This window comes from Rhizobacter sp. (assembly GCF_032229685.1).
Lineage (GTDB): Bacteria > Pseudomonadota > Gammaproteobacteria > Burkholderiales > Burkholderiaceae_C > LMDS01.
Genome location: NZ_JAVTWP010000031.1, coordinates 1 through 115,343, shown reverse-complemented (window position 1 = coordinate 115,343; position 115,343 = coordinate 1). Strand labels below are relative to the sequence as shown.

Genomic DNA, 115,343 nt, shown 5'->3' with positions numbered 1-115,343 from the left:
TGATCGACCAATTGCTGGCCACACCCGATGCACCCGAGGCTCTAGCGGTCCAACTGCCCGTGATCAACGGTCCGGTGCAACCCGAACGCCCCTGGGTGCTGTATGAGTTCACCCAACCCGAACTGCAGGCTTTGACGGCCGGGCAGAAACTCCTGCTGCGCATGGGGCCGGTCAACGAGCGGCGCATGAAGGGCCGGCTGGAGCAGGCCCGCAAGCTTCTGACCGCCAGAGGTTCACCCCGCTAGCGCAGCCCGCACCGGTTTCGCCACGAACTGCCGGGTACGATGGTGCCGTGCGCAACGCATGGCACGAATACTTCGGGCCGGGCCTTCGCACGACACACTCACTTGGGGTTCACTTGAAACTCGCCACCTGGAACGTCAATTCACTCGCCGTGCGCCTCCCGCAGCTGATCGACTGGCTCGCATTGCACCAGCCCGATGTGCTGTGCCTGCAGGAAACCAAGCTCACCGACGACAAGTTTCCGCACGCCGCACTGGCTGCCACCGGCTACCAGCTGCAATGGTTCGGGCAGAAGACGTACAACGGTGTGGCCCTGCTCTCGCGCACGCCGGCCACCGAGGTGGTGAAAAACATTCCTGGCCTCGACGACCCGCAGGCGCGGGTGATTGCCGGCACGGTCGACGGCGTGCGCGTGATCGGCGCCTACATCCCGAACGGGCAAGACGTTGAGAGCGAGAAATTCGTCTACAAGCTGCGCTGGTTGACGGCACTGCGCGAATGGGTCGCCACCGAGATGGCAGCACACCCGAAGCTCGTGCTGATGGGCGACTACAACATCGCCCCCGAAGACCGCGACGTGCACGACCCGGTGTTGTGGGCCGGCCAGGTGCTGTGCACGCCGGAAGAACGCGCGCACTTCAAGGGGCTGGTCGCACTCGGCCTGCACGACTCGTTCCGCCTGTTCGAGCAGCCGCCGAAGAGCTGGAGCTGGTGGGACTACCGCAATCTCGCGTTCCGCAAGAACCAGGGCTTGCGCATCGACCACATCCTCGTCAGCGAAGCGCTGAAGGCCGGCGTCACCTCGTGCGTGATCGACAAGCCCACGCGCAAGAACGAACGGCCCAGCGACCACGCGCCGGTGTGGGTCGAACTGGCCGGCTGAACGCGCGGGCCGTCAGTCGTCCAGGCCGAGTTCCTGGATCTTGCGCGTGATGGTGTTGCGCCCGATGCCGAGCTTCTGCGCCGCCTCGATGCGGCGGCCGCGGGTGATCTCGAGCGCGGTGTGGATCAGCTGCGCTTCGAACTTGCGGGTGAGCGTGTCCCAAACCTCGGGTTGACCGGCCTGCAGCAGGCTGCGGGCGTCTTGCTCCAGGCCCGAGAGCCAGTGCATCGGCACAGCCGCCGCGGGCGCCGAGGCGCTGGCCACCGGCTCGGTGACGGGCAGCGGTGCGAGCGCAGCGGGTGCCGTGGCAGAGACCGTCTCCGCCAAGGTGGCAGGCGCTGCCGGCGCCGCCCCCGCCGCCGGCAGCGCCTGCAGTTCGGGCGGCAGGTCTTTGGCTTCGATCATCTGCGAAGGCGCCATCACCGTGAGCCAATGGCAGATGTTCTCGAGCTGGCGCACGTTGCCGGGGAAGTCGAATCGCGTGAGGCGCGCCAGCGCGGCGTCGGTGATGCGCTTGGCTTCGACACCGAGTTCCTTGGCGCTCTTCTGCAGGAAGAAGCGCGTGAGGGCGGGCACGTCTTCGTTGCGCTCGCGCAGGGCCGGCAATCGCAGGCGGATCACGTTCAGGCGGTGAAACAGGTCTTCGCGAAACGCGCCGAGGCGCACCCGGTCTTCCAGGTTCTGGTGGGTCGCCGCGATCACACGCACGTTGCTGCGCATCGGGTTGTGGCCACCGACGCGGTAGTACTGGCCGTCGGACAAGACCCGCAGCAAACGGGTCTGCAGGTCGAAGGGCATGTCGCCGATCTCGTCGAGGAACAGCGTGCCACCGTCGGCCTGCTCGAAGCGGCCGCGGCGCGTGGTCTGCGCGCCGGTGAAAGCACCGCGCTCATGACCGAAGAGCTCGGACTCGAGCAGATCTTTCGGAATGGCCGCGGTGTTGATCGCCACGAACGGACCGCTGGCGCGCGGGCTGTGCTTGTGCAGCGCGTTGGCCACGAGCTCCTTGCCCGAACCCGACTCGCCGGTGATCAGCACCGTCACGATGCTCTGGCTCAGCCGGCCGATGGCGCGGAAGACGTCTTGCATGGCCGGCGCCTGGCCGAGCATTTCGGGCATCTGCGCGGCCTTGTCGTCGCGCACTTCTTCGCGCAGGCTTTCTTCGACGGCACGGCGGATCAGCTCGACCGCTTTCGGCAGGTCGAAAGGCTTGGGCAGGTATTCGAAAGCGCCGCCCTGGAAAGCGCTGACGGCGCTGTCGAGATCGGAGTAGGCGGTCATGATGATGACCGGCAGTGCCGGGTGGCTTTCGCGCACCTTGCCGAGCAGGTCGATGCCCGAACCGCCGGGCATGCGGATGTCGGAAACGAGCACCTGCGGTTCGTCGTCTTCGAGCGCCTTCAGCACGTCGCGCGGGTTCGTGAAGCTGCGCACGGTGAATTCTTCGCGCGTGAGCGCCTTCTCCAGCACGAAGCGGATGGATTGGTCGTCGTCAACGATCCAGATGGGTTTCATGCAGTGCCCGCGGTTCGTTTGTCTGTGGCCCGCTCCGGCGCCAGGCGACCGCTCGTGGCAATCGTGAGGCTAGGGTAGCGGAATCACTATCTTGAAAATCGTCTTGCCCGGTTCACTCTCGCATTCGACCGTGCCCAGGTGTTGCTGCACGAACGTCTGCGCGAGTGTGAGTCCGAGGCCGGAGCCGCCATCCCGCCCCGACACCAGCGGGTAGAAGATGCGATCGCGTAGGGACTCGGGCACGCCCGGGCCGTTGTCCTGAATATGCAAGTCCAGTGCCAGACGGTAGCGCTGTTTGCCCAGCGTGACCTGGCGGGCGATCCGGGTGCGCAGCCGGATGCACGCGTCGCCGGCAGCGATGCGCTCGGCCAGCGCCTGCGCGGCGTTGTGCGCGATGTTGAGAACGGCCTGGATCAGCTGTTCGCGGTCACCCCTGAAGTCCGGGATCGAGGTGTCGTAGTCGCGCTCGACCTTCAGGCCGCGCGGGAATTCGGCCAGGATCAAGGCCCGCACGCGCTCGCACACCTCGTGGATGTTCACGTCGCTCACCACGTGCGGCTTGCGGTGCGGTGCGAGCAGGCGGTCGACCAGGCCCTGCAGCCGGTCGGCCTCGTTGATGATGACCTGGGTGTATTCGGTCAGCGCACGCGACTCGACTTCCATTTCGAGCAGCTGGGCTGCGCCGCGGATGCCACCGAGCGGGTTCTTGATCTCGTGCGCCAGGTTGCGGATCAGCTCCTTGGTCACCTGCGCCTGGTCGAGCGCCCGCTCCTCGCGGTCTTGCCGGGTCTGCTGTTCGATCTCGACCAGCTCGACCACCACGTGCGGCGACTGGTCCATCTGGTTCACGATCACGTGCACCGGCAGCGGCTCGCCGGGGCTGCCGGCGGGCCGGCGCAGCAGGGCTTCGAGGCGGCTGGTCGAGTACTCGTTGCGGCTCACGGCCAGCACCGTGTCGCGCAGCCGGGCCGGGTCGGCGAACCAGTCGAACACCGAACTGCGCTGCACGTTGCGGCGCGACAGGCCGAGCACGCTCTCGAACGACGCGTTGGCAAAGACACATTGACCTTCGGTGCCGACGACCGCGACCATGGTCGCCAGGTGGTCGAAGGCTGCGTAGGGCGATGCCGCCGGGGTCTCTGTGCCGACGTCGGGTGCCGGGTCGGGCTGGCGCCTCACGACGGCAGCTTGGCCAGCTCGCGCTTGATCGACGCGATGTCGTTTTCCTTGCGGGCCAGCGCGGCCTTCATGTCGCTCACGCGGTCGAGGTACTTCTGGTTGTTCTTCTCGTCGCCGCGGCGCTCGGGTTCGCCGTTGTTGTATTCGGTGCGCATGAAGGCCAGACGCTCTTCTTCGCGCTTGAGTTCGGCTTCGAGAATGCGGCGGGCGTCGTTGTCGCGCGCGCGCTGCTCGGCCGGGTCGATGCGCGTGGCGGCCGGGCCTGAAGCACCCGGTGCTGCGGCCGCAGTCCCGCGTGGCTTGGTGATCTGGATGATCGTGATCGGCGCGCCGTCGATGGTCTTGCAGCCCTTGTCCTTGGCCTCTTTCGCGGTCAGCGTGTTGTTGTAGTCGTTGCCCGGGCAGCGGTACATCGTGCCGGTCTGGGCGGCCACGGGTGCGAGCGCCGCGGCGCCGAGCAGCAGACCCAGCACCGACCCGCGACCCGCCCAATTCAGGAATCTCATGCGACTCTTCTCCACCCAGTTCAAACGCGGCGCCCAGGCACGCCGCCGACAGGCTCAGGCGGATTGTGTCGCACCTTGCGGGCGCACCGCACAGAGCACCCACAAAGTGAAAGGGACGGCCTGAGCCGTCCCTTGTCCGCTTTCCGGCCCGTCTTGCGACGGCGACCTTACAGCGTGTAGTACATGTCGAACTCGATCGGGTGCGTGGCCATGCGGAAACGCGTGACTTCCTGCATCTTCAGGTCGATGTAGGCATCGATGTAGGCGTCGGTGAACACGCCGCCCTTGGTCAGGAACGCGCGATCCTTGTCGAGGTAATCGAGCGCCTGGTCGAGGCTGTGGCACACCGTCGGGATCAGCTTGTCTTCTTCCGGCGGCAGGTGGTAGAGGTCTTTGCTCGCGGGCTCGCCCGGGTGGATCTTGTTTTCCACGCCGTCCAGGCCGGCCATCAGCATGGCCGAGAAGCCGAGGTACGGGTTCATCAGGGGATCGGGGAAACGCGCTTCGACGCGGCGGCCCTTCGGGTTGGCCACGAACGGGATGCGGATCGACGCCGAGCGGTTCTTCGCCGAGTAGGCCAGCTTCACCGGCGCTTCGTAGCCCGGCACCAGGCGCTTGTACGAGTTGGTGCCCGGGTTGGTGATGGCGTTCAGCGCGCGCGCGTGCTTGATGATGCCGCCGATGTAGTACAGCGCGAATTCCGACAGGCCGGCGTAGCCGTCACCGGCAAACAGGTTCTTGCCGTCTTTCCAGACCGACTGGTGCACGTGCATGCCCGAGCCGTTGTCGCCGACGATGGGCTTGGGCATGAAGGTCGCGGTCTTGCCGTAGCTGTGGGCCACGTTCTGGATCACGTACTTCTGCAGTTGCACCCAGTCGGCGCGCTGGATCAGCGTGCTGAACTTGGTGCCGATTTCCATCTGCGCCTGCGCCACTTCGTGGTGATGCACTTCGCAGGGAATGCCCAGCGATTCGAGCACCAGGCACATTTCGGAACGCATGTCCTGCATCGAGTCGACCGGCGGGGTCGGAAAGTAACCACCCTTCACGGCGGGGCGGTAGCCGGAGTTGCCGTGCTCGTAGACCTTCTTCGAGTTCCACGAGGCTTCTTCCGAGTCGATCTCGGCGAAGCAACCCGACATGTCGTTGCCCCATCGCACGCTGTCGAACACGAAGAATTCGGGCTCCGGGCCGAAGAAAGCGGTGTCGCCGTGGCCCGAGGCTTTCATGTAGGCCTCGGCGCGCTTGGCCAGCGAACGCGGGTCGCGCTCGTAGGGCTTGCCGTCACCGGGCTCGACCACGTCGCAGGTCAGGATCAGCGTGGGCTCTTCGAAGAACGGGTCGATGTTGGCCGTGTTCGCGTCGGGCATGAGCTGCATGTCGGACGCTTCGATGCCCTTCCAGCCGGCGATCGACGAGCCGTCGAAAGCATGGCCGGCGGTGAACTTGTCTTCGTCGAAGTGCGACACGGGCACGGTCACGTGCTGTTCCTTGCCGCGGGTATCGGTGAAACGGAAATCAACGAACTTGATTTCGTTTTCTTTCACCATCTTCATCACATCGGCAACGGTCTTGCTGGCCATCTGGAACTCCTGGTGGAACTTGCTTGTTTGAGGTGGGCTGGGAACGAGAGATCAGCATCGAACGGCCTGCATCGAGGCCCAAAAATGCGCACAGGAATGTAGCAGAAAGCATGCCTGAAGCGACCGTCTACAGGGGGCCTGCGCCCGTCTTGCCCCGGGCGCAGGACCAGCGTTCTGACACTTGATGACATCCCAGATTGGTGCCGATGAAAGCACCAAATGAGAGCACTCGCGCCGACGTCAGCGCACCAATTCAGGGCCTAGTTTGGCGCCGTGTGTTTCGAGCCCGGCCAGCAGGTGAGCGTAAGCAGCGTCGAGAAGCTGAGCCTGCCCTTTGACGCCGAGCTCGATGTGCCGGCCCCACTGCGGGTGGTCGACGCTGGGCAGGCTGAACACCTTCACGCCGGCGAAGCGCGCTTCGATGGCTTCCATCAGCGGCGTGAGCGTCGCTTCCATCGCGCCGAACACGATCACCGACTTCTCGCGCTGCGCGCCCTGGCCTTGCAGATGTGCATAACGCTGGTCGAGCACCCACTCGATCATCGGCCAGGCCATCACCGGAAAGCCGGGCACGAAGTGCACGCTGCCCACCGTGAAACCGGCGATCTTGTTGTACGGGTTCGGGATGATCTGCGCGCCCTCGGGGAACACGCCCATATTGAGGCGGTGCACGTTGTCGTGCCGGTCGGGCTCGAAGGGCACGCCCTGCTCGGCGGCGGTGTCGCGCATGCGCTCGAAGATCAGGTCACGTGCCTGCGGGTGCAAGGCCAGCGGCCGGCCGAGCGCAGCGGCCGCGCACTGGCGAGTGTGGTCGTCGGGTGTGGCGCCGATGCCGCCGCACGAGAACACCACGTCGCCGCTCTCGAAAGAAAATTTCAGGTCGGCGGTGATGCGCTGCGGGTCGTCGCCCACGTAACGAACCCAGCTGAGTGCCAGACCGCGCGCCGAGAGCAGTTCGATCACCTTGGGCAGGTGCTTGTCGGCGCGTTTGCCCGACAGGATCTCGTCGCCGATGATGATGAGGCCGAAGTTCATGTTCGCGACCGTTCTTCAGGGTGGGGTGATGGGCGGCAAAGCCGGCGGCACTGCGCGCGGCGTCACGTCTTCGATCAGCATCGCATCACCCGGCATGCCGCGTGATGGCGGCACGACCTGCACCACGTCACGCTCGGCCCGCAAGGCCTGCAAGGCCGAGAGCGCGTAGTGCGCGAACCAGAGCGCCGAGAACGCGAACACCAGCGTGTAGATCCACACCGCCAGCGGCACCAGCACGGGCGCGAACACCACCACGAGCGCACCCGAGGCCCACACGAGCGATGGCGCGGCGCCGAGGTAGCCGGTCAGCACCCCCATGCCGAGCAGGCTGGCGCGGTGCCGCTTCACGAGTTCGCGCCGCTCCTCGCGGCTGGCGTGGTCGGCGAGCACGTCGTAGGTCATCACGCGGTAGGTCAGCCAGCCCCAGATCAGCGGCGGCAGGATCAACACCAGCGGCGGCACAAACCACAACGGAATCGACACCAGCAGCGCGAGCAGCGCCACCAGCGTGGCCCACAGCCCACCGAACACGCTGCCCAGGAAAGAACCGCCCTTCTTGCGTTCCATCAGCGCGAAGCGGCGCTCGCCAACCAGGCTGAGCATCGAAGGCGTCATCAATGCAGCGACCATCAACAGAGACAACACCACGATCACGGGCGTGCTCGCGAACACCACGATCAGCGGTGCCAGCACCGATTTCAGGTTCGACAAACCCAAGCCTTCGAGCCAGCCGATGAAAGTGGCGACGAGTTGCCATGATTCGAGCGCCTCGCGCACACCCGAGACCGCCGGCTCCCAGAAGAAGTAGCCCACGCCGAAAGCCAAGCCGGCCATCAGCACCAGCGGCAACACCGAGAGCGCGATCACGCGCGGGTGCAGACAGTACGCCGCAGCACGCCAGAAAGAATCGAGCAGCAGTTTCAAGACAACACCCTTGTCGATGTGCGCTCAGTCATCGTCGCCGCCCCCGAGCACGCTGCCCAGCAAGCCGCCCACCGCCAGGCCGCCGAGTACTGAGCCTTCTTCACGCGAGCCACCGCGTTGCGGCGCGGCCGCGAACACGCGCGAGGCCAGGCGTGAGAACGGCAGGCTCTGCAGCCACACCGTGCCAGGGCCGGTGACCTTGGCGAAGAACAGGCCTTCGCCGCCGAACAATGCGGTCTTGACCTTGCCGACATACTGGATCTCGAAGTTCACGCTCGGCGTGAGCGCGACGATGCAGCCGGTGTCGACCATCAGCGTCTGCCCTGCACGCAGCTCGCGCTTGACCACGGTGCCGCCGGCGTGCACGAAGGCCAGGCCGTCACCTTCGAGCTTCTGCATGATGAAACCTTCGCCACCGAAGAAGCCGACCGAGAGTTTCTGCTGGAAGTGGATGCCGAGCGACACCCCGCGCGCGGCGCACAGAAAGGCGTCTTTCTGGCAGATGAGCGTGCCGCCCAGTTGGCGCAGGTCCATCGGCAGGATCTTGCCCGGGTAGGGCGCGGCGAATGCGATGCGCGCCTTGCCCTGGGTCTGGTTGGTGTAAACCGTGGTGAACAACGACTCGCCGGTCACGAGCCGCTTGCCCGCGCCGAGCAGCTTGCCGAACAAGCCACCACCGCCACCGCTTTGCGAACCGTCGCCGAAGACGGTGTCCATCTGGATGCCGGCGTCCATGAACATCATGCTGCCGGCTTCGCCGACCGCCGCTTCGCCGGGGTCGAGCTCGACCTCGACGAACTGCATCTCCGAGCCCTTGATCTCGTAGTCGACCACATCCATTGCCATGCCGGTTTCTCCGTGTGAGGTGTTTGCGGGTGTCACTGTGCCACGAGCCACGCCACGGGCTCGCGCTTGTGCGCGCGTGTGGCCGGGGCCGCGGCGCGCGCTCGCAGCTGGCCGCAGCCGCCGTCCACGTCCTGCCCGGCCGACTGGCGCAGCTTGGTGAGGACGCCGCGCTCGTGCAGCGCGCGGGCGATGGCCGCGGCACGCGCCGGCGGCGGGCGCGTGAAGGCCAGGCCGTCGACCGTGTTGTACGGGATCATGTTGAGGATCGCGAACTTGCCCGCGAGCAACCGCACGATGCCGTCGAGTTCGTCGTCTCCATCGTTGATGCCGGCGAGCAGCGTCCACTGGTACTGGATCGGGTAGCCGGTCGCGCGCGCGTACTGCTCGCCGAGTTGCACCAACTCGGCGGGGTCCATGCTCGGCGCGCGCGGCATCAGGCGGGCGCGCAGATCGGCATCTGTCGAGTGCAGCGACAGGGCCAGCGCCGGCTTCACCGCACCCTGCGGCAGGCGCTCGAACACGCGCCGGTCACCGACGGTCGAGAACACCAGGTTCTTGTGGCCGATGTTGCCAGCCGTGCCCAGCAGCTCGATCGCTTCCATCACGTTGTCGAGGTTGTGTGCCGGCTCGCCCATGCCCATGAACACGACCTTCGTCACCGGCCGCAGCGTGCGCGCGAGCGCCACCTGCGCCACGATCTCGGCGCTGCCGAGCTGGCGGACCAGGCCGCCCTGCCCGGTCATGCAGAACACGCAGCCGACCGCGCAACCCACCTGGGTCGACACGCACAAGCCCTGGCGCGGCAACAGCACGCTCTCGACGGTCTGGCCGTCGGCCAGCTCGACCAGCAGGCGGGCAGAGCCGTCTTCGGCGGGGTGTTCCGAGCGCAGACGCGCCAGGCCTTGCAGGTCGGCTTCGAGCGCCGGCAACGCGTGGCGGACGGCCAGCGGCAGAAAGTCTTCGGGCTTGCGCTTGCCACTGCCTTGCGGCAGCGCTTGCGACCACAAGCGCAGTACGCGGTATTCGTGGCCGGGCCCAGCACCCTGGGCGCGCAGGCGTTCTCTGATCTGTTCGATGCGCATGAAGCCGCAAGTGTAGGCAAGGCACGGGCCGCCGCCCGGGCACCCACATAGTTGACATTGCGGTCAACTATTGATAGATTGATTGCACATCAACGCAACCCCGAAAGGCAGGCACCGCGCATGAAAGACACCCCCAAGGACTGGCCGCGCATCTCGTCGAGCCTGTATTGCCAGAACGCAGCGAAGATGATCGACTGGCTCTGCGACGCCTTCGGTTTCGAGCTGCGCCTGAAGGTCGAAGGCGACGGCGGTGGCATCGTTCACAGCGAGCTGACCTATGGCGCCGGCGTGGTGATGGTCGGCGACGAACACTTCGGCTCCGGCGCGCGCTGGGGTGTCGACCGCAAGAGCCCGAAGTCGCTGGCCGGTGCGAACACGCAAGGCATGATGGTCTACGTCGATGACGTCGACGCCCATTGCGCCCGCGCCACGGCGGCGGGCGCGGTGGTCGTCGACCCGCCGAGCGTGCACGACTACGGCGAAGACTACTGGGCCGACCGCAGCTACGGTGCGCTCGACCCCGAAGGCCACCTGTGGTGGTTCACGCAGCGGCTGCGTGACCCCGGCGCCCAGTGAAGAACGAGCAGAACGTCGACGCCACGCTGGCGGCTTTGTCCGACCCGACACGCCGTGCCGTGATCGACCTGTTGCGTGTGCAGCCGCGGCGCGCCGGCGAACTCGCCGAAGCGCTGGCTATGAACGCAGCCGCCTTGAGCCGCCACCTGCGCGTGCTGCGCAAGAGCGGGCTGATCAAGGACGACGAGGTCGAGCACGACGCGCGGGTGCGCTTGTACCGCCTGCAACCCGACGCTTTCGTGTCGCTGCGCGACTGGCTGAACGACGTCGAAGCCTTCTGGGGCGACCAGTTGCAGTCGTTCAAGCGCCACGCTGAAAAGCGCAGCGTGCGGCCGAAGAAATGAGGGCCGCCACCCTGCCCGGCGACCAGGCGAGCGTGACGATCGGCCTGGCGCTCAGCCCGCAAGAAGCCTTCGAGGCGTTCACGCAAGACATCGGCGTGTGGTGGCGGCGCGGCCCGCGATTTCGCAATGCGCCTGGCGAACAGGGCGTCGTCTGCCTCGAACCCGGCGTGGGCGGCAGGGTCTTCGAGTCGTTCGACGGCCCGACCGGCGAGGTGGTGATCGAGATGGGCCGCACCGAGGTCTGGGACCCGCCGCACCGCCTGTTGTTCGCCTGGCGCTTCTCGAACTTTGCGCCGGGCGAGTCGACCGAAGTCGAGGTGCTGTTCGAACCGAGCGCCCATGGTTGCCGCGTGACCGTGATGCACCGCGGCTGGAGTCAGGTGCGCCCCGACCACCCGGCACGCCACGGCCTGCCGAGCGCGGAGTTCATCCGCATGATCGGCTTGTGGTGGGCCGACCTGCTGCGCCCACTGGTCGAGCGCTCGAAACGCTAGAGCGATTCAGCGCGCCAGGTTCAGCACCGTCCAGCCTGCAGTGCGAGCATGCGCCAGCAGGCGCGCGTCGGGGTCGACCGCCACCGGCTCGCCGACCGCGCCGAGCAAAGGCAGGTCGTTGCTCGAATCGCTGTAGAGCGTGGCCTGCGCCAGCAGCGTCGCCGGCAAGCCTCGTTCGGCCAGCCATTCTTGCAAGCGGGTCACCTTGCCTTCGCGCATGTTCAAGGTGCCGGTCGTTCGGCCAGTGCAAACACCCGCCTCGAGCGCCACTTCGGTGGCGATCAGATTCTCGAAACCGAGAGACCTGGCCGTCATGCCGGTGATGACCCGGTTGGTCGCCGTCGTCAGCACGAGCGTGTGGCCTTGTTGCCGGTGACTGTCGACCAGCGCATGCGCAGAAGCCGGTATGCGCGGCGCAATGACTTCGCGCAGGAACTGCTCGCACAGCGGCTGCCACTGCGCCGGCGAGCGCCCCGCGAGCGTGCCCACATAGAAGTCGCAGAACTCCTGCACCGACACGCTCGCGTCGGCATAGCGCCGCGCCATGTCGGCATTGCGCGCTTCGAACTCGGCGCGGTCGAGCAGCCCCTGCTGCATCAGGAACTCGCACCACAGCACATCGCTATCGCCGCTGAGCAGCGTGTGGTCGAGGTCGAACAGCGCGAGCTTCTGTGGCGTCATGCAGGTTGGCGCAGGTGCCAGGCGCGCGGGCGCGTGAACGCCTCGATGCCGTAAGTCGACAACGTGAGGCCCACGCCGGAATCACCGTGGCCCGACCACGGCAGGCGCGGGCTCACGCGGTCGCAGCAGTTCCAGTACACCGTGCCGGCGTTCACCTTCGAGAGGATCGCCTTGGCGCGTGCTTCGTCGCGCGTGAAAACGCCCGCCGTCAAACCGTAGCGCGTGTCGTTCATCAGCGCCAGCGCTTCGGCGTCGCTGCTCACCTTCTGGATGCCGATCACCGGGCCGAAGCTTTCTTCCTTCATCAGCGCCATCGTGTGGTTCACCTCGGTCAGCACGCTCGGCTGGAACCAGTTTCCGGCGCCAGGGATGCGCGCGCCGCCCACTCGCAGCGTGGCGCCGCGCGACACCGCGTCGGCCACCTGCGCTTCGAGCGTCTCGAGTTGCGGTGCTCGCGTGATCGCACCGATGTAGGTCTCTTCGCTCGCCGGGTCGCCGAGGCGAAAGCCCTTCACGGTGTCGACGAAGGCCGCGACGAAGGCGTCGTGAATGCGCTCGTGCACGTAGATGCGCTCGACCGAGCAGCAGCTCTGGCCGGTGTTGTACATGGCGCCGTCGGCGAGCGACTCGGCCGCGCCTTTCACGTCGGCGTCATCCGCCACGTAGGTCGGGTCCTTGCCGCCGAGTTCGAGTTGCAGCTTGATGAAACGCGGGCCGACCGCGGCCGCGATGCGCGCCCCGGTGGCGTGCGAGCCGGTGAAGTAGACACCGTCGACGTTCTGCGCCAGCAGCGCCGCGCCGACCTCGCCGCGCCCCACCAAAGTGATGAACACGTCCTTCGGCACACCGGCTTCGTGCAGCAGCCTGTCGATGTGCAACCCGGTGAGCGTGGAAAACTCCGAAGGTTTGTAGAGCACCGCGTTGCCGGTCAGCAAGGCCGGCACGAAGACGTTGCCGCCGACGAAGTACGGGTAGTTCCAGGCCGAGATGTTGGCCACCACGCCGAGCGGGTCGAGGCCGATCACCTCACGCGTGCCGCCTTCGTCGAAAACCTGCTGCGGTTCCAGCGTGGCCTCGACCTGCGCAATGAAGAAGTCGATGCGCGCCAGCAGCCCGTTGATCTCGTTGCGCGATTGGCGAATCGGTTTGCCGACTTCGGCCGTGAGCGTGGCGGCCAGCGTTTCGACCTGCGCGGCGAGCGCGTCGCGAAAGCGCTGCATCACCGAGATGCGCTGCGCCAGCGGCGTGGCGGCCCAGGCCGGTTGCGCGGCGCGCGCGGCTGCGGCACTGGCGGCCACGCTCTGCGGCGTGGCTTCGGTCACTTCGGTGATCAGGGCGCCGGTGGCGGGGTTGTGGATCTTCAGCATGGTGTGGATTCGAGGTGGTGCGGTCAGGCCACGCGGCAGGCGCGTGCGGTGTTCAGAAAGTCGGCGAGGATGGGCGCGCCGTCGAGTTGCGTCTGGTCGAGTGCGGCCAGCGCCAGGAACTCCGGGTGCCACTGCATGCCGAACACATAACTCGGCCCGCGCCAGCGGATCGCCTCGACAATGCCGTCGGGCACGCCGAGCGCTTCGACCACCAGATCGCGCCCGAGGTCTTTCACGGCCTGGTGGTGGATCGAATTGATCTTCGCCTGGTGCAGGCCCGGGTACATCTTGGCCAGGCGGGTGCCCTGCACCAGGTTCACGTCGTGCAGCGCACGTTCGTACAGATCGGTGTCGCGGTGCGTGACCGCCTGCGTCACCTGCGTCGGAATGTCCTGGAACAGCGTGCCGCCGAGCGCCACGTTGATCAGCTGGCAGCCGCGGCAGATGCCGAGCACCGGCTTGCCGGCGGCGACGAAGGCATTGAAAAGATCGATCTCGTAGCGGTCACGCACGCGGTCGCCGGCCCAGGCCGGGTCGAGCGGCGTTTCACCGTAACTCTCCGGCGCCATGTCGGCGCCCCCCTGCAGCACCAGGCCGTCGAGATGCTCCGCATAAGACGACAGGCTCATCTCGCTGCGCTGGATCAGCCCTTCGCTTTCGATCGCGGGGATCATCACCGCGAGCACGTCCTTACCGAGAATCCAGTGCGCGACCGACTGCTCCAGGTAGTGCAAGGTCTTCGTGTAGACACCACCGAGGTCGAGCACCGGCCCGACCGGGTGGTGGATGCGCGCGGAGATGCCGATGATCAGGGGCTTGGCCACGTCAGACCTCCCGCCGGGCCGCCCCAAGGGAGGGCTGGGCCCCCTTGGGGGGCTGAGAAGCGGCGTAGCCGCGGAGCTGGGGGCTCATCAGAAAGCCTCGGTGAAGAAGCGCTCGAAGTCGGCCGGCGCGCAGACCCGCGGGTTGGTCTGGTGGCACATGTCTTTCGCGGCGATCTCGACCAGGCGGCCGAAGTGCTCGCGCTTCACCCCCACCGCCGCCAGCGAAGGTGCAATGCCGATCTGTTGCTTCAGCTGCGCGAGCCAGGGCACGAAAGCGCCACCCGAGGCCACGCCGACCACGTGGGCGAGCTCGGCGAACTTGGCCGGCACCGCTTCGAGGTTGAAGTTCATCACCGGCTCGATCATCAGCGCGTTGGCCAGGCCGTGGTGCAGGTCGCACACCGTGCCGAGCGCGTGGGCGCACGAGTGCACCGCACCGAGGTCTTTCTGGAACGCGATCGCGCCCATCATCGAGCTCATCATCATGTCGGCGCGGGCCTGCACGTTGCCGGGTTCGCGCACGGCGTTGAGCAAGGCGCGCGCGCCGATGCGCACGCCTTCGAGCGCGATGCCGTCGCACAGCGGGTGGTAGGCCGGCGACAGGTAACTCTCGATGTTGTGGGTGAGCGCGTCCATGCCGGTGGCGGCGGTCACGGCGGGCGGCAGCGCGAGCGTGAGTTCGGGGTCGGCAAACACCACCTTCGCAAGGATCGAGGCCGAGAAGATCACCCGCTTCACATGCGTGTCTTCTTCGCTGATGACGCTGCTGCGCCCCACTTCGCTGCCGGTGCCCGAGGTGGTGGGCAAGGCGATGAAGTACGGCAGCGCGCCGATGGGGCGCACCTGCGGGTGGTCCCACACGTATTCCATCACGTCGCCGGGGTGGGTGGCCAGCAGGCCCACGACCTTGGCGACGTCGAGCGCGGCGCCGCCACCGACACCGACCACGCAGTCGGCGCCGTGCGCCTTGTAGGCCACCGCGCCGTTCATCACCTGGCTGCCGGTCGGGTTGCCGAACACGCCGCCGTAGACCGAGACCGCAAGACCAGCGGCCTCGAGATCGGCCTTCAGCGCAGCCATCAACGGCAGCGCGGCCAGGCCCTTGTCGGTGACGATCAAAGGCCGCTTCAGGCCTTGCTCGGCCAGATGCGGGCCGGCGAGCTTTCTGGCGCCCGCGCCGAAGTGGATCGTGGTCGGGAATGAAAACTTGGTGATGCTCATGCGGTTTGTCTCGAGGTCAAATGGATTCGTACGCGCTGCCTACTGCATGCGCACCCAGCGCAGCTCGATCGTGTCGGTGGGCCACTGCACGGCGCGCACCTTCTTGTTCATGGCCCAGGTCAGCGTGCGCCGGTACAACGGGATGAATGGCAACTCGTCACCGACGATGCGCAACGCCACGCCGACCATGGCACGGCGGCGCGTCAGGTCGGGCTCGATGCGCATGCCGTCGATCAGCGTGTCGAGCTTCGGGTTGCTGTAGCGGCCGGCGTTGAAGGTGCCCAGGCCGCTCTTGTCCCACGTGCGGAACAGCGCGTTCAGCGACGCCCAGGCGTCGGGGTTTGGCGTCCAGCCGAACTCCATGAAGCTCGCCGTCGCTGTGGTCAGTTTCGGAAAGAACTGGTTCGTGGGTGACGAACGCAGAGTCGTTTTGATGCCGGCCTGCGTGAGCATCGCCGACATCGCCTGGCACACGGCCTCGCGCCAGGGCACGTTCACGCAATCGAGCGTGATCGAGAACCCGTTGGGGTAACCCGCCTCGGCAAGCAAGGCCTTGGCTTTCGCCGGATCGAACGGCAGGCGCTTGTCGAGTTCGGCCGGCGAGCCGTCGACTTTGGGCGACAGGAAAGCGCCGGTCGGCGTGCCAAGGCCGCGCAGCACCTTCTGCACGATCAGCTCCATGTTGAGCGCGTGGTAGACCGCACGGCGCACGCGCACGTCCTTGAACGGGTTCTTGCCCTTCACATCACTGTCGAGCAGTTCGTCGCGCGATTGGTCGAAGGTGAGGTACTGCTGGCCGAGGTCGGTGGTCTGCAGCAGCGTGATCGCGGGCTCGCGTTTCAGGCGCTCCACGTCTTGCACCGGCGGGTCGAGCACCAGGTCGATCTCGCCCGAGACCAAGGCCGCCAGGCGCGTGGCGTCGGAGCGGATCGCCACCAGCGTGACCTCGTCGACATTGCCCGAGCGCTTGTCATTCCAGCCCCACCAGCGCGGGTTGCGCTTGAGCACGGTGCGCACGTCGGGCTCGAAACGTTCGAGCGCGAACGGGCCGGTGCCGTTGGCGTTGCGCACCGAATAGGTCTCTTGCTTGCCGTTGAAGTCCTGCGCGAGCTCGACCTTGTATTTGATGCACCAGGCCTTGTTCATCATCGCCAGGCCCTGCAGCTTTTCGGGCAGCACGGCGTCGGGCGCTTCGAGCACGATGTCGAAGGTCAGCGCATCGACCTTCACCGCGCTCTTCACGCCTTTCAGCTGGAACGATCGCTGCGAAGGCGGCGCCAGCGCGCGCTCGATCGAGAACACTGCGTCGTCGGCGCTGAAGGGCGCGCCGTCGTGGAAGGTGACCCCCGGCCGCAGCTTGAAGCGCCAGGTGGTCGGCGCCACCGCTTGCCACGACAGGGCCAACGACGGTTCGAGCCCGAACTTCTCGTCACGGTTGACGAGCGAGTCGTAGACCTGCCAGGCCACGCGCGAGTGGTACAGCAGCGCGAGCGCGTGCGGGTCCATGGTCTGCGGGTCGAAGGCGCTGGCGATGCGCAGCGTGTTGGCCGCATGGGCGTGGCCGACCAGACAGCCGGCCAAAAGCACGGCCTGCCAGAGCGCGCGTCGAAGTGGACGAAGCAGCGACATCATCAGATGATCTCGAAGTAACGCTTCAGTTCCCAGTCGGTCACGCCGTCGAGCCACTGGCGCCATTCCCATTCGCGGGTCGCGGCGAAGTGGTCGACGAAGTCGTCGCCGAACCAGTCACGCGCGATGTCGGAGTCCTTGAACGCACGCGTTGTCTCGATCAGGGTGCGCGGTGCGCGCGCGATGTTCTCGGCACCGCCGTTGGTGCCGGTGATCGGTGGCGTGGTGAGTTTCAAGCCCTTTTCCACGCCGTCGAGCCCGGCCGCGATCACGGCGGCCATCGCCAGGTACGGGTTCACGTCGGCACCGGGGCAGCGGGTCTCCAGCCTTGTCGCCTTCAGGCTGCCGGCGATCACGCGGAAGCTCGCGGTGCGGTTGTCCATGCCCCAGGTGGGTTTCACCGGCGCCCAGAAGCCGTCGACCAGGCGCTTGTAGCTGTTGATCGTGGGCCAGAACATCGGCGCCATCTGCATCAGGCAGGCCACCTGCCCGGCCAGGTAGCTCTCGAACAGCTTGCTCATCTTGCGCGGCGACTTCGCGTCGTAGAACAGGTTGGCCTTGCCGTCGGGCCCTTCCTTCAGGCTCTGGTGGATGTGCCCGCTGCAACCCGGGTACTGCTGGCTCCACTTGGCCATGAAGCTCGGCATCACGCCGAAGCGCGCACCGATCTCCTTGGCGCCGGTCTTGAACAGGATCGCGCGGTCGGCCTGCTCGAGCGCTTCGCCGAAAGAGATGGCCACTTCGTACACGCCCGGCCCGGTCTCGGTGTGCAGGCCTTCGATCGGCACGCCGAAGGCCGGCATCTCGTCCATCAGCGCCTTGAAGTACTCACGCTTGTGGTTCATGCGCAGCAGCGAATAACCGAACATGCCGGGCGTGACCGGCTCGGGCCCGACGCCCTTCTTCGCGGCCCAGCTCTGCGGCGTCTCGTTGAAGTTGAACCACTCGAACTCCATGCCGCACATGGCCGACAAACCCATCTTCTCGGCGCGCTTCAAGACCCGCTTGAGCGTCTGGCGCGGGCAGATCGTCGACGGCTTGCCGTCGGCACCGACGAAGTCGCCCAGGAAGAACGGCACGTTGTCGTCCCAGGGCACACGGCGGTAGGTGTTGAGGTCGAGCCGCGCCAGCGCGTCGGGAAAGCCGTGCTGCCAGCCGGTGAGCGTGGTGTTGTCGTAGCAGTTGTCGTTCGCGTCCCAGCCGAACACCACGTCGCAGAAACCGAAGCCGCCGGCGGGCGCCGGCTCGGCGGCGCCGAAGAACTTGTCCTTGTGCAGGTATTTGCCACGCAGGATGCCGTCGATGTCGCTGACCGCGACCTTGACCTTGCCGGTGCCGCTTTCGCGCACCGCTTTCAAGGCCGGATGTTCCTTCTGCTTCGTCGCCACGCTCGTCTCCTGTGAATTCTTCTGCTTCAGCGCGCTGTCGGGATGCCCATCTCGCGCAACACCTCGCCGACCGCGTTCACCGCCTGCTGCATCTCGGTGGAGCCGATCGCGCCGATGCAGCCGACACGGAAGGTTTCCACTTGCGTGAGCTTGCCCGGGTACAGGATGAACCCGCGCGCTTTGGCGGCGGCGTAGAAGCGTTTGAAATCGTAGTTCGGGTGCGCCGGCGCATGAAAGGTCACGATGATCGGCGCCTGCAGTTCGGGGCGCAAAAAGGGCTTGAGGCCGAGCGCCGTCATGCCGTCGATCAACACGCGGCAGTTCTTCGTGTAGCGCGCCAGCCGTGCCGGCTGGCCGCCCTCTTCCACGAACTGCCTGAGCGCTTCGGCCAGCGCCGCCACCACGTGGGTCGGTGGCGTGAAGCGCCACTGGCCGGTCTTTTCCATGTAGGCATGCTGGTCGAACAGGTCCATCGCCAGCGAATGCGAGTGGCCTTCGCAATGGGCGAGCACGGCCTTGCGAATGAACACGAAGCCCATGCCGGGCACGCCTTCGAGGCACTTGCCGCTGGCGGCGATGAGCGCATCGAAGCGCAGGCTGCGCGCGTCGATCGGCAGCGCCGCGAAAGAACTCATCGCGTCGACGATCAAGCCCTTGTCGTGGCGCGCGCACACGTCGCTCACCGCCTGCAGCGGGTTCGCGACACCCGTGCCGGTTTCGCAATGGATGAAGCCCACATGCGTGATGCTCGGGTCGGCGCGCAAGGCGGCTTCGAGCTCGTCGGGCGACACCGCTTCGTCTTCGTTGCGCGCCAGCACCGTGGTGCGTCGGCCCATCAGCGTGGCGAGCTTGCCCAGGCGTTTGCAGTAGGCGCCGTTGTCGAGCACCAGCACGTGGCCGTCGCGCGGCACCACCGTGGCCACGGCGGCTTCGACCGAAAAGGTGCCGCTGCCCTGCAGGGGCACGACGGTGTGGGTTTCTTCGCCGTGCACGATGGCGAGCAGCTGGCGCCGCAACTCGGCCACCATCTGGTTGAAATCGGCGTCCCACGAACCCCAGTCGCGCAGCATTGCGAGCTTGGTGCGCAGCGTGGTCGTGAGCGGGCCGGGGGTCAGCAGGATGGCGTCGCGGTCCATGTTTGTCTCCGGTTTCTTCTTGGGGTCAGGCCGGCAGCGGCGTCCAGCGAAACGCACGTTCGCCGAGGTTGAAGACGCCGACGCCGGCTTCGTCGCGTGGCAAGGTGAGCAGGATCTCGCCGTCGGGCGCGTAGGCCTTGCTCTCGCCGAGGTAGGTCGAGTCTGGCGTGTTCAGCGCCTGCGGCCAGTTGCTCTGCACCACGTACGCGTTGAGGCGCCGCGCCAGCACCGCGGTGCGTTTGAAATAGCCGAGATCGGCCGTGTCTTCCGGCGTCGGGTGGATCGTGCCCGGCGGGTTGCCGACCATCGAGGGCCAGAAGACCAGGTCGACCGGCTCGGCCTGCAACTGCGCGGCAATCGATTCGAGGTCGTCGATCTCGCGGCACATCACCGTGGTGCAAGCGCGGCCATCAAGTTGCATCACCGGGCGCTCAGTGCCTGGCGCGAAGAACGTCAATTCCGCCGGCGTCAGGCCGTTCTTGCTGACCGACGAGACGATCTCGCCGCTCGCATCGAGGTGGAGATAGCTGTTGAGGATCGTGCCGTCAGCGGCGAAGGTCGGCGCGCCCAGCGCGCAGGCGATGCCGTGGTCGCGGCAAGCGCCACGAACCCGCTGCAGCGCGGCGTCGACGGTCGCCGGCACCGCTTCGCCCCGAATGCCGCGATGAAAGCCGGTCAGCGCCAGTTCGGGAAACACCGCGATGCCCGCGTCCTGCTGCGCTGCCAGTGCGAGCGCCGCGACGATGTGGCCCACGTTGTCGGCCGTCGTCCAAGCCATCGGTTGCTGGACGATCGCCACGCGCAAGGGTGAAGCGCTCATCGGGTGCTGGTGTTGCGCCAGGCCTGGGTGCGCTTGTCGACCCACCAGCCGAGCGTGATGAACAGCAGCGTCACGACCGTGGAGCCCGCCGTGATGAGCATCGCGCAAGCAGCGGCCGCGCCCGCTTCGCCGGCTTCGTCGAGGTTCAGGATCGCGATCGCCGCCACCTTGGTGTCGGGCGAATACAGGAACACCACGGCCGAGATCGTCGTCATCGCGTTGATGAAGAAGTAGCGCGCGATGTCGAGCAGTGTCGGCGTGCAGATCGGCAACGTCACGCGCCAGAAGGTCTTGTAGAACGGCACCTTCAGCGACGCCGAGACCGACTCGAACTCGGTGTCGAGCGCCTTCAGGGCCGTTACCGCCGTCAGGTGGCCAGTGGTGTAGAAGTGGACGATGGTGCAGACGATCAGCAGTGGCAGCGTCTGGTACAGCCCGTTCAGCGGGTTGCCCGGCACGTTGAAGAAGAAGATGTAGCCGAGGCCCAGCACGAGGCCGGGCACCGCCATCGGCAGCATCGCGAGCAGGCGCACGATCGGGCGTGCCCAGTCGAGGCCGCGCGTCTTCTCGAGCATGTAGGCGCCGGTGAACACGAGCACGGTGCCGAAGAAGGCGGTGCCGGCGGCAAGCTTCAGGCTGTTGAGAAAAGCGTCGCCCACCTCGGCGTCGACCAGGCCCATCGTGTAGTGCTTCAGCGTGGGCGCCAGGTTGTAGGGCCAGAAGCTGGCAAACGAGGCGAACGCGGCCATGCCGATCATCAGCAGCATCAGCGCGCTGATCAACACCACGTAGGCCGTCATCAGCGCGTCGAACCCGCGCGACGGTGCGGGTCGGTAGGGCACGGCTCGGGCGCTCAGCATCGCTGTCTGCTTGCGCTGCACCAGCCAGTCGATCACGAAGGTCAACACTGCCGGCGTGAGCAGCAGCAGGCCGACCACCGCGCCACGCTGAAAGTCTTGCTGGCCGATCACGAGCTTGAACACGTCGGTGGCCAGCATGTTGAAGTTGCCACCGATGACTTTCGGGATGCCGAAGTCGGTCATCACGAGCGTGAAGCTCACGAGCGCCGCCGAGATCAGGCCGTATTTGGCGCCGGGCAGCGTGATCGTGAAGAACTTGCGCTGCGTCGAGGTGCCGAGCGCGTTGGCCGCTTCGTACAAGCGCGCGTCGGCGAGCGAGAGCGCCGTGATCAGAATCATCAGCGCGTGCGGGAACACCGCAAAACACTCGGCGACCACGATGCCGGGCGCGCCGTAGATGTTCTCGAAACCGAGCGCCTGGATGAAGCCGCGCGCCAGCCCCTGGTTGCCGAACCAGTAGATCAGCGACAGCGCCGACAGCAGCGAAGGCGCCAGCAAGGGCACCAGCGCGATGGTGCGGAACAGCCCCTTGAACGGCATGCAACTGCGGCTCAGCGCGTAGGCGAAACCGAAAGCGAGCGGCAGCGTGATGAGCGTGACGAGGGCCGAGACCCACACGCTGTTCCACAAGGACTGCAACAGCGCCGGCGTGGCGAGGTAGCTCGTGAAGTTGCGCAGCCCGACGAAAGCACCGTCGGCGTTCTGGAGCGACTTGACGAGGATCGCCGCGAGCGGAAACGCCAGAAAGGCCAGCAGCGCGAGCACGATCAGCAGCAGCGCCGCGTGGGCGATGCGGTCGCTCCAGTGCGCGCGCTGGCGCAGGGCAGCGGCGGCGGGCAGCGGCAGCACGGCAGACATGACGCAACCGGTCAGAAGAAGCGCATGCGCTCTGGCAGCAGCCGCAGTGGCAAGCGGCTGCCGACTTCCAGCCCTTGTTCGGCCAGGAAGTTGAGCGACAGGTACACCGTGACCGGCAACGGCCCGATCTCGGCGGCGCGCACGCTCACGTGGCAATAGGAACCGAGGAACTCGATCTTGTCGATGTCGCCATGGAACACGTTCGAGTCACCCGGTGCGATCGGCCGTGCGAGCACGTCTTCGGGACGCAGATAGACCTTCACGTCACGCGCACTGTCGGTGTCGACCTCGCAGGCGAAGCGGCCATCGCCGATGTGCAGCCGCCGGCCGGGGTGCAACTGCCCCGAGAGCACGTTGATCTTGCCGACGAAGTCGGCCACGAAGGGCGTGGCCGGGTCGCGGTAGACCTGCATCGGCGTGCCGACCTGCTCGATCACGCCCTGGTTCATCACGACGATGCGGTCGGCGACCGACAGCGCTTCTTCCTGGTCGTGCGTGACCATGATGGTCGTGACGCCGAGCTTGCGCTGCAGCGAGCGGATCTCTTGCCGCAGGTGAACGCGCACGATCGCGTCGAGCGCCGAGAGCGGTTCGTCGAGCAACAGCAGGCCCGGCTTCGTTGCCAGCGCGCGTGCGAGCGCGATGCGCTGTTGCTGGCCGCCCGAGAGCTGCGCCGGGAACTTGGGCCCGCTGCCGGGCAGGCCGACGAGCTTGAGCAGTTCGTCGACACGCTGCTGGATCTGCGCACGCGGTTGCTTGCGGTTGACGAGCCCGTAGGCCACGTTCTCAGTCACGCTTAGGTTCGGGAACAGCGCGTAAGACTGGAACACGATGCCGTAGTCGCGCTCGGCAGGCGGCAGCACCGAGATGTCGCGCCCGGCCTGCTCGATGCGGCCGGCGGTCTGCGTCTCGAGCCCCGCGATGATGCGCAGCAGCGTCGTCTTGCCGCAGCCCGAGGGCCCCAGAAAGCAGACGAACTCGCCTTTCTCGATGGCGAGGTGGATGTCTTGCAGCGCCTGGAAAGAGCCGAAATTCTTGCGGATGCCTTCCAGGCGCAGGTACTCGGACATGAATGCGGGCGCGATTACTTCTTCGCTTCGCTCTTGGCGTCGTAGCGCTTGTTCCACTCGGCCAGCACGCGCTCGCGGTTCGCCGCAGTGGTGGCGAAGTCCATCTTCACGAGACGCTTTTCATAGTCTGCCGGCACGTTGGCGAGCGGTTCGGCCACACCGGGCACGGCGGTGATCGCGAAGTTCTTGCCGTACAGCTTCATCGCGTCCTTGCTCGAAGCCCAGTCGGCCAGCTTCTTGGCTGCGTCGAGCTTCTTGGTGCCGGCGTGGATGGCGAACGCTTCCAGGTCCCAGCCCAGGCCTTCTTTCGGGAACACCAGGTCGATCGGCGCGCCCTTGGCCTTGTTGCTGTTGCCGCGGTACTCGAACGAGATGCCCATCACGTACTCACCCGTGGCCGCCATGTTGCAGGGCTTGGAGCCCGAGTGCGTGTACTGCGCGATGTTCTCGTGCAGCGCGTCCATGAACTTCCAGCCGCCGCCCTTGCCGTTGTCGTCGCCCCAGAGCGTGAGCCATGCGCTCACGTCGAAGAAGCCGGTGCCCGACGAAGCCGGGTTCGGCATCACGATCTGGCCCTTGTAGATGGGCTTGGTCATGTCTTTCCAGGTTTCGGGCTTGGGCAGGCCTTTCTTCTGCGCTTCGACGGTGTTGAAGCAGACGGTCGCACCCCACACGTCCATGCCGAACCAGGCCGGCGGGTTCTTCTTGTCGCGGTACTGGCTCATGATCGCGTCGAGGTTGAGCGGCGCGTAGGGCAAGAGCATCTTGTTGTTGTCGAGCAGCGCCAGGCTGCTGGCGGCCACGCCCATCACCACGTCGGCCTGCGGGTTGCCCTTTTCGGCCAGCAGCTTGGCAGTGATCACGCCCGTGGAGTCGCGCACCCACTTGATCTCGATCGTCGGGTTGTCTTTCACGAAGCCCGCTTCGTAGGCCTTCAGCTGGTCGGTCTCGAGCGCGGTGTAGACGGTGAGCTGCGTCTTCTGCGCGAGCGCCGCGGTGGAGACGAACAAGGCCAGCACGGCCAGCAGAGGTTTGACTGGAACCCGATTCATGCACATCTCCTGTGAGGGTCGCCACGGCGGCGGGGAAGGATGACAAGCCGGCTGCAAGGCGCATGCCACATCGAGCCGCGGCAGGCATCACAACGAAGTGGCTTCAGTCTAGGGGCGGCTTGCAAATGTCGTCAACTGTTTCTTGAGAACTGTTGACAATCTCCAATGCCTGACATCTACTCGTCATCAATGAGCGTTACGGTTGCCCCCCACCCCACCATCACCTTGCTGCAGACCAGCTCGCTGACGAGCGTGGTGCAGGGCGAGCTCGAACGCATGATCCTTTCCGGCGAACTCGCACCCGGCGCCAAGCTCACCGAAGTGGCGCTGGCCGCCCGGCTCGGCGTGTCGCGCGGGCCGCTGCGCGAGGCCTTCCGCATGCTCGAAGAAGCCGGCCTCGTGCGCACCGAAAAGAACCGCGGCGTCTTCGTGCGCGACATCCCGATCGAAGAGGCGGTCGAGATCTTCGACCTGCGCGCCGCGATGGACGAGTTGGTCGGCCGGCGCCTGGCCGAGCACATCACCGCCCCGCAGTTGAAAGAGGTGCGTGCTCTGGTCGACCAGATGGAAGCGGCCGTGAAGGCCAAGGACACCTACCACTACCACCTGCTGAACCTGAAGTTTCACGACCGCCTGGTCGAGCTCGCCGGCAACAGCAAGCTGACCGCGATCTACCGCAAGCTGATCAAGGAACTGAGCCTGTTCCGGCGCCTGAACCTGGCCGACGGCTGGCTGATGCCGATCTCGGCCGGCGAGCACCGCGGCATCGTCAAGGCCATCGCCTCGGGCGACGCCGCCGCCGCCGGCAAGGCGATGTTCGATCACGTGATCGAGAGCAAGGAACGCACGATCAAGAACAACCTGCGCCAGCGGGCGCAAGCCGTGGCGGACGAGCCCGCCGCCAAACCCCGCGCACTCGAACGAGCCTGAGGGCCACCGCATGATCACCGTCAACCAGCGCAACTACCGCCTGCCCACCCACCCCACCGTCGTCGTCTGCGTCGACGGCTGCGAGCCCGACTACATCGCACAAGCCGTGGCGCACGGCCGCACACCCTGGCTCAAGCGCGTGCTGGCCGAAGGCACGGCGCTGGTCGGCGACTGCGTGATCCCGAGCTTCACGAACCCGAACAACCTGTCGATCGTGACCGGCGCACCACCTTCGGTGCACGGCATCTGCGGCAATTACCTCTTCGACGTGGCGAGCAACACCGAAGTGATGATGAACGACCCGAAGTGGCTGCGCGCGCCGACGCTGCTGGCCGCGCTGGCCGATTCGGGACGCTCGCTGGCGGTCGTCACGGCCAAAGACAAACTTCGCAAGCTGCTCGGCCACGGCATGAAGGGCATCTGTTTTTCAGCCGAGAAAGCCGACGAAGCGACCCAGGCCGAGAACGGCATCCACGGTGTCGTCGATCTGGTCGGCATGCCGGTGCCCTCGGTCTACAGCGCCGAACTCTCGGAGTTCGTGTTCGCCGCCGGCGTGAAGCTGATGGCCGGTGCACGCCGGCCCGACGTGATGTACCTCTCGACCACCGACTACGTGCAGCACAAGCACGCGCCCGGCACCGAAGGCGCCGACGCGTTCTACGCGATGATGGACAAGTACCTGGGCCAGCTCGACGCGATGGGCTGCGTGATCGCGCTCACCGCCGACCACGGCATGAACGCGAAGACGCGCATGGACGCGCAGCCCGACGTGATCTACCTGCAAGACGTGCTCGACGGCTGGCTCGGCGCAGGCCGCGCCCGCGTGATCCTGCCCATCACCGACCCCTACGTGGTGCACCACGGCGCGCTCGGCTCCTTCGCCACGGTCTACCTGCCGAGCGACGTGAACGTGGCCGAACTGGTGCAGCGCATCGCGGCGCTGCGTGGCATCGAGTCGGTGCGCGACCGCGCCGCGGCGGCGGCGCACTTCGAGCTGCCGGCCGACCGCATCGGCGATCTCGTGGTCGTATCGGAGCGCTCCACCGTGATCGGCACCGCGGCCTCGCGCCATGACCTGAGCGCGCTCGATGCGCCGCTGCGCTCGCACGGGGGTGTTTCGGAACAGCGTGTGCCGCTGATCCTGAACCGCCGCATCAACGGGCTCGACCCGCAGCGCCGCTGGCGCAACTTCGACGCCTTCGACCTCGCTCTGAACCACGCGCAATGAGCGATTCGGCTTTCAACCACGGCATGCAGAATCATGGAATGAGACTGGCCGGCGAAAAGGTCGGCGCAGATCGCGGTGGTGACCGCTGCATCGAAGTCTTCAACCCGTTCACGAAACAGTGCATCGGCAGCGTGCCCAAGGCCACGCTCGAAGAAGTGCGCCAGGCCTTCGCGATCGCCCACGCCTACAAACCGCGGCTCACGCGCTTCGAACGCGCCAACATCCTCAACAAGACTGCGGCACTGGTGCGCGAGCGCACACGCCAAGTCGCCAACCTGATCAGCGCCGAAGCCGGTCTGGGGATGAAAGACGCCACCTACGAAGTTGGCCGCGTGGCCGACGTGCTCGTCTTCGGCGCCAACGAATGCCTGAAAGACGACGGCCAGATCTTCTCTTGCGACCTCACGCCGCACGGCAAGAAGCGGCGCGTCTACACGCAGCGTGACCCCTTGCTCGGCGTGATCACCGCGATCACACCTTTCAACCACCCGATGAACCAGGTGGCGCACAAGGTCGTGCCCAGCATCGCCACCAACAACCGCATGGTGCTGAAGCCTTCCGAGAAAGTACCGCTCTCGGCCCTGCTGTTCGCCGACCTGCTCTACGAGGCCGGCCTGCCGCCCGAGATGCTGTCGGTCGTGACCGGTGACCCGCGAGAGATCGCCGACGAACTCATCACGAACGAACACGTCGGCCTCGTCACCTTCACCGGCGGCGTGGCGATCGGCAAGTACATCGCCTCGAAAGCCGGCTACCGGCGCATGGTGCTCGAACTCGGCGGCAACGACCCCATCATCGTGATGGACGATGCCGATCTCGACGAAGCTTCCACGCTCGCGGTGCAGGGCTCGTACAAGAATTCAGGGCAGCGCTGCACGGCGGTCAAGCGCCTGCTGGTGCACGAGGCGGTGGCCACACGTTTCACTGACATGGTGGTCGAGAAGACCCGTGCCTGGAGCTTCGGAGACCCGAGTGATGCGAAGCTGGAGATGGGCACGGTGATCGACGAAGCCGCGGCGCGCTCCTTCGAGGCGCGGGTCAACGAAGCGGTGGCGCAGGGCGCGCGCCTGCTGGTCGGGAACCAGCGCGACGGCGCCCTGTACTCGCCGACCGTGCTCGACCGTGTGACGCCCGACATGACCGTGGCGCGAGAAGAAACCTTCGGGCCGGTGTCGCCGATCATCCGTTTCGGCAACATCGAAGAAGCGATCCGCATCTCGAACGGCACCGCTTACGGCCTGTCGTCGGCCGTGTGCACCAACCGGCTCGACTACATCAGCCGTTTCGTCGCCGAACTGCAGGTGGGCACGGTCAACGTGCGCGAGGTGCCGGGTTACCGGCTCGAACTCACACCCTTCGGCGGCATCAAGGACTCGGGCCTGGGTTACAAGGAAGGCGTGCAAGAGGCGATGAAGAGTTTCACCAACATCAAGACCTACTCGCTGCCCTGGGCCTAGTTTTCTCCCGATGCTCCACTTACTGAATCTGCTCGCCGCCATTGCCCTGCTCGTGTGGGGCACGCACATCGTGCGCACCGGCGTGCTGCGGGTCTTCGGCGAAAGCCTGCGCGGCGTGCTCGCCAAGAGCTTCTCCAACCGCGCCACGGCCATGCTCGCCGGCATGGGCGTGACGACCATCGTGCAGTCGAGCACCGCCACCTGCCTGATCGTGGCCTCGTTCGTCGGCAAGGGGCTGGTCACCACCGGCGCCGCGCTCGCGGTGATTCTGGGCGCCGATGTCGGCACGGCCTTGATGGCCGTGGTGTTCTCGTTCGACCTGTCGTGGCTGTCGCCACTGCTGATCTTCGTCGGCGTGCTGTTGTTCATCTCGCGGCAAGACACCCTGGCCGGGCGCGTCGGCCGCGTGTTGATCGGCCTGGGCCTGATCACACTGGCCCTGCAGCTGATCGTGGGCGCCACCAAGCCGCTGACCGAATCGCCAGCGGTGCGCGCGCTGCTCGTCGCGCTGCCGAACGACGTGTTGCTCGACATCATCGTCGGCGCGGTCTTGACCGTGCTCTCGTATTCGAGCCTCGCGATCGTGCTGCTCACCGCCACGCTCGCGTCGTCGGGCCTGCTGCCGGTGCCGGTGGCGCTCGGCCTCGTGCTCGGTGCCAACCTGGGCAGCGGCCTGCTCGCGATGCTGGCCACCAGCGGTTCGTCGCCGCAGGTGCGGCGGCTGCCGCTCGGCAACCTGATCTTCAAGGCGATCGGTGCGCTCGGTGCGATCGCGCTGCTGCCCCAGGCGCATGTGATGCTGCAGCAGCTCGTGCCCGACGTCCACCAGCAGGTCGTGCTGTTCCACCTGGGTTTCAACCTCGTGCTGGCCGGGCTGTTCATCAGCTTCACCGGCCTGGTCGGGCGCAGCGTCGAGCGCTTCCTGAAGGAGCCGACCCTCGCGGCGAACATGGCCCGGCCGCGCCACCTCGACCCCCTGGCGCTGGCCACGCCGTCGCTCGCCATCAGCTGCGCCGCCCGCGAAGCGCTGCACCAGGCCGACGTGGTCGAAACCATGCTGCGGGGCATCCTGCCGGTGCTGCGCCACAACGACCTGGCGCTGGCCGACCAACTGCGCAAGATGGACGACACGGTCGACGAGCTCTATTCGGCGATCAAGTTCTACCTGACGCAGATCTCGCGCGAGTCGCTCAGCGAACGCGAGGGCCGGCGCTGGACCGACATCGTCTCGTTCACGATCAACATGGAGCAGATCGGCGACATCATCGAGCGCGTGCTGCAAGACGTGGAAGACAAGAAGATCCGCAAGAACCGCAGCTTTTCCGACGCCGGCATGGCCGAGATCGTGCACCTGCACGAGCGCCTCACCTCGAACCTGCGCCTGGGCATGAGCGTGTTCCTCGATGGCCACGTGCGCGACGCGAAGAAGCTGCTCGAAGAGAAGGCGCGCTTTCGCGACCTGGAGCACGAGTACGCCGCCTCGCACATCACGCGCCTGCAAGACAACACGGCGCAGAGCATCGAGACCAGCTCGCTGCACCTCGACCTCATCAGCGACCTGAAGCGCATCAACTCGCACATCTGCTCCATCGCCTACCCGATCCTGGAGTCGGCTGGCGCCTTGCGCAAGACACGCATCCGCAACTCGCAGCTCGCGCCCTTGTCGCCCGACGACCCGGTGAGCTGAACCACCACCGCACGCACCCCACCATGCTCAGCCTGCAAGACATCGCCCTGCTCTTCGCCCGCCATGGCGCCAGCCAGTACAGCGGCGAGCCGGTCACGCAACTGCAGCACGCGCTGCAGACGGCGCACCTGGCCGAAGCCTCGGGCGCCGACGACGCGCTCGTCACCGCCTGCCTGCTGCACGACCTGGGGCACCTGCTCAACGACCAGGGCGAAACGCCGTCTTTGCGTGGCATCGACGACACGCACCAGTACTTCGCCCTGCCCTTTCTGCGCGGCCTGTTCCCCGACGCGGTGCTCGACGCGATCAAGCTGCACGTCGACGCGAAGCGCTACCTGTGCCAGGCCAACCCCGATTACCACGATCGCCTGTCCGACGACTCGAAGCGCAGCCTGGCCTTGCAGGGCGGCGTGTTCAGTGCCGAGCAGGCCGCCACGTTCCTGAACCAGAGCGGCGCGCGCGACGCGGTGATGCTTCGCCAGTGGGACGACCTGGCCAAACAGGCCGATCTGGCCACGCCTTCATTGGCGCACTTTCTGGCGCGCGCCGAACGCTGCGCATTGCCGACACCAGCCGCGCAGGCTGCATGACGCTGACCTGGCCGGTCGTCTTGGCCGTGCTGTTCGGCGCGCTGCTGCACGCGTCGTGGAACGCATTGATCAAGTCGGGCCACGACAAGGCCGTCGACACCGCGCTGGTGCACTTTCTGGGCGCACTCGTCGCCTTGCCGATCATGTTGTGGGTCGGCCCACCGCCGGCCGGCGCATGGCCCTACATCGCCGCTTCGCTCGTCATCCACATCGGCTACTACATCGCACTCGTCGGCGCGTACCGGCACGGTGAACTCGGCCTGACGTACCCGATCATGCGCGGCTTCGCGCCGCTGCTCGTGGCGCTGTCGAGCAGCGCCTTAATCGGCGAGGCACCTTCACCCGGCGCCTGGCTCGGCATCGTCGGCATTGCCGTCGGCGTGGGCCTCGTCGGCCTCGCACACCCGGGCGAAGCGCTGCACCACCGCAAGGCGCTCGCCTTCGCGTTCGCCAACGCGGCGATCATCGCGCTCTACACCGTCGTCGACGGCCGCGGCGTGCGCGCGAGCGTCGTCGACGACAACGGCGCCCTCCGCTACGTGATGATGCTGTTCGTGCTCGACGGCATCGCCTACCCCGCCCTCGTGTGGCTGCGCCGCAGCCGGGTGCAGCGTGCCGAGATCGTCGCCTACGCCCGCCAGCGCTGGCCGGTCGCCGCGCTCGGTGGCAGCGCCTCGATCGGCTCTTACGCGATCGCACTGTGGGCGATGACGCGCGCGCCGATCGCTTCGGTGGCGGCGCTGCGCGAGACCTCGGTGTTGTTCGCGGCGCTGATCGGCACGGTGTTGCTGAAAGAGGCCTTCGGCCTGCAGCGCGCGCTGGGCACCCTCGTCATCGTCGGCGGCGTGATGGCCTTGCGCTTCGCCTGAACCGGGAGTTCGCTCATGGCCCTGCCCTCGCAAGCCCGCATCGTGATCGTCGGCGGCGGCATCGCCGGTTGTTCCACCGCCTACCACCTGAGCCTGATGGGCGAGCGCGACGTGTTGCTGCTCGAACAAGGCAAGCTCACCTGCGGCACCACCTGGCATGCGGCCGGGCTGGTCGGCCAGATGCGGCCGAACCGCAACATGACGCAGATGAGCAAGTACGGCATCGAGCTGTACTCGAAGCTCGAAGCCGAGACCGGCCTGGCCACCGGCTGGAAGCAGTGCGGCAGTGTCAACGTGGCGGCCACGCCCGAGCGCATGCAGGTGCTGCGCAAGCAGGCGTCGCTGGCACGCAGCTTCGGTGTCGAGGTCGAAGTGATCGACGCGCAGCGCGCCGGCGAGTTGTACCCGTTGCTGCGCACCGACGACCTGCACGGCGGCCTGTGGATCCCCGGCGACGGCAAGGCCAACCCGGCCGACCTGACGATGTCGCTCGCCAAGGGCGCGCGCAACCGCGGCGTGAAGATCATCGAAGACATCGAGGTCACCGGTGTGCTGACCGACAACGGCGCGGTGACCGGCGTGCGCACGACGCAGGGCGATGTGCGCTGCGAGGTACTGGTGAACTGTGCCGGGCAGTGGGCGCGCCAGTTCGGGCGCGTGGCGGGCGTGAACGTGCCGCTGTATTCGGCCGAGCACTTCTACATCGTGACCGACCGCATCGAAGGCGTGCACCCGATGCTGCCCGTGATGCGCGACCCCGACGGCTTCATCTACTACAAGGAAGAAGTGGGCGGCCTCGTGATGGGCGGCTTCGAGCCGCAGGCCAAGCCGTGGAAGATGGACCCGATCCCGAGCAGCTTCCAGTTCCAGCTGCTCGGCGAAGACTGGGACCAGTTCGAGGTGCTGATGCACAACGCGATCCACCGCACGCCGTGCCTGGAAACCGCGAAGGTCAAGATGCTGCTCAACGGCCCCGAGAGCTTCACGCCCGACGGCAACTTCATCCTCGGCGAGGCGCCGGAACTGCGCCACTACTTCGTCGCGGCCGGCTTCAACTCGGCCGGCATCGCCAACTCGGGCGGCGCGGGGCGGCTGATCGCCGAATGGATCGTCGGTGGCGAAGCGCCGAGCGACTTGTGGGACGTGGACATCCGCCGCTTCGGCCCCTTCATGGCGAACCGCAAGGCGCTGTCGCAACGCACCGGCGAAACGCTGGGCCTGCACTACGCGATGCGCTGGCCGCGGCAAGAACTCGTCACGGCGCGGCCGCTGCGCACTTCGCCGCTCTACGACCTGCTGGGCGCGAAAGGCGCGGTCTTCGGCAGCAAATACGGCTGGGAACGTGCGAACTACTTCAAGCCACCCGGCGTGCCCGACGCGGTTCACGGCCTCGGCCGACCGCCATGGCTGGACTGGGTGATCGAAGAACAGCGCGCCACGCGCGAAGCCGTGGCGATCTACGACCAGAGCTCGTTCTCGAAACTGCTGCTCCAGGGCCGCGACGCGCTCGCCGTGCTGCAACGACTGTGTGCGAACGAGATCGACATTCCTGTCGACAAGATGGTCTACACCGCGATGCTCAACGAGCGCGGTGGTTTCGAGAGCGACCTGACGGTGATCCGCGAAAAGCGCGACCGTTTCCTGATCGTCACCGGCTCGGCGCAGGCCACGCGCGACATGGACTGGATCGGCCGCCACATCGGTGCCACCGAACACGCCACGCTCACCGACGTGAGCCCGATGTTCAGCGTGCTCTCGGTGATGGGCCCGAAAGCACGCGAACTGCTCGCGCGCGTGAGCCCCGACGACCTGTCGCCCGAGTCGTTGAAGTTCTCGCACACGCGCGAGATCGACATCGGCCTCGCACGCGTGCGTGCTGCGCGCATGAGCTACGTGGGCGGGCCGGGCTTCGAGCTCTACGTGCCGGTCGAGATGGCACGGCACGTCTACCTGGCGCTGAACGAAGCCGGCGCCGACCTCGGGCTCAAAGACGCCGGCTACTACGCGCTCGACGCGCTGCGCATCGAAGCCGGGCGCCGCGCCTGGGGTGCCGAGCTCGGGCCTGATGAAACGCCCTTCGAAGCCGGGCTCACCTATGCGGTGAAGCTCGACAAGCCGACCCACTTCATCGGCCAGGCGGCGCTGTTGAAGATGCCGGGGCAGCCGCCGCGCAAGAAGCTCGTGACCGTGGTGCTCGAATCGCCTGCAGCCTACGCCTGGGGCGGAGAGGCCTTGCTCATCGACGGTGCGCCCGTGGGTGAGCTGTCATCGGTGGGCTGGAGCCCGAAGGCGAATGCGTGTGTGGCGCTGGCCTATGTGCGCGGCGAGGCGGCACAACGGCTGCGCGCCGGAACGGCTGTGGAGATCGACCTCTGGGGTGCGCCGGTCGCGGCGAAGGCCTGGGACCACTGGCCCCCGAAAAGCTGACAAGCCTGCGGGCGCCTCAGCGCAGCAGCGCGCGCCCCAGCATCAGCGACGCTTCGAGCGTGAATTCGCCGCGCGTAAGCTGCTCGCGAAGCGTTGCAGAGCCGATGCGCTCGAAGCGAAGCACTTCACCGTCCTGGTTCACCGGCACCATACCCGCCGGCACCGTCGCCTCGAACACATCGATGTGCTCGACCATGTAGCCGTGTGCATCGACCGGGCGGCGGATCGTGATGCGCCCGAGTGGCGCGACCGCCCGCAGTTCGGCGATGCGCAACCCGGCCTCTTCCCAGGTCTCGCGCTCCAGCGCCTGCAACACCGTTTCACCGCCCGCCACCAACCCGCCCATGGCCGTGTCCCACAGGCCCGGGTCGGTGGCCTTGTCGAGTGCGCGTTGTTGCACCCAGGTGCCACCTTCTTCGGCGTGTGCGATCAGGTGCACGGCGAAGCTCGTGATGCCGAGCGGCCGCACGGCCGCGCGTTCGATGTGGGCGCGGACCTGGCCGTCCGCATCGGTGACCGCGAGCAACTCGTTGCGCCAACGGCCGCCCAGACCCTTGCCGTTCATCCACAGCGCGATCTGCGCCAGCGCGGCATCGGCCTCGCCGGTCACGCACCAGCTTTCGGCCGAGCGGCGCAGCGGCAGGCCGGCCGCGACAAGCCGCACAGCCAATGCCGGCTCGATGCTGCCGATCTGTGCGCCCGAGGCATCGAGCCACAACGCATCCCGTGGCGACAGGGGCGGCGCATCGCCTCGCGCCTGCTGCTCCGCGAACCACAGGTCGAAGCGGGTGTCGTCCATCAGGCGGATGACGGCGAGAGCAGTGCGACCAGCCCGTCTTCGTCGAGCAGCGTGATGCCGAGCTCACGCGCCTTGTCGAGCTTGCTGCCCGCCTCGGCGCCCGCCACGACGTAGTGGGTCTTCTTCGACACCGAACCGCTGACCTTGCCCCCGGCCGCTTCGATCCGGTCTTTCGCGTCGTCGCGCGACAGCGTGGGCAACGTGCCGGTCAGCACGAAGGTCTTGCCGGCCAGCGGCTTGGGGGTGCTGTCGGCCGTGCCGTCGTTCTCGTCCCAGGCCACACCGGCCGCACGCAATTGCTCCACCACTTCGCGGTTGTGGGGCTGGTCGAAGAAGGTGCGGATGCTCTGCGCGACAACAGGCCCCACGTCGTTGACTTCGAGCAACTGCTCCAGGCTCGCGTTCATCACGCGGTCGATGCCGCCGAAGTGTTTGGCCAGGTCCTTCGCGGTCGTCTCGCCCACATGCCGTATGCCCAGGCCATAGACGAAGCGTGCAAGCGTCGTGCGCTTGCTGCCTTCCAGCCCCGCCAGAAGGTTCACCGCGCTCTTCTCGCCCATGCGATCGAGCTCGCTCAGCTTGGCCAGGCCCAGCGTGTAGAGCTCGGGCAACGTGCGGATCAGGCCGCTCTCGACGAGCTGGTCGACGAGCTTGTCGCCGAGCCCTTCGATGTCGAGCGCACGCCGCTGCGCGAAGTGCAGGATCGCCTGCTTGCGCTGTGCCGGGCAAAACAGCCCCCCCGAGCAGCGCCAGTCGACCTCGCCTTCTTCGCGCGCGATCGCGCTGGCGCAGATCGGGCACTGGCCGTTCAGGCGTTTGTACAGATCGAAAGGCTCGCCCACGGCCGCCGGGCGCCGTTCGAGCACGACACCCACCACTTCAGGGATCACGTCACCGGCACGCCGCACGATCACGGTGTCGCCGATGCGCACGTCCTTGCGGCGGGTCTCGTCTTCGTTGTGCAGCGTGGCGTTGCTGACCGTCGTGCCACCCACGAACACCGGCTCGAGCTTGGCCACCGGCGTGAGCTTGCCGGTGCGGCCGACCTGGATGTCGATGTCGCGCACGACCGTCATCTGCTCTTGCGCGGGGTACTTGTGCGCCACCGCCCAGCGCGGTTCGCGCGTGACGAAGCCCAGGCGCTGCTGCAACGCGCGCGCGTTGACCTTGTAGACCACGCCGTCGATGTCGAAGGGCAGCGCGTCGCGCTTCTCGCCCATCGCGCGGTGGAAGGCGACCAGCCCGTCGGCACCCTGCACCACCGCGCGGTCGGCGCACACCGGCAGGCCCATCGCCGCCAGCGCGTCGAGCAGGCCGCTGTGCGTGGCCGGAATGTCCCAGCCCTGCACGTCACCCAGGCCGTACGCAAAGAAGCTGAGCGGCCGCTTCTTCGCGATGGCCGGGTCGAGCTGGCGCACCGCACCGGCGGCTGCGTTGCGCGGGTTCACGAAGGTCTTCTCGTTCTTCGCGCCACCCGCGATCAGTTCACGCTGGCGCTCGTTCATCGCCTCGAAGTCGGCACGCCGCATGTAGACCTCGCCACGCACTTCGAGCACCGGCGCGTTCACCCCCGCCAGGCGCAGCGGGATCTGCGCGATGGTGCGGATGTTCTGCGTCACGTCTTCGCCCTTCTCGCCGTCGCCGCGTGTCGCTGCCTGGGCCAGCACGCCCGCTTCGTAGCGCAGGTTGATCGCGAGGCCGTCGAACTTGAGCTCGGCGGCGTACTCGACCGGCGGCGCGGCTTCGTCGAGTTCGAGCTCGCGACGCACGCGCGCGTCGAAGCTGGTGGCGCCGCTGCTCTCGGTGTCGGTCTCGGTGCGGATCGAGAGCATGGGCACCGTGTGCCGCACGGCCTTGAAGCCGTCGAGCACCTTGCCGATGACCCGCTGTGTCGGCGAGTCGGCGCTCAGCAGTTCCGGGTGGGCCGCCTCGATCGCCTGCAGTTCCTGGAACAGGCGGTCGTATTCGGCATCGGGCACGCTCGGCTCGTCGAGCACGTAGTAACGGTGGGCATGCTGCTGCAGCGTTTCACGCAGCGCGCGTGCGCGCTTTTCGAGGGTGGTGCTGTCGTCGGCCATGCGCGCATTTTCGCGCACTCGGCGTTTCAGCCGGTCGCTGTGGCCCGCAGCGTGCGCATCGCGGCCAGCGCGCTCACGTAGTCGAAGCTCCGAAGCGGCGCCTCGATGCGATCGACCTCATGGCCGAACTGCACGCGCATGCGCGGAGAAATTTCCCTGAAGAGCGTGACGGCTTCGTAGTCGCCGTGTTGCAGCAGGGCTTCGAGGCGCTCGAGCAGCGAGTCGCTGACCGGCTCGTCGCCCAGCGGCACCGGCTGGCCCGTGCGCTCCGACAGCTGTTCGTCGATCGCGGCGAGCAGCGCGGTCAGCTCCTGCGCCAGTGTCTGCCCCGCCGTGAGGATCTCGCCGCTGGAGCGCAGCTGCGCGATGGCGGACTCGAGCGCGTCGGCCAGCGCGGGCAGTCGCGTGGACCCGATCGCCGCGGCCGCGCCCTTGATCGAATGCGCCGCGTGGCGGGCGGCACCGGTGTCGCCGCGGGTGAGTTGTTGTTCGAGGGTCGGCAAGGCTTCGGCGTAATGCTGCGCGAACTGGTTCAGCACCCGCCAGAACAGGTCGGCGTTGCCACCGAGGCGCCGCGTCGCAAGTGCGACGTCCAGGCCGTCGATGTGAACCGGATCGACCTCGCGCTGCACTTGCGGCCGACCCGCCTGGCCGGGCCGCTCGTGAAGGTTCTGCGCCAGGTCCTCCGGCAACCAGCGCAGCAAGGCGGCGTAGAGCAGCGCCGGGTCGACAGGCTTGGCGACATGGTCGTTCATGCCGGCCGCCAGACATGCGTCTCGGTCTTCGCCGAAGGCGTTGGCCGTCATGGCCAGGATCGGCGTGGCCTCAAAACCGGGCAGCAGACGGATGCGGCGGGTGGCCTCGAGTCCGTCCATCGTGGGCATCTGCATGTCCATCAGGATCAGCTGGTAGGCGAAGCTGCCAGCCGCGGCGAGCGCCTCCCGGCCATCGCCGGCCACGTCGACCAGCAGGCCGACGGACTGAAGCAACTCGACCGCCACCTCCTGGTTCACCGGGTTGTCTTCGACCAGCAGCAGCCGCGTTCCGGTGAAGCGCCGGCGCAGCTCTGCTTCGGCGTCTCGCGGCAGCGCGGGTCGGTCGGGCACCGCCTCGCCCTTCGCGAACCGGGCGGTGAACCAGAACTCGCTGCCCACGCCGGGCTGGCTGCTCACGCCGACCTCGCCGCCCATCAGCGCGGCCAGGCGCTGCACGATCGCCAGGCCGAGGCCGGTGCCGCCGAACCGACGTGTCGTCGAGCTGTCGGCCTGCGAGAACGGCACGAAGAGCAAGGCGATCTGCTGCGCGTCGACGCCGACGCCCGAATCGCGCACGCTGAACCGCAGGCAGGCAGGGTCGTCTTCCGAACCGACCTGTTCGACCGACAGTGTCACGTGGCCGTGCTCGGTGAACTTGACGGCGTTGCTGAGCAGGTTCACCAGCGCCTGCGACAAACGCGTCGGGTCACCGCGCAGCAGGTCGGGCACGGCGCCGGCATGCACCCGCAGCTCCAGGCCCTTGGCGAAGGCCCGGTCGGCCACCATCGACTGGCTCGACGCCAGAACAGCCTGCAGCGAAAAATCGGTGTGCTCGAGCTCGAGCTTGCCGGCTTCGACCTTGGACAAGTCGAGGATGTCGTTGATCACCTGCAGCAGGTGTCGTGCAGCCTCGCCGATCTTGCCCAGGCGTTCGATCTCCACGGCCTCGCTGGCGTCGCGGCTGAGCAGGTGCGTCAGGCCGATGATGGCGTTCATCGGCGTGCGGATCTCGTGGCTCATGTTGGCCAGAAACGCACTCTTCGCGCGGTTGGCGGCGTCGGCCTTGTCGCGCGACAGCACCAGCTCACCGTTGGCCCGCTTGAGGTCGATCTCGGCCTGCTTCATGTCCGAGATGTCGAGCACGACGGCCAGAAACCCCCGAACCTCGCCGTCGATGGTGTCGGGCACGTAGTTCACCAGCATGTGCTCGGTGCGGCGGCCGGGCCGGCGCACTTCGCGCTGGAACTGCTGCGGCTCGCCACGGAGCGCGCCGTCGATCATCTCGCGGTTCTCGGCCACGTCGGCTTCGCCGAGCAGGTCGGCCATCGCCGCCCCGATCAACGCCTGCTCGTCACGCCCCTGCCACTCGCGATAGGCACGGTTCACGAAGCGACAGCGCAGCCCGCGGTCCCAGTAAGAGAGCATGCCGGTCTGGTTGTCGGTCACGGTATGGATGAAACGCTCGCTGTCGACCAGCGCACGGTTCAGTTCCTGGAGCTGCCGGGTGCGCTGGTCGACCAGTTCATGCAGCTCGGAGATGTCGCGGCAGACGCAGAAGATCAGGCGGTTCTCGCCCAGCACCGCGCCGTTGGCGCGCACGTCGACGTGGCGCGTGCTGCCGTCCTTGCGGCGGATCACCGACTCGAAGGCCGTGCTGCCCGCGCCGTTCTGCTCGAAGACCTTCAGGGCCGACTCCGTGCGCTCGCGCGTCCAGGTCGTGTCCCAGTCCCAGACATGCATGTCGAGCAGCTCCGCCAGTTCGTAGCCCGTCATCTCGACAAAACTGCGGTTGGCCTCCTGCACCTTGCCGTCGGCACGCAGCACCAGAATCCCGTCGCGCGAATCTTCGACCAGCACGCGGCGCCGCCAGAGCTCTTCTTCCTGCGCAATCTGGAAGCGCTTGCGCTCGGTGATGTCGTGGATCACGCCGAGCACGGCGCGCCGGCCCTGGTAGTCGATCCGGCTCGCTCGCAGCTCGACCCACACCCGCTCCTGGCCCCCGCGGCGCAGGAACTGCACTTCGTAGTGACCGGGGGGTTCGGGGCCTTCACCCACACGCTGGTTGAATCGATCGGTCCATATCGGCAGGAGCTCGGGCGCCACGACGTCGGCGAACGGCAGGCCCACGAACTGCGCTTCGGTGTGGCCCAGCAAGGCCGGCAACGCCGGATTCGCGAACACGAAGCGGTGGTCGAGCGCGACGAACACGCCATCGGCCATCGAGCCGAGCAGCGTGCGGTTGGTGGTCTCGCTGCGCTGCAGCGCCGCCGCAGCCAGCGTGCGCTCGGTGATGTTGCGCGAGATACCGAACATGCCGACGACCACGCCGTCGGCGTCGCGCAGCGGCCCTTTGGTCGCCAGGAACACGAGCTCGCCATCGCTCGTCGAGACGTGTTCTTCGAAGGTGCGCGTTTCGCCTTCGGCAATCACCCGCGCGTCGTTGGCCACGATCTGCTCTGCCTGGCCGGCGGGGAACAGTTCACGGTCGTCGCGCCCCACGATCTGGGCCTCGGTGTTGCCCATCAGGCGCGCGGCTTCGCGGTTGACGAGCAGGTAGCGGCCCTGCAGGTCCTTGGCGAAGATGGCATCGCTCGAGCTTTCTGAAATCGCATGGATCAGGGCCAGGCCGCGCAATCGGTCGTCCTGCGAATCACTCTTGCCACGCAGCAACTCGAGCGTCTGGCGCTGGTGCAGCAAGTACGCTCCGATGGCGGCGCCCAACAGCGCCAGCGCGCCGGCCGCGGCAATCCAGATCGAATCCAGCCACACTTCGGCCAACACTTCGTCGCGATCGATCTTGGCCACGAGGTACCAGTCGGATCCGGCCACGGGCCGCACCACACCGAGGACGGCGCGGCCGGTGAAGTCGGTGCCGGAAAAGGCCCGGCCCATCGGTACCTCGCCGAGCAACGCGCGGCCGGCCAGCAGATCGGGCGTGTCGATCGGTATCGGGTTCAAACCGCGGCTGCCGATCACCGTGTTGCCTTCGCGTCGGACGAGCAAGGTGCCGGCCGTCCGGCTGGGAACCGGCCAGCCGCTCAAGCGCATCAACAGGGTTCCATTGGCATCGAGGTGCAGCACCACGGCACCGTGCGCCGGCACGCCGGTGGCCACCAGCGGTGCGACCACATCCACCATCAGCCGATCCGTGCCCGACGTGCCAGAGCGCCGATAGAAGCCGGTGTGTTGCACCTCACCCGTTTGCAGGGCCTTCAGAGCGACGGCACGAAGCGCAGGGAAGTCGGTCGCTGCGCCGGAATCCTCAGACAGGACGACGTCGCCCCGCTCGTCGAGAATCGACACGGAGCGGTCGCCGAAGGCCTTGCGCATCTCGACCAGGCGCTCGAACAACTGATCGCGTGCCGCCGTGTCGTGCGACTCGTGCCAGCGCCGAAACAGGTTGGCCCACAGCACGCTGCTGCGCGAAAACCTCGCCTGAGCCAACCGATCGGCCAGCCACTCCCCGGCCTCCATGGCGCGCAGTTCGGCCACCGCTTCGAGTTGCGCGCTCTGGTGCGCGATCTCTTCCCGGTAGTCGTGGCGCAAGGCGAACGCCGTGAACGCCACGATCGTGCCCCCCACGGCCATCAGCGGCAGCCACCTGAATCTGCCTTGGGCTGCCGTCGCCGATCCCGGCCGCGTGGCGCCAGGCATCCCCCGCGCGGCCAGCCTGCGAACCAGCAGGTAGAGCATGCCCGCCGTGGCCACGACAAACGTCCAGCCTTTGACGGCGCTCAGCGGCACGAACCAGGCCGGGTCTCGCACCAGCATGCCGAGCATCCAGTCGCTGCCGAGAATCCACAGGCTGCCGAGCAGCAGGTAGGCGAGCGCAACGACCAGGGCCACCCGTCGCTGCGGGTCGGTGTTGCGGCGCTCGCCGTGGACCGTCGGCTTTTCCATGCGGGTCAGTCGCTTGGGGAGACCGCCTGGGAACCGGCCGTGCCGGCGAGAGCGCTCTCGCCTTCGGCGGCGTCGGGATGGAGGCGCGCGATGGCGCAGAACGTTTCGAAACTGCCGATGAAAAGATCCAGCAGGTCGGGGTCGAAGTGCTGGCCGCGCTCGGCGAGCATCATCGTTCGCACCTCGGAAAATGGCAGCGCCTGCTTGTACACGCGGCGCGAGATGAGTGCGTCGAAGACGTCGGCGATGGCCATCAAGCGCGCGGCGAGCGGGATCGCGTCGCCGGCCAGTCCGTCGGGGTAGCCGCTGCCGTTCCAGCGTTCGTGGTGGTGCAGCGCGATCTGCTTGGCGTAGGTGAGGAACTTGACCGGCTGGTGGGTGTCGGCCACCGCGCGGTCGATCGCGTCGGCTCCGAGCCGCGCGTGGGTCTTCATGACAGCCCACTCCGCCGCGTCGAGCTTGCCGGGCTTGAGCAGCACGTGGTCGGGGATGCCGACTTTTCCGATGTCGTGCAGCGGGGCCGACTTGGCGATCAGCGCAATGCCCGGCTCGTCGAGCTCGGTGGCGAAGCGCGGGTGGGTACAGGCCAGCCGCGCAAGCGCTTCCACGTACGCCTGGGTTCGCAGGATGTGGTTGCCGGTTTCGTTGTCGCGCGTTTCGGCGAGCCGCGCGAGCGCGCGGATCGTGACTTCCTGGATCACCAGGTTCTCCCGCATGCGCCGGCCGATCTCGAGCTCGAGCGAAGCGTTGTCGCGCTGCAGTCGATCGCGCGCCTGCTTCAATTCGAGGTGCGTGTGAACCCGCGCCAGCACGATCGCGGGCCGCAGCGGTTTGGTGATGTAGTCGACGGCGCCGAGCACCAGGCCGAGCTGCTCGTCTTCGGTCGCACCCATCGAGGTCGTGAAGATGACCGGGATGTCGCGCGTCTCCGGCGCGGCCCGCAATTGCTCGAGCACCTCGTAGCCGCTCATGCCGGGCATCATCACGTCGAGCAGGATCAGGTCGGGTGGCGGCTGCTGCGCGGCGAGCTGCAGGCCGCGGGCGCCCGAGTTCGCTGCGCGAACCTTGTAGCGGGCCCGGAGCAGTTCACCCAACACCGTGAGGTTCTCCGGGTTGTCATCGACGATGAGGATGGTGCGGTGTGGCAAGGGCTCTCCGACAAGCCCGGGGCGGGCTCTCGAGGAATATCGGTAGGGCTTGCCGGGAATTGAGCCCGCCGGTCTTGTCGACTGAGGCGGCCCTATTGTGATCGCAGTCGCCGGGCTTTCATTGATCTACGTCACGAACCGCCCTTGGCGGCCTGCCAGTCACCACCCAGCGCCTTGACAAGAAAGACCGACGTCAACAACCGCTGCCCGCGCAACTGGGCGGCCTGGCGTTCGCTCGCGAGCAGCGACTGCTGCGCCGTGATGACATCGAAATAGACCGATGCGCCCCCTTCGTAGCGCGCGGTCACCATGTCGAGCACACGGCTCGCGCTCGCCACGGAGCGGCTGGCCTGTTCGGCCGCGCGCTCGAGCGCGGCCAGGCCGGTGATCCCGTCTTCGGCCTCTTGCATCGCCACCAGCACCACACGCCGGTAGTTGGCCGTGGCCGCGGCGTGGCCGGCACGCGCGAACTCGACGTTGGCGTTCAGCCGCCCGTTGTCGAACAGCACCTGCGCTGCCGACACGCCCAGCGACCACAGCACGCTCGGCGCGTCGAACAAGGTGGCGAGCGTTCGGCTGTCGACGCCGAAATTCGGTGCGAGCAGCACGCTCGGGTAGTAGGCCGCGCTCGCCACGCCGATCTGCGCGTTCGCCGCCGCCATGGCGCGTTCGGCCGAGGCGATGTCGGGCCGGCGCTCGAGCACGTCGGACGGCACGCCGAGCGGCACCGCCGGCGGCGTGAGTTCGCGCACTTCGGGCGCGAGCGTGAAGCTCGGCGCGGGAATGCCGGCGAGCGTGGCGACCGCGTGTTCGTAGACGCCGCGCTGGCGCGCCAGCACCTCTACCTGCACCAGCGTCGTGTCGAGCAGCGCCTGCTGCTGGGCCACGTCGAGCCCCGTTGCGGCACCGAGTTCGTGGCGCGCCTTCACCAGTTCGAGCGAACGCCGCTGCAGCGCGATCGCTCGGCGCAACACGTCGAGCTCGGTGTCGAGCGCGCGCAGGTTGATGTAGTTCGTCGCCAGATCGGCGGTCAGCACCAGCCGCACGTTCTCGAAGTCGGCGGCCGCCTGTTCGGCCGAAGCGCGCGCGCCCTCGACCGATCGCTGCACCCTGCCCGCCAGGTCGACTTCGTAGTTGACCGACATCACGACGCTCAGCTCGTTCTGCACCGTCGAGAAGTTGGAACTGGCGTAGTTCGAGAGCGGCCGGTTCGCCGAGATCTTCTGCCGCGAAGCGCGCGCGCCCAGGCCGATCTGCGGCAACACGCTGGCCGACGTGGCCGCGAGCGTGGCACGCGCCTGCGTCAGGCGGGCGTTGGCCAGCACAAGCGTCGGGTTGTTGGCCAGCGCCTGCTGGGCCAAGGCGTCGAGCTGCGGGTCGCCGAAGCGCTGCCACCATGGGCCCTTGGGTGCGGCGTCGTCGGGCCGGCCTTCACGCCACGGCGCTTCGACCTTCCAGGCAGCCGGCATGTCGAGCACCGGCTTCTGGTAGTCGGGCCCGGCTGCGCAGCCAGCGAGCAGCGTGGCGCACAGGGCCAGCAGCGCGGGCTTGCACGTCACAGCGGCGCTTTCGGGGCCACGCCGCTCGCGCCCGGCGCGCCGGGCACCGCCGGTTCGGCAGGTGCCACCGCCACGGTCTGGCCGTCGGCGATCCAGTCGGGCGGGTTGAGCACGATGCGTTCGGCTTCGGTCAGGCCGTCGAGCACCTCGAACGCCTCACCATAGTTGCGCCCGACCGAGACACGGCGCAACGTGACGCGCCCTCGCGCATCGACCACCGCGACCATCGTGCCTTCGGCGCGGAACAGCAGCGTGTTGGTCGCCACCGTGAGCCCGCCGCCGGCCTGCAGCGGCAACGCGACCTGCACGTAGGCGCCGGGCAGCAGCTTGCCCTCGGCGTTGGGCAGGGCGATCTCGACCTGCATCGTGCGTGTGGCGGTGTCGATCGACGCCGACGTGCGCGCCACCTGGCCGCTGAACTTCTGGCCTCGCAGTTCGCTCTGCGTGACCACGACCGCTTGCCCCGGCTTGACAAGCTGCGCGTAGGCCTGCGGCACGCTCACGTAGACGCGCAGCGGGTCGGTCTGCGCCAGCAGGAAAAGCGGACGCGACGCCGCGCCGCCGGCGTCGATGAGGTCACCCACGTCGACATTGCGGCGCGTGATCACGCCGGCAAAAGGCGCGACGATGCGCTTGAAGCCTTCGAGCTGGCGCAAGCGCTGCACGTTGGCCTCGGCCGCGGCGACGTTCGACTGCGACTGCGCCAGCGCGCTGCGGCGTTCTTCGAGGTCTTGTTGCGAGACCACGTCTTTCTTGCGCAGGCCTTCCCAGCGCTCGACCGTGCTCTTCGCGAGCGCCAGGCCCGAGGCCGCCTGCTCGCGTGCCGCGATGGCCTGGGTGAGCTGCTGGTCGATCTCGGGCGTTTCGATCTCGGCCAGCACTTCGCCCTTTTCGACCCGGCTGCCGATGTCCTTGGTCCAGCGTTTCAGGTAGCCGCTGGCGCGTGCGGCGATCGGCGACTGCACGAAGCCCTGCAAGGTGCCGGGCAAGGCGAGGTTCTGCCCCGCGCCGCCACGGCGCGCCTGCGTGACGCGCACGTACTGCTTGGCGTTCTCGGCCGCACCGGCTTCGAGCACCCGTGCGTTGGCCATGCGGCTCAGCACCGTGCGGCCAGCGCCGAGCGCCAGCAGCACCAGCACGACCACCGCGGCGATCTTGGTGCGGCGCACGATCTGGCGCCGCTTGAGCAGCTCGACCTGCTCTTCGCCAGCTTCGGGCTCGATGGGGTGCAAACCCAGGGCCGAGTGTCGTTGCTCGGTCATGGTTCAGGTCTCCTGCGGGTGTTGAAGGTCGATCGGGGGCGAAACACGGGCGGCCTGGCGGCGCGCGAGGCGCTGGTGCACGGCAGCGAACACGACCGGCACGAAGAACAGCGTGGACACGGTCGCGAAGATCAGCCCGCCGATCACGGCGCGGCCCAGCGGTGCGTTCTGCTCGGCGCCTTCGCCGATGCCCAGCGCCATCGGGATCATGCCGATCACCATCGCCAGCGCCGTCATCAACACGGGGCGGATGCGCGTGGCGCCGGCTTCGAGCGCAGCGGCCAGGGGCGGCACGCCCTCTTCCTGGCGCTGGCGCGCGAACGAGACCAGCAGGATGCTGTTGGCCGTGGCCACGCCCATGGTCATGATGGCGCCGGTGAGGGCCGGCACGCTCAGCGTGGTGCCGGTGATGAAGAGCATCCACGCGATGCCGGCCAGCGCCGCGGGCAGCGCCGCGATGATCACGAGCGCGTCGATCCAAGACTGGAAGTTCACCACGATCAGCAGGTACACGAGCACGATCGCCATCGCTAGGCCAACCCCGAGGCCGATGAACGAGGCCTGCATCGTCTCGACCTGCCCGCGCATCACCACCTGGCTGCCGCGGGGCAGCTTGGGCCGCATCTGGTCGACGAGCTTCTCGACCTTGCCGGCCACGCTGGCCAGGTCGGTGCCCTGCACGCTCACGTACACGTCGACGGCAGGCTGGATGTTGTAGCGCGACGCCACCGCGACTTGCTGCGCCGGCGTCACCTCGACCAGGTTGCCGAGCAACTGCGTGCTGGCCGGGCCGGCGCCGGTGGCACCGCCGCCGCCGGCCGCGGCCACGGGCATGTTGAGCAAGGCGTCGAGCGAGTCGACGTTGTACTGCGGCGTCTGCACCGCGATGTTGTAGACCACACCGTTCTGCGGGTTGAGCCAGAAGGCCGGTGCCGTTTGCGAGCTGCCCGACAGCGAGATCAGCACGTTCTGCCCGACGTTCGACGCCGTGAGGCCGAGCTGCTGCAGCCGCGTGCGGTCCATCTGCATGTTGAGCACCGGTGCGTTCAGGCGCTGGTGAACGTGGGCGTCGACCGCCCCCGGCACCTGGCGGATCTGCTGCGTGAGCTCGGCCGCGAGGCGCGCGTTGGCCGCCACGTTGGCACCCGTGAACTGCACGTCGATGGCCGCCGGCAGGCCGAAGTTCAGGATCTGCGTGACGATGTCGGCGGGCTGAAAGAAGAACTCGATGCCCGGAAAACGCTTGGGCAACTCGGCGCGCAGCCGCGAGACGAACTCGTCGGTGGGGTCGTGGCCGTCACGCAGCGACATCAGGATCTCGCCGTCGAGCGTGCCGATGGTGCCGGCGTTGCTGTACGAGAGGTTGATGCCGCTGTTGGGCACGCCCAGGTTGTCGAGAATGGTCTCGAGCTGGTCTTTCGGGATGATCTCGCGGATCACCGCTTCGACCTGGTCAGCGAGGCGCGCCGTCTCTTCGATGCGGGTGCCGGTGGCGGCGCGGATATGCAGGCGGATCTGGCCAGCGTCCACGCTCGGAAAGAAGTCGCGCCCGAGCACCGGGTAGAGCAGGCACGAACCGAGGCAGAAACCCATGAACAGCAAGGCGAAGCCGCGCCGCTGCGCCAGCAGCGCCGACAGCGCGAGCGTGTAGGCGCGCCGCACCCGTTCGAAGCGGCGGTCGAAAGCGCGGTAGGTGCGCTGCAGCAGGCTCGGCCGCGCGCCCACCGGCTCGGGCTTCACGCGGCCCATCAAGAGCAGCACCAGCGTCGGCACGAGCGTGCGCGACAGCAGGTAAGACGCGAGCATCGCCAGCACCACCGCTTCGGCCAGCGGCACGAACAGGAAACGCGCCACGCCCGACAGGAAGAACATCGGCACGAACACGATGCAGATGCACAGCGTGGACACGAAGGCGGCCACGCCGATCTCGCCGGCGCCGATGTCGATCGCGTCTTCGATCGGCTTGCCCATGTGGATGTGGCGTTCGATGTTCTCGATCGTCACGATCGCCTGGTCGACCAGAATGCCAACCGACAGCGCCAGCCCACCGAGCGTCATCAGGTTCAAGGTTTCGCCGAGCATCTTGAGCCCGAGGATCGAGGCCAGGATCGACAGCGGGATCGTCAGCGCGATGATCAGCGTGCTGCGCCAGTTGCCGAGAAAGAGCAGCACCATCGCAGCGGTGAGCGCGGCGGCGATCAAGGCCTCGAGCACCACGCCTTTCACGGCCGCCTTCACGAACACCGACTGGTCGAACAGCGGCGTGACCTTCACGTCCTGCGGCAGCACCTGCGTCACGCGCGGCAGCAGCGCCTTCAGGTTGTCGACGATGTCGAGCGTGGAGGCACCGCCGTTCTTCAGCACCGAGAGCAGCACGCCGCGCGCGCCGTCCTGCCGGACGATGTTGGTCTGCGGCGAAAAACCGTCGCGCACCTGGGCCACGTCGCGCACGTAGGTGGTGGAGCCGCCCGCGCTGCGCACCGGCAGGTCGCCGAGCCCGGCGATCGCTTCGGGCGAGCCGTTCATGCGCACCGTGTATTCGGTGGCGCCGAACTTGGCCGTGCCCGAAGGCAGGATCAGGTTCTGCAGGTTGATGGCGTTGACCACATCGGCGGGCGCCAGCCCACGCGCCTGCAAGGCCGCGGTGTCGAGGTCGACCGAGATCAGGCGGTTCTTGCCGCCGTAAGGGAAAGGCACGGCCACGCCGGGAATCGTGATCAGCTGCGGGCGCAGCACGTTGATGGCGTTGTCGAACACGGCCTGCTCGGGCAACGTGGGGCTCGAGAGCGCCAGCTGCACCACCGGGATGCTCGAGGCCGAGTACTTGATGACGAGCGGCGGCGTGATGCCCGGCGGCAGCTGGCGCACCTGGGTCTGCATCGAGGCGACCACCTGGGCGATGGCGGTCTGGATGTTCGCCGTGGGCTGGAAGAAGACCTTGATGACCGTGATGCCGGCGAGCGACGTCGACTCGATGTGCTCGATGTCGCTCACCGTCGTGGTGAGGCCGCGTTCGCTCTGGCCGGCGATGCGCTGGCCCATCTCCTGGGCCGACAGCCCGTTGTAGTTCCAGATGATGCTGACGACCGGGATGTTGATTTCCGGGAAGATGTCGGTCGCCATGTTCAGCAGCGCGAACGGCGTCGACAACACGATCAACATCGCCATCACGATGAAGGTGTAGGGGCGGCGCAGCGCCAGCTTGACCATGGACATGAGAGCGGGGTCTCCCCGGAAGACCGCCGAATGATAGGCAGACTTCGCCGGCCCTGCCGGCACAGGGCAAGTCAGTTTCGCGTCAGCTGAACAAGCGCCGCGCGGCGGCCGAGCCGGCGGCGATGTCGCGCCCGGCGAGCTGTTCGTAGAGCTGGCCGAGCTCGCGCCCGATGCTCGCGAAGCCTTCGGGGCTGAGCGGCTGACCGTTGTCGTCGACGATGCCGGCGTCCATGCCGAGCGAGAGCGCCTGCGCGCTCGCCTGCCAGGCCACGAACGGCTCGGCCTTGGGGTCGGTCTGCGGCACGTCGAAGCTCAGCGTCACGTCTCGCACGGCGGCGCGGTTCGGGTCGTCGGCGAGTGCGGCTTGCGAGTCGAAGGTCAGCGTCAGCACCGGGGGCGCGCCTTCATCCGCCGAAGGCAACACGAGCCGGCCCGGCACCACGCCCGGCACGAAACCGTGGCGCCCGGCGTGCTGCTGGATGTAGCCCACGCTCCACGCGGCCGTGCGCGCGCTCAGGTGCACGGCGAGCTGCGCGTCGTGTTCGCTGGCAAACGTGTCGAGCTCGCGGGCGCTGGCCACGGCCTCGAGCATGTCGGGAAAGTCGGGCATGGCGTTCACGCCGTCGGCGAAGGCCTGCACCTTCTGCACGAACTCGGAATACTCGATCTCGTTCAACGCGCCGGTGCGGTTGGCGAGTTGCACGCCGGCCTGGAACTCGCTGTAGCGCTGGCCGCTGGCGGGCGTTTCCCACTCGCCCGTCTCGGCGTTCAGCCCTTCGATCAGGAACGGCTTGCCGCCGGCGCGGCGGGTCGGCGGTAGGTGCGCCACGACCATGTCGCCGCTGATCGGCGCTTCGACCGTGAGCGGCGCAATGGCGTCGATCAGCGCGTCGAGCCGGTTCACGAGGCGCTTGTTCTGGCGCCTTTCGAGCACGCGCGGCGCCGGCCGTTCGGCGTCGATGCCGTCGAGGCTGATGACCGGCTCGGCGGGCGGCTCACCGGGCACGTCGCCCATCACCGGCTCGCGAGGCTCGGGGCGCGGCTCCATCACCAGCGCGCGCTTCGGCCCGGCCTTGCGCGCCGCCCAGGCGCCGTGCGCGATCACGCCGGCCAGCACCACGCCGCCGAGAGATGCGAGCGCGATGGTCAGGGTGCTCATGTCGAGGTTTTGATCAAGCGGCTTCGGCCAGCGACACGGCCGCTTCCATGTCGACGGTGACGATGCGCGACACGCCTTGTTCCTGCATGGTCACGCCGATCAGCTGCTCGGCCATCTCCATCGCGATCTTGTTGTGGCTGATGAACAGGAACTGCGTGCCCTGCGCCATCTCTTTCACGAGCTTGGCGTAACGCTCAGTGTTGGCGTCGTCGAGCGGCGCGTCCACCTCGTCGAGCAGGCAGAACGGCGCCGGGTTGAGCTGGAAGATCGCGAACACGAGCGCGATCGCCGTCAGCGCCTTTTCGCCACCCGAGAGCAGGTGGATGCTGCTGTTCTTCTTGCCCGGCGGCTGCGCCATCACCTGCACGCCGGCGTCGAGAATTTCGTCGCCCGTCATCACGAGCTTCGCGTTGCCGCCGCCGAACAGGCTCGGGAACATGCGGCCGAAGTGCTCGTTGACCTGGTTGAAAGTGCTGGCCAGCAGGTCGCGCGTTTCCAGGTCGATCTTGTGGATCGCGTCTTCGAGCGTGGTCATCGCCTCGATCAGGTCGGCGTTCTGCGCGTCGAGGAAGGTCTTGCGCTCGCGTGCCGCCGTGAGCTCGTCGAGCGCCGCGAGGTTCACGGCGCCGAGCGCGTTGATCTCGCGGTTGATGCGGTCGATCTCGCTCTGCAGGCCGCTGAGCCTGACGCCGTTCGATTCGATGCCTGCCGCAAGCAGCTCGAAGTCGACCGCTGCGGCCACCAGTTGGTCGAGGTATTGCGCGCCGCCGAGCTGCGCGGCCTGCTCTTCGAGCTGCAGCTTCATGATGCGGTCGCGCAGCGGCTGCAGGCTTTGTTCGTGCTGCAGGCGCTGTTCGTCGGCACGGCGCAGGCGCAGCGTCAGGTCGTCGTATTCGCTGCGCTTGGCACCGAGCGCGGCTTCGCGTTCGAGCTTCAGTGCCAGCGCGGTTTGCAGGCCGGCCTGCGCGGCCACGTCGGTGAGGCGCTCGAGCTCTTCGGCGAGCTGCGCGCCGGTCTGTTCGTTGCCGGCGAGCTGCTGTGCCGCGGTCTCGATGCCGCGCTGCAATTCACCACGCCGCGCCGCCAGGGCGCGCGAAGAAAACTGCGCTTCCTGCGCCTGCCGTTCCAGCGCACGCAGCTGTTCGCGCGCGTCGGCCAGCTTGCGCTCGGCACCGATGACGGCTTCGTCGAGTTCGGCGTGGCGCTCCTGCGTGGTCGCGAGCTGCATGTCGAGTTCTTCGAAGCGCGCTTCGCCGGTGGCGTTGCGCTCGGCCAGCTCTTCGAGTTGCGCGTCGACCTCGGCCAGTTCTTCATCGAGCTGGCCGCGCCGCAGGCTGCTGGCTTCGGCGAGCTGCGACAGACGCAGCAGCTCGACCTGCAACTGGTGCGCCCGCGTCTGCGCTTCGCCGGCTTCACGGCGCACGCCGATCAGGCGCTGCGAGGCTTCGGTGTAGGCGGCTTCGGCACGCACCAGCGCGCTGCGCGACTCCTCAGCGATCAACACCTGGCCGCGCAACTGGCGCTCGAGGTTCTCGATCTCCTGCGCGCGCGCCAGCATGCCCGCCTGTTCGGAATCGGGCGCGTAGAAGGTCACCGCGAACTGGCTCACCGCGTGACCGTCGCGCGTCATGATCACTTCGCCGTGGGTGAGCTTGCTGCGCACGGCGAGCGCCTCGTCGATGTTCGCGGCGGTGTAGACACCTTCCAGCCAGTCGTTCAACAAGGCCTTCAGGCCGGCATCGCTCAGACGCAGCAGGTCGCTGAGCTTGGCCAGGGTCTGGTGCGTGTTCGAGATCGCGGCCTGCGGGGGCGTGTAGAACGCGAGCTTGGCCGGTGGCGCGTCGCTGGCGAAGGCGCGCACGGTCTCGAGGCGGCCGACTTCGAGCGCGCCCATGCGCTCGCGCAAGGCGGCTTCGAGCGCCGTCTCCCAGCCCGATTCGATGTGGATGCGGGTCCACAGGCCTTGCAGCGAATCGAGGCCGTGCTTGGCGAGCCAGGGTTTGAGCTTGCCTTCGGTCTGCACTTTTTCCTGCAGGGCGCGCAGCGCTTCAAGGCGCGCGCTCAGGTCGGCTTGTTTGCTGCCTTCGGCATTGACGCTGTCTTGTTTCACCCGGCGCTGTTCGTCGAGCGCGGGCACTTCTTCGTTGAGCGACTGCAAGCGCGCGTCGGCCACGGCCTGCGCTTCTTCGGCGCTGCCGAACTGGCGCTTGAGTTCCGCGAGACGGTCGAGATCGGGCGCGGCGAGCTGGCTCTTCTCAGTCGCCAACTTTTCGCGGCGCGCATTGAACTGGCGCCGCTGGTCTTCGACGTTGCGGCTTTCGGAAGCCAGCACCTGGATCTGCTGCTGCACCGCCGCCACCTGGGCCCGCTGCTGGTTGGCCACGTTCTGCGCCGCACGCACCGCGTCTTCGAAATTCGGCAGGTTGCCGGCCTGGTCTTCGGCCTGCGCGGCCAGCACTTCGCCCTGCTCGTCGGCGCCGGCGATCTGCTCGGCGATCTGCTCCAGTTCTTGCTCGGCTTCGGCGCGGCGTTCGGCCCACTGTTCGGTCTGCACTTTCAGCTCGACCAGGCGCTGCTCGACGCGCTGGCGGCCTTCGACGACGTAGCGGATGCGCTCTTCGAGCCGGCTCACCTCGAGCGCGGCCTCGGCGAGCGAGCCCTGCGACGCGTGCAGGTCGTCGCTCGCCTGATAGTGCGCCTGACGGATCGTCTCCAGCTCGGCCTCGCCATGGCGCAGCTCGGCAGTGCGGGCTTCGAGCGCGTTGGTCGCCTCGAGAACCGCCTTCTTGACACGTGCTTCTTCGCTCGCCGCGTCGCGGTGCTTCAGGAACCACAGCTGGTGCAGCTTCAACTCACCCTGCTGCTGCAGGCCGCGGTACTGGCTTGCCACCTCGGCCTGCTTTTCGAGCTTGTCGAGGTTGCTGTTGAGCTCGCGCAGGATGTCTTCGACGCGCGTGAGGTTCTCGCGTGTGTCTTTCAGCCGGTTGTCGGTCTCGCGGCGGCGTTCCTTGTACTTCGAGACGCCGGCTGCCTCTTCGAGGAACAGGCGCAGCTCCTCGGGCTTGCTTTCGATGATGCGGCTGATCGTGCCCTGGCCGATGATCGCGTAAGCGCGCGGCCCGAGGCCGGTACCGAGGAACACGTCCTGCACGTCGCGGCGGCGCACCGGCTGGTTGTTGATGTAGTAGCTGCTGGTGCCGTCACGCGTGAGCACGCGCTTGACGGCGATCTCGGCGAAGCGGTTCCACTGCCCGCCGGCACGGCCGTCTTCGTTGCTGAAGACGAGCTCGACGCTGGAGCGGCTCGCCGGCTTGCGCAGGCCGGAGCCGTTGAAGATCACGTCCTGCATCGACTCGCCGCGCAACTCGCTCGCCTTGCTCTCGCCGAGCACCCAGCGCACCGCGTCCATGATGTTCGACTTGCCGCAGCCGTTGGGCCCGACCACGCCGACCAGCTGGCCCGGCAGCTGGAAGTTGGTGGGTTCGGCAAAAGACTTGAAGCCGGACAGCTTGATCGAATTCAGGCGCATGAGCAGTGGGCAGGCCGATAACGCCTAAGTACTTGATTCGGTTGATAAAACAGCGCGGCAGAGGGCTCTGCGGGCGGCGCCGATGATACCATCCACCCTCGGCCGGAAGGCCCTGAACACCCACCCCAAGCGTCACCGAAAGCAACCCGAAATGGCCCGATCCGCCGCCCCCAAGCTGAAGCCAGAACAACAACGCGCCGTTCCCGTGAACCCGCCGACCGCGCCCAGCAAGGACTTGCACGTCTTCCCGAACCCGAGCCCGAAACGCGACTACGTGATCCAGTTCCAGATCCCCGAGTTCACCTGCAACTGCCCGCTGACCGGCCAGCCCGACTTCGCCCACTTCACGATCGACATGGTGGCCGACGAACTCTGCGTCGAGCTCAAGAGCCTGAAGATGTACTTCTGGAGCTACCGCAACGAAGGCGCGTTCCACGAGAAGGTGACGAACACCATCCTCGACGACATCGTGCGCGTGACCAAGCCGCGCTTCGTGCGCATCACCGCCAAGTGGTACGTGCGCGGCGGCATCTACACCAACGTGGTGGCAGAACACCGCAAGAAGGGCTGGAAGCCGCAGGCCGTGGTGGTGCTGCCGCAGCAGCCGGCCGCGACCGGGCTGCTCTGAGATGAACCCGCTGCTGGCGAAGCTCCACCCCTACCCCTTCGAGCGGCTGCGCGCGCTGACGAAAGACATCCGCCCGAACCCGGAATACGCGCCCATCAGCCTCGGCATCGGCGAACCCAAGCACCCGACGCCGGAGCTCATCAAGCAGTCGATCACCGACAACCTGGCCGGCCTGGCGAGCTACCCCGCCACCGCCGGGGAGCCTGCGCTGCGCAACGCCATCGCCGGCTGGGTGCAGCGCCGTTACGGCCTCGCCGTCGACCCGGCCACCCAGGTGCTGCCGGTCAGCGGTTCGCGCGAAGCCTTGTTCGCGCTCGCGCAAACGGTGATCGACCCGACGCGGCCGAACGCGACCGTGGTCTGCCCCAACCCGTTTTATCAAATCTACGAAGGCGCGGCCTTGCTCGCCGGTGCGCGCACGGCCTTCGTCAACAGCGACCCGGCCCGCAACTTCGCGGCCGACTGGGCCAGCGTGCCCGAGGCCACCTGGGCCGCCACGCAATTGCTCTACGTCTGCTCGCCCGGCAACCCCACCGGCGCCGTGATGCCGCTGGCCGAATGGCAGCGGCTGTTCGAGCTGAGCGAGCGGCACGGCTTCGTGATCGCTTCCGACGAGTGTTATTCCGAGATCTACTTCCGCGACGAGGCGCCGCTCGGTTCGCTCGAAGCGGCGTCGAGGCTGGGCCGCGACTTCCGCAACCTGATCGCGTTCACCAGCCTCTCGAAACGCTCGAACGTGCCTGGCATGCGCTCGGGTTTCGTGGCCGGCGACGCGGCCATCCTGAAACAGTTCCTGCTCTACCGCACCTACCACGGCAGTGCCATGAACCCGGTGGTGCAACAGGCCAGCATCGCAGCGTGGAACGACGAAGCGCACGTGGTCGCCAACCGCGACAAGTACCGCGCCAAGTTCGCGCAGGTCACGCCGGTGCTCGCGCAAGTGCTCGACGTGGCCTTGCCCGATGCCGGCTTCTACCTTTGGGCCGACGTGTCGAAGCACGGCATCGACGACATCGCTTTCGCCCAGGCGCTGCTCGCTCAATACAATGTGAGCGTGCTGCCGGGCAGCCTGCTGGCGCGCGAAGCGAACGGCGTGAACCCCGGCGCGGGCCGCATCCGCTTGGCGCTGGTCGCTGAAGTCGAGGAATGCCTCGAAGCCGCGCACCGCATCGTCTCTTTTGTCCAATCTCTCTGAGCCCCCGACCATGACCGCCACCAACGTTTCCGAGCTGCAAAGCATCATCGACCTCGCCTGGGAAAGCCGTGCGTCCATCAACGCCGCGAACAGCCCGCAGATCTTCGAGGCCGTCGAGACCGTGATCAAGGAGCTCAACGCCGGCCGGCTGCGCGTGGCCGAGCGCCAGGGCGTGGGCCAGTGGACGGTGAATCAGTGGGTCAAGAAAGCGGTGCTGCTGAGCTTTCGCCTGAACGACAACAAGCTGATGCGCGCTGGCGACCTGGGCTTCTACGACAAGGTGGCCACCAAGTTCGCGCACCTCGACGAAAGCGAACTGCGCGAAACCGGCGTGCGCATCGTTCCGCCGGCCGTGGCGCGGCGCGGCAGCTTCATCGCGAAGAACGCGATCCTGATGCCGAGCTTCGTGAACATCGGTGCCTATGTCGACGAAGGCACCATGGTCGACACCTGGGCCGCCGTGGGCTCGTGCGCGCAGATCGGCAAGAACGTGCACTTGTCGGGCGGCGTCGGCATCGGCGGTGTGCTCGAGCCGATGCAGGCCAACCCGACCATCATCGAAGACAACTGCTTCATCGGCGCGCGCTCCGAAGTGGTCGAAGGCGTGATCGTCGAAGAGAACTCAGTGCTGTCGATGGGCGTCTACATCGGCCAGAGCACCAAGATCTACGACCGCGCGACCGGCGAAGTGACCTACGGCCGCATCCCGGCCGGCTCGGTGGTCGTGAGCGGCAACCTGCCCAGCGCCGATGGCAAGTACAGCCTGTACTGCGCGGTGATCGTGAAACGGGTCGATGCACAAACCCGCGCCAAGACCAGCATCAACGACTTGTTGAGAAGCTGATCACGCCCGGCGTGTGGCCCGGGCGCGCCCGGGCAGCGCCGCAGCCTTCGAAGCGTGGAATGATCGACCTTCGGGCCAGCCTGGCCCGGGTCAACGGAAAGGGAACGGCATGAGTGGCGGAAACATGGAGCGCGTGCTGCGGCTGATGTCGGAGAAAGGGGCTTCCGACGTCTACCTGTCGTCGAGCTCGCCGATCCTGATCAAGATCAACGGCCAGCTGTTGCAGCTCAGCGACCAGCCGCTCACGAACACGCAGCCGCGCCAGCTGCTGGCCGAGCTGCTCACGCCGAGCCAGCTCGAAGAACTGGAAGACTCGCACGAGCTCAACGTGGCCGTCAGCATCGCCGGTGTCGGCAGCTTCCGGCTGAGCGCGTTCCGCCAGCGTGGTTCGATCGCGGCGGTGTTCCGCTGCATCCCGTTCCAGATCCCCACGCTCGAGAGCCTGAACGTGCCCGACGTGCTGAACTCGATGGTGCTCGAGAAGCGCGGCCTGATCCTGATGGTGGGCGCAACAGGCGCCGGCAAGAGCACGACGCTCGCCGCCATGCTGGAGCAGCGCAACCAGCAGCTCGCCGGCCACATCCTGACGATCGAAGACCCGATCGAGTTCTTGTTCAACAACAAGAAATCGGTGATCAACCAGCGCGAGGTCGGCCGCGACACGCAGTCGCTGCAGGTCGGCCTGAAGAACGCGCTGCGCCAGGCCCCTGATTGCATTCTGATCGGCGAAATCCGCGACCGCGAAACCATGACCTCGGCGATCTCGTATGCGCTGTCGGGCCACCTGGTGCTTTCGACGCTGCACGCCAACAACAGTTACCACGCGCTCGGCCGCATCTTGTCGTTCTACAGCCCCGAAGCGCGCCCTGCCCTGCTGGCCGACCTGGCAGCGGGCCTGCGCGCCGTGGTCTCACAACGCCTGATCCGCGCCGTGGCCGGTGGGCGTGTGCCGGCGGTCGAGGTGATGCTCAACACCAAGCTGGTGTCGGAGTTGATCGAAAAAGGCGACTTCTCGGGCGTGAAGGAAGCCATGGACAAGTCGATGGCCGAAGGGTCACAGACCTTCGAGCAAGACCTGGCCCGCCTGATCAACACCGGCATGATCACGCGCGACGAAGGCCTGGCCTTCGCCGACTCGCCCACCAACCTGATGTGGCGCCTGCAGAATGACCTGACGCCGGCGACCCGCATCACGGCCAAGAAAGAAGAGCAGGACGACACCGCCACCTTCACCGAGATCACGCTCGACGTGCGCCCGGACGAACCAACCACGATGTCGGGTGCCTTCCGCCGCCTCTGATCGCGCATGAGCCCGTCGTCTCGCACCCTGCAACTCACCGAAGCCCTGATCTCTCGGCGCTCGGTCACGCCCGATGACGGTGGCTGCCAGGCCTTGATCGAATCGCGCCTGAAGCCGTTGGGCTTCGAGTGCACCACGCTGATCTACGGGCCCGAAGGCGCGCAGGTCACCAACCTGTGGGCGGTGCGGCGCGGCTCGTCGCCTTCGGGCAAGTTGCTCGCCTTCGCCGGCCACACCGACGTGGTGCCCACCGGCCCGCTCGAACAATGGCGCAGCGACCCGTTCGTGCCCTCGCACCGCGACGGTCAGCTGTTCGGCCGCGGTGCCGCCGACATGAAGACCTCGATCGCGGCGATGGTGGTGGCAGCGGAAGAATTCGTCGCCGCGCACCCGGCGCACCGGGGCTCGGTCGCGTTCCTGCTCACGAGCGACGAAGAAGGCCCGTCGATCGACGGCACGGTCAAGGTCTGCGAATGGCTCGGCTCGCGGGGTGAGAAGCTCGACTTTTGCATCGTCGGCGAGCCGACCTCGGTCGATGCGCTCGGCGACATGATCAAGAACGGCCGGCGCGGCACGCTTTCGGGCAAGTTGAAGGTGAAAGGCGTGCAAGGCCACATCGCCTACCCGCACCTTGCGAAGAACCCGATCCACCTGTTCGCGCCGGCCATGACTGAGCTCGTCGCCACGCGCTGGGACGAGGGCAACGCGTACTTTCCGCCGACGAGCTGGCAGATGTCGAACATCCACGGCGGCACCGGCGCAAGCAATGTCATTCCGGGCGATCTGGTGGTCGACTTCAACTTCCGCTTTTCGACCGAGTCGACACCGCAGGCGCTGAAAGACCGCGTGCATGCCGTGCTCGATCGCCATGGCCTGGCCTACGAACTGGCCTGGACGCTCGGCGGCGAACCCTTTCTCACGCCGATCGGCGAGCTGAGCGACGCGCTCTCGCAGGCGATCAAGGCGCAGACCGGCGTCGAGACCGAACTCTCGACCACCGGCGGCACCTCCGACGGCCGCTTCATAGCGAAGATCTGCCCGCAGGTGATCGAATTCGGGCCGCTGAACGCCAGCATCCATAAAATCGACGAATGCGTGGCGGTGGCCAGCCTCGACCCCTTGAAGAACATCTACCGCGACACGCTGGAAAAGCTGCTCACATGACCCTGATCGACCTCATCACAGCGCAGAGCGCCCGCCTCAAACAGGCGGGCGTTTCGTTTGGCCACGGCACAACGAATGCTTTCGACGAATCGGCCTGGCTGGTGCTGTGGGCGCTCGGCCTGCCGCTCGATGCGCTCGAAGCCAAAGCGAAAGACGAACTCGCGCCCGAAGATCAGGCCAAGGCCGAAGCGCTGGTCACCCGGCGCATCGAAAACCGCCAGCCGGCCGCTTACCTCACGCGTGAAGCCTGGTTGCAGAACGTGCCGTTCTATGTCGACGAGCGCACGATCGTGCCGCGCTCCTTCATCGCCGAACTGCTGGCCGACGGCGAAGACACCGGCACGCTCGACGCGTGGCTCTCCGACCAGACGCACGCGGTGCTCGACCTGTGCACCGGCAACGGCAGCCTCGCCGTGATCGCGGCGATGGCCTACCCCGACGTGGTGGTCGACGCGGCCGACATCTCCGACGACGCGCTCGCGGTGGCGCGCATCAACGTCGACAAGCACGGCCTGGGAAAACGCATCACGCTGATGCAGTCCGACCTGCTTGCCAGCGTGCGCGGCCCGTACGACCTGATCCTGTGCAACCCGCCCTATGTGAACACGCACAGCATGAAAGAACTGCCGGCCGAATACCTGGCCGAACCGGCGCTCGCGCTGGCCGGCGGCGAAGACGGCATGGACCTGGTGCGCACGATCCTGCGCGAGGCGCCGGCGCGGATGTCGCCGAACGGCGTGCTCGTGCTCGAGATCGGCAACGAACGTGCGCATTTCGAACACGCTTTCCGCAAGCTCGAAGTGGCCTGGCTCGAAACCAGCGCCGGCGACGACCAGGTGCTGCTCGTCTCGCGCGAATCCTTGCTGAAACGCAAATACTGAAGCGGGCTGCCCGCTCCCCCTTTCCCGGTTCCCGATCTCCATGCTCGTACTGAATCAAGTCTCGCTGCGCCGCGGCGTCAAGCTCGTTCTCAACCAGGCCAGCGTCACGCTGCAGCCGGGCGAAAAGGTCGGCCTGGTCGGCCGCAACGGCGCGGGCAAGTCGTCGCTGTTTTCGCTGCTCACGAAACGCCTGCAGTCCGACGCCGGTGACGTGGGCATGCCGCCACGCTGGCGCATCGGTGAAGTGGCGCAAGACATGCCCGAGACCGAACAGGGCGCGACCGACTTCGTGCTCGAAGGCGACACGCGGCTGATGGAAGCGCAGGCGCAGTTGGCGCAGGCAGAGCTCGATGACGACGGCCACGCGATGGCCGAAGCCCACCACGCCATCAGCGACGCGGGTGGCTTCGAGGCCCGGCCGCGCGCGCAGGCCATGCTGCTCGGCCTGGGCTTCAAGCAGGCCGAACTCGACGGCCCGGTCAACAGCTTTTCGGGCGGCTGGCGCATGCGGCTGCAACTCGCGCGTGCGCTGATGTGCCCGGCCGACCTGATGCTGCTCGACGAGCCGACCAACCACCTCGACCTCGACGCGCTCGTGTGGCTCGAGGCCTGGCTCAAGCGCTTCGAGGGCACGATGATCGTGATCAGCCACGACCGCGAGTTTCTCGACGCGATCACCAACGTCACGCTGCACCTCGACGAGACCAAGCTCACCCGCTACACCGGCAACTACACCGCCTTCGAAGAGATGCGCGCCGAACGCCTGCTGCAGGCGCAGGCCAACTTCGAGAAGCAGCGCGAGCGCATGGCGCACCTGCAGAAGTTCATCGACCGCTTCAAGGCCAAGGCCAGCAAGGCCAAGCAGGCGCAAAGCCGCGTGAAGGCGCTGGCGCGCATGGAAAAGCTCGGGCCGGTACTGACGAGTGCCGACTTCCAGTTCGAGTTCCGCGAGCCGCTGAGCCTGCCGAACCCGATGCTCGCCTTCTCGCAGGTGGCCTGCGGTTACCACGCCGAAGACGGCAGCGAAACCCGCATCGTGCACGACATCAACCGCTCGGTGCTGGCGGGCCAGCGCATCGGCATCCTCGGCGCCAACGGCCAGGGCAAGTCGACCGTGGTGAAAACCATCGCCGGCGACCTGCCGCGCCTGGCCGGCGAGATCACCGAAGGCAAGGGCCTGACGATCGGCTACTTCGCGCAGCAGGAGCTCGACGTGCTCTCGCTCGACGACGGCCCGTTGATGCACATGATCCGCCTCGCACGTGACGTGGGGCCAGCGGCGCGCGAGCAGGAGCTGCGCGACTTTCTCGGCTCGTTCCGCTTCGTCGGCGACATGGTCTCGCAGGCCGTGGGCACGCTCTCGGGCGGCGAGAAAGCGCGCCTCGTGCTCGCCATGCTGGTGTGGCAGCGCCCCAACCTGCTGCTGATGGACGAGCCGACCAACCACCTCGACCTGACCACGCGCGAGGCACTCTCGATGGCCTTGAACGAGTTCGAAGGCACGGTCATGCTCGTCAGCCACGACCGCGCCTTGCTGCGTGAGGTCTGCGACGAGTTCTGGCTGGTGGCCGATGGCGCCATCAAGCCTTTCGACGGCGACCTCGACGACTACCAGCGCTGGCTGCTCGAACAGTCGCGCGAAGCCTCGCGCGAGCAAAGCAAGGGCGACAAGAAGCGCAAGAAGCAGGCGGCACAAGATGCAGCCGCCGCGCCGGCCGTGGCGGCCGCCCACACGCCGAAGCCCGCCGCCGACCGCAAGGCCACAGCGGCCGTGCGCCAGCAGCGCAGCGAAGAGCAGAAGCCGCTGCGCAAGGAACTCGGCAGCGTCGACAGCCGCCTCGCCACGCTGGCGCGCGACCGCGACGCCGCCGAGGCCGCCATGGCGGCCGCTGCAGCCACGCCCACCGATCGCGCCGAGCAGGGCCGGCGGCTCAAGCAGATCGGCGACGAGGTCGAGAAGCTCGAAGCACGCTGGCTCGAGCTGAGCACGCAGCTCGACAGTCTGGGCGCCCCGGCCGCGGGATAAGGCGCTCGCCGCTCGACTGCGGCGGCTTTCAGGCGCGGCGGGCTCGTGCCTGACTCGACCACACGCTCTGAACCCCTTCGTGCGGCAGGGTAATTAAATTGCACACAATTCAATTGCCAGCATTTCAATACAATGGCGCCATGCCCTCCAGAAGCCAACCGAGCAAGACAAGCACCGCCGCACCGGCGGAGTGGATGCAACGCCTCGACCACCAGCTGTGTTTTGCGCTGTACTCCAGCTCGCTCGTGATGACCAAGCTCTACAAGCCGGTGCTGTCGGCGCTCGGCCTCACCTACCCGCAATACCTCGTGCTGCTGGTGCTGTGGGAAACCGACGCCGTGAGCGTCAGTGACCTCGGCACGCGCCTGTTCCTCGACTCGGGCACGCTCACACCGCTGCTCAAGCGCATGGAAGCCGCGGGCTGGGTGACTCGCCTGCGCGCGGTCGACGACGAGCGCCGTGTGATCGTCTCGCTCACTGCGGCCGGGCGCGCCTTGCGCCGCAAGGCGCAGCACGTGCCGAACGAGGTGGCCTGCGCCGCGGGCTGCGAACTCGACGAACTCGCCAGCCTGACCGGCCGCCTGCAGGCGCTGCGCGCCAACGTCAGCCAGCACCTCGAAACCTGAACTCCGATTCCCCCACCACCCTTGAAAGAGGAAAACACCATGTCGCTCGAAAAAGTCCTGTACACCGCCCACGCCACTTCGACCGGCGGCCGCGAAGGCACGTCCAAGTCATCCGACGGCGTGCTCGACCTGAAGCTCACCACCCCGAAGGAACTGGGTGGCAACGGTGCCGTCGGCACCAACCCGGAACAGCTGTTCGCGGCCGGCTATTCGGCTTGTTTCATCGGCGCCATGAAGGTCGTCGCGGGCAAGATGAAGCTTGCGCTGCCGGCCGAGACCTCGATCACCGCCGATGTCGGCATCGGCCCGATCCCGGCCGGCTTCGGCATTCAGGTGGCGATGACGATCACCATTCCCGGCATGGAACGCGCCACCGCCGAGCAGCTGGTGCAAGCCGCCCACGGCGTGTGCCCGTACTCGAACGCCACGCGCGGCAACATCGACGTGACGCTCACCGTCGCGTAAGCGGCGGCACGGGCCCGGGCTTCACGCCGGGCCCGCTTCGAGCAGCGACAGGATCATCTCGACCCGCGCCTGCACCGGCGTGAGTGCGCCGGCGGAAGGGAGCCGCTGCCCGGCCGGCGCGATCACCGCGCCTTGCAGGCAGCGAGAACTGCGAACCACGCGCACTCCCGCGGCTTGCGCTGCCAGCAACGCACCTTCGAGTTCGTGGTGCAGCGTTCCATTGCCGGTGCAGGCCGCAACGATGCCCCGCACGCCGGCGTGGCGCAGCGCTTCCACCAGTGCGGGCCGCGCGCCCGCATGGCTCGTCACGATCTCGACCCACGGCCACCGCGCCGCATCGGCGGGCAGGCAACTCAGGCCGAGCGCCGGGCATGCGGGCCACGGCCGATGCTGCCGCAGCCTCCCTTCTTCGATCTGCGCGAGCGCGCCAGCGTCACCCGACCCGAACGCCGCCAGGCGATAGGTGTGCGTCTTGCGCAGGTCGAGCGCGGAGTGCACTTCGCCCGCCAGCACCGCGACCACGCCTGTTGCGCCTTCCGAGCGCGCCACGCTCACCGCGTCGAGCAGGTTCTGCGGCCCGTCGGCGAGCAGCGCCGTCGCCGGCCGCATCGCGGCGGTGAGCACGACTGGCTTGGTCGGTGCCAGCACCCGCTGCAGAAAGTAGGCGGTCTCTTCGAGCGTGTCGGTGCCGTGCGTGACGACGATGCCCGCCACCTCGGGCCGCGCCAGGTGCTGCGCCACCCGCAGGGCCAGCGCTCGCCAGACGACGAAGCCCATGTCCTTGCTGTCGATCTGGCTGACCTGCTCGGCTTCGAGCGCCTGGCCCGCGAGCGCAGGCACGGCCGCCAGCAACTGCGCCACGCCGATCTGCGCTGCGGTGTAGCCCACGTTGTCGGCAGCGTTGTTCGCCGTGCCGGCGATGGTGCCGCCGGTGCCCAGGATCACGACGGTTTGCGCGATTTTTTGCATTTTTCTCGAAGCTGGATGAAAATACAGGTACTGGATGAATCGCCAGCCGGCCGCGCCGCGGCCAACCGCTGGTCATCATGAAGGAATTCCGTGTACGAAAAGCCCAAACTCACCGACCGCCAGCAACAGATTCTCGACCTGGTGCAAAGCGCCATCGAGCGCACCGGCGCGCCGCCCACCCGCGCCGAGATCGCTGCCGAGCTGGGCTTCAAGTCGGCCAACGCAGCCGAAGAGCATTTGCAGGCCTTGGCGCGCAAGGGCGTGATCGAACTGGTGGGCGGCACCTCGCGCGGCATCCGGTTGCGCTCTGAAACCTTGCGTGCGCTCAACGAGTCGCGTGGCAAGCAGTTCACGTTGCCGCTGCCCAGCCTGTCGCAGCTCACGCTGCCGCTCGTGGGCCGCGTGGCGGCGGGCAGCCCGATCCTCGCGCAAGAGCACATCGACCAGAGCTACCTGGTCGAGGCCAGCATGTTCCCGCGCCGGCCTGACTACCTGCTGAAGGTGCGTGGCATGAGCATGCGCGATGCCGGCATCATGGACGGCGACCTGCTCGCCGTGCAAAAGGCCAAGGACGCGAAGAACGGCCAGATCGTCGTGGCCCGCCTCGGCGACGAAGTGACCGTGAAGCGTTTTCGCCGCACCCGCGGCACGGTCGAGCTGATCCCCGAGAACCCCGACTTCAAGACCATCGTCGTCGAAGGCGATGTCGACTTCGAGCTCGAAGGCCTGGCGGTCGGCCTGATCCGCAACAACATGATGATGTGAGCGCCATGGGGGCCACGATCAAGTCGCCCAAGGCCGCCAGCGCCGCCGAGTGCAAGGCACTTGAGCAGTTGCCCAACATCGGCCCCTCGCTCGCGGCCGACCTGCGGCTGATCGGCATCCAGCACCCGAAAGAACTGCGCGGCAAAGACGCGTTCGTGCTCTACCAGAAGCTGTGCGCCGCCACCGGCCAGCGCCACGACCCCTGCGTGCTCGACACCTTCATGGCCGCCACCGACTTCATGGGCGGCGCACCCGCCGCGCCCTGGTGGCACTACACGGCACAACGCAAGGCGCTGTTCGGGCAGGTCTGATGTGCTGGTGAACTGGCGCTGGTCCGTGCCTTTTTTCCGGCTTTCGGCTTTTTCCGGCCCGCGAACAATGACACTCATGCCCGCCGCGTCGGCGGGCGCGAGGATCGTCGATGTTCTCTTTGGCCCTGAAGCGCTTTCTGCACGCCGCGCCAGAACCCACCGTGTGGGTGCACAGCCGGGTCTGCCCGCCGAAGCGTCGCCACCCGCTGCGCACAGGCCAGTGGCGCGAGTGGCTGACTGGCATCCCCGACACACGCTTGCCGGCTGACGCTCCCACTGCGCGCTCACCGGCACGCGCCGACGCCCGGCTCACCAACGTTCGCGCCGAGTTCATCCAGGCCCTCGACGACATCCCCGGCCACGCCGCCGATGACGCCATCGCCCAGATCTACGCCGCCGGCTCGATGCACGACCTGTGGCACCTGCGGCTCGACGTGTTCAACCTGGTCTCGTGCCACCACGACCAGGCCGAAGCCGACCACCGCTTGTCGCAACTGAACCGGCACTTTCCGACCCGCTCGCCGCGCTCGGGCTTCGGGGCACTCGGCGGCCGCTGAGGCGGCCCGCCATCGCTAGCGCGCGCTGAACGCGAGCTTCAGCCCGAGGCCGACGAACAGGGCACCGGCCACGCGCTGCAGCCACACGCCGAAGCGGGCACTGCCGGAGCGGCCCGACAAGCCTTGGCGCACGCGGTGGGTCAGCAGCGCCACGGCGACGTTCACCGCCACACCACCGACCGTGAACGCCAGACCCAGCGCCAGGAACGACAGCGCCTGTTGCGGCGCGCCCGGTACGATGAACTGCGGCAGAAAGGCCAGGAAGAACAGCGCCACCTTGGGGTTCAGCGCGTTCGTCCACGCGCCTTGCCAGAACACACGCGACGCGTTCGGCGCCGGTGCAGCGCACGCCGATTCAGCGCCCACCGGGGCCGCGGCACGCCCCGCGGTCCGGAGCATGTTGATGCCAACCCACACCAGGTAAGCCGCACCGACCCACTTGACCAGCGTGAAGGCCGTGGCCGATGCCGCCAGCAGGGCCGACAGGCCCACGGCCGCGAGCGCCACGTGCAGGAGGCAACCGGCTCCGACCCCGAACGCCGCCAGCACGCCGGCACGCCGGCCGTGCACGGCGCTGCTGCCGGCCACGAACAGCATGTCGGGCCCGGGTGTCAGGTTGACGAGCAGCGCCGCCGTGAGGAACAGCGGCAGGTCGTGCACCGCCAGGTTCACTGCTGAAGTGCGCCCAAAAAGTCGCTCTTGCCGAGCTCGACGCCGTTGTGGCGCAACAGCGCGTAGGTGGTGGTCAGGTGGAAGTAGAAGTTCGGCAGCACGAAGTGCTTCAGGTAGACCTCGCCCTTCAGCGTGATCGGGCCGGCACGGCGCGGCACGGTCACGTCCTTGTCGTCGGTACCGTCGATCTTGGCTGCAGGCACCGACCGGATGTAGTCGAGCGTCTTGCTCACCCGCTCGCGCAGCTCGGCGAAGCTGGTTTCGTTGTCTTCGAACTTCGGTGCGTCAACGCCGCTGAGGCGGGCCACGGCCAGCTTGGCGCCGTCGCAGGCGATCTGGATCTGGCTCGTGAAGGGCAGCATGTCGGGCGCCAGGCGCGCGGCCAGGAACACGCTGGTCTCGAACTTCTTGGCCGCCGCATGGGCCTCGGCTTTGTCGAGCCACTGGCCCAGGTTGGTGAGCATGCGAACGAACACCGGCACGCTGGCCGAATGCATGGTGATGGACATGTTGTCTCTCGTCGTTGAAGGGGAACGGGGCATGCTACAGGCCTTCGCGCAGGCGTGCACAATCGGTGCCGAAGCACCAAAACAGCTGCGACCTTCGTGAACATCATCATCCTCGACGACTACCAGGACGCGGTGCGCAAACTCAAGTGCGCCAGCCTGCTGGAGCAGCTCAACGCCAAGGTCTTCACCAACACTGTCAAGGGCATCGGCCAGTTGTCGGTGCGGCTGCGCGACGTGGAAGTGCTGGTGCTGATCCGCGAGCGCACGCAGTTCCCGCGCGCCTTGCTCGAGAAACTGCCCAAGCTCAAGCTGATCTCGCAGACGGGCAAGGTCGGCGCCCACGTCGATGTGGAGGCCTGCACCCGCCTGGGCATCGCCGTGGCCGAAGGCGTGGGCTCGCCGGTGGCCGCCGCCGAGCTGACCTGGGCGCTGATCATGGCGGCGATGCGGCGGCTGCCGCAGTACATCGGCAACCTCAAGCACGGCGCCTGGCAGCAGTCGGGTCTGAAGGCCGGCTCGATGCCGCCGAACTTCGGGCTGGGCACGGTGCTGCGCGGCCGCACGCTGGGCATCTGGGGCTACGGCAAGATCGGCCAGCTGATCGCAGGCTACGGCAAGGCTTTCGGCATGAACGTGATCGTGTGGGGCAGCGAAGCCGCCCGCTCCCGCGCCGAGCACGACGGCCTGGGTGCCGCGGCGAGCTGCGAAGAGTTCTTCGAAGCCTGCGACGTGCTCACGCTGCACCTGCGCCTGCACGACAGCACCCGCGGCATCGTCAAGCTCGACGCGCTTTCGCGCATGAAGCCGACGGCGCTGCTCGTCAACACCTCGCGCGCCGAGTTGATCGAAGAAGGCGCGCTGGTCTCGGCGCTGAACCGCGGCCGCCCCGGCATGGCGGCGGTCGACGTGTTCGAGAGCGAACCCATCCTGCAAGGCCACCCGCTGCTGCGGCTTGAGAACGCGGTGTGCACGCCGCACATCGGCTACGTCGAACAAGACAGCTACGAGATGTACTTCAGCGCGGCCTTCGAGAACGTCGTGAACTTCATCGGTGGCAACCCGACGAACATCGTCAACCCCGAAGCGCTGCGCGTTTTGCGCTGATGAGCGGCGTGTCGCCTGCCATCGCCCCCGCGGCGCCCCGTCTGGTGCCGAGCGCGCGCTGGAGCCTGATGTTCGGCAACTTCGTGATCGGCTGCGGCGTGATGGTCGTGGCGGGCACGCTCAACGACCTGGCCCGTTCGCTGCAGGTCTCGGTGTCGCTCGCCGGGCAACTGATCGCCGTCGCCGCGGCCACGATGGCACTGGGTGCGCCGCTGATGGCCGGCTGGGTCGCCGGCTTCGACCGGCGCCGGCTGCTCACGCTCTCGCTGCTCTGGTTCGCCGCCGGCCACGCCCTGAGCGCCTGCATGCCCGACTACGCCACGCTGTGGCCGGTGCGTGCGATCACGATGCTGGCGGCCGCCGTGTTCACGCCGCAGGCCGCTGCCGCGATCGGCTTCCTGGCCGCACCGCAAGAGCGCGGCCGTGCCATCACCTTCATCTTCCTTGGCTGGTCGGTGGCGTCGGTGCTGGGCATGCCGCTGTCGGCCTGGGTCGGTGAAACCTTCGGCTGGCGCACCGCGTTCTTCGGCATCGCCGCGCTCGCCGCGCTGGCCGCGGCCTGGGTGTACACGGTGCTGCCCGACGGCGTTCGCCCTGCCGCACTGTCGCTGAAGGCCTGGAAAGACGTGTTCACGAGCCCGGCGCTGATGGCCATCGTGCTCGTCACCGCGCTCTCGGGCGCGGGGCAGTTCACGCTGTTTTCGTACTTCACGCCGTACTTCAAGCAGACGCTGGGCTCGAGCACCGAGCAGATCACGTTCCTGCTGATGTGGTTCGGCGCGTTTGCATTCGTCGGCAACGTGGTGCTCACGCGCGTGATCGACCGCGTGGGGCCGAACCGTGCGGTCGGGGTCTCGCTGGCGCTGATGGCGGTGTCGCTCCTGCTCTGGCCGCTGGGCACCAGCATCATCAGCGTCTCGTTGATCCTGGTGCCGTGGGCGCTGGGTTGCTTCTCGTCGAACTCGACGCAGCAAGCCCGCCTGGGCATGACCGCCCCCGCGCTGGCGCCGGCGCTGATGGCGCTCAACACCTCGGCCATCTACCTCGGGCAGGCGATGGGCGCGTCGAGCGGCGGCTGGCTGATCGCCCACTTCGGCTTCGCGCCCTTGAATTGGGTCGGCCTCGTGTGGCTGGCCGCGGCGATCTCGCTCAGCCTGTGGGCCGGCCGGCGCGCGACCCGGCTGACCGCATGAGCGACAGAATGGGCGCACCCGCCCAGAACCAGCCCGGCTCACTGCGCGAACTGTTCTTCGCGTTCAACCGCCTCGCCTTGCAAGGCTTCGGTGGCGTGCTGCCGGTGGCCCAGCGCGAACTGGTCGAACGCCTGCGCTGGCTCGACAAGGAGCAGTTCGTCGAGATGCTCGCGATCAGCCAGGTGCTGCCCGGGCCGAACGTCGTGAACCTGGCGCTGATGTTCGGCGACCGCTGTTTCGGCGTTCGTGGCGCGTTGGCTGCGCTCGGCGGCATGCTGCTCGCGCCGCTGGTGATCGTGCTCGCACTGACCGCGCTGTACGCCGAATTCGCGCAGTGGCCGATGGTGAGCGGTGCCTTGCGTGGCATGGGCGCGGTGGCCGCAGGCCTCGTGCTCTCGACCGGGCTGAAGCTGCTCGCCACCCTGAAGCGCAACGCGATGGGGCTGCCGCTCAGCCTGGGCTTCGCCGCACTCACCTTCGCCGCCACGGCCTGGCTGCGCTGGCCGCTCGTCTGGGTCATCGTTGGCCTCGGTTCGCTGGCCATGGCCGTGGCCTGGCACCGGTTGCGCGAATGAGCGCCGGCCTGAGCGCTGCCGACCTGTTCGGCCTGTTCACGCACTTTCTGGTGCTGAGCCTGCTGGCCGTGGGCGGCGCCATCACCACCGTGCCCGACATGCACCGCTACATCGTGGCCGAGCACCACTGGATCAGCGACGCGCAGTTCACCTCGTCGATCGCGATCGCGCAGGCCGCGCCGGGGCCGAACGTGCTGTTCGTGGCCGTGCTCGGCTGGAACGTGGCCGGGCCCATCGGCGCCTTCGCCACGATGGCCGGCATCCTGTTGCCGTCGACCGTGCTGTCGCTGTGGGCCACGCGCTGGGGCGCGCAGCGCCGCGAAACCCGCGGCGTTCGCTCGTTCACCACCGGCCTCACGCCGCTGACGCTCGGCCTGCTGCTCGCCACCGGCTGGGTGCTCGCCGAGCCTTACCTGCGCGACGCCAGCCACCGCTGGGGCGCGCTCGGGCTGATCGCCATCACGGTGTTCGTGATGCTGCGCACCAGGCTCAGCCCGATGTGGCTGGTGGCGCTGGGCGCGCTGGCCGGTGTGCTCGGCTGGGTGTAGCGACCGATCAGCCCAGCGCCTGGTCCACCACCGCCGGCAGCGCGGCGAGGTCACTGGCCACCGCGGCCGGCAGTTCGCTCCAGCGGTCGCTGCCCAGCGGCGCGCCCGACGCGACCAGCACGTCGGCGCCGCCGGCCACGCCGGCACGCACCATCACACTCAGCGGCACGTCGAGGGCCGAGGTGGCGCCGTCCATCACCACCAGGGTGCCACCCACCGACGACGCGAGCACGATCACCGGGCGCGAGCCGTCCATGCGGGCCAGCACCGACAGGCCGTGCTGGCGGGCCGCGTCCTCGATGCGCAACACGGTCTCGTTCACACCGAAGCGGCTGTGGCGCAGCACGCGCAGCAGGTTGCCGCGCTCGCTGTCGGGCAGGTCACGCATCGGCACCAGCGCGGCCATCACGACGGCAAGGCTGCCGGTCATCCACAGGCGGAACGGGCGCTGCAGCACCGGCACAGGCCGCGCCGGCGCGGGCCGGGCGGAAGCGGCGCTGCGAAAGCGCGGCGGCATCAGGAAATCTTTCATGCGCCAAGCCTAGAAGCGCACTGTGTCGCCGGCAAGACAGATCGGGTTAATTTTGGTGAAGAGATGCATCGGGCCGCCGCCCTGGTGCAAGCAGGGTCACTTCGTGCCGAAGATCTTGTCGCCCGCGTCGCCCAGCCCCGGAATGATGTAGCCCACGTCGTTGAGGTGGCTGTCGATGGCAGCGGTCCAGCAGCGCACGTCGGGGTGCGCGGCATCGAGCGCTTTCACGCCTTCGGGCGCGGCCACGAGCACGAGGGCGCGAATGTCCTTGCAGCCGCGCGCCTTGAGCAGGCTCACGGTCGCGATCATCGAACCGGCGGTCGCGAGCATCGGGTCGATGATGATGGCGGTGCGTTCGTCGAGCTTGCCCACGAACTTCTCGAAGTAGTTTTCGGGCTGCAGCGTTTCGTGGTTGCGGCTCAAGCCCACGACGCTGACCTTGGCACTCGGGATCATGTCGAGCACGCCATCGAGCATGCCCAGGCCGGCGCGCAGGATCGGCACCACCGTGACCTTCTTGCCGCTGATCTGCTCCACGTCGGCCGGGCCGCTCCAGCACTGCACGGTGGTCTTCTCGAGGGGGAAATCGGCGGTGGCTTCGTACGCCAGCAAGCGCGCCAGTTCGTTCGTCAGCTCGCGGAATTTTTTCGTCGAGATGTCGTCTTCGCGCAGCAGCCCGACCTTGTGTTTGACAAGCGGATGTTTGACGTCGATCACCGGCATGTGGGGCTCCCGTGGTTCAAGCTGCAGATTGGATTCGTTGGCGAACGGCCTCGTACAGGCACACGCCGCTCGCGACCGACACGTTCAGGCTCTCGACCGCGCCCGCCATCGGCAGGCGCACGAGTTCGTCGCAGGTCTTGCCGGTGAGCTGGCGCATGCCGCTGCCTTCGGCACCGAGCACGAGCGCCACCGGGCCGGTCAGGTCGAGGTCGTACAAGGACTGCTGCGCGTCGTCGGACGTGCCGATGACGCGGATGTCGCGTTCCTTCAATTCGTTCAGCGTGCGCGCCAGGTTCGTGACCATGAAATACGGCACCGTGTCGGCCGCACCGCTCGCCACCTTGGCGACGGTGGCGTTGATGCCGACCGCGTGGTCCTTGGGCGCGATCACCGCATGCGCACCGGCCCCGTCGGCCACACGCAGGCAGGCGCCCAGGTTGTGCGGGTCGGTGATGCCGTCGAGCACCAGCAGCAGCACCGGGCCTTGCACCGCGTCGAGCGTGTCGTCGAGCGAGTGGCTGATCGCCATGGCTTCCACGCGCGCCACCACGCCCTGGTGGCGGGGCGAGCCGCAAAGCTTTTGCAGGCGTTCGTCGTCGCTGTCGATCAGCTTGGCGCCGGCGTCGCGGGCACGCTCGACGAACTGGCGCATGCGCTGGTCGCGGCGGGTGGTTTCGACGTGGATCTCGATCACCGACTTCGGCGCCGACTTCAGGCGCACCGTCACCGCGTGGAACCCGAACAGGATTTGTTTGCTCATTGCGCCGATGTTACGGCGAAGTACCATGCGCTCATGGACACCCCGCTGCGCACCCAGTGCTGCATCGCCGGCGGCGGCCCGGCCGGGCTGCTGTTGGGTTACCTGCTGGCGCGGGCCGGCGTCGGGGTGGTCGTGCTGGAAAAACACGCCGACTTCCTGCGCGACTTTCGGGGCGACACGATCCACCCTTCCACGCTCACGGTGCTCGACGACCTGGGCCTGCTCGAGGCCTTTCTGGAACTGCCGCACCAGGAGGTGCGCGAACTCGTCGGCGATGTCTACGGCCAGAGCGTCACGCTGGCCGACTTTGCGCACATCGCCGCGCCACGGCCGTTCATGGTGCTGATCCCTCAGTGGGATTTTCTCGACTTCATCGCCGACCAGGCGCGCTTGCTGCCGAACTTTTCGCTGCGCATGGGGGCGAAGGCGACCGGCGTGATCGAAGAAGCCGCTGCCGTCGTCGGTGTGAACGTGCAGACAGCCGAAGGCGGCTTCACGGTGCATGCCGACCTGGTGGTGGCCGCCGACGGCCGCCACACCACGCTGCGTGGCAGCGGCGGCCTGGCCAGCGACGACCTCGGCGCGCCGATCGACGTGCTGTGGTTCCGCCTGGCGCGCGACCGTCTGCACGACCGTTCGCAGACCGGCGGGTACATCCGGCCCGGCGCGATGCTGGTCACGCTGAACCGCGATGAGTATTGGCAGTGCGCCTATGTCATTCCGAAAGGCACGCTGCCGGCGCTGCGGGCCGAAGGCATCGAAGCCTTCCGCGCACGCGTGGCCGCCGTCGCCCCGTTCCTCGGTGCGGCGCTGCCGGCCCTGGCAGGCTGGGACGACGTGAAACTGCTCAGCGTGCAGATCAGCCGCATGCCACGCTGGTACCGCAGCGGGCTGCTGTGCATCGGCGACGCGGCGCATGCCATGTCGCCGGTCGGCGGCGTGGGCATCAACCTCGCGATCCAGGACGCGGTGGCAGCATCCAACCTGCTGGCCGACGCACTGCGCGAGCGGCGCTTGACGGTCGACGACCTCGCCGCGGTGCAGAAACGCCGAGAGTGGCCCGCCCGTGTGACGCAGCAGGCGCAGATCGCCGTGCAGAACGAACTGCTGGCGCCCGTGCTCTCGGGCGCGCCGGCCCCGGCCACCCTGCCCTTGCCACTGCGCCTGCTGCAGCGCCTGCCGATGCTTCGCCGGCTGCCGGCGCGCCTGGTCGGCATCGGCGTGCGACCCGAGCGCGTGCACACGCTGCCCCGTCCGCCCGTGGGCTGAGCCCCGGGGCGCATGCGCCGTCGGGTACGATGCGCGCCGCCTTCATCCACGCGCCTTGCGGAGACCGCCACCATGCAAATGATCTGCCTCGATCTCGAAGGCGTGCTCGTGCCCGAGATCTGGATCGAGTTCTCCAAGCGCAGCGGCATTCCCGAACTCGCGCGCACCACGCGCGACGAGCCCGACTACGACAAGCTGATGAACTTTCGCATCGGCCTGCTCGCACAGCACAAGCTGAAGCTCGCCGACATCCAGAACGTGATTGCCGGCATGGGCCCGATGGAAGGCGCACGCGCTTTCCTCGACGACCTGCGCAGCCGCTACCAGGTGATCATCCTGTCGGACACGTTCTACGAATTCGCGCAGCCGCTGATGCAGCAACTGGCCTGGCCGACGCTGATGTGCCACAAGCTCGAAATCGACAACGCCGGTTTCGTGCGCCGCCATGTGCTGCGCCAGCCCGACCAGAAGCGCCATGCGGTCAACGCGCTGCGTGCGTTGAACTTCCAGGTGATCGCGGCGGGCGATTCGTACAACGACACCGGCATGCTCGGTGCCGCGCACGCGGGCTTCTTCATCCACCCGCCGGAAGCCATCACGAAGCAGTTTCCGCAGTTCCCGGTGACACGCAGTTATGCCGAACTGAAAGCGCAGATCGACGCTGCCGCGCTGCGCTTGCGCGCGGCAGCTTGAAGCCCTAGCGGCGGTGACCGCAGCGGTCGTCGACCAGGCAACGCGCGTAGTTCGGGTCTTTCTTCAGCAGATACATCACGCGCGCGGCCACGGCCGTGTCGGCGAAGTCGGTGAACAGGCCGTCGACACCGAGCTCGTAGAAGGCCAGGAACTCGTTGATGGGGTTCCCGGCGTAGTTCGAGGCCAGCTGCTTAGGCTCGTTGCGGAAGGTGTACGGGTGCACCAGCAGCCCGGCCTTGTGCGCATTGGCCAGCACCTGGGTCGGCGGCAGCAGCGTGCGGTCGGCGTTGTCGACCTTGCCGTCGCCGTTCACGTCGGCGCAGGCGCCGTTGACCAGCTTGCAGGCCGAGCTGATGAGGTAGAACTTCCACGGGCCGATGCCGTCGGCGTAGGTCTTCACCTCGGCCAGGCCGGTCGGCGTGAGCAGGTCGCTGAACAGGCCCGGGCGGCCGGAGACGACCCAGTCGTAAGGCTTGTCGTAGGGCTTGTTGAAGGCGAGGGAACCGTCAGGGTTCACGTCGTCGGCATCGACGAGCTGGATCAACGGCAGCTGCGTCTTCGTGCGCAGGTAGCGCAAGTTCGCGGTCTCGAACGACTGGATGAAGACCGGCGCGTGGCGGTGGTTCCAGCCGGCGCGCGTGAGCACGGCCAGCATGCGGTCTTCGAGCGGCAGGCCGATCGACTGGTGGTAGGTCGGGTGTTTGGTTTCAGGGTAGATGCCGATCGTGCGGCCCTTCTCGCGCGACTTGTCCTTCACGAAGTCAATGATCTCGGCGAAGGTCGGGATCTTGAACTTGCCGTTGAACGACTGGTCACGGTCGCCCGCGGGCTGGATGGCCCCGAGCGTCTTGATCTCGGCGAGGGTGAAGTCTTGCGCGAAGAATCCTTCGGTCAAAGCGCCGTCGAGCATCACGGTGCGCTTGCGGGCCGCGAACTGCGGCAGCGAAGACACGTTGGTGGTGGCGATCAGGTTGGGTTCGTGGCGGGCGATCAGGTGCCCGTCTTTCGTGGCCACGAGGTCAGGCTCGACGAAGTCGGCACCGAGCTCGATGCCGAGCGCATAGGCTTCGAGCGTGTGCTCGGGCAGGTAGCCGCTGCCGCCGCCGCGGTGGCCGATGACGAGCGGCGTCTTGAAGTCGGCGCGGCTGCCGCGCTCGTTGTCGTGGGCTTGGGCGGCGGGTGCCAGGGCCAGCGTCAGGCAAGCGCCCAGCAGGCTGGAACGGAAAAGCGATCGCATCGCTGCGCGTGGTGTCATGGTCTTGTCTCCTTGGGTGGGCCGCTGTCTTCGACTGAAGAACAGCTGGACGCTAGCGCTCGCGTGTGACAGCCGATTGACACCGGTGCCCGGTGTGCGGCTCCCCCGCTTGCTGCAGCGAGCTGATTCTGTGCTCAGCGCAGGGCGATCACAAGCATCAACAGCCCGATGAACACCGGCTGGTGCAGCATGTAGAAGCTCAGGCTCCAGCGGCCGAGCAAGGCGAGCGGCTGCAACACCGCAGGCAGCGCACCCGTGACCCAATGGCGGCGATGCGCGAGCACCCATTGCCCGGCGGCGAAGCCCCACCACACCACGCCGAGCCAGGGCAGGACCGGCACGAAGTCTTCGGTCAGCGGCTTGTGCGTGACCAGGCCGAGCCAGTTGGTCCAGCGTGAATCGAACCACGGGTGCTGCAGCAAGCGTGGCAGCGCGAGCGCGATCAGCCCCAGCGGCCACAACCAGCGCCCCGCACCGCCTGTGAGGCGCAGCACGATCAGCATCACGGCGATGCCGTGCAACACGCCGAAGCTGATGAAGCGGTTGCCGAACATCAGCCACGACCCGAAGCTCACCAGCAGCGCGCAGCCCGCCACCTGCACCCAACGGCGCCAGAAGCGCGGCCAGCCCTGGCCTTGTTCCATGGCGATGGCCTGGCCAAAGCCGGCGCAGAACAGGAACAGGCTGACGATGCAGGTGCGCTGGCCGGTCCAGAACGGGTCGGTCTGAAAACTCTGCGTGATGAACTTGTAGTGGTTCAGGTCGAAGCAGAAGTGAAAGATGGCCATCCACACGATGGCCACGGCACGCAGCGCGTCGAGGCGGTCGAAGCGCTGGTGGCGGGGCGCGGGGTCACGGGTCGGTGCAGTCACGCAGCGACGATAGCGCACGCCCGCCGCAGGCCGATGAACTCGAGTTCGGCGAAAACGAGCACCGCGATCACCTGCATGGCGATGAAAGCCTCGCCGAGCAGCGTGGGCGGTGGGGTGGCGTTGACGGCGAACAGCACGCACTCGAGCGCCCACAACACGTTCAGGACGATCGGCACCCAGACCGCGGCGCGTGGCACCGCCGGGCGGGTGGCGAGCCACAGCAGGTAGGCGGCGTACGGGAACATGGCGAGCCCGGCGGGCATCAACAGCGCCGACGGAATGTTCAGCACGCCCTGCAGGGCATTCGCACCGAGCGCCATCACGGCGCCCACGGCAGCGCTGACGAGCGCGTCGGCCACGAGCGCGCGGCGCAGAAAGACGGAGGGTTGGATCAGGTTCGACATGGCAGGCTCCTTGGTTTGCATTCACCGCGATCTGCGGCGTGGCGAGATGCTCCGCGCGGCCGGGCTGCGAAGCCATTACCCGGCACGTCATGGAATGCCGCGAGGCGCTGCGCTATCGTGCGGCGCATGAACCCTTCCGCCTCGCTCACCTTCGGAACCCAGCTGCGCGGCTGGCGCCAGCGGCGACGCCTGAGCCAGCTCGACCTGGCGGTCGATGCCGAGGTCTCGACGCGCCACCTGAGCTTCGTCGAAACCGGCCGCGCGATGCCGAGCCGCGAGATGGTGCTGCGCCTGGCCAACCGGCTCGAGGTGCCACTGCGCGAGCGCAACGTGTTGCTCACGGCCGCCGGCTTCGCGCCGATGTACGCAGAACACGGCCTCGACGACCCGGCCTTGCGCGCCGCGCGCGAAGCGGTCGATCAGATCCTGAAAGCACACGAGCCCTACCCGGCACTCGCGGTCGACCGGCACTGGAACCTGGTCTCGCACAACGCCGCGGCCGTGCCCTTCTTCTCCCTGGGCATCGCTGCGGAACTGCTCGTGCCACCGGTCAACGTGCTGCGAGTGAGCCTGCATCCGCAAGGCCTGGCGCCGTTCATCGTCAACCTCGCGCAGTGGCGCGAGCACCTGCTGGAACGGGTGCAGCACCAAGTCACGGTCAGTGCCGACGCGACGCTGGCCGCGCTGCTCGCCGAGCTGGCCGCCTACCCGGCCCCGCCGCGCGACGAAGCGCACGCACCGATCGCCGCCAACTCGATCGTGGTGCCGCTGTTGCTCGACACCCCGATGGGCCGGCTCTCGCTGATCAGCACGATGACGGTGTTCGGCACGCCGATGGAAGTGACACTCTCGGAGCTGGCGCTGGAGACCTTCTTTCCGGCCGACGAGCAGACCTCGCTCACGTTGCGCCGCATGGCCGAGGCGGCGAAGGCCGCGCCCTAGTCAGGCGTCGAGCGCCTTGCGCAGTGCGTCTTTCAGCTTCGTGTACTCGGCGGGCCGGCTCTTCTTCAAGGCCGCCAGATCGGCACGCAGGCCGTCAACGCGCGCCGCTGCAGCGTCGAGCTTGACCGCGTCGATCTCGGCTTTCATCTTCAGAAAGTCTTCGAAGCGTTTGTCTTTCGGCGCCGTGCGCGCGCGCTCCGCGATCAGCAGTTCGAGCGCTTCGGAGATGCGCCCGAGCTGGCGGCCGTAACTGTGGCGCTGCAGCACCTCGACCTCGGTCTGCGGCGCACTCGAATTGCCGCTGTTGAGCGTGAAGGTCGGCCCGAAGTTCCAGCCCGGGTTGATGGCCTGGCCCAGAGACTGCGGCACCGGCAGCGGCACCGAACGCATGGCCTCCGACCAGCTGCGCAGCCACTCGGCCGGGTCGGCGGGCGTCCACGGCCACGAAGCTGCAGACCTGTCGTTCGTGGCCATCTTGTTCTCCTTGCTCAGGCGACCCAGCGCCGCGCGTTGCCGAACATGCGCATCCACGGGCTGGCCGCGCTGCGATCGCCGGAAGTCCAGCTCATCTGCACGTTGCGGAACACCCGCTCGGCGTGCGGCATCAACACCGTGAAGCGGCCGTCGGCGGTGGTCACGGCCGTCAGGCCGTCGGGGCTGCCGTTCGGGTTGTACGGGTAGGCCTCGGTCGCGGCGCCGGTGTGGTCGACGAAGCGCATCGCGCGCTTCACCGCATTCGCATCGCCACGCTGCGAGAAGTCGGCAAAACCTTCGCCGTGCGCCACTGCCACGGGCAGGCGGCTGCCCGCCATGCCGCTGAAGAAGATCGACGGGCTGTCGAGCACTTCCACGAGGCTCAGGCGCGCTTCGAACTGCTCGCTCTTGTTGCGCGTGAACTTCGGCCAGGCCTGCGCGCCGGGAATGATCGGCGCGAGGGCCGCCATCATCTGGCAGCCGTTGCACACGCCCAGCGCGAAGGTGTCGTCGCGGTTGAAGAACTCCGCGAACTGCTCGGCCAGCACCAGGTTGAACATCACCGAGCGGGCCCAGCCTTCGCCTGCGCCCAGGGTGTCGCCGTAGCTGAAGCCGCCGCACGCGATGAAACCCTTGAACTGGTCGAGCCGCGCGCGGCCCGATTGCAGGTCGCTCATGTGCACGTCGAAGGTGTCGAAGCCGGCCTTCGCCATCGCGTAGCTCATCTCGAGGTGGCTGTTGACGCCCTGCTCTCGCAGGATCGCCAGCTTGGGCCGCGCGGCGTGGACGAACGGTGCAGCCACGTCGACAGTGGCGTCGAAGCTCAGCTGCACGTGCAGGCCCGGGTCGTCGGCGCGGCCGGCGGCCTCGTGCTCGGCGTCGGCGCAGGCCGGGTTGTCGCGCAGCTTCGCGATGCGCCAGCTGGTGTCGTCCCAGGCCTGGTGAAGCTCGCGCAAGGGTGCGCTGAACACGCTCTTCGCATCACGCCAGACCTCGACCGTGCCACGCTCGTTGGTCTTGCCGATGAAGTGGCTGTGCTTGCTGAGGCCGAAGTCGCGCAGCGTCTGCATCACCTCGTTGCGCACGGCGGTCGGCACCTGGATCACAGCGCCGAGTTCTTCGTTGAACAGCGCGCGCAGCGTCAGCTCCTGGCGGCGCGCGCTGACCTGCGTGGCCCAGTTCTTCGAGTCACCGTGCTCGGCACGGCTGTCGCTGATGCCGTCGCCTTCGGTGACGAGCATGTCGACGTTGAGGCTCAGGCCCAGGTGCCCGGCGAAAGCCATTTCGCAGGCCGCGGCCCACAGCCCGCCGTCGCTGCGGTCGTGGTACGCGAGCAGCCGGCCTTGCTCGCGCAGGTGGTTCACGGCGTCGACCAGCGCTTTCAGCTGCGCCGGCTCATCGAGGTCGGGCACAGTGCTGCCGAACTGGTTCAAGACCTGCGCGAGCATCGAACCGGCCATGCGGTTCTTGCCGTTGCCGAGGTCGATCAGGATCAGCGTGGTATCGCCCGGCTGCAGCTGCGGCGTGAGCGTGGCGCGCACATCGGCGAGTGTGGCGAACGCGGTGACGATCAGGCTGACGGGCGACGTGACCTGCTTCGACGCGCCGGCCTCAGACCAGCGCGTGCGCATCGACAGCGAATCCTTGCCGACCGGCACGCTGATGCCGAGTGCGGGGCACAGTTCCATGCCGACCGCGGCGACCGTGTCGTAGAGCGCCGCGTCTTCGCCCGGCTCGCCGCAGGCCGCCATCCAGTTGCAGCTGAGCTTCACGCGCGACAACTCGAAAGGCGCGGCCAACAGGTTGGTGATCGCCTCGCCGACGGCCATGCGGCCCGAGGCCGGCGCGTCGAGCGCGGCCAGCGGCGTGCGCTCGCCCAGGCTCATCGCTTCACCGCGAAAGCCGGAAAAGTCGCCGAGTGTGACGGCGCAATCGGCCACCGGCACCTGCCACGGGCCGACCATCTGGTCGCGGCTGTTCAGGCCACCGACCGTGCGGTCGCCGATCGTGATCAGGAAGCGCTTGCTCGCGACCGTCGGGTGGCGCAACACGTCGAACGCGACCTTCTCGAGCTGCACATCGGTCAAGTCGAGGTCGGCGTTCGCGCGCGCCACACGCTGCACGTCACGCTGCATCTTCGGCGGCTTGCCGAGCAGCACATCCATCGGCATCGCGATCGAGCGCTCGCCGCCGGGGCCGTCTTCGAGCACGAGTTCTTTCTCGGCCGTGGTGACACCGACCACCGCGAACGGGCAGCGCTCGCGCTCGCACATCGCGCGGAAGATCGGCAAGGCCTCGGGCGACACCGCCATCACGTAACGTTCCTGGCTCTCGTTGCACCAGACTTCCTTCGGTGCCAGGCCGCTCTCTTCGAGCGGCACGGCGCGCAGGTCGAAGCGTGCGCCCATGCCGGCGCCGTCGACCAGTTCGGGGAAGGCGTTCGAGATGCCCCCTGCGCCGACGTCGTGGATCGCGAGGATCGGGTTGCTGTCGCCCAGCGCCCAGCAGTGGTTGATGACCTCTTGCGCGCGGCGTTCGATCTCGGGGTTGCCACGCTGCACCGAGTCGAAGTCGAGCTCGGCCGCATTCGCGCCCGAAGCCATCGAGCTCGCGGCGCCACCTCCCATGCCGATGCGCATGCCGGGGCCGCCGAGCTGGACCAGCAAGGTGCCGGGCTTGAACTGGATCTTCTTCGTCTGCGACGCGGCGATCGAGCCCAGGCCGCCGGCGATCATGATGGGCTTGTGGTAACCGCGGCGAATCGCGTCACGGCCATCGCCCACGGTCTGCTCGTACACGCGGAAGTAGCCGCCGAGGTTGGGCCGGCCGAACTCGTTGTTGAAGGCCGCCCCGCCGAGCGGGCCGTCGATCATGATCTGCAGCGGGCTGGCGATGTGCTCGGGCTTGCCGTAGGGCGTTTGTTCCCAGGGCTCACTGGTACCGGGCAGATAGAGGTTCGAGACGCTGAAGCCGGTGATGCCGGCTTTCGGTTTGGAGCCGCGGCCGGTCGCGCCTTCATCGCGAATCTCGCCACCGGCGCCGGTCGACGCGCCGGGGAACGGCGAGATCGCCGTCGGGTGGTTGTGCGTTTCCACCTTCATCAACACGTGGACCGGTTCGGTGCGCGCCGCGTACACCGGCGCGTTGGTGTAACCCTGCGGCAACCAGCGTTCGATCGTGCCACCTTCCATCACCGAGGCGTTGTCGCTGTAGGCGACCACGGTGTGCTGCGGCGACAAAGCTTCGGTGTGCCGGATCATCTGGAACATCGAGCGCTCCTGCGGCACGCCGTCGATCACGAACTGCGCGTTGAAGATCTTGTGGCGGCAGTGTTCGCTGTTGGCCTGCGCGAACATCATCAGCTCGACGTCGGTCGGGTTGCGCTGGAGTGTGGTGAAGGCATCGACGAGGTAGTCGATCTCGTCGGGCGAAAGGGCCAGGCCGAAGTCGGTGTTCGCGCGCACCAGGGCGTCGCGGCCCGAGCCCAGCACGTCGACGTGTTCCATGGGCTTGCCGGGTTGTTCGTCGAACAGGTGGGCCGCGTGCTCGCGCGCCGGCAGCACGCTCTCGGTCATGCGGTCGTGCAGCAATGCGGCGGCCGCGGCGAGCTCATCGGCCGTCAGGGCCTTCGTGCCGCCGAGCAGGCCGCTCTTCACCGCCAGCCGGTATTCGGTGACACGCTCGACGCGCCGGATCGCCAGGCCGCAGTTGTGCGCGATGTCGCTCGCCTTCGAGGCCCACGGCGACACCGTGCCCAGGCGCGGCGCCACGACGATCAGCGTGCCGTCGGTGGCGCCTGAATACGGGTCGCCGTAGCGCAGCAGCGCGTCGAGCTTGTCGGTGTCGCCGCGGGTGAGTGGCGCATCGCTGCAGACCCAGTGCACGAAGCGCGCCGCCACGCCGGTGATGCGCGGGCTGACGGCCTGCAAACGCGGCAACAGCGCCTGCGCGCGAAAGCCGGACAGCGCATTGCCGCCCTCGAAGTGGGTCAGGTGCTTGGGGGTGGAAGTCACGCGGCGGGCTCGGGCGGTGGGGGCATGGCCGGGGCGCGCTTGGGGTCGCCCCGGGTGGAAACCCGCGATTTTACGGGCTGGGTGAGATAATGGCCGGCTATGACGATCACGATCAAAACCGCCGCAGACGTTGAAGCCATGCGCGTCGCCGGCCGCCTCGCCTCTGAAGTGCTGGACCTGCTCACGCCGCATGTGAAGCCCGGCGTCTCCACCGACGAGCTCGACCGCATCGCGCACGATCACATCGTGAAGGTGCAGCAGGGCATTCCGGCGCCGCTGAACTACGCACCGGCGGGTTACACGCCTTACCCGAAATCGATCTGCACCTCGATCAACCATCAGGTGTGCCACGGCATCCCGAACGACCGGCCGCTGAAGAACGGCGACATCGTCAACATCGACGTCACCGTCATCAAGGACGGCTGGCACGGCGACACCAGCCGCATGTTCGTGGTGGGCGAAGGCTCGATCGCGGCCAAGCGCCTGTGCCAGATCACGTATGAAGCCATGTGGAAAGGCATCGTCAAGGTCAAGCCCGGCGTGCGCCTGGGCGACATCGGCCACACGATCCAGACCTTCGCCGAGAACGCCGGCTTCTCGGTCGTGCGCGAGTTCTGCGGCCACGGCATCGGCCAGAAGTTCCATGAAGAGCCGCAGGTGCTGCACTACGGCCGCCCGGGCACGCTCGAAGAACTGGTGCCGGGAATGATGTTCACGATCGAGCCGATGATCAACGCCGGCCGCCGCGACATCCGCGAAATGGGCGATGGCTGGACCATCGTCACCAAAGACCGCTCGCTCTCGGCGCAATGGGAACACACGGTGCTCGTCACCGACACCGGCTACGAGGTGATGACACTCTCGGCCGGCAGCCCGCCGCCGCCGGCCTTCGTGCTGGCCGAGACCCGCACGCCGCAGACCGCCTGAAGCCGTCCCGCCATGGCCGCCGTTCTGTCAGCGCCGAAGCCGGCGCCGCCCAGCATGGGCGAGCTGCGGACGCTGTTCCGCGAGGGCAAGGCGAACCTGCTCGAACATTTTCGTGAATCGCGGCCCACGGCACCGGCGGCGCTTCGGCTGATCCGTGCGCTGAGCAAACACGTCGACCAGACGCTGCTGACGCTGTGGGAGCACGCGGCCATGCCCTCGGGCGCTGCGCTGCTGGCGGTCGGCGGTTATGGCCGCGGCGAGTTGTTCCCGCATTCCGACGTCGACGTGCTGGTGCTGTTGCCGCCCGCGCACGCTGGTGGCGGCGAGGCGCTGAAGACGTCGATCGAAGCCTTCATCACCGCCTGCTGGGACATCGGCCTGGAAATCGGCTCGAGCGTGCGCACGGTGGCCGAATGCGTGGCACTGGCCGAAAGCGACGTGACGGTGCAGACGGCGCTGCTCGAATCGCGCTACCTGTGCGGTTCGCGGCGGGTGTTCAACAGCTTCCGGCACGCCAACTCGCACGCGATGGACCCGAAGGCCTTCCTGCGCGCCAAGACGCTCGAGATGGTGCAACGCCACCGCAAGTTCGAAGACACGCCTTATTCGCTCGAACCCAACTGCAAGGAAAGCCCGGGCGGCCTGCGTGACCTGCAGGTGGTGATCTGGGTGGCGCGCGCTGCGGGCCTGGGCAAGAACTGGAGCGCGCTCGCCGCCAAAGGCCTGATCACCCCGTTCGAGGTGAAGCAGCTCAACCGCAACGAAGGTTTGCTCAAGCTGATTCGCGCGCGCCTGCACCTGATCGCCGGGCGGCGAGAAGACCGGCTCGTGTTCGACCTGCAGACCGCCGTGGCCGACAGCTTCGGTTACCAGTCGACGCGCGGCCAGCGCGCTTCCGAAGTGCTGATGCGGCGCTACTACTGGGCAGCCAAGGCGGTGACGCAGCTGAACCAGATCCTGATGCTCAACATCGAGGAGCGTGTCGAAGGCTCGCAGGACGCGCCCATGCGCCCCATCAACGACAAGTTTCTCGACCGCGGCGGCATGCTCGAAGTGGTGAGCGACGACCTGTACCAGCGCGACCCGCACGCCATTCTCGAGACCTTTCTCGTCTACCAGCAAAGCGTGGGGCCCAAGGGCCTGTCGGCCCGCACGCTGCGTGCGCTCTACAACGCGCGCGACCTGATGGACTCGGCGTTTCGCCACGACCCGGTGAACCGCGCGACCTTCATGAAGATCCTGCAGGAACCCGAGGGTCAGACCCACGCTTTCCGGCTGATGAACCAGACCAGCGTGCTGGGGCGTTACCTGTGGGTGTTCCGGCGCATCGTCGGGCAGATGCAGCACGACCTGTTCCACGTCTACACGGTCGACCAGCACATCATCATGGTGCTGCGCAACGTGCGGCGCTTCTTCATACCCGAGCACGCGCACGAGTACGCCTTCTGCTCGCAGCTGGCGTCGACCTTCGACAAACCCTGGGTGCTCTACGTGGCCGCGCTGTTCCACGACGTGGCCAAGGGGCGCGGTGGCGACCACTCCGAGCTCGGCGGCAAGGAAGCAAGGCGCTTCTGCCGCGACCACGGCATCGAGCGCGAAGACTCGAAGCTCATCGAGTTCCTGGTCGAAGCGCACCTGACCATGTCGCGCATCGCGCAAAAAGAAGACCTGTCGGAACCCGACGTGATCGAGGCTTTCGCCAAACGCGTGGGCAACGAGCGTTACCTGACGGCGCTGTACCTGCTCACGGTCGCCGACATCCGCGGCACCAGCCCGAAGGTCTGGAACGCGTGGAAGGGCAAGCTGCTCGAAGACCTGTACCGCTTCACACTGCGCGCGCTCGGGGGCGCGCGGCCGAACATGGACGCCGAGGTCGAAGCGCGCAAGCTCGAAGCCCGCCAGGCACTGAACCTGCTGCTCTTGCCCACGGGCACTGAGCAGGCGTTGTGGAACACGCTGGCGCTCAGCTACTTCGCGCGCCACGACGCGGGTGACATCGCCTGGCACACCCGCTCGCTGCACGCCTTCGTCGCCACCACTTCCCCCATCGTGCGCGCGCGCCTGTCGCCGCTGGGCGAGGGCCTGCAGGTGCTGGTCTACGCGCCCGACCAGGCCGACCTGTTCGCGCGCATCTGCGGTTACTTCGACAGCGCCGGCTTCAACATCCTCGACGCCAAGGTGCACACCACCGGCAGCGGTTATGCACTCGACACCTTCCAGGTCAATAGCCCGCAGTTCGAGCACAACTACCGCGACCTGATCTCGTATGTGGAAACCCAGCTCACGCTGGCGCTCTCTGCCGCGGGGCCTTTGCCCGAGCCGAGCCGTGGCCGCATCTCGCGGCGCGTGAAGTCGTTCCCGATCACGCCACGCGTCACGCTGCGGCCCGATGAGCGCGCGCAGCACTGGCTGCTGGGCGTGTCGGCGAGCGACCGCTCGGGCTTGCTGTTCTCGATTGCGCGCGTGCTCGCGCACCACCACATCAACCTGCAGCTGGCCAAGATCACGACGCTGGGCGAACGTGTCGAAGACACCTTCCTGATCGACGGGCCGGCCTTGCAGCAGAACAAGATGCAGTTGCAGATCGAGACCGAATTGCTCGACGCCGTGGCCTGACGCACGGCCTCCCCGATGCTGCAGAAGATCACCGCCGCCGAGGCACTCGCCCGGCTTGAGCAGTTCAATGCGGTGGTCGACGCGCGCTCTGAAAGCGAGTTCGCGTTCGACCATCTGCCCGGTGCAATGAACTGGCCGGTTCTGAACGATGCCGAGCGCATCGTCATCGGCACCGAGTACGCGCAGGTCTCGCCCTTTACCGCGAAGAAACGGGGCGCCGCGCTGGTGGCACGCAACATCGCCGCGCACATCGAACGCGAAGTGATGGGCCTGCCGAAAGACTGGAAGCCGCTCGTCTACTGCTGGCGCGGCGGCACGCGCAGCGGTTCGCTCGCCATCGTGCTCGACCAGATCGGCTTTCGTGTGCACGTGCTCGAAGGTGGCTACCGCGAATACCGGCGCGCCGTGATCGCAGCGCTGGACGAGCTGCCGGCAAAGTTCCAGTACCGCGTGGTCTGCGGCACCACCGGTTCGGGCAAGAGCCGGCTGTTGCAGGTGCTGCGCGCGCAGGGCGCGCAGGTGCTCGACCTCGAAGCGCTGGCCAACCACCGCGGTTCGGTGCTCGGGCTGGTGCCGGGCAGCGTGCAGCCGGGGCAGAAACAGTTCGAATCGCGGGTCTGGGACGCGATGCGCGGCTTCGACCCGGCGCGGCCTGTGTTCGTCGAGAGCGAGAGCAAGAAGGTCGGTGATCTGCGCGTGCCGCTCGCGCTGGTCGAGCGCATGCGCGAGGCGCCGTGCATTCGGCTCGAACTGCCCCTGGAGGCGCGGGTGGCGTTGTTGATCGAGGAGTACGACTTCTTCGTCAAGGACACGCCGGCGTTCTGCGGTCGGCTCGACGCCTTGCGCCCCACGCGCGGCCACGAACTGGTGAACGCCTGGCAGGAAGCGGCGCGCGCCGGGCGCACCCCCGAGGTTGTTCGCGATCTGCTCCTGAGCCACTATGACCCGACCTACCACCAATCGATGAAACGCAACTTCATCGGTGTCTCGGCGCAGCCGCTGATGCTCGCCTGGGACGGCAGCGACGCCAGCTTGCAGGCGGCCGCCGCTTCTGCCTTGAGCGCCGAGTAGAATTCGCACCGAACCCGTCATTGGGGAGTAGCCGCCCTGCGCCCAAGCGCAGGGGCTCGCGTCAACACACTTGGCCCTCACGGCCATGGCGCGAGCAGCATCCAGCCTGGCAAGACCTTTGACCGCGCAGACCTCGGACCGACCGGGAGGTCGGCGCGGTCATCCGTCTTCCCCCGGTCCTGGAGATTTCATTGGAAGCCTTTCTTATCTCGACCGGCGTCGTGGCGCTCGGCGAAATGGGCGACAAGACACAGTTGCTGGCGATGCTGCTGGCGATCAAGTTCCGCAAGCCCGCCCCGATCATTCTCGGCATCCTCGTCGCGACGCTGGCCAACCACGCGACCGCCGGCCTGCTCGGTGCCTGGGTGGCGCGAGCACTCGGCCCCGACGTGCTGCGCTGGGTGATCGGCATCTCGTTCATCGCGATGGCCGCGTGGATGCTGGTGCCCGACAAGATCGACGACGAAGCGGCGAAACCTTCGCGCTTCGGCGCTTTCGGCACCACGCTGATCGCGTTCTTTCTGGCCGAGATGGGCGACAAGACGCAGATCGCCACAGTCGCGCTGGCCGCGCGCTATGAAGACCTGGTGGCCGTCGTGGCCGGCACCACGCTCGGCATGATGATCGCCGACGTGCCGGCGGTGTTCGTCGGGGACAAGCTGGCCAGGAAAGTGCCGATGCGCCTGGTGCACGCCATCGCGGCGGGCATCTTCGGGCTGCTGGGGGTGTTGACGCTGTTGAACGTGGGCAAATTGTTCTAGGCGTGCCACCTCATCCCAGCCGTTTCGCTTGCAGGCGAAACGTCGTTCGCCAGGCGAAGAACAGTCCTCAGGACTGTCCTTCGTCCGGGCTCACCCCATATGCAGACCACCGTTGACCGAGAAGTCGGCGCCCGTAGCGAAGCCTGACTCATCTGACGCGACCCACGCCACCATCGACGCGATGTCGTCGGGCGTGCCCAGGCGCTTGACCGGGATGCCGGCGATGATCTTGTCGAGCACGTCTTGCCGGATCGCCTTGACCATGTCGGTCGCGATGTAGCCCGGGCTCACGGTGTTCACCGTCACGCCCTTGTTCGCCACTTCTTGCGCCAGCGCCATCGTGAAGCCGTGCATGCCGGCCTTGGCGGCCGAGTAGTTGGTCTGGCCGAACTGGCCTTTCTCGCCGTTCACCGAGCTGATGTTGATGATGCGGCCCCAGCCGCGGTCGACCATGTCGTCGATGACCTGCTTGGTCACGTTGAACAGGCTCGTGAGGTTGGTCTCGATCACGGCGTCCCAGTCGGCGCGGCTCATCTTGCGGAACATGCCGTCGCGGGTGATGCCGGCGTTGTTCACGAGCACGTCGATCGGGCCGTGTTCGGCCTTGACTTTCTGGAAGGCGGCGACGGTCGAGTCCCAGTCACCCACGTTGCCCACCGAGGCGAAGAACGTGAAACCCAGCGCCGCCTGCTCACCCAGCCACTTGGCGTGGTCACGGCTCGGGCCACAACCTGCAATCACGGTGAAGCCGTCCTTGTGCAGGCGCTGGCACATGGTCGTTCCGATGCCACCCATGCCGCCGGTGACGTACGCGATTTTTTTATTCACTTCTTTTCCCTGTTGATGCAAAAACGAACAGCCGCCCGAGCTCGACGCTGCAGGCGGCTGGCCCGCACGACGAGCGCGCAGGGCTTGGGGTGAACGGCTGAGGTTTCGCCGAAGCGCTCAGCGCTCGACCGTCAGTGCAACGCCCATGCCACCACCGATGCACAGCGAGGCGATGCCTTTCTTGGCGTTTCGGCGCTGCATTTCGTGCAGCAATGTCACCAAGATGCGGCAGCCAGATGCACCAATCGGGTGACCGATGGCGATGGCGCCACCGTTGACGTTGACCTTGCTGGTGTCCCAGCCCATTTCGTTGTTCACGGCGCAGGCCTGCGCCGCGAAGGCTTCGTTGATTTCCAGCAGGTCTAGGTCTTGTGCTTTCCAGCCGGCGCGTTGCAGCGCCTTCTGTGAAGCGGGCACCGGGCCCATGCCCATGATGCTCGGGTCGAGCGCCACGGTGGCGTAGCTGGCGATGCGTGCCAGCGGCGTGAGGCCCAGTTGCTGCGCTTTCTTCGCGGTCATCACCACCACGCCGGCGGCGCCGTCGTTCAGGCCCGAGGCGTTGCCGGCCGTCACGCTGCCCGCCTTGTCGAAGGCCGGGCGCAGCCCGGCCAGGCCTTCGGCGCTGGTCTTGCGGTTGATGAACTCGTCGCTGGCGAAGACGATCGGGTCGCCCTTCTTCTGCGCGATGCTGAAAGGAACGATCTCGTCCTTGAACTTGCCGGCCTCTTGCGCGGCCGCGGCCTTCTGCTGCGAGCCGAGCGCGAGCGCGTCTTGCTTCTCGCGCGAGATGTCGTACTTCTTGGCCACGTTCTCCGCGGTGATGCCCATGTGGTACTTGTTGTAGACGTCGAACAGGCCGTCGACGATCATGGTGTCGACCATCTTCCAGTCGCCCATGCGCGTGCCGTCGCGCGAACCCGGCAGCACGTGCGGCGACATGCTCATGCTTTCTTGCCCGCCGGCGATGATGATCTCGGAGTCACCGTCACGAATGGCCTGTGCCGCGAGCATCACGGCCTTCAGGCCCGAGCCGCACACGGCGTTGATCGTCAGCGCCGGCACGCCTTGTGGCAGGCCGCTCTTCACGACCGTCTGGCGGGCCGGGTTCTGGCCCGAACCGGCGGTCAGCACCTGGCCGAAGATCAGCTCGTTGATCTGGTCACCCGACAGGTTGGCGCGGCGCAGCAGGTCGGCCACGACGGCGGCGCCGAGTTCCGGTGCCGGGGTCTTGGCGAGCGTGCCGCCGAACTTGCCCACAGCGGTGCGGGCGGCGGCGACGATGACGATGTCGGTGGTCATGGGGTTCTCCAGTTTGTCGATGAGAAGAAGAATAGCGCGCTGACCGCGAAGCGGGCCGGCGCGGTGTCGATTTCAGGCCTTTTGTTTGACGTAACGGCCGGGCGCCGGCTCGATCGCCTTGTGGGCCTTGTTGCCAGGGGCCTTGGGCGCGGCGACCTGTTTGCCGGCGTGGGTCTTGAGCCAGCTCGACCAGTCGGTCCACCAGCTGCCCGGGTGTTCCTTGGCTTTGTCGATCCAGGCCTGGGCCTGCTCGGGCAGCGCGGCGGTGACGCCGATCCAGTGGCTGCGCTTGCCCTTGGCCGGCGGGTTGATCACACCGGCAATGTGGCCCGAGGCACCGAGCACGAAGCGGGTCTTGCCGCCGAGCACCTGCGTGTTGCGGTAGGCGCCTTCCCACGGAACGATGTGGTCCTCACGCGAGGCATACACGTACGCCGGTGCATCGATGCGACGCAAGTCGACCTTCTCGCCACACACCGTCATCTTGCCGGGCTTGACGAGGTTGTTCTCGAGGTAGGTGTTGCGCAGGTACCAGCAGTACATCGGGCCGGGCAGGTTGGTGCTGTCGCCGTTCCAGTAGAGCAGGTCGAACGGTGGCGGCGTTTCGCCCTTCAGGTAGTTGCCGACCACGTAGTTCCAGACCAGGTCGTTCGGCCGCAGGAAGCTGAAGGTGGTGGCCAGTTCCTGGCCCTTGAGCAGGCTCCCGCCACCCGGGCTTTGCGGGCCGAGCGTCATCTCGCGCATCTTCACCATGGCCTCGTCGATGAAGAGGTCGAGCACGCCGGTGTCGCGGAAGTCGAGGAAGGTGGTGAGCAGCGTCACGCTGGCGGCCGGCTTTTCACCGCGCGCCGCCAGCACCGAGAGCGCCGTCGAGAGAATGGTGCCGCCGACACAGAAGCCGAGCGTGTTGAGCTTGTCGCTGCCCGTGATCTCCTGCACCACCTTGATCGCGCGGATGGCCGCGTCTTCTATGTACTGGTCCCAGGTGTACTGCTTGATGCTCTCGTCGGCATTGCGCCAGCTCACCACGAAAACCCGGTGGCCCTGCTCCACCGTGTAGCGGATCAGCGAGTTCTCGGGCTGCAGGTCGAGGATGTAGTACTTGTTGATGCAGGGTGGCACGAAGAGCATCGGCCGCTCGAACACCTTGGCGGTGAGCGGCTTGTATTCGATCAGCTGGAACAGCTCGTTCTCGAACACGACGGAGCCTTCGCTCGTGGCCACGTTGCGGCCGACCTCGAAGACACTCTCGTCGGTCTGCGACACATGGCCCTGCTGCACGTCGTGCCACAGGTTCTTCATGCCCTGACTGATGCTCTCGCCGTGGGTCTCGAGCGCCTTGCGCTGTGCGTCGGGGTTGAGCGCCAGGAAGTTGTTCGGCGACGAGGCATCGAGCCATTGCTGCACCGAGAAACGGATGCGCTGCTTGGTCTTGGCGTCGCCTTCCAGGCTGTCGGCCATCTGCATCAGCGTGCGCGCGTTGAGCAGGTACATCTGGGCGATGTAGGCCGCCGCCGGGTTGGATCCCCAGGCAGGCGCGGCAAAGCGGCGGTCGGCGGCCGGCGTGGCCGACTGGCCGGGTTGCAGCGACTGGTTCCACAGTTCGGTGGCCTGCTTCAGGTAGCTGCTTTGCACCTCGGCCAAGACCGGCATCGGCAGGCTGAGGCCGGAGACGGTCTTCCAGACTTCGCCGAGCTGCGATCCGATGGCTTGCGCGCTGGCGGCCATGTCTGCGGGCGTGGAAAGTGCCGGGTCGGGTGCCGTTTTCATGTGTCTCCTTCCAGGGGTTTTTGGCATCGTTCGTCGCGATGCTCTTCGGTCGCTTGATGAACCGGTTTTACGTGAGCGTTGCGACTTTGTATATCCGGATTCTGTGCGGATATATGCCACATTATGACACGTCATCTCATATTAAGGCAACGAAACAACGCCTCAAAATCCCAGCAAACGAGGCAACGAACCATGTTTCTGGTCGCGATCGCTTGGATGTACGTGGTGTTGATGGTGGCGGTGGTCGAAGCGACCAGCGCGCAAGGCACGCTGCTCGGTGCCCTGTTCACGTTGCTGCTGTACGGCCTGCTGCCGCTCGGCATCGTGCTGTACCTGATGAGCAGCCCGGCGCGCAAGCGTCTGCGGCGGCAGCGTGAAGGCCTGGCAGTGGGTGAATCAGGTGCCGCCGCGCCGCTCGATCCAGATGGCAGCGGCCATGCGCCCGGTGACGCGGTCGCGCCGGAACGAAAAGAACCGTGACGCGTCTTCCACGGTGCACCACGCGCCGCCGCTGATCGACTCGATCCCGGCGGCGATCAGGCGCTCACGCGCCAGTTGCGGCAGGTTGGCGAGCCACTTGCCCGGCGTGTGGCGAACGAAGAGCACGGTGTCGCCGCCGGTCGTGGACGCGCCGAAGGCTTCGAGCACATCGGGCCCCACTTCGAACCGGCGCGGCCCGATGCAGGCACCGAGCCACACCTGCACCTCGGCAGGCGCGCAGTCGGCCAGCTCGCACACCGAGGCCAGCGTCGCCTCGAGCACACCGAGCGCCAGGCCGCGCCAGCCGGCGTGCGCTGCGCCCACCGCGCGTGCGTCGGGCGCTGCGAACAGCACCGGCAGGCAATCGGCCACCTGGGCGGTGCAGGCCACGCCGGGTTCGGTGGTCACGCTCGCATCGGCGGTGTGAACCGCCGCGCCGGGCGCCGCGTCGGGCTCGAACAGGCGCACGACCTGCGCGCCGTGCACCTGGTTCAGGAACACCGGCCGCGCGCCGATCGCGTCGTGCAGTACCGCCTTGTTCCGGCGCACGGCCGCCGGGTCGTCGCCCAATCCGTCGCGCAGGTTCAGGCTCTCGAAAGGCCCCTGGCTGACACCGCCATGGCGTGTGGTCATCAGCGCACCGATGCCCGGCGCATGCCAGCCCGGCCGCAGCCAGCCGGCATGCGGGCCTGTGCCGGTGCCGGGCTCAGCCGGCATCCGGGCAGGCCGAAGGCTGGGTCTTTGAGAACGCGTCGTGCCGCATGCACTCGCCGAACACGCGCATCACGGTCGGCACATGGTCGAGCCGGCATTCCATGCGCTGCGCGTTGTGGATCTGCGGCACGAGCACGCAGTCGGCCAGCGTGGGTGTGTCGCCGAAGCAGAACTTGCCGGTGCCGGCACCGTCCGCGAGCTGGCGTTCGACGACTTCGAGACCGGTTTCGACCCAATGCCGGTACCAGCGGTTCTTGTCGTCCTCGCTGACCTTCAGGTCGCGCACCAGGTAACGCAGCACACGCAGGTTGTTGATCGGGTGGATCTCGCAGGCGATGTCTTGCGACACCGCCCGGATGCGGGCGCGCTGCAAAGCGTCACCGGGCAGCAGTGAAGGCTGCGGGTGAGTTTCGTCGAGGTACTCGATGATCGCGATCGACTGTGTGAGCAGCTTGTCGCCGTCCTGCAAGACGGGCACCAGCCCGGCTGGCGAGATCTGCGCGAAGGCCGGGCCGAGCTGTTCGTTCTTCAGCAGGTGCACCGGCATGTAGTCGTAGTCGAGGCCCTTGAGCGCGAGCGCGATGCGCACGCGGTAGGAAGCCGACGAGCGGAAGTAGTTGTAGAGCTGCATGCCCGTCCCCCATTTCAGCCGGCAACGATCTGCAGTTGCAGCGTGCCCACGCCTTCGACGCTCGCGCTCAGCGTGTCGCCCACCACCACGGCCGCCACGCCTTCGGGCGTGCCGCTGAAGATGAGGTCGCCGGGCGCGAGCTCCCAGGCCTTCGACAGGTGCTCGATGATCTCGGCCACGCTCCAGATCAGCTTGCCGAGCACACTGGCCTGGCGCTGCGTGCCGTTCACGTCGAGCCTGATCTTCGTCTCGGCGCCGAGCGCACATTCTTCGGCGCGGCGAATGGGCCCGATCGGCGCCGACTCGTCGAAACCCTTGCCGATGCACCAGGGCCGGCCGAGCTTCTTGGCTTCGGCCTGCAGGTCGCGGCGTGTCATGTCCAGGCCCACGGCGTAACCCCACACGTGGTTCATCGCGTCGGCCGCGCTGATGTTGCGCCCGCCCTTGCCGATGGCCACGACCAGCTCGAGTTCGTGGTGCAGGCTCTGGCTCATCGTCGGGTAACGCATCTTGCCGACCGTGCCTTCGGCAACCGGCAACACCGCGTCGGCCGGCTTCATGAAGAAAAAAGGCGCTTCACGCCCGCTGTGGCCCATCTCGATCGCGTGTTCGACGTAGTTGCGGCCGACACAGTAGATGCGGTGCACCGGAAACAGCGCGGTCGCGGCGCCACCTTGAACCGGTACGGACGGGGTGGCAGGCGGCGTGAAGACAAAGCTCATGATCGGGGTTCCTGGAGGACTGTGGCGCGACGCGCGAATCGCCCGGAATGATGCCACGCGGTGCCGGGCCTTGTGCCTTGCGCGCAGCACCTGCACGCTACACTGCGCCGCATGTTCACCCCCCGCAGCATCAAGCATTGCAAGACCTGCGGCGGCACGGCCGTGTACAGCGTGCCGGCCGACGACAACCGCGAGCGCGCCACCTGCACGGTGTGCCACACCATCCACTACGAGAACCCGCTCAACGTGGTGGGCACGGTGCCGGTCTGGGGCGACCAGGTGCTGCTGTGCCGTCGCAACATCGAACCGCGCTACGGCCTGTGGACACTGCCGGCCGGCTTCATGGAGCTCGGCGAGTCGGTGGCCGAAGGCGCGATGCGAGAAACGGTCGAAGAGGCCGGCGCGCACATCGAATTGCAAGGCCTGTACACGATGTTGAACGTGATCCGCGTCGGCCAGGTCCACCTGTTCTACCGCGCACGGCTGCTCGACACCGACTTCGCCCCGGGCCCCGAAAGCATCGAGGCCCGGCTGTTCCGCGAAGACGAAGTGCCGTGGGACGAGATCGCCTTTCGCACCACCCGCGAAACCCTGAAGCGCTTTTTCGCCGACCACCGGCGGGGTCAATTCGACGTGTATGTGGCCGATATAGCGTGATGCCCACGAGCCGTCACCCGACCGCATGACCGAGATGTCCGCCCCGTCAGCCGCCGTGCCGGCGGCCACGCCGGCCCTCCCGCCGCAGCGCCTGCGCGAAGACCTGATCCACCCCGACCCGCTGCTCGACTGCCTGGTCGAGGTGTGCCGTCTGCACGGCCTGTCGGCGTCGCGCGCGTCGCTGTCGGCCGCGTTGCCGCTCGAAGGCGGGCGCCTCTCGCTCGACCTGGCCGAGCGCGCCGCGGCGCGCGGCGGCTTGTCGTCCAAGGTGCAGCGCCTGGCGCTCGAAAAGATCGACCCGGCAGCGCTGCCGGTGATCCTGATCCTGAAGGGTGACAACGCCTGCGTCCTCACCGGCTGGGAACCCGCCAGCGATGCCGGCGGCTCGCCGGCGACGGCCCGGGTGCTGCTGCCTGAAACCGCGCAAGGCTCGGTCACCCTCAGCCGCGACGAACTGGCGCAGCGTTTCACCGGTGTCGTGCTGTTCGTGCGGCCCCACTTCCGCTTCGACGCACGCACCGAAGGCCGCCCCGGGCCCGACGGCGCGGCGCCCTCCACGCTCAAGTCACGCCACTGGTTCTGGGGCGCGCTGCTGCAGCAGCGATTCGTCTACCGCGACGTGCTGTGGGCCGCGCTGCTGATCAACCTGTTCGCGCTCGCTTTCCCGATGTTCTCGATGAACGTCTACGACCGGGTCGTTCCCAACAATGCGATCGAGACCATGTGGGCGCTGTCCATCGGCGTCGCGCTTGTGCTGTGTGCCGACCTGTTCATGCGCCTGCTGCGCAGCCACTTCGTCGACGAGGCGAGCGCGCGGGTCGACGTGCAGATCTCGGCCAAGCTGATGGAAAAGGTGCTCGGCATGCGGCTCGAACACCGCCCCGAATCGGTCGGCTCGTTCGCCGCCAGCCTGCGCGGCTTCGAGCAGGTGCGCGACTTCATCGCGTCGAGCACCGTGACCGCCTTGATCGATCTGCCGTTCGCCCTGCTCTTCGTGGTCGTGATCGCCTGGATCTCGCCCTGGCTCGCGCTGCCGGTGATCGCGGCCGGGCTGATCATCCTGGTCCTCGGCTACGTGCTGCAGAACCGGCTGCACGAACTGTCGGAGACCACGTACAAGGCCGGCGCGCTGCGCAACGCCACGCTGATCGAGTGCCTGACCGGCATCGAGACCATCAAGTCGCAGGGCGCCGAAAGCGTGGTGCAGGCGAAATGGGAACGCGCCAACGTGTTCCTGGCGCGCACCAGCGTGAAGATGCGCGCGCTGTCGTCGAAGGCGATGTACGGCACCAACCTGCTGTCGCAGGCGGTCACCGTCGCGATCCTCGTGGTCGGCGTGTACCTCATCGGCCAGCGCGAGTTGACCATGGGTGCGCTGATCGCGGTCAGCATGCTCTCGGGCCGCGCGCTCGCGCCGGCCGGCCAGATCGTCGGCCTGCTGATGCAGTACCAGGGCGCGCGCACCGCGCTCGACAACCTGAACAAGGTGATGGACAAGCCGGTCGAGCGCCCGCTCGGCCAGACCTTCATCCAGCGCGCCCAACTGCGTGGCGACATCGAGTTCCGCAACGTCAAGTTCGCCTACCCCGGCCGGCAAGACTCGGCGCTCGATGGCCTGAGCTTCAAGATCACCGCCGGCGAACGTGTGGCGCTGATCGGCCGGGTGGGCTCGGGCAAGTCGACGATCCAGCGCCTGATGATGGGCCTGTACCAGCCGAGCGAAGGTGCCGTGCTGCTCGACGGCATCGACCTGCGCCAGCTTGACCCCGCCGACGTGCGCCGCAACCTCGGCTACGTGTCGCAGGACGTGACGCTCTTCTACGGCACGCTGCGCGAGAACATCGCCTTCGGCCTGCCCTATGCCGACGATTCCGCCGTGGTGGCCGCGGCCGACATCGCCGGCATGAGCGAGCTCGTGAACCGCCACCCGCGCGGCTTCGACATGCCGGTGGGTGAGCGTGGCGAATCGCTTTCGGGCGGGCAGCGCCAGAGCGTGGGCCTGGCACGCGCGCTGCTGCACAACGCACCGATCCTGCTGCTCGACGAGCCGACCAGCGCCATGGACTTCTCGACCGAAGCGCAGATCACCGCGCGTGTCGCGGCCTTCGCGCAGAACAAGACCGTGGTGCTGGTGACGCACCGCACCTCGATGCTGGCCATGGTCACGCGCGTGATCGTGATCGACGGCGGCCGCATCGTGGCCGACGGCCCGCGCGACCGCATCATGGAAGCACTCGCCAGCGGGCGTGTGGCGAAGGCGGCATGAACGACCTCATCGACCCCTCCACGCCCCCTGCGCCGCGGCCGCTGGTCGTTCGCGCGCTCGAGCGTGTGCGCCTCGCCGTCGAGCCGCTGACGAACCGGCTCTTCGGCCCGGGTGTGGCCGACGACGAAGCCAACCGTGCCGGCTTTCGCAGCTTCGAGCTGCAGGCCACCGAAGTGATGTCGCGGGCGCAGACGCAGCGCGCGCAGAAGATCGTGCGCGCCGCCGTCGTGGTCGTGGTGCTGATGATCGTGTGGGCCGCGCTGGCCCGAGTCGACGAGATCACCAAGGGCGACGCGCGGGTCATCTCTTCGCGGCAGCTGCAGCTGATCCAGTCGTTCGACGGCGGCGTGGTCTCCGAGATCCTCGTCAAGGAGGGCCAGGTCGTCGAAAAAGACCAGCTGCTGCTGAAGATCGACGAGACCCGCGCCACCTCGGGCGTGCGCGAGAGCGCGGCCCAGGGTTTTGCGCTGAAGGCGCGGCAGGCGCGCCTGCGCGCGCTCGCCGAAGGCTCGGCTTTTCTGCCACCGCCGCCGGGTGACAGCCCGGCCGAGGCGCGCATCGTCGAAGAAGAGCGGCGGCTGTACGAAACCCGGGTTTCCGAGCTGAACACGCAGCTCGCCATCAACCGCCAGCAGCTCGAACAGCGCCAGCAAGAGCTCGCCGAAATGCGCTCGCGCAAAAGTTCGGCCGAACGCAGCCTGGAACTGAGCCTGCAGGAACTGACCAAGACCAAGCCGCTGCTGGCCAGCGGCGCGGTGTCGGAAGTCGACATCCTGCGGCTGGAGCGCGAGGTCTCCAAGGGCCGTGGCGATGCGGAACAGGCCGGTGCGCAGATCAGCCGCGTGCAGGCGGCCATCGGCGAAGCGCAGCGCAAGATCCAGGAAACCGAACTGAGCTTCCGCAACGAGGCCCGCAAGGAGATGGCCGACGTGCTGGGCAAGATCAACGCCCTGAACCAGGGCGCCGTGGCGCTCACCGACAAGGTCGACAAGTCGCAGATCAAGAGCCCCGTGCGCGGCCGCGTGCAGCGCCTGCTGGCCAACACGGTGGGCGGCGTGGTGCAACCCGGCAAGGACATCGTCGAAATCGTGCCGCTCGACGACGTGCTGGTGCTCGAAGCCAAGGTGCAGCCGCGCGACATCGCCTTCATCCACCCCGGCCAGGCGGCGACCGTGAAGTTCACGGCCTACGACTTCTCGATCTACGGCGGCCTGGCGGCCGAAGTCGAGAACATCAGCCCCGACACCGTGCTCGACGAACGTGGCAACGCTTTCTATCTGGTGCGGGTGCGCACCACCCGCGCCAACTTCGGCGAGAAGATGCCGGTGATCCCCGGCATGACGGCCGAGGTCGACATCCTGACCGGCAACAAGACCGTCATGTCGTACCTGCTCAAGCCCATCCTCAAGGGCAAGGCCTACGCGCTGCGAGAGCGCTGACCGGGCTTCGGCGGCGTTCAGGCGCCGCCCGCGTGACAAACCTCACTGCGAACGCTGGCGCCCCGGCCTCAAGCGTCGCGCAGCCATGCCGAAAACCCGTTGGGCACACGAGCGCGGCAAAAGCCCGCCTTTCCTTATGTGCATAAAAACCGGTCTCTGCGGTGACTCTGTTCACGCTGGACTTACCCAATGACGCACATAAGGCAGGCACCCTCGGTTACGCTCCGACACAACCTACCTTTTCGAATATGCAGCAAGGTCATCTCATGCCCACGATCCAATCGACCACTGGCACCGTCACCGGTATTCGCGGCACCGCCCTGCGCCGCGGGGCCGACGGCAAGATGCACCCGCTGAAGGTCGGCGACCTGGTCACGACGGGCGATGTGATCCTGACCTCGCAAGACGGCATCGTGCAGATCGATTCGCCGCCCGACGCCACGCGCACCGCCAAGCCGGCGCAAGGCGACGAGATCGACCGTGTCATCACCGGCCTGAACGAAGGCGACAGCCAGGCCGCCACGGCCGCCGGCCTGAACGGCGGTGGCGACGGCAACCTGCAGGAAGGCCTGCGCGTCGAGCGCATCAGCGAAACGCTCACACCCGCGGGCTTCTTCCAGAACACCGTGACGCGCACACCCGTGGTGCTGCCCGACGGCGGCGGCCAGCAAGAAGAAGCGCCACAAACCACCACGCCAGGCCTGAGCGCCGGCTCGGGCTCGATCTCGGCGGTCGAAGAAGGAACGTCGGTCAACCTCGGCTTGCCCCTGCCCGGCGGCGCCGGTGCCGGCGCCAGCATCACGATCGACCGGTTGCCGGCGGTCGGCGAGATCCACAAGGCCGACGGCTCTGTCGTGACCGCCACCACCGTGCTCACCCCGGCAGACCTGCCCGGCCTGGTCTACGTGCCGCCGGCCGACTACGTGCCCGGCACGCCCGTCGGCGACTTCGGCTACACCGTGACCAGCGGCACTGCGACCGCGAGCGGCACTGTGACGGTCGGGCTCACGGCCGTGAACGACGCGCCCATCGCCACCGCCGGCACCGCAGCAGGCCTCGAAGACGGCAATGTTCCGGTGGCGCTCGCCGGCACCGACGTCGATGGCAGCATCACTGGCGTCACGGTCACGGGCTTGCCCGCGGGCAGCACGCTGTTGCTGGCCGACGGCGTCACCCGCGTCAGCGTGGGGCAGACGCTCACGCCTGCACAAGCCGCTGGCCTGTTGTTCAGGCCCGCGCCCGATTTCAATGGCAGCACCGGGATCACCTTCACGGTGACCGACAACCTCGGCAGTGTTTCTGCGCCCGCCACGGTGCAGGTCAACGTGGCGCCGGTCAACGACGCACCGGTGGCGAACGCCGACACCGCGGCCGCGCTCGAAGACACACCGGTCAGCGGCAACGTGCTCGCCAACGACACCGACATCGACGGCCCGGCGCTGTCGATCAGCCAGTTCAGCATCGGCGGCACGACCTATGCCGCCGGAAGCACGGCCACGCTGCCGGGCGTCGGCACCCTGGTGATGCTGGCCGACGGCAGCTACACCTTCACGCCGGCCCCGAACTTCAATGGCGCGGTGCCGAGCGTGAGCTACACCGCGACCGACGGCACAGCCACGTCCAGCGCCACGCTCACCTTGAGCGTGACGGCGCAGAACGACGCGCCGATCGCCGCCGACGACATCGCCTCGACAGCCATCAATGCGCCGGTGACCATCGCCGTTTTGGCCAACGACCGCGATGTGGACGGCGACGCGCTCAGCGTCAGCGGCGCCACGCTCGCCAACCCCGCGCAAGGCACGGTCAGCGTCAACCCGGACGGCACGCTCGCCTTCACGCCGGCTGCCAATTTCACCGGCCAGGTGCTGATCAGCTACACCGTGACCGACCCGTCGGGCGCGGCAAGCACCGCCAGCGTGACCGTCAACGTGGGCAGCAACACGCCGCCGAGCGGCACCGACGCCACGCTCACGCTGGCCGAAGACAGCAGCCTCACCGTGCAGACGGCAAACTTCGGTTTCACCGACGCCGACAGCGGCCAGACTTTCGCCAACGCACGCATCGACACGCTGCCCGCCGCCGGCAGCCTGCGCCTGGACGGCGTGGCGGTCGTTGCGGGCCAGGTCATCTCGGCCGCCGACATCGCCGCAGGCCGCCTGGTCTTCACCCCTGCGGCCAACGCCAACGGTGCCGGCTACGCCAGCTTCAGCTTCAGCGTGCAGGACAGCGCCGGTGCTTTCGACGCCACGCCCAACACGATCACGCTGAACGTGACGCCGCAGCCCGACGCGGCTGTCATCGGTGGCCAGACCAGCGGCGCGACCGTGGAAGACACGACGCTGGTGGCCAGTGGCACCCTCACCGTCACCGACCCGGATGCGGGTGAAGCGGCCTTCGTGGCGCAGACGGCGGTGGCCGGTGCGCATGGCTCGTTCAGCATCGATGCAGCCGGTGTGTGGACGTACACCCTGAACAACGCCGACCCGGCCGTTCAGGCGCTCGGTGACGGCCAGACGCTGCCGCCCGAGACCTTCACGGTGCGCAGCATCGACGGCACCGCCCAGGTGATCACGGTCAGCATCACGGGCACGAACGACGCCGCGGTGATCGGCACCGCCACGGTCAACCTGACCGAGACGGATGCGGTGCTCACCACTGGTGGCACGCTGACGATCAGCGATGTGGACAGCCCGGCGACTTTCGTTGCGCAGACGGGGACGGTCGGCACTTACGGCACGTTCACGATCAATGCTGCGGGCGTGTGGACGTACACGGCGAGTTCGGCGCACAACGAGTTCGCCGCAGGCACGACCTACAGCGAGACCTTCACCGTCGCTTCGGCCGACGGCACGACCAGCACGGTCACGGTCAACATCCTCGGCACGAACGACGCGGCCGTGCTCAGCACCGCCACCGTCAACCTGACCGAGACCAACGCCGTCCTCAGCACGAACGGTACGCTGACCATCTCGGATGTCGACAGCCCCGCCACGTTCGTGGCTCAAGCCGGCACGGTCGGCGCCTACGGCACGTTCACGATCAATGCCGCTGGCGCCTGGACCTACACGGCCAGCTCGGCGCACAACGAGTTCGCGGCAGGCACGACTTACAGCGAGACTTTCACGGTCGCTTCCGCCGACGGCACGACCAGCACGGTCACCGTGAACATCGTCGGCACGAACGACGCGGCTGTGCTGAGCAGCGCTACGGTCAACCTGACCGAGACGGATGCGGTGCTCACCACTGGTGGCACGCTGACGATCAGCGATGTGGACAGCCCGGCCACGTTCGTCGCGCAGGCAGGCACCGTCGGCACCTACGGCACGTTCACGATCAATGCCGCGGGCGCCTGGACCTACACGGCCAGCTCGGCACACAACGAGTTCGCCGCGGGCACGACTTACAGCGAAACCTTTACGGTCGCTTCCGCCGACGGCACGACCAGCACCGTCACCGTCAACATCGTCGGCACCGACGACGCGCCGGTCATCTCCACCGGCGCCGGCTCGGTGGTCGAAAACACCCAGCCTTCGGTGAGCGGCGCGCTCACCGCCACCGACGCCGACAACGCCACGCTGGCCTTCACCCCCGCGACGATCAACGGCGCCTATGGCTCGCTGGTGCTCGCCGCCGACGGCAGCTGGACGTACACGCTCGACGCACGCGCCGAGCAACTCGCGGGCGGGCAGACCGTGAGCGAGCCCATCACCGTCACTTTGAACGACGGCTCGACGACGACGGTCACCATCAGCGTCTCGGGCACCAACGACGCCGCCGTGATCAGCGGCACCTCGGTCGGCAGCGTCACCGAAGACGGCGGCCTCAGCGCTGCCGGCACGCTCACCGCCACCGATGTCGACAGCCCTGCGACCTTCGTCGCCGCGAGCAGCGCCGGCGTGTATGGCGACTTCGTCATCAACGCGGCCGGCACCTGGACTTACGTGCTGCGCAATGGCGACGCCAACGTGCAGGCACTCACGAGCGCCCAGCACCCGACCGAAACCTTCACGGTGACCACGGCCGACGGCACGAGCCAGACCGTGACCGTGACCGTCAACGGCACGAACGAAGCCCCGGTGGGCGTTGTCACGCCTGCCACCGGGCTGGAAGACGCTGCAGGCGTTCCGGTGACCTTCGCTGCCGGCGATGTCGACGGCAGCATCACGAGCTTCACCGTCACCGCGCTGCCCGCCAACGGCACGCTGCTGTTCGGCGGCGTGGCCGTGAGCGTGGGCAGCGTGATCCCGGCCAGCGCCGGCAGCGCGGCGTTGACCTTCGTTCCGAATGCCAACTGGAACGGCAGCACGACGCTCTCGTTCAGCGCCACCGACAACGAAGGCGCCACCTCGGCCACGGTCACGCAAGGCATCACGGTGCTGGCGCAGAACGACGCGCCGACGGCCGCGCCCGATGTGGCTTCGACTGCGATCAACACGCCGATCAACAACATCAACGTGCTCGGCAATGACGGCGACGTCGACGGTGACCCGTTGACCGTCACCGGCGCCAACGTGAGTGCCGCGCTCGGGGTCGTGAGCGTCAACGCCGACGGAACGCTCAACTTCACGCCGGCCACCAACGTGGCCGGTCCGGTGGTCATCAGCTACACGATCAGCGACGGACAGGGTGGCACCGCCACCGGCACGCTCACGGTCAACGTGGGCAGCAATACGCCGCCGACCGGCACCGACGCCACGCTCACACTCGCCGAAGACTCGAGCCGCGCCTTTGCTCCCGCCGACTTCGGGTTTGCCGACGCCGACCTGGGCCAGTCGCTCGGTGCCGTGCGCATCGACACCCTGCCCGGCGCCGGCACGCTCACGCTCGGTGGTGTGGCCGTGACGGCCGGCCAGATCGTCAGCGCAGCCGCCTTGGCCAACCTGGTCTTCACCCCTGCGGCCAACGCCAACGGTGCCGGCTACGCCAGCTTCAGCTTCAGCGTGCAGGACAGCGCCGGTGCTTTCGACGCCACGCCCAACACGATCACGCTGAACGTGACGCCGCAGCCCGACGCGGCTGTCATCGGTGGCCAGACCAGCGGCGCGACCGTGGAAGACACGACGCTGGTGGCCAGTGGCACCCTCACCGTCACCGACCCGGATGCGGGTGAAGCGGCCTTCGTGGCGCAGACGGCGGTGGCCGGTGCGCATGGCTCGTTCAGCATCGATGCAGCCGGTGTGTGGACGTACACCCTGAACAACGCCGACCCGGCCGTTCAGGCGCTCGGTGACGGCCAGACGCTGCCGCCCGAGACCTTCACGGTGCGCAGCATCGACGGCACCGCCCAGGTGATCACGGTCAGCATCACGGGCACGAACGACGCCGCGGTGATCGGCACCGCCACGGTCAACCTGACCGAGACGGATGCGGTGCTCACCACTGGTGGCACGCTGACGATCAGCGATGTGGACAGCCCGGCGACTTTCGTTGCGCAGACGGGGACGGTCGGCACTTACGGCACGTTCACGATCAATGCTGCGGGCGTGTGGACGTACACGGCGAGTTCGGCGCACAACGAGTTCGCGGCAGGCACGACCTACAGCGAGACCTTCACCGTCGCATCCGCCGACGGCACGACCAGCACGGTCACGGTCAACATCCTCGGCACCAACGATGCCGCCGTACTTGGCAGCGCCACCGTCAACCTGACCGAGACCAACGCCGTCCTCAGCACGAACGGCACGCTGACGATCAGTGATGTCGACAGCCCCGCCACGTTCGTCGCGCAGGCCGGTACGGTCGGCACCTACGGCACGTTCACGATCAATGCCGCTGGCGCCTGGACCTACACCGCAAGCTCTGCCCACAACGAGTTCGCCGCGGGCACGACGTACAGCGAGACTTTCACCGTGGCCGCCGCAGACGGCACGACGTCGACCGTCACAGTGAACATCCTCGGCACGAACGACGCGGCCGTGCTCAGCAGCGCCACCGTCAACCTGACCGAGACAAACGCTGTCCTCACGGCTGGTGGAACGTTGACGATCAGCGACGTCGACAGCCCCGCCACGTTCGTCGCGCAGGCAGGCACCGTCGGCACGTACGGCACGTTCGCCATAGACGCCGCCGGCGCCTGGACATACACCACGAGCTCGGCCCACAACGAGTTCGCCGCGGGCACGACTTACAGCGAGACCTTCACGGTCGCATCCGCCGACGGCACGACCTCGACGGTCACGGTCAACATCGCCGGCACGAACGACGCGGCCGTGCTGAGCTCGGCCACGGTCAACCTGACTGAAACCAACGCTGTTCTCAGCACCAACGGCACGCTGACGATCAGCGATGTCGACAGCCCGGCTACCTTCGTGGCTCAGGCCGGAACGGTCGGCGCTTACGGCACCTTCACGATCAACGCTGCTGGCGTGTGGACGTACACGGCGAGTTCGGCGCACAACGAGTTCGCGGCAGGCACGACCTACAGCGAGACCTTCACCGTCGCATCCGCCGACGGCACGACCAGCACGGTCACGGTCAACATCCTCGGCACCAACGATGCCGCCGTACTCAGCACGGCCACGGTCAACCTGACCGAGAGCAATGCGGTGCTGACCGCAGGCGGCACCCTCACCGTCACCGACGTGGACAGCCCCGCGAGCTTCGTTGCTCAGACCGGCACGGTCGGTCTGTACGGAACCTTCGCGATCGATGCCGCGGGCACCTGGACGTATACCGCCAGCTCGGCCCACAACGAATTCGCGGCCGGCACCACGTACTCGGAGACTTTCACCGTGGCCGCCGCAGACGGCACGACGTCGACCGTCACGGTCAACATCCTCGGCACCAACGACGCGGCCGTGCTCAGCACCGCCACGGTCAACCTGACCGAAACGAATGCCGTCCTCACGGCTGGTGGAACCTTGACGATCAGCGACGTGGACAGCGCGGCGACCTTCGTCGCCCAGACGGGAACGGTCGGCACTTACGGCACGTTCACGATCAACGCCGCGGGCGTGTGGACGTACACGGCCAGTTCGGCGCACAACGAGTTCGCGGCCGGCACAACCTACAGCGAGACCTTCACGGTCGCCTCGGCTGACGGGACGACTTCGACCGTCACAGTCAATATCCTCGGGACCAACGATGCCGCGGTGCTCAGCACGGCGACGGTCAACCTGACCGAGACGAATGCCGTCCTGACCACGAACGGCACGTTGACGATCTCCGACGTGGACAGCCCCGCCACGTTCGTGGCTCAAACCGGCACGGTCGGCACGTACGGCACCTTCACGATCAATGCTGCTGGCGCCTGGACCTACACCGCGAGTTCGGCACACAACGAATTCGCGGCGGGTACAACGTACTCTGAGACCTTCACGGTCGCCTCGGCCGACGGCACGACCAGCACCGTCACGATCAACATCCTCGGCACCAACGATGCCGCGCTGCTCAGCTCGGCCACGGTCAATCTGACCGAGACGAACGCCGTCCTGTCGACCAACGGCACGTTGACGGTCAGCGATGTCGACAGCCCTGCAACGTTCGTCGCGCAGACAGGCACCGTTGGCACCTACGGCACGTTCACGATCAATGCCACCGGCGCGTGGACCTACACCGCCAGCACAGCGCACAACGAGTTCGCTGCGGGAACAACCTACACCGACACGTTCACGGTCGCTTCTGCCGACGGCACGACGACCACTGTCACGGTCAACATCGCCGGCACGAACGACGCTGCGGTGTTGAGCTCGGCCACCGTGAACCTGACGGAAACCAATGCCGTCCTCAGCACGAATGGCACGCTGACCATCAGCGATGTCGACAGCCCGGCCACATTCGTGGCCCAGGCCGGCACGGCCGGCGCTTACGGCACCTTCACGATCAACGCTGCCGGCGCGTGGACCTACATCGCCAGCTCGGCCCACAACGAGTTCGCTGCGGGCACAACCTACTCCGAGACCTTCACCGTCGCTTCGGCCGATGGCACGACCAGCACGGTCACGGTCAACATCCTCGGCACCAACGACGCGGCCGTACTCAGCACGGCCACGGTCAACCTGACCGAGACGAACGCCGTCTTGGCCACGAACGGCACGCTGACGATCAGTGATGTCGACAGCCCCGCCACGTTCGTGGCTCAAGCCGGCACGGTCGGCGCCTACGGCACGTTCACCATCAACGCCGCTGGCGCCTGGACATACACCGCCAGCTCGGCACACAACGAATTCGCCGCAGGCACCACTTACACAGACACCTTCACGGTCGCTTCGGCCGACGGCACGACCTCGACGGTCACGGTCAACATCCTCGGCACCAATGACGCGGCCGTGTTGAGCTCGGCCACGGTCAACCTGACCGAGACGAACGCGGTCCTGTCCACCAACGGCACGCTGACGGTGACCGACGTCGACAGCCTGGCCGCGTTCGTAGCCCAGGCCGGAACGGTCGGCACCTACGGCACCTTCACGATCAACGCCGCGGGCGCCTGGACCTACATCGCCAGCTCGGCCCACAACGAGTTTGCGGCTGGCACGACCTACACCGACACGTTCATCGTGGCCTCGGCCGACGGCACGACCTCGACGGTCACGGTCAACATCCTCGGCACCAATGACGCGGCCGTGTTGAGCTCGGCCACGGTCAACCTGACCGAGACGAACGCGGTCCTGTCCACCAACGGCACGCTGACGGTGACCGACGTCGACAGCCCGGCCGCGTTCGTGGCCCAGGCCGGAACGGTCGGCACCTACGGCACTTTCACGATCAACGCCGCGGGCGCCTGGACCTACACGGCGAGTTCCGCGCACAACGAGTTCGTGGCAGGCACGACCTACACCGACACGTTCACGGTGGCCTCGGCAGACGGCACCACCACCACCGTCCGCGTGAACATCCTCGGCACCAACGATGCCGCCGTGCTGAGCACGGCCACCGTCAACCTGACCGAAACCAATGCGGTCCTGTCGACCAACGGCACGCTGAGCATCAGCGACGTGGACAGCCCGGCGACATTCGTGGCCCAGGCGGGCACGGCCGGCCTCTACGGCAGCTTCACGATCAACGCGGCGGGCGCCTGGACGTACACCACCAGCACGGCGCACAACGAGTTCGCCGCCGGCACGACCTACACCGACACGTTCACCGTCGCATCGGCCGACGGCACGACCAGCACGGTCACGGTCAACATCCTCGGGACCAACGATGCCGCGGTGCTGGGCTCGGCCACGGTCAACCTGACCGAGACGAACGCCGTTCTCACGGCGAACGGCACGCTGACCATCAGCGATGTCGACAGCCCGGCGACTTTCGTGGCCCAGACCGGAACGGTCGGCGCCTACGGCATCTTCACGATCAACGCTGCGGGCGCGTGGACCTACACCGCCAGCTCGGCGCACAACGAGTTCGCGGCAGGCACGACCTACAGCGAGACCTTCACCGTCACTTCGGCGGACGGCACGACCAGCACGGTCACGGTCAACATCGCCGGCACGAACGACGCTGCCGTGCTGAGCTCGGCCACGGTCAACCTGACTGAAACCAACGCTGTTCTCAGCACCAACGGCACGCTGACGATCAGCGATGTCGACAGCCCGGCTACCTTCGTGGCTCAGGCCGGAACGGTCGGCGCTTACGGCACCTTCACGATCAACGCTGCTGGCGCCTGGACCTACACCGCCAGCTCGGCGCACAACGAGTTCGCTGCGGGCACAACCTACTCCGAGACCTTCACCGTCGCTTCGGCCGACGGGACGACCAGCACGGTCACGGTCAACATCCTCGGCACCAACGACGCGGCCGTGCTCAGCACCGCCACCGTCAACCTGACCGAGACGAATGCCGTCCTCACGGCCGGCGGAACCTTGACGATCAGTGACGTCGACAGCCCGGCGACCTTCGTGGCTCAGACCGGAACGGTCGGCACGTATGGCACGTTCACGATCAACGCCGCAGGCGTGTGGACGTACACGGCCAGCTCGGCGCACAACGAGTTCGCGGCGGGCACGACCTACAGCGAGACCTTCACCGTCGCATCCGCCGACGGCACGACCTCGACGGTCACGGTCAACATCGCCGGCACGAACGACGCGGCCGTGTTGAGTTCGGCCACGGTGAACCTGACCGAAACCAATTCGGTCTTGTCCACGAACGGCACGCTGACGATCTCGGACGTCGACAGCCCCGCCACCTTCGTGGCGCAAGCCGGCACGGTCGGCACGTACGGCAGCTTCTCGATCAATGCCGCGGGCGGCTGGACCTACACCGCCAGCACGGCCCATAACGAGTTCGTGGCGGGTACGACATATACCGACACCTTCACCGTCGCTTCGGCAGACGGCACGACGACCACGGTGCGTGTCAACATCCTCGGCACCAACGACGCTGCCGTCCTGAGCACGGCCACGGTCAATCTGACCGAGACCAATGCGGTCCTGTCGACGAACGGCACGCTGACCATCTCGGACGTCGACAGCCCCGCCGCGTTCGTGGCGCAAGCCGGCACGGTCGGCACCTATGGCACGTTCACGATCAACGCCGCCGGCGCGTGGACCTACACCGCCAGCACCGCGCACAACGAGTTCGCTGCGGGCACGACCTACACCGACACGTTCACGGTCGCTTCTGCCGACGGCACGACGACCACTGTCACGGTCAACATCGCCGGCACGAACGACGCTGCGGTGTTGAGCTCGGCCACCGTGAACCTGACGGAAACCAATGCCGTCCTCAGCACGAATGGCACGCTGACCATCAGCGATGTCGACAGCCCGGCCACATTCGTGGCACAGGCGGGCACGGCCGGCCTCTACGGCAGCTTCTCGATCAACGCGGCAGGCGCCTGGACCTACACCGCCAGCACCGCGCACAACGAGTTCGTGGCAGGCACAACCTACACCGACACGTTCACGGTGGCGTCCGCAGACGGCACCACCACCACGGTGCGCGTGAACATCCTCGGCACGAACGACGCCGCCGTGCTCAGTTCAGCCACGGTCAACCTGACGGAAACCGATGCCGTCCTGTCGACCAACGGCACGCTGACGATCACCGATGTCGACAGCCCGGCCACGTTCGTGGCTCAGGCCGGCACCGTGGGCGCCTATGGCACTTTCACTGTCAATGCCGCAGGCGCCTGGACCTACGTCACCAGCACCGCCCACAACGAGTTCGTGGCAGGCACGACCTACACCGACACCTTCACGGTCGCGTCGGCCGACGGCACCACCACCACCGTGCGCGTCAACATCCTCGGCACGAACGAGAACCCCGTGGCCGGCAACGACACCGGCGCGGTGATCGCCGGCGCCACGCTGACGCAGACGGCCGCCAACGGCGTGATCCTGTCGGCTGGCAACGCAGCGGGGCGCGACACCGACGCCGACGGCGGCACGCTCACGGTCGTGCAGGCCGTGGCGGGCAACGGCACGCCGGCGACGGCTGTCACCGCCGGCGGCACCACCTTCGCCGGAACCTATGGCGACCTGCTGCTGCGCGCAGACGGCAGCTACACCTACACGGCCAACCGCGCTGATGCCGTCGCCACCGGCACGGGCGTCTCCGACGTCTTCACCTACCGCGTCTCCGATGGCCAGGGCGGCACGGCGAATGCCACGATCACGGTGGTGGTGGCAGGGCAAGCCGACACGCTGGTGGCCCCGACGCCGACCACGACCGCGCTGACCAACACGCTTGGCCTGGCCGGCGACTACTACGGCTACAACGACTCGAACCCGACCAACAGCAACATCAGCACCTACCGTCGCCACAGCGACGACGGCACGCTGGGCAACCTCGACCACGTCAGCGACTTCAACACGATCATCAACACGCGCAATGCCACGGCAGGCGGCAGCGGCAACATCCTCGGCACCTCGACGGCCGGCGCCACCAATGCTGCAGACGCGCACTTCCTGGCGCGCACGGTCGACTACGGCGCTTCGCCCGACGTGAGCGCTTCTCTGGGCACCAACGTCAACGTGGCGGCCGGCGGTTCGACCGCCGGGCTGACGAACACCAACAGCCAGCTCTACAAGTTCCTGAACCGCACCACCGGCAGCGACGCCGGCACGCTGACGGTGTCGACCGGCACCGCCGACAACGACAACCGTGGCTCAGGCCCGACCAGCGGCCTGGGCACCACCACCGACGCAGCGATCCGCCTGACGGGCCAGGCCTACCTCGACGGTGGTGTCTACGACATCCGCATCACCGCCGACGACGGGTTCCGCCTGAACCTGGGCGGCCACACAGTGGCGATCCTCGACGACATCCAGTCGCCGACGACACGTGTCTACACCGGCGTGCCAGTGGTCGGCGGCATGACGGCACTCGAGCTTCTCTACTGGGAACAGGGCGGCAACGCGCAGCTGCGCGTCGAGTTCAAGCTCAGCGGCACGGCCGACAGCACCTACAAGCTGCTCTCCAGCGATTCGTTGCCGCTCTTCTCCGACGCGAACGCACCCACGCTCACCGACACGCAGCACATCGTGGCGGGCAGCACCACCGGCACCTACCAGATCCAGACCGGCTCCACCATCGACGGCGGTGTCGGCAACGACAACATCACCGGCGCGGCCGGCAGCGACAAGCTCACCGGCGGCACCGGCAACGACACGCTCAACGGCGGCGCCGGTGACGACATCCTGATCGGCGGGGCCGGCAACGACATCCTGATCGGCGGCTCGGGGCACGATGTGTTCCGCTGGCAGCTGGCCGACCGCGGCACGGCCGGCACGCCGGCACGCGACGTCATCAACGACTTCGACAACGCGAGCTATTCCGGCGACGTGCTCGACCTGCGTGACCTCCTCGTCGGCGAGACGCATGCGGCGAACGTGGTCAGCCTGCCCGGCGCGATCGGCACCAACAACGCCATCACGATCACCGCCGACACGGGCAACCTCGGCAACTACCTGCACTTCTCGCTGGTGGGTGGCAACACGGTGGTCGAGGTCAGCTCCACCGGCGGGTTCTCGGGCGGTTATGCGGCAGGCGCAGTCGACCAGGTGATCACGCTCAACGGGGTGAACCTGATCGGCAGTTTCACCTCCGACAACCAGGTGCTGAACGACCTGCTCCAGCGCGGCAAGCTGGTGACCGACGGCTCCTGATCGCGGCGCGCTTCAAGCGGCCGCGTGGCTTCACGCGGCAGGCCGGTACAGCGTCGAGGTGACCCAGGGCCCGGTCATGCCGTCGACGCCGCAGGCCCACAAGGCCTGCGCGTCGGCCGCATCGCCCACGCCTTCGGCATACACCTCGAGCGAGAGGCTGTGCAGCATCGTCACCAGGCCGCGCACGAAGCCGGCACGGCCAGCGTCGAGTGCCACGCCGTGGGCCACGGCGGCGTCGAGCTTCACGTAGTCGAGCCCGGCCTCGAACAGGCGCTCGACGCGGCTGATGCGCTCGCCCGCGTGTTCCAGCCCGAGCCGCGCCCCGGTCGGGCGCAGTTGCCGGCCGAGTTCGCGCACCAGGTCGAACTGGTCGACAGCGGCTTCTTCACTCACTTCGAGCCACACACCGCGCGCGGCGCGCGGCTGCGCCAGCAGGCTGGCGCGCAGGCGTGAGGCAAAACCGCTGTCGCCCAGCGAGGCCGGCGACAGGTTCACGCAACGGGGTTGCCCGTCGCTGGCGATCGCCTTCAGCGCCAGCATCAGCGCGTGTTCGTCGACCGCGCTGGTCAGCCGGCTGCGCACGGCCAGCGGCAGCCAGTGCGCCGCGACTTCGTAAGCCCCTTGCGGATCAAGTTGCAGGCGCAACGGGCATTCGAGGTGGATCAGGCCCTGGTTCGGGTTCACCACCGGGTAGCTGCCGAGCTGCACCCGGCCGTCGGCCAGCGCTTCGCTGACCCGCTCGCGCCAGCGCCGCTCGCCCAGGCCGGCCCAGGCGCTGCCGCCCTCGCCCGCCGACTCGACCGAGAACGCGCCGTTGCTCTCGGCCCGCGCCAGCGCCAGGTCGGCAGCTCCCATCAGCTCGCCGAGTTCGGCGCCGTGCCGCATCTCGACCGCGCCGGCCGCCACGGCCACGTGCGCCGTGAGCGCGGGCAATGCGGCGCGCAGCAGTTCGATCACGGCCTGCGCGGTTTCACGGGCCACGCCGCCGGCCGGCAGGCCGAGCGCGAAGTCGGAGCCGTTGAGCCGGCCGACGAACGAACCGTCGACACGCTGCGTGTAGGTCTGCAGGGTCTGCGCGATGGCGCCGATCAGCGCGTCGGTGCTCTCGCGGCCCAGCGTGCGGTTGACCTCGGTCAGGTTCAGCACCCGCAGCAGCACCAGGCCGCCCGCGGCGTGGCCGTCTTCGCGCTGCAGCGCGGCGCGCAACTGCGCCATGAAGTGCATGCGGTTCGACAGGCCCGTCAAGGAATCACAGCTGGCCTGGCGGCGCAGGCTCTCGACTTGCGACGCCTGGCCCTCGAACACGACCCGAAGCCGGGCCACCATCGAGTTCATCGCGCGGGTCAGGCGCTTGAGCTCGGGCACATTGGGTTCGGTCACGGTGAGGTACTCGCCACGCTCGAGCGAGGTGGCTTGCGCCACGGTGTCGTCCAGCGGCCGGCGGATGCGCCCGACCGCGAGCGAAGCCAGCAAGCCGGCGAGCAAGCCCACCACCGCCAGCGCGCCGGCCGAGCCGAGGCTGCTGGCCCACAACTCGTCGACCGCATAAGACGACTGGCTCACCACTTCGAGCGCACCCAGTGCGCGCCAGCCGTCGGACACCTGGGCCACGCCCGGCTCGGAATCGATCGGAACGAGGGCCGCGAACCAGGCCGGCGCCTTCAACGGGGCCGCCGCCGCTTCGCGCTGGAGCAGCGGTTTGCCGTCGACGCCGGTGAGGCGGATGCGGCGGTAGAAGCCGGTGTCGAACTGCGCGGCGAGTGCCAGCTCCATCAGTTCGAGCTGGCCCTTCTGCTGCGACAGCACGAGTGCCAGCGCCACGGCGTTGTCGCTGTTCTTCAGCCGCAGCTGGGTCTGCAGCGTGTCGCGCGCCGTGCTCACGTTCACGCTCACGCTGGCGGCGAAGGCCAGCAACAGCGTGGCCAGCAGCAACAACCAGATTTGACGTATCAGCGACATGCTTGCCTCTCTGTGTTCTTCATTGGAACCCTTCGGCACGGGCCTTTGCAAGGACTTCGCGCCAACGCGACAACCGTGCCACCGGGTCGCCTGCGCTCTGCGCACCCACCCCCTGCCAGAGGCCCTCGCTGTTGAAACTGAACACGGGCTCCAGGTCGGGCCGGCGCGATGCAGGACGGATCTCGCCGATCAGGTTGTCGAGAATCAGCGGCTCGGCGCCGGGTTGCGGGTAGTAGGCGAGCACCATGTGGGCTTGTACCGCACCGCCCGGCCCGCCGATGAGCGCGCGCACGTACACGAGCCGCAGTTTGGCCTGCGGCACGCCGGCCGCCAGCAGGCTGAAGTACTTGGCGATCACGTAGTCCTCGCAATCGCCACGGCCCTTGCCCAGCGTTTCGAGCGGGCTGGCCCAGTAGTCGGCTTGACCCCAGGCTTCGATGTCGGACGTGAACACGACACGGCGATTGAAAAAGTCGTTGAAAGCGGCCAGCCGCTGCGGTTCGTCCTGGCCCACCGACGCGGCGAGCAAGGGCTGCAGCGCCCGCACGCCGCTGGTGGCAAGCAGCCCTTGCGCCTGGGCGGCACGCAGCATCGTCTCGGCATCCCACGCGCGTGGTGAGAGTGCCGTGAGGGCGAGCACGGCCCCTAACAGCGCCACCGAACCGCCGCGCCACCACGCCGTGGCGAGCGCACGCGCGACGACCCGGCGTGCCCGCCCTGGAGCATCACGCGCGAACGAACAGGCAGTGGGGAACGTGATGGTCACAGGCCGGCAGAGGGAACAACCCAACCCATCGTCTTCGACAAGCCAGCAGCCGACTTGAATGGTGGTGCATTGCATCGCTCACGGCCTGCTCGCAGGTGAGCGTGAACTTGCTCACATTTCGAAACACACCCCGTCAAAAGGCATGTGCTTCGATGTTGTCAATCCGATACCGGATCGGGTGATGACGTGAAATACTCCCCCGCCGCCCCTCGGTGAAGGGGGGCGTTGCGAGACATCCGACAAACTAGACTCCGCGGCGAAATCGATGCCCCGCTTCAGACCCGTGGCCTCACCCATTTCCCCCGAAAAGTACCGCTGGATATTCAGGACTCTCATGGATTCGAAAAGCTTTGCCCGTTGCGCGCTCGTGTTGCTGATGGCAGCCGGTGGCGCCATCGCCCAGACCGCCGACCCGCTCAAGACCACGATCGAACAGGCCATCAACACCAACCCCGAAGTCTCTGCGCGCTTCAACGCCTACCGCGCCGCCGTCGACGCAGTCGACGCCGCCCGCGGCGCCTACCTGCCGCGTGTCGACCTGAACGCGAGTGCCGGCCAGGAACGTGACCGCATCAATGGCACCTCGCGCACGCTGAGCCGCCGCCAGGGTGGCGTGAGCCTCACGCAGCTGTTGTGGGACGGCATGGGCACGCAGAACGACGTTGCCCGCGCCGGCCACGAACAGCTCGCGCGTTACTTCGAGCTGGTCGACGTGACCGAGCAGACCGCCATCGAAGCCGCCAAGGCGCACTACGACGTGCAGCGCTACCGGCGCATGGTCACGCTCGCCGAAGACAACTACGTGCAGCACCGCTACGCCTTTCTGCAGATCCAGTCGCGCTTCAAGGCCGGCGTGGGCCGTGGTGTCGACCTCGAACAGGCGGGCGCACGCGTGGCACTGGCCGAATCGAACCTGACCACCGAGGTGGCCAACCTGCACGACGTGAACGCGCGTTACCAGCGCCTGGTGGGCACCCCGCCGGCGAAAGAACTCGGTGGCATCGCGATGCTGCGCGACGGCGTGCCGGCCACCGCCACCGAAGCCATGAACACCGCCGTGCGCCAGAGCGCGGCGGTCAGTGCCAGCATCGAAGGCCTGCGTGGTGCACGCTCGGTGGCCGACGCACGGCGCTCGGTCTACCAGCCCACGGTGCAGGCGCGTGTGCGAGCAGACGCCGGCCGCAACGTCGACGGCCTGCAAGACCAGACCCGCAACAGCACCGCCGAGATCGTGCTGAACTGGAACCTCTACAACGGCGGGGCAGACCAAGCGCGCATTCGCCAGCAAGCCAACATCGTGAGCCAGGCCACCGACCTGCGCGACAAGACCTGCCGCGACGTGCGCCAGACCGCGGCCATCGCCTACAACGACACCAAGAAGCTGACCGAGCAGCTCGCCTACCTCGACCGCAACACGCTGGCAATCCAGAAGGCGCGTGACGCCTACCGCCAGCAGTTCGACATCGGCCAGCGCAGCCTGCTCGACTTGCTCAACGCCGAGAACGAGCTGTACACCGCCCGTCGTTCCTATGCGAATGCCGAATACGACCTTGGCCTGTCGTACGCGCGCACGCATGCCGCGATGAACCAGCTCGGCACGCAGCTCGGCGTGAGCCGCTCGCTGACTTCGGCGAACGAAGCCGCCGGCTGGGCCCAGGGCGATGACGCCCCGTCACGCTGCCCGGTGGTGATGGCCGATGTGGTGGCGACCGACCGCGCCGAACTCGACGCCCGCGCACAGCGCCTCGCTGCCACGGCGCCCGTCGTGGCGCCTGCACCCGCGCCAGCCGCCTCGTCGCCGGTCCGCAAACCCTGACCGAAGCACCACCGAAGCCCCGCGCCAGTTGACCGGCGAAGAGCCGGTCGAATTGGCGCAGATATGGTGTCGCGTCAGCGATGCAATATCACTTCTTGACCGGCGGCAAGTCGGTGCAAGCCCCTTCGAAAGCCTCGGCCGCCAGGCCGATGCTTTCGCCCAGCGTCGGGTGCGGGTGGATCGTCTTGCCGATGTCGACCGCGTCGGCACCCATCTCGATCGCGAGGGCCACCTCGCCGATCATGTCGCCGGCATGCGTGCCGACGATGCCGCCACCCACGATCGCGTGCGTCGCTTCGTCGAACAACAGCTTCGTGAAGCCTTCGTCGCGGCCGTTGGCGATGGCGCGGCCTGACGCATTCCACGGGAACAGCCCTTTCTTCACCTTCATGCCCTTGGCCTTGGCCTCGTCTTCGGTGACGCCGACCCACGCCACTTCGGGGTCGGTGTAGGCCACGCTCGGGATCACGCGCGCGTCGAACGCGGCCTTGCTGTCGCCCGCCGCCACTTCGGCCGCGACGTGGGCTTCATGCACCGCTTTGTGCGCCAGCATCGGCTGGCCGACGATGTCGCCGATGGCGAAGATGTGCGGCA

General features: G+C 67.4%; 88 protein-coding genes, 1 pseudogene and 1 riboswitch (1 of these 90 running past the window's edge). Of the genes and pseudogenes, 41 read left to right on the top strand and 48 right to left on the bottom strand.

The window, feature by feature from the left end; all coding sequences use genetic code 11:
- Positions 1–245 carry the end of a DUF3014 domain-containing protein gene (locus AC30PD_RS12240; RefSeq protein WP_489535934.1) on the top strand. 577 nt of this gene lie to the left of the window's left edge, so the window shows 245 of its 822 coding nt (coding positions 578–822); the start codon falls outside the window, past its left edge; the stop codon is at positions 243–245.
- Between the two features lie 113 nt (positions 246–358).
- Positions 359–1,126 carry an exodeoxyribonuclease III gene (xth, locus tag AC30PD_RS12235; protein ID WP_489535933.1) on the top strand — a complete coding sequence of 256 codons (768 nt, stop codon included), beginning with the start codon at positions 359–361 and terminating at the stop codon, positions 1,124–1,126.
- 12 nt (positions 1,127–1,138) lie between these two features.
- Here the strand turns inward: xth and ntrC are convergent, their stop codons facing one another.
- The 8 genes from ntrC to AC30PD_RS12195 form a co-directional block, all read right to left on the bottom strand.
- Complete coding sequence (gene ntrC / locus AC30PD_RS12230) at positions 1,139–2,641, bottom strand: nitrogen regulation protein NR(I) (protein WP_489535932.1); 1,503 nt, start codon at positions 2,639–2,641, stop codon at positions 1,139–1,141.
- 69 nt (positions 2,642–2,710) lie between these two features.
- A complete protein-coding gene (gene glnL, locus AC30PD_RS12225) occupies positions 2,711–3,733 on the bottom strand; it encodes a nitrogen regulation protein NR(II) (protein WP_489536330.1) in 1,023 nt (340 codons plus the stop codon).
- Between the two features lie 83 nt (positions 3,734–3,816).
- Positions 3,817–4,326, bottom strand: coding sequence for a hypothetical protein (locus AC30PD_RS12220; protein ID WP_489535931.1), 510 nt, complete (start codon positions 4,324–4,326; stop codon positions 3,817–3,819).
- Positions 4,327–4,493: 167 nt separating this feature from the next.
- Entirely contained in the window at positions 4,494–5,909 is a 1,416-nt protein-coding gene (gene glnA / locus AC30PD_RS12215; protein ID WP_489535930.1) for a type I glutamate--ammonia ligase, read from the bottom strand.
- A 240-nt stretch (positions 5,910–6,149) separates the two neighbouring features.
- Positions 6,150–6,944 (bottom strand): competence/damage-inducible protein A, encoded by a 795-nt coding sequence (locus AC30PD_RS12210; RefSeq protein ID WP_489535929.1) that lies wholly within the window; start codon positions 6,942–6,944, stop codon positions 6,150–6,152.
- 15 nt (positions 6,945–6,959) lie between these two features.
- Complete coding sequence (locus AC30PD_RS12205) at positions 6,960–7,868, bottom strand: EI24 domain-containing protein (protein WP_489535928.1); 909 nt, start codon at positions 7,866–7,868, stop codon at positions 6,960–6,962.
- A gap of 24 nt (positions 7,869–7,892) precedes the next feature.
- Positions 7,893–8,714 (bottom strand): TIGR00266 family protein, encoded by an 822-nt coding sequence (locus tag AC30PD_RS12200; RefSeq protein ID WP_489535927.1) that lies wholly within the window; start codon positions 8,712–8,714, stop codon positions 7,893–7,895.
- Between the two features lie 32 nt (positions 8,715–8,746).
- Positions 8,747–9,796, bottom strand: a complete 1,050-nt coding sequence (locus tag AC30PD_RS12195) for an RNA methyltransferase (protein WP_489535926.1) — start codon at positions 9,794–9,796, stop codon at positions 8,747–8,749.
- A 120-nt stretch (positions 9,797–9,916) separates the two neighbouring features.
- Here AC30PD_RS12195 and AC30PD_RS12190 point away from each other — a divergent pair, with 120 nt between their 5' ends.
- Genes AC30PD_RS12190 through AC30PD_RS12180 form a run of 3 tightly spaced genes read left to right on the top strand, consistent with a single transcriptional unit; the run spans position 9,917 to position 11,210 of the window.
- Positions 9,917–10,372 (top strand): VOC family protein, encoded by a 456-nt coding sequence (locus AC30PD_RS12190; protein WP_489535925.1) that lies wholly within the window; start codon positions 9,917–9,919, stop codon positions 10,370–10,372.
- Positions 10,369–10,716, top strand: a complete 348-nt coding sequence (locus AC30PD_RS12185) for an ArsR/SmtB family transcription factor (protein WP_489535924.1) — start codon at positions 10,369–10,371, stop codon at positions 10,714–10,716. The genes AC30PD_RS12190 and AC30PD_RS12185 overlap by 4 nt, the downstream gene beginning before the upstream one ends.
- Complete coding sequence (locus tag AC30PD_RS12180) at positions 10,713–11,210, top strand: SRPBCC domain-containing protein (RefSeq protein WP_489535923.1); 498 nt, start codon at positions 10,713–10,715, stop codon at positions 11,208–11,210. The genes AC30PD_RS12185 and AC30PD_RS12180 overlap by 4 nt, the downstream gene beginning before the upstream one ends.
- 6 nt (positions 11,211–11,216) lie before the next feature.
- Here the strand turns inward: AC30PD_RS12180 and AC30PD_RS12175 are convergent, their stop codons facing one another.
- The 11 genes from AC30PD_RS12175 to AC30PD_RS12125 all read right to left on the bottom strand — a co-directional run bounded on the left by AC30PD_RS12175 (position 11,217) and on the right by AC30PD_RS12125 (position 24,116).
- Entirely contained in the window at positions 11,217–11,891 is a 675-nt protein-coding gene (locus AC30PD_RS12175; RefSeq protein ID WP_489535922.1) for an HAD family hydrolase, read from the bottom strand.
- Positions 11,888–13,258, bottom strand: a complete 1,371-nt coding sequence (locus tag AC30PD_RS12170) for an aldehyde dehydrogenase family protein (protein WP_489535921.1) — start codon at positions 13,256–13,258, stop codon at positions 11,888–11,890. The genes AC30PD_RS12175 and AC30PD_RS12170 overlap by 4 nt, the downstream gene beginning before the upstream one ends.
- A gap of 23 nt (positions 13,259–13,281) precedes the next feature.
- The gene (locus AC30PD_RS12165; protein WP_489535920.1) at positions 13,282–14,082 is read right to left on the bottom strand and encodes a gamma-glutamyl-gamma-aminobutyrate hydrolase family protein; all 801 of its coding nucleotides are present in this window, start codon (positions 14,080–14,082) and stop codon (positions 13,282–13,284) included.
- An 87-nt stretch (positions 14,083–14,169) separates the two neighbouring features.
- Positions 14,170–15,303, bottom strand: a complete 1,134-nt coding sequence (locus AC30PD_RS12160; RefSeq protein WP_489535919.1) for an iron-containing alcohol dehydrogenase — start codon at positions 15,301–15,303, stop codon at positions 14,170–14,172.
- Between the two features lie 39 nt (positions 15,304–15,342).
- Entirely contained in the window at positions 15,343–16,932 is a 1,590-nt protein-coding gene (locus AC30PD_RS12155; RefSeq protein WP_489535918.1) for an ABC transporter substrate-binding protein, read from the bottom strand.
- Between the two features lie 2 nt (positions 16,933–16,934).
- On the bottom strand, positions 16,935–18,320 hold the full coding sequence (locus AC30PD_RS12150; protein ID WP_489535917.1) for a glutamine synthetase family protein: 1,386 nt from the start codon (positions 18,318–18,320) through the stop codon (positions 16,935–16,937).
- Positions 18,321–18,346: 26 nt separating this feature from the next.
- Entirely contained in the window at positions 18,347–19,456 is a 1,110-nt protein-coding gene (locus AC30PD_RS12145; RefSeq protein WP_489535916.1) for a 2-aminoethylphosphonate--pyruvate transaminase, read from the bottom strand.
- Between the two features lie 25 nt (positions 19,457–19,481).
- A complete protein-coding gene (locus AC30PD_RS12140) occupies positions 19,482–20,276 on the bottom strand; it encodes a carbon-nitrogen hydrolase family protein (protein WP_489535915.1) in 795 nt (264 codons plus the stop codon).
- On the bottom strand, positions 20,273–21,994 hold the full coding sequence (locus AC30PD_RS12135; RefSeq protein WP_489535914.1) for a putative 2-aminoethylphosphonate ABC transporter permease subunit: 1,722 nt from the start codon (positions 21,992–21,994) through the stop codon (positions 20,273–20,275). The genes AC30PD_RS12140 and AC30PD_RS12135 overlap by 4 nt, the downstream gene beginning before the upstream one ends.
- An 11-nt stretch (positions 21,995–22,005) precedes the next feature.
- The gene (locus AC30PD_RS12130; protein WP_489535913.1) at positions 22,006–23,064 is read right to left on the bottom strand and encodes a putative 2-aminoethylphosphonate ABC transporter ATP-binding protein; all 1,059 of its coding nucleotides are present in this window, start codon (positions 23,062–23,064) and stop codon (positions 22,006–22,008) included.
- A gap of 14 nt (positions 23,065–23,078) precedes the next feature.
- Positions 23,079–24,116 (bottom strand): putative 2-aminoethylphosphonate ABC transporter substrate-binding protein, encoded by a 1,038-nt coding sequence (locus AC30PD_RS12125; protein WP_489535912.1) that lies wholly within the window; start codon positions 24,114–24,116, stop codon positions 23,079–23,081.
- Positions 24,117–24,305: 189 nt separating this feature from the next.
- Between AC30PD_RS12125 and AC30PD_RS12120 the strand changes: the two genes are divergently transcribed.
- The 7 genes from AC30PD_RS12120 to AC30PD_RS12090 are packed head-to-tail and all read left to right on the top strand — an operon-like array spanning position 24,306 to position 33,304.
- Positions 24,306–25,046, top strand: coding sequence for a phosphonate utilization associated transcriptional regulator (locus AC30PD_RS12120; RefSeq protein ID WP_489535911.1), 741 nt, complete (start codon positions 24,306–24,308; stop codon positions 25,044–25,046).
- Positions 25,047–25,056: 10 nt separating this feature from the next.
- The gene (phnA, locus tag AC30PD_RS12115) at positions 25,057–26,274 is read left to right on the top strand and encodes a phosphonoacetate hydrolase (RefSeq protein WP_489535910.1); all 1,218 of its coding nucleotides are present in this window, start codon (positions 25,057–25,059) and stop codon (positions 26,272–26,274) included.
- Positions 26,275–26,312: 38 nt separating this feature from the next.
- Positions 26,313–27,731 (top strand): phosphonoacetaldehyde dehydrogenase, encoded by a 1,419-nt coding sequence (gene phnY / locus AC30PD_RS12110; RefSeq protein WP_489535909.1) that lies wholly within the window; start codon positions 26,313–26,315, stop codon positions 27,729–27,731.
- 10 nt (positions 27,732–27,741) lie between these two features.
- Complete coding sequence (locus AC30PD_RS12105) at positions 27,742–29,418, top strand: Na/Pi cotransporter family protein (protein ID WP_489535908.1); 1,677 nt, start codon at positions 27,742–27,744, stop codon at positions 29,416–29,418.
- Positions 29,419–29,441: 23 nt separating this feature from the next.
- Positions 29,442–30,008: a phosphonate degradation HD-domain oxygenase gene (locus tag AC30PD_RS12100; protein ID WP_489535907.1), complete on the top strand. Its 567-nt coding sequence runs from the start codon at positions 29,442–29,444 to the stop codon at positions 30,006–30,008.
- Complete coding sequence (locus AC30PD_RS12095; protein ID WP_489535906.1) at positions 30,005–30,877, top strand: EamA family transporter; 873 nt, start codon at positions 30,005–30,007, stop codon at positions 30,875–30,877. Before AC30PD_RS12100 ends, AC30PD_RS12095 begins: the two co-directional genes overlap by 4 nt.
- Positions 30,878–30,892: 15 nt before the next feature.
- The gene (locus AC30PD_RS12090; RefSeq protein ID WP_489535905.1) at positions 30,893–33,304 is read left to right on the top strand and encodes a GcvT family protein; all 2,412 of its coding nucleotides are present in this window, start codon (positions 30,893–30,895) and stop codon (positions 33,302–33,304) included.
- Between the two features lie 16 nt (positions 33,305–33,320).
- Here the strand turns inward: AC30PD_RS12090 and AC30PD_RS12085 are convergent, their stop codons facing one another.
- The 9 genes from AC30PD_RS12085 to smc form a co-directional block, all read right to left on the bottom strand.
- A complete protein-coding gene (locus tag AC30PD_RS12085) occupies positions 33,321–34,103 on the bottom strand; it encodes an NUDIX hydrolase (RefSeq protein ID WP_489535904.1) in 783 nt (260 codons plus the stop codon).
- Entirely contained in the window at positions 34,103–36,181 is a 2,079-nt protein-coding gene (gene ligA / locus AC30PD_RS12080; RefSeq protein ID WP_489535903.1) for an NAD-dependent DNA ligase LigA, read from the bottom strand. The genes AC30PD_RS12085 and ligA overlap by 1 nt, the downstream gene beginning before the upstream one ends.
- 26 nt (positions 36,182–36,207) lie before the next feature.
- Positions 36,208–40,836 (bottom strand): PAS domain S-box protein, encoded by a 4,629-nt coding sequence (locus AC30PD_RS12075; protein WP_489535902.1) that lies wholly within the window; start codon positions 40,834–40,836, stop codon positions 36,208–36,210.
- 5 nt (positions 40,837–40,841) lie between these two features.
- Positions 40,842–41,984 (bottom strand): response regulator, encoded by a 1,143-nt coding sequence (locus AC30PD_RS12070; RefSeq protein WP_489535901.1) that lies wholly within the window; start codon positions 41,982–41,984, stop codon positions 40,842–40,844.
- A 131-nt stretch (positions 41,985–42,115) separates the two neighbouring features.
- Positions 42,116–43,543 carry an efflux transporter outer membrane subunit gene (locus tag AC30PD_RS12065; protein WP_489535900.1) on the bottom strand — a complete coding sequence of 476 codons (1,428 nt, stop codon included), beginning with the start codon at positions 43,541–43,543 and terminating at the stop codon, positions 42,116–42,118.
- Positions 43,540–44,805 carry an efflux RND transporter periplasmic adaptor subunit gene (locus tag AC30PD_RS12060; RefSeq protein ID WP_489535899.1) on the bottom strand — a complete coding sequence of 422 codons (1,266 nt, stop codon included), beginning with the start codon at positions 44,803–44,805 and terminating at the stop codon, positions 43,540–43,542. The genes AC30PD_RS12065 and AC30PD_RS12060 overlap by 4 nt, the downstream gene beginning before the upstream one ends.
- Before the next feature lie 3 nt (positions 44,806–44,808).
- Positions 44,809–48,021 carry an efflux RND transporter permease subunit gene (locus AC30PD_RS12055; protein WP_489535898.1) on the bottom strand — a complete coding sequence of 1,071 codons (3,213 nt, stop codon included), beginning with the start codon at positions 48,019–48,021 and terminating at the stop codon, positions 44,809–44,811.
- Between the two features lie 82 nt (positions 48,022–48,103).
- A complete protein-coding gene (locus AC30PD_RS12050; protein WP_489535897.1) occupies positions 48,104–49,180 on the bottom strand; it encodes a cell division protein FtsZ in 1,077 nt (358 codons plus the stop codon).
- Positions 49,181–49,193: 13 nt separating this feature from the next.
- Positions 49,194–52,709 carry a chromosome segregation protein SMC gene (smc, locus tag AC30PD_RS12045; RefSeq protein WP_489535896.1) on the bottom strand — a complete coding sequence of 1,172 codons (3,516 nt, stop codon included), beginning with the start codon at positions 52,707–52,709 and terminating at the stop codon, positions 49,194–49,196.
- A gap of 151 nt (positions 52,710–52,860) precedes the next feature.
- Here smc and queF point away from each other — a divergent pair, with 151 nt between their 5' ends.
- From queF to AC30PD_RS12000, 9 genes are all read left to right on the top strand, one after another.
- Positions 52,861–53,337: a preQ(1) synthase gene (queF, locus tag AC30PD_RS12040; protein WP_489535895.1), complete on the top strand. Its 477-nt coding sequence runs from the start codon at positions 52,861–52,863 to the stop codon at positions 53,335–53,337.
- 1 nt (position 53,338) lies between these two features.
- Positions 53,339–54,532 carry a succinyldiaminopimelate transaminase gene (gene dapC, locus AC30PD_RS12035; RefSeq protein ID WP_489535894.1) on the top strand — a complete coding sequence of 398 codons (1,194 nt, stop codon included), beginning with the start codon at positions 53,339–53,341 and terminating at the stop codon, positions 54,530–54,532.
- A gap of 10 nt (positions 54,533–54,542) precedes the next feature.
- Positions 54,543–55,376 (top strand): 2,3,4,5-tetrahydropyridine-2,6-dicarboxylate N-succinyltransferase, encoded by an 834-nt coding sequence (dapD, locus tag AC30PD_RS12030; protein ID WP_489535893.1) that lies wholly within the window; start codon positions 54,543–54,545, stop codon positions 55,374–55,376.
- A gap of 109 nt (positions 55,377–55,485) precedes the next feature.
- The gene (locus AC30PD_RS12025; RefSeq protein ID WP_489535892.1) at positions 55,486–56,676 is read left to right on the top strand and encodes a PilT/PilU family type 4a pilus ATPase; all 1,191 of its coding nucleotides are present in this window, start codon (positions 55,486–55,488) and stop codon (positions 56,674–56,676) included.
- 6 nt (positions 56,677–56,682) lie between these two features.
- Positions 56,683–57,840, top strand: coding sequence for a succinyl-diaminopimelate desuccinylase (dapE, locus tag AC30PD_RS12020; protein ID WP_489535891.1), 1,158 nt, complete (start codon positions 56,683–56,685; stop codon positions 57,838–57,840).
- Positions 57,837–58,721, top strand: coding sequence for a 50S ribosomal protein L3 N(5)-glutamine methyltransferase (gene prmB / locus AC30PD_RS12015; protein WP_489535890.1), 885 nt, complete (start codon positions 57,837–57,839; stop codon positions 58,719–58,721). Before dapE ends, prmB begins: the two co-directional genes overlap by 4 nt.
- Positions 58,722–58,761: 40 nt before the next feature.
- Complete coding sequence (locus AC30PD_RS12010; protein ID WP_489535889.1) at positions 58,762–60,747, top strand: ABC-F family ATP-binding cassette domain-containing protein; 1,986 nt, start codon at positions 58,762–58,764, stop codon at positions 60,745–60,747.
- Between the two features lie 194 nt (positions 60,748–60,941).
- Positions 60,942–61,373 carry a MarR family winged helix-turn-helix transcriptional regulator gene (locus AC30PD_RS12005; protein ID WP_489536329.1) on the top strand — a complete coding sequence of 144 codons (432 nt, stop codon included), beginning with the start codon at positions 60,942–60,944 and terminating at the stop codon, positions 61,371–61,373.
- A 39-nt stretch (positions 61,374–61,412) separates the two neighbouring features.
- Entirely contained in the window at positions 61,413–61,838 is a 426-nt protein-coding gene (locus AC30PD_RS12000; RefSeq protein ID WP_489535888.1) for an organic hydroperoxide resistance protein, read from the top strand.
- 21 nt (positions 61,839–61,859) lie between these two features.
- On the opposite strand, the gene AC30PD_RS11995 is transcribed toward AC30PD_RS12000, so the two are convergent.
- Entirely contained in the window at positions 61,860–62,807 is a 948-nt protein-coding gene (locus AC30PD_RS11995) for an asparaginase (RefSeq protein WP_489535887.1), read from the bottom strand.
- Between the two features lie 90 nt (positions 62,808–62,897).
- On the opposite strand from AC30PD_RS11995, the gene lexA reads away from it, so the two are divergent.
- From lexA to AC30PD_RS11980, 3 genes are all read left to right on the top strand, one after another.
- Positions 62,898–63,572: a transcriptional repressor LexA gene (lexA, locus tag AC30PD_RS11990; protein ID WP_489535886.1), complete on the top strand. Its 675-nt coding sequence runs from the start codon at positions 62,898–62,900 to the stop codon at positions 63,570–63,572.
- A gap of 5 nt (positions 63,573–63,577) precedes the next feature.
- Positions 63,578–63,883: a helix-hairpin-helix domain-containing protein gene (locus AC30PD_RS11985; RefSeq protein ID WP_489535885.1), complete on the top strand. Its 306-nt coding sequence runs from the start codon at positions 63,578–63,580 to the stop codon at positions 63,881–63,883.
- 110 nt (positions 63,884–63,993) lie between these two features.
- Entirely contained in the window at positions 63,994–64,440 is a 447-nt protein-coding gene (locus tag AC30PD_RS11980; RefSeq protein ID WP_489535884.1) for a hypothetical protein, read from the top strand.
- Between the two features lie 15 nt (positions 64,441–64,455).
- On the opposite strand, the gene AC30PD_RS11975 is transcribed toward AC30PD_RS11980, so the two are convergent.
- Positions 64,456–65,112: a LysE family translocator gene (locus tag AC30PD_RS11975; protein WP_489535883.1), complete on the bottom strand. Its 657-nt coding sequence runs from the start codon at positions 65,110–65,112 to the stop codon at positions 64,456–64,458.
- Positions 65,109–65,621 carry a DUF1993 domain-containing protein gene (locus tag AC30PD_RS11970; RefSeq protein WP_489535882.1) on the bottom strand — a complete coding sequence of 171 codons (513 nt, stop codon included), beginning with the start codon at positions 65,619–65,621 and terminating at the stop codon, positions 65,109–65,111. Before AC30PD_RS11970 ends, AC30PD_RS11975 begins: the two co-directional genes overlap by 4 nt.
- A 96-nt stretch (positions 65,622–65,717) precedes the next feature.
- On the opposite strand from AC30PD_RS11970, the gene AC30PD_RS11965 reads away from it, so the two are divergent.
- The 4 genes from AC30PD_RS11965 to AC30PD_RS11950 are packed head-to-tail and all read left to right on the top strand — an operon-like array spanning position 65,718 to position 69,041.
- On the top strand, positions 65,718–66,725 hold the full coding sequence (locus tag AC30PD_RS11965; protein ID WP_489535881.1) for a D-2-hydroxyacid dehydrogenase family protein: 1,008 nt from the start codon (positions 65,718–65,720) through the stop codon (positions 66,723–66,725).
- Positions 66,725–67,918, top strand: coding sequence for an MFS transporter (locus AC30PD_RS11960; RefSeq protein ID WP_489535880.1), 1,194 nt, complete (start codon positions 66,725–66,727; stop codon positions 67,916–67,918). Before AC30PD_RS11965 ends, AC30PD_RS11960 begins: the two co-directional genes overlap by 1 nt.
- Entirely contained in the window at positions 67,915–68,493 is a 579-nt protein-coding gene (locus AC30PD_RS11955) for a chromate transporter (RefSeq protein WP_489535879.1), read from the top strand. Before AC30PD_RS11960 ends, AC30PD_RS11955 begins: the two co-directional genes overlap by 4 nt.
- Complete coding sequence (locus AC30PD_RS11950; protein ID WP_489535878.1) at positions 68,490–69,041, top strand: chromate transporter; 552 nt, start codon at positions 68,490–68,492, stop codon at positions 69,039–69,041. Before AC30PD_RS11955 ends, AC30PD_RS11950 begins: the two co-directional genes overlap by 4 nt.
- A 7-nt stretch (positions 69,042–69,048) precedes the next feature.
- Here AC30PD_RS11950 and AC30PD_RS11945 read toward each other — a convergent pair whose 3' ends face one another.
- The 3 genes from AC30PD_RS11945 to rlmB form a co-directional block, all read right to left on the bottom strand.
- Positions 69,049–69,573 (bottom strand): hypothetical protein, encoded by a 525-nt coding sequence (locus AC30PD_RS11945; protein ID WP_489535877.1) that lies wholly within the window; start codon positions 69,571–69,573, stop codon positions 69,049–69,051.
- Positions 69,574–69,669: 96 nt separating this feature from the next.
- Positions 69,670–70,296 carry a uracil phosphoribosyltransferase gene (upp, locus tag AC30PD_RS11940; RefSeq protein ID WP_489535876.1) on the bottom strand — a complete coding sequence of 209 codons (627 nt, stop codon included), beginning with the start codon at positions 70,294–70,296 and terminating at the stop codon, positions 69,670–69,672.
- A gap of 16 nt (positions 70,297–70,312) precedes the next feature.
- A complete protein-coding gene (gene rlmB, locus AC30PD_RS11935; RefSeq protein WP_489535875.1) occupies positions 70,313–71,056 on the bottom strand; it encodes a 23S rRNA (guanosine(2251)-2'-O)-methyltransferase RlmB in 744 nt (247 codons plus the stop codon).
- A 33-nt stretch (positions 71,057–71,089) separates the two neighbouring features.
- On the opposite strand from rlmB, the gene AC30PD_RS11930 reads away from it, so the two are divergent.
- On the top strand, positions 71,090–72,325 hold the full coding sequence (locus AC30PD_RS11930; RefSeq protein ID WP_489535874.1) for an FAD-dependent oxidoreductase: 1,236 nt from the start codon (positions 71,090–71,092) through the stop codon (positions 72,323–72,325).
- A 72-nt stretch (positions 72,326–72,397) separates the two neighbouring features.
- Positions 72,398–73,018, top strand: coding sequence for a bifunctional phosphoserine phosphatase/homoserine phosphotransferase ThrH (gene thrH / locus AC30PD_RS11925; RefSeq protein ID WP_489535873.1), 621 nt, complete (start codon positions 72,398–72,400; stop codon positions 73,016–73,018).
- 4 nt (positions 73,019–73,022) lie between these two features.
- On the opposite strand, the gene AC30PD_RS11920 is transcribed toward thrH, so the two are convergent.
- The 3 genes from AC30PD_RS11920 to AC30PD_RS11910 form a co-directional block, all read right to left on the bottom strand.
- Positions 73,023–74,273, bottom strand: a complete 1,251-nt coding sequence (locus tag AC30PD_RS11920; protein WP_489535872.1) for a glycerophosphodiester phosphodiesterase — start codon at positions 74,271–74,273, stop codon at positions 73,023–73,025.
- Positions 74,274–74,407: 134 nt separating this feature from the next.
- Positions 74,408–75,145: an acetyltransferase domain-containing protein gene (locus tag AC30PD_RS11915; RefSeq protein WP_489535871.1), complete on the bottom strand. Its 738-nt coding sequence runs from the start codon at positions 75,143–75,145 to the stop codon at positions 74,408–74,410.
- On the bottom strand, positions 75,142–75,549 hold the full coding sequence (locus AC30PD_RS11910; protein ID WP_489535870.1) for a hypothetical protein: 408 nt from the start codon (positions 75,547–75,549) through the stop codon (positions 75,142–75,144). The genes AC30PD_RS11915 and AC30PD_RS11910 overlap by 4 nt, the downstream gene beginning before the upstream one ends.
- Positions 75,550–75,675: 126 nt before the next feature.
- Between AC30PD_RS11910 and AC30PD_RS11905 the strand changes: the two genes are divergently transcribed.
- Positions 75,676–76,491, top strand: a complete 816-nt coding sequence (locus AC30PD_RS11905) for a helix-turn-helix domain-containing protein (protein ID WP_489535869.1) — start codon at positions 75,676–75,678, stop codon at positions 76,489–76,491.
- Here the strand turns inward: AC30PD_RS11905 and AC30PD_RS11900 are convergent, their stop codons facing one another.
- On the bottom strand, positions 76,492–76,965 hold the full coding sequence (locus tag AC30PD_RS11900; protein WP_489535868.1) for a hypothetical protein: 474 nt from the start codon (positions 76,963–76,965) through the stop codon (positions 76,492–76,494).
- A gap of 14 nt (positions 76,966–76,979) precedes the next feature.
- Positions 76,980–80,978, bottom strand: coding sequence for a phosphoribosylformylglycinamidine synthase (gene purL, locus AC30PD_RS11895; protein ID WP_489535867.1), 3,999 nt, complete (start codon positions 80,976–80,978; stop codon positions 76,980–76,982).
- Between the two features lie 99 nt (positions 80,979–81,077).
- Between purL and map the strand changes: the two genes are divergently transcribed.
- The 4 genes from map to AC30PD_RS11875 all read left to right on the top strand — a co-directional run bounded on the left by map (position 81,078) and on the right by AC30PD_RS11875 (position 86,353).
- Positions 81,078–81,905 carry a type I methionyl aminopeptidase gene (map, locus tag AC30PD_RS11890; protein ID WP_489535866.1) on the top strand — a complete coding sequence of 276 codons (828 nt, stop codon included), beginning with the start codon at positions 81,078–81,080 and terminating at the stop codon, positions 81,903–81,905.
- Between the two features lie 12 nt (positions 81,906–81,917).
- Entirely contained in the window at positions 81,918–84,521 is a 2,604-nt protein-coding gene (locus tag AC30PD_RS11885; RefSeq protein ID WP_489535865.1) for a [protein-PII] uridylyltransferase, read from the top strand.
- A gap of 15 nt (positions 84,522–84,536) precedes the next feature.
- Complete coding sequence (gene mnmH, locus AC30PD_RS11880; RefSeq protein ID WP_489535864.1) at positions 84,537–85,592, top strand: tRNA 2-selenouridine(34) synthase MnmH; 1,056 nt, start codon at positions 84,537–84,539, stop codon at positions 85,590–85,592.
- A 10-nt stretch (positions 85,593–85,602) separates the two neighbouring features.
- A riboswitch (yybP-ykoY riboswitch) is annotated at positions 85,603–85,781 on the top strand.
- Between the two features lie 2 nt (positions 85,782–85,783).
- Positions 85,784–86,353, top strand: a complete 570-nt coding sequence (locus AC30PD_RS11875; protein ID WP_489535863.1) for a TMEM165/GDT1 family protein — start codon at positions 85,784–85,786, stop codon at positions 86,351–86,353.
- 90 nt (positions 86,354–86,443) lie between these two features.
- On the opposite strand, the gene phbB is transcribed toward AC30PD_RS11875, so the two are convergent.
- From phbB to phaC, 3 genes are all read right to left on the bottom strand, one after another.
- Positions 86,444–87,181, bottom strand: coding sequence for an acetoacetyl-CoA reductase (phbB, locus tag AC30PD_RS11870; RefSeq protein ID WP_489535862.1), 738 nt, complete (start codon positions 87,179–87,181; stop codon positions 86,444–86,446).
- A gap of 117 nt (positions 87,182–87,298) precedes the next feature.
- The gene (locus AC30PD_RS11865) at positions 87,299–88,480 is read right to left on the bottom strand and encodes an acetyl-CoA C-acetyltransferase (RefSeq protein WP_489535861.1); all 1,182 of its coding nucleotides are present in this window, start codon (positions 88,478–88,480) and stop codon (positions 87,299–87,301) included.
- 72 nt (positions 88,481–88,552) lie between these two features.
- On the bottom strand, positions 88,553–90,250 hold the full coding sequence (phaC, locus tag AC30PD_RS11860; protein WP_489535860.1) for a class I poly(R)-hydroxyalkanoic acid synthase: 1,698 nt from the start codon (positions 90,248–90,250) through the stop codon (positions 88,553–88,555).
- Between the two features lie 192 nt (positions 90,251–90,442).
- On the opposite strand from phaC, the gene AC30PD_RS11855 reads away from it, so the two are divergent.
- Positions 90,443–90,730 (top strand): hypothetical protein, encoded by a 288-nt coding sequence (locus tag AC30PD_RS11855; RefSeq protein WP_489535859.1) that lies wholly within the window; start codon positions 90,443–90,445, stop codon positions 90,728–90,730.
- Here AC30PD_RS11855 and pgeF read toward each other — a convergent pair.
- The 3 genes from pgeF to AC30PD_RS11840 are packed head-to-tail and all read right to left on the bottom strand — an operon-like array spanning position 90,647 to position 92,797.
- Positions 90,647–91,447: a peptidoglycan editing factor PgeF gene (gene pgeF / locus AC30PD_RS11850; RefSeq protein ID WP_489535858.1), complete on the bottom strand. Its 801-nt coding sequence runs from the start codon at positions 91,445–91,447 to the stop codon at positions 90,647–90,649. The genes AC30PD_RS11855 and pgeF overlap by 84 nt on opposite strands.
- Positions 91,437–92,075: a maleylacetoacetate isomerase gene (gene maiA / locus AC30PD_RS11845; RefSeq protein WP_489535857.1), complete on the bottom strand. Its 639-nt coding sequence runs from the start codon at positions 92,073–92,075 to the stop codon at positions 91,437–91,439. The genes pgeF and maiA overlap by 11 nt, the downstream gene beginning before the upstream one ends.
- 14 nt (positions 92,076–92,089) lie before the next feature.
- Positions 92,090–92,797 carry a fumarylacetoacetate hydrolase family protein gene (locus tag AC30PD_RS11840; protein ID WP_489535856.1) on the bottom strand — a complete coding sequence of 236 codons (708 nt, stop codon included), beginning with the start codon at positions 92,795–92,797 and terminating at the stop codon, positions 92,090–92,092.
- A gap of 111 nt (positions 92,798–92,908) precedes the next feature.
- Between AC30PD_RS11840 and AC30PD_RS11835 the strand changes: the two genes are divergently transcribed.
- The 4 genes from AC30PD_RS11835 to AC30PD_RS11820 all read left to right on the top strand — a co-directional run bounded on the left by AC30PD_RS11835 (position 92,909) and on the right by AC30PD_RS11820 (position 110,208).
- Positions 92,909–93,454, top strand: coding sequence for an NUDIX hydrolase (locus AC30PD_RS11835; RefSeq protein WP_489535855.1), 546 nt, complete (start codon positions 92,909–92,911; stop codon positions 93,452–93,454).
- A gap of 25 nt (positions 93,455–93,479) precedes the next feature.
- Complete coding sequence (locus AC30PD_RS11830) at positions 93,480–95,720, top strand: type I secretion system permease/ATPase (RefSeq protein ID WP_489535854.1); 2,241 nt, start codon at positions 93,480–93,482, stop codon at positions 95,718–95,720.
- Complete coding sequence (locus AC30PD_RS11825) at positions 95,717–97,159, top strand: HlyD family type I secretion periplasmic adaptor subunit (RefSeq protein WP_489535853.1); 1,443 nt, start codon at positions 95,717–95,719, stop codon at positions 97,157–97,159. The genes AC30PD_RS11830 and AC30PD_RS11825 overlap by 4 nt, the downstream gene beginning before the upstream one ends.
- A 266-nt stretch (positions 97,160–97,425) precedes the next feature.
- On the top strand, positions 97,426–110,208 hold the full coding sequence (locus AC30PD_RS11820; protein ID WP_489535852.1) for a VCBS domain-containing protein: 12,783 nt from the start codon (positions 97,426–97,428) through the stop codon (positions 110,206–110,208).
- A gap of 30 nt (positions 110,209–110,238) precedes the next feature.
- Here the strand turns inward: AC30PD_RS11820 and AC30PD_RS11815 are convergent, their stop codons facing one another.
- Together AC30PD_RS11815 and AC30PD_RS11810 are read right to left on the bottom strand one after the other, a co-directional pair.
- Positions 110,239–112,167: a bifunctional diguanylate cyclase/phosphodiesterase gene (locus AC30PD_RS11815; RefSeq protein ID WP_489535851.1), complete on the bottom strand. Its 1,929-nt coding sequence runs from the start codon at positions 112,165–112,167 to the stop codon at positions 110,239–110,241.
- A gap of 19 nt (positions 112,168–112,186) precedes the next feature.
- Positions 112,187–112,933, bottom strand: a complete 747-nt coding sequence (locus AC30PD_RS11810; RefSeq protein WP_489535850.1) for a transglutaminase-like cysteine peptidase — start codon at positions 112,931–112,933, stop codon at positions 112,187–112,189.
- Positions 112,934–113,267: 334 nt separating this feature from the next.
- On the opposite strand from AC30PD_RS11810, the gene AC30PD_RS11805 reads away from it, so the two are divergent.
- Complete coding sequence (locus AC30PD_RS11805; protein ID WP_489535849.1) at positions 113,268–114,749, top strand: TolC family outer membrane protein; 1,482 nt, start codon at positions 113,268–113,270, stop codon at positions 114,747–114,749.
- Between the two features lie 88 nt (positions 114,750–114,837).
- Here AC30PD_RS11805 and AC30PD_RS11800 read toward each other — a convergent pair.
- Positions 114,838–115,343: pseudogene (locus tag AC30PD_RS11800) on the bottom strand (dihydrolipoyl dehydrogenase); the annotation flags it as partial.

Excerpts from the sequence above, each read along its gene's own strand:
- AC30PD_RS11945 (WP_489535877.1), bottom strand. The coding sequence starts at position 69,573 with ATGAAAGATTTCCTGATGCCGCCGCGCTTTCGCAGCGCCGCTTCCGCC.
- map (WP_489535866.1), top strand. The coding sequence starts at position 81,078 with ATGACGATCACGATCAAAACCGCCGCAGACGTTGAAGCCATGCGCGTC.
- AC30PD_RS11825 (WP_489535853.1), top strand. The coding sequence starts at position 95,717 with ATGAACGACCTCATCGACCCCTCCACGCCCCCTGCGCCGCGGCCGCTG.
- AC30PD_RS12160 (WP_489535919.1), bottom strand. The coding sequence starts at position 15,303 with ATGAGCATCACCAAGTTTTCATTCCCGACCACGATCCACTTCGGCGCG.
- dapE (WP_489535891.1), top strand. The coding sequence starts at position 56,683 with ATGAGCCCGTCGTCTCGCACCCTGCAACTCACCGAAGCCCTGATCTCT.
- AC30PD_RS11930 (WP_489535874.1), top strand. The coding sequence starts at position 71,090 with ATGGACACCCCGCTGCGCACCCAGTGCTGCATCGCCGGCGGCGGCCCG.
- AC30PD_RS12180 (WP_489535923.1), top strand. The coding sequence starts at position 10,713 with ATGAGGGCCGCCACCCTGCCCGGCGACCAGGCGAGCGTGACGATCGGC.
- AC30PD_RS11950 (WP_489535878.1), top strand. The coding sequence starts at position 68,490 with ATGAGCGCCGGCCTGAGCGCTGCCGACCTGTTCGGCCTGTTCACGCAC.
- AC30PD_RS12140 (WP_489535915.1), bottom strand. The coding sequence starts at position 20,276 with ATGAGCGCTTCACCCTTGCGCGTGGCGATCGTCCAGCAACCGATGGCT.
- AC30PD_RS12055 (WP_489535898.1), bottom strand. The coding sequence starts at position 48,021 with ATGTCCATGGTCAAGCTGGCGCTGCGCCGCCCCTACACCTTCATCGTG.
- AC30PD_RS12155 (WP_489535918.1), bottom strand. The coding sequence starts at position 16,932 with ATGTCGCTGCTTCGTCCACTTCGACGCGCGCTCTGGCAGGCCGTGCTT.
- AC30PD_RS11995 (WP_489535887.1), bottom strand. The coding sequence starts at position 62,807 with ATGCAAAAAATCGCGCAAACCGTCGTGATCCTGGGCACCGGCGGCACC.
- AC30PD_RS11920 (WP_489535872.1), bottom strand. The coding sequence starts at position 74,273 with ATGACACCACGCGCAGCGATGCGATCGCTTTTCCGTTCCAGCCTGCTG.
- AC30PD_RS11955 (WP_489535879.1), top strand. The coding sequence starts at position 67,915 with ATGAGCGACAGAATGGGCGCACCCGCCCAGAACCAGCCCGGCTCACTG.
- AC30PD_RS12075 (WP_489535902.1), bottom strand. The coding sequence starts at position 40,836 with ATGGAAAAGCCGACGGTCCACGGCGAGCGCCGCAACACCGACCCGCAG.
- AC30PD_RS11840 (WP_489535856.1), bottom strand. The coding sequence starts at position 92,797 with ATGAGCTTTGTCTTCACGCCGCCTGCCACCCCGTCCGTACCGGTTCAA.
- upp (WP_489535876.1), bottom strand. The coding sequence starts at position 70,296 with ATGCCGGTGATCGACGTCAAACATCCGCTTGTCAAACACAAGGTCGGG.
- rlmB (WP_489535875.1), bottom strand. The coding sequence starts at position 71,056 with ATGAGCAAACAAATCCTGTTCGGGTTCCACGCGGTGACGGTGCGCCTG.
- AC30PD_RS11900 (WP_489535868.1), bottom strand. The coding sequence starts at position 76,965 with ATGGCCACGAACGACAGGTCTGCAGCTTCGTGGCCGTGGACGCCCGCC.
- AC30PD_RS11985 (WP_489535885.1), top strand. The coding sequence starts at position 63,578 with ATGGGGGCCACGATCAAGTCGCCCAAGGCCGCCAGCGCCGCCGAGTGC.
- AC30PD_RS12125 (WP_489535912.1), bottom strand. The coding sequence starts at position 24,116 with ATGAATCGGGTTCCAGTCAAACCTCTGCTGGCCGTGCTGGCCTTGTTC.
- AC30PD_RS11970 (WP_489535882.1), bottom strand. The coding sequence starts at position 65,621 with ATGTCCATCACCATGCATTCGGCCAGCGTGCCGGTGTTCGTTCGCATG.
- smc (WP_489535896.1), bottom strand. The coding sequence starts at position 52,709 with ATGCGCCTGAATTCGATCAAGCTGTCCGGCTTCAAGTCTTTTGCCGAA.
- AC30PD_RS12190 (WP_489535925.1), top strand. The coding sequence starts at position 9,917 with ATGAAAGACACCCCCAAGGACTGGCCGCGCATCTCGTCGAGCCTGTAT.
- AC30PD_RS12175 (WP_489535922.1), bottom strand. The coding sequence starts at position 11,891 with ATGACGCCACAGAAGCTCGCGCTGTTCGACCTCGACCACACGCTGCTC.
- AC30PD_RS12100 (WP_489535907.1), top strand. The coding sequence starts at position 29,442 with ATGCTCAGCCTGCAAGACATCGCCCTGCTCTTCGCCCGCCATGGCGCC.
- AC30PD_RS11960 (WP_489535880.1), top strand. The coding sequence starts at position 66,725 with ATGAGCGGCGTGTCGCCTGCCATCGCCCCCGCGGCGCCCCGTCTGGTG.
- ligA (WP_489535903.1), bottom strand. The coding sequence starts at position 36,181 with ATGGCCGACGACAGCACCACCCTCGAAAAGCGCGCACGCGCGCTGCGT.
- AC30PD_RS12210 (WP_489535929.1), bottom strand. The coding sequence starts at position 6,944 with ATGAACTTCGGCCTCATCATCATCGGCGACGAGATCCTGTCGGGCAAA.
- AC30PD_RS11805 (WP_489535849.1), top strand. The coding sequence starts at position 113,268 with ATGGATTCGAAAAGCTTTGCCCGTTGCGCGCTCGTGTTGCTGATGGCA.
- AC30PD_RS12000 (WP_489535888.1), top strand. The coding sequence starts at position 61,413 with ATGTCGCTCGAAAAAGTCCTGTACACCGCCCACGCCACTTCGACCGGC.
- AC30PD_RS11835 (WP_489535855.1), top strand. The coding sequence starts at position 92,909 with ATGTTCACCCCCCGCAGCATCAAGCATTGCAAGACCTGCGGCGGCACG.
- AC30PD_RS12085 (WP_489535904.1), bottom strand. The coding sequence starts at position 34,103 with ATGGACGACACCCGCTTCGACCTGTGGTTCGCGGAGCAGCAGGCGCGA.
- AC30PD_RS12005 (WP_489536329.1), top strand. The coding sequence starts at position 60,942 with ATGCAACGCCTCGACCACCAGCTGTGTTTTGCGCTGTACTCCAGCTCG.
- queF (WP_489535895.1), top strand. The coding sequence starts at position 52,861 with ATGGCCCGATCCGCCGCCCCCAAGCTGAAGCCAGAACAACAACGCGCC.
- thrH (WP_489535873.1), top strand. The coding sequence starts at position 72,398 with ATGCAAATGATCTGCCTCGATCTCGAAGGCGTGCTCGTGCCCGAGATC.
- AC30PD_RS12170 (WP_489535921.1), bottom strand. The coding sequence starts at position 13,258 with ATGCTGAAGATCCACAACCCCGCCACCGGCGCCCTGATCACCGAAGTG.
- AC30PD_RS12220 (WP_489535931.1), bottom strand. The coding sequence starts at position 4,326 with ATGAGATTCCTGAATTGGGCGGGTCGCGGGTCGGTGCTGGGTCTGCTG.
- AC30PD_RS11855 (WP_489535859.1), top strand. The coding sequence starts at position 90,443 with ATGTTTCTGGTCGCGATCGCTTGGATGTACGTGGTGTTGATGGTGGCG.
- AC30PD_RS12130 (WP_489535913.1), bottom strand. The coding sequence starts at position 23,064 with ATGTCCGAGTACCTGCGCCTGGAAGGCATCCGCAAGAATTTCGGCTCT.
- AC30PD_RS12010 (WP_489535889.1), top strand. The coding sequence starts at position 58,762 with ATGCTCGTACTGAATCAAGTCTCGCTGCGCCGCGGCGTCAAGCTCGTT.
- AC30PD_RS11830 (WP_489535854.1), top strand. The coding sequence starts at position 93,480 with ATGACCGAGATGTCCGCCCCGTCAGCCGCCGTGCCGGCGGCCACGCCG.
- AC30PD_RS11815 (WP_489535851.1), bottom strand. The coding sequence starts at position 112,167 with ATGTCGCTGATACGTCAAATCTGGTTGTTGCTGCTGGCCACGCTGTTG.
- AC30PD_RS11885 (WP_489535865.1), top strand. The coding sequence starts at position 81,918 with ATGGCCGCCGTTCTGTCAGCGCCGAAGCCGGCGCCGCCCAGCATGGGC.
- AC30PD_RS11910 (WP_489535870.1), bottom strand. The coding sequence starts at position 75,549 with ATGTCGAACCTGATCCAACCCTCCGTCTTTCTGCGCCGCGCGCTCGTG.
- AC30PD_RS12095 (WP_489535906.1), top strand. The coding sequence starts at position 30,005 with ATGACGCTGACCTGGCCGGTCGTCTTGGCCGTGCTGTTCGGCGCGCTG.
- AC30PD_RS12195 (WP_489535926.1), bottom strand. The coding sequence starts at position 9,796 with ATGCGCATCGAACAGATCAGAGAACGCCTGCGCGCCCAGGGTGCTGGG.
- AC30PD_RS12050 (WP_489535897.1), bottom strand. The coding sequence starts at position 49,180 with ATGAGCACCCTGACCATCGCGCTCGCATCTCTCGGCGGCGTGGTGCTG.
- phaC (WP_489535860.1), bottom strand. The coding sequence starts at position 90,250 with ATGAAAACGGCACCCGACCCGGCACTTTCCACGCCCGCAGACATGGCC.
- AC30PD_RS11905 (WP_489535869.1), top strand. The coding sequence starts at position 75,676 with ATGAACCCTTCCGCCTCGCTCACCTTCGGAACCCAGCTGCGCGGCTGG.
- dapD (WP_489535893.1), top strand. The coding sequence starts at position 54,543 with ATGACCGCCACCAACGTTTCCGAGCTGCAAAGCATCATCGACCTCGCC.
- ntrC (WP_489535932.1), bottom strand. The coding sequence starts at position 2,641 with ATGAAACCCATCTGGATCGTTGACGACGACCAATCCATCCGCTTCGTG.
- AC30PD_RS12200 (WP_489535927.1), bottom strand. The coding sequence starts at position 8,714 with ATGGCAATGGATGTGGTCGACTACGAGATCAAGGGCTCGGAGATGCAG.
- AC30PD_RS12025 (WP_489535892.1), top strand. The coding sequence starts at position 55,486 with ATGAGTGGCGGAAACATGGAGCGCGTGCTGCGGCTGATGTCGGAGAAA.
- AC30PD_RS11980 (WP_489535884.1), top strand. The coding sequence starts at position 63,994 with ATGTTCTCTTTGGCCCTGAAGCGCTTTCTGCACGCCGCGCCAGAACCC.
- AC30PD_RS12120 (WP_489535911.1), top strand. The coding sequence starts at position 24,306 with ATGAGCGTTACGGTTGCCCCCCACCCCACCATCACCTTGCTGCAGACC.
- mnmH (WP_489535864.1), top strand. The coding sequence starts at position 84,537 with ATGCTGCAGAAGATCACCGCCGCCGAGGCACTCGCCCGGCTTGAGCAG.
- phnA (WP_489535910.1), top strand. The coding sequence starts at position 25,057 with ATGATCACCGTCAACCAGCGCAACTACCGCCTGCCCACCCACCCCACC.
- glnA (WP_489535930.1), bottom strand. The coding sequence starts at position 5,909 with ATGGCCAGCAAGACCGTTGCCGATGTGATGAAGATGGTGAAAGAAAAC.
- AC30PD_RS12145 (WP_489535916.1), bottom strand. The coding sequence starts at position 19,456 with ATGGACCGCGACGCCATCCTGCTGACCCCCGGCCCGCTCACGACCACG.
- AC30PD_RS11820 (WP_489535852.1), top strand. The coding sequence starts at position 97,426 with ATGCCCACGATCCAATCGACCACTGGCACCGTCACCGGTATTCGCGGC.
- AC30PD_RS12105 (WP_489535908.1), top strand. The coding sequence starts at position 27,742 with ATGCTCCACTTACTGAATCTGCTCGCCGCCATTGCCCTGCTCGTGTGG.
- AC30PD_RS12060 (WP_489535899.1), bottom strand. The coding sequence starts at position 44,805 with ATGACCGAGCAACGACACTCGGCCCTGGGTTTGCACCCCATCGAGCCC.
- AC30PD_RS11865 (WP_489535861.1), bottom strand. The coding sequence starts at position 88,480 with ATGACCACCGACATCGTCATCGTCGCCGCCGCCCGCACCGCTGTGGGC.
- AC30PD_RS12090 (WP_489535905.1), top strand. The coding sequence starts at position 30,893 with ATGGCCCTGCCCTCGCAAGCCCGCATCGTGATCGTCGGCGGCGGCATC.
- glnL (WP_489536330.1), bottom strand. The coding sequence starts at position 3,733 with ATGGTCGCGGTCGTCGGCACCGAAGGTCAATGTGTCTTTGCCAACGCG.
- prmB (WP_489535890.1), top strand. The coding sequence starts at position 57,837 with ATGACCCTGATCGACCTCATCACAGCGCAGAGCGCCCGCCTCAAACAG.
- pgeF (WP_489535858.1), bottom strand. The coding sequence starts at position 91,447 with ATGCCGGCTGAGCCCGGCACCGGCACAGGCCCGCATGCCGGCTGGCTG.
- AC30PD_RS12135 (WP_489535914.1), bottom strand. The coding sequence starts at position 21,994 with ATGTCTGCCGTGCTGCCGCTGCCCGCCGCCGCTGCCCTGCGCCAGCGC.
- phnY (WP_489535909.1), top strand. The coding sequence starts at position 26,313 with ATGAGACTGGCCGGCGAAAAGGTCGGCGCAGATCGCGGTGGTGACCGC.
- dapC (WP_489535894.1), top strand. The coding sequence starts at position 53,339 with ATGAACCCGCTGCTGGCGAAGCTCCACCCCTACCCCTTCGAGCGGCTG.
- maiA (WP_489535857.1), bottom strand. The coding sequence starts at position 92,075 with ATGCAGCTCTACAACTACTTCCGCTCGTCGGCTTCCTACCGCGTGCGC.